Annotated in this window: 107 protein-coding genes, 1 tRNA gene, 1 rRNA gene, 1 pseudogene and 1 riboswitch (1 of these 111 running past the window's edge); of the genes and pseudogenes, 33 read left to right on the top strand and 77 right to left on the bottom strand. The window is 69.9% G+C overall.

The features are described 5' to 3' along the window. The 5 genes from QSK32_RS30795 to QSK32_RS30775 form a co-directional block, all read right to left on the bottom strand. Positions 1–84 carry the beginning of a UCP033725 family protein gene (locus QSK32_RS30795; protein ID WP_045740506.1) on the bottom strand. It extends 282 nt beyond the left edge of the window, so the window shows 84 of its 366 coding nt (coding positions 1–84); it begins with the start codon at positions 82–84; its stop codon lies off the left edge, out of view. Next, positions 81–248, bottom strand: coding sequence for a hypothetical protein (locus tag QSK32_RS30790; protein ID WP_157410785.1), 168 nt, complete (start codon positions 246–248; stop codon positions 81–83). Before QSK32_RS30790 ends, QSK32_RS30795 begins: the two co-directional genes overlap by 4 nt. After that, on the bottom strand, positions 248–3970 hold the full coding sequence (locus tag QSK32_RS30785; RefSeq protein ID WP_285473872.1) for an SseB family protein: 3723 nt from the start codon (positions 3968–3970) through the stop codon (positions 248–250). The genes QSK32_RS30790 and QSK32_RS30785 overlap by 1 nt, the downstream gene beginning before the upstream one ends. A gap of 281 nt (positions 3971–4251) precedes the next feature. Beyond that, complete coding sequence (locus QSK32_RS30780) at positions 4252–4545, bottom strand: WXG100 family type VII secretion target (protein ID WP_045740505.1); 294 nt, start codon at positions 4543–4545, stop codon at positions 4252–4254. A gap of 29 nt (positions 4546–4574) precedes the next feature. Then, positions 4575–4892: a WXG100 family type VII secretion target gene (locus tag QSK32_RS30775; protein WP_045740504.1), complete on the bottom strand. Its 318-nt coding sequence runs from the start codon at positions 4890–4892 to the stop codon at positions 4575–4577. 217 nt (positions 4893–5109) lie between these two features. On the opposite strand from QSK32_RS30775, the gene QSK32_RS30770 reads away from it, so the two are divergent. The 3 genes from QSK32_RS30770 (at position 5110) to rarD (ending at position 8394) form a co-directional block, all read left to right on the top strand. Then, positions 5110–6825 (top strand): type VII secretion protein EccE, encoded by a 1716-nt coding sequence (locus QSK32_RS30770; protein ID WP_285473871.1) that lies wholly within the window; start codon positions 5110–5112, stop codon positions 6823–6825. Positions 6826–6943: 118 nt separating this feature from the next. Beyond that, positions 6944–7324 carry a phage holin family protein gene (locus QSK32_RS30765; RefSeq protein ID WP_045740503.1) on the top strand — a complete coding sequence of 127 codons (381 nt, stop codon included), beginning with the start codon at positions 6944–6946 and terminating at the stop codon, positions 7322–7324. Positions 7325–7440: 116 nt separating this feature from the next. Then, positions 7441–8394: an EamA family transporter RarD gene (gene rarD, locus QSK32_RS30760; RefSeq protein WP_045740502.1), complete on the top strand. Its 954-nt coding sequence runs from the start codon at positions 7441–7443 to the stop codon at positions 8392–8394. Between the two features lie 43 nt (positions 8395–8437). On the opposite strand, the gene QSK32_RS30755 is transcribed toward rarD, so the two are convergent. Together QSK32_RS30755 and QSK32_RS30750 are read right to left on the bottom strand one after the other, a co-directional pair. Beyond that, a complete protein-coding gene (locus QSK32_RS30755; RefSeq protein ID WP_285473870.1) occupies positions 8438–9127 on the bottom strand; it encodes an anti-sigma factor in 690 nt (229 codons plus the stop codon). A 103-nt stretch (positions 9128–9230) separates the two neighbouring features. Then, positions 9231–10025, bottom strand: coding sequence for an IclR family transcriptional regulator (locus QSK32_RS30750; protein ID WP_045740501.1), 795 nt, complete (start codon positions 10023–10025; stop codon positions 9231–9233). Between the two features lie 153 nt (positions 10026–10178). Here QSK32_RS30750 and QSK32_RS30745 point away from each other — a divergent pair, with 153 nt between their 5' ends. Continuing rightward, a complete protein-coding gene (locus QSK32_RS30745; RefSeq protein WP_285473869.1) occupies positions 10179–11363 on the top strand; it encodes an MFS transporter in 1185 nt (394 codons plus the stop codon). Here the strand turns inward: QSK32_RS30745 and QSK32_RS30740 are convergent, their stop codons facing one another. From QSK32_RS30740 to mqnC, 20 genes are all read right to left on the bottom strand, one after another. Beyond that, on the bottom strand, positions 11364–12323 hold the full coding sequence (locus QSK32_RS30740; RefSeq protein ID WP_285473926.1) for a polyprenyl synthetase family protein: 960 nt from the start codon (positions 12321–12323) through the stop codon (positions 11364–11366). 116 nt (positions 12324–12439) lie between these two features. After that, entirely contained in the window at positions 12440–13363 is a 924-nt protein-coding gene (locus tag QSK32_RS30735) for a pyridoxamine 5'-phosphate oxidase family protein (protein ID WP_285473868.1), read from the bottom strand. A 110-nt stretch (positions 13364–13473) separates the two neighbouring features. Beyond that, entirely contained in the window at positions 13474–15006 is a 1533-nt protein-coding gene (nuoN, locus tag QSK32_RS30730) for an NADH-quinone oxidoreductase subunit NuoN (protein WP_045740497.1), read from the bottom strand. A gap of 2 nt (positions 15007–15008) precedes the next feature. Continuing rightward, positions 15009–16544: an NADH-quinone oxidoreductase subunit M gene (locus QSK32_RS30725; protein ID WP_285473867.1), complete on the bottom strand. Its 1536-nt coding sequence runs from the start codon at positions 16542–16544 to the stop codon at positions 15009–15011. After that, entirely contained in the window at positions 16541–18472 is a 1932-nt protein-coding gene (gene nuoL, locus QSK32_RS30720; protein ID WP_083448801.1) for an NADH-quinone oxidoreductase subunit L, read from the bottom strand. The genes QSK32_RS30725 and nuoL overlap by 4 nt, the downstream gene beginning before the upstream one ends. Positions 18473–18483: 11 nt before the next feature. Next, positions 18484–18783, bottom strand: a complete 300-nt coding sequence (gene nuoK / locus QSK32_RS30715; RefSeq protein WP_045740495.1) for an NADH-quinone oxidoreductase subunit NuoK — start codon at positions 18781–18783, stop codon at positions 18484–18486. Next, positions 18780–19523 carry an NADH-quinone oxidoreductase subunit J gene (locus QSK32_RS30710; RefSeq protein WP_045740494.1) on the bottom strand — a complete coding sequence of 248 codons (744 nt, stop codon included), beginning with the start codon at positions 19521–19523 and terminating at the stop codon, positions 18780–18782. Before QSK32_RS30710 ends, nuoK begins: the two co-directional genes overlap by 4 nt. Next, positions 19520–20080: an NADH-quinone oxidoreductase subunit NuoI gene (gene nuoI / locus QSK32_RS30705; protein ID WP_045740493.1), complete on the bottom strand. Its 561-nt coding sequence runs from the start codon at positions 20078–20080 to the stop codon at positions 19520–19522. The genes QSK32_RS30710 and nuoI overlap by 4 nt, the downstream gene beginning before the upstream one ends. Before the next feature lies 1 nt (position 20081). Next, on the bottom strand, positions 20082–21455 hold the full coding sequence (gene nuoH, locus QSK32_RS30700; RefSeq protein ID WP_045740492.1) for an NADH-quinone oxidoreductase subunit NuoH: 1374 nt from the start codon (positions 21453–21455) through the stop codon (positions 20082–20084). Continuing rightward, positions 21455–23944, bottom strand: a complete 2490-nt coding sequence (locus QSK32_RS30695; RefSeq protein WP_285473866.1) for an NADH-quinone oxidoreductase subunit G — start codon at positions 23942–23944, stop codon at positions 21455–21457. The genes nuoH and QSK32_RS30695 overlap by 1 nt, the downstream gene beginning before the upstream one ends. Then, positions 23944–25260 carry an NADH-quinone oxidoreductase subunit NuoF gene (gene nuoF / locus QSK32_RS30690; RefSeq protein ID WP_045740490.1) on the bottom strand — a complete coding sequence of 439 codons (1317 nt, stop codon included), beginning with the start codon at positions 25258–25260 and terminating at the stop codon, positions 23944–23946. The genes QSK32_RS30695 and nuoF overlap by 1 nt, the downstream gene beginning before the upstream one ends. After that, a complete protein-coding gene (nuoE, locus tag QSK32_RS30685; protein ID WP_285473865.1) occupies positions 25257–26174 on the bottom strand; it encodes an NADH-quinone oxidoreductase subunit NuoE in 918 nt (305 codons plus the stop codon). Before nuoE ends, nuoF begins: the two co-directional genes overlap by 4 nt. Further along, the gene (locus QSK32_RS30680) at positions 26174–27499 is read right to left on the bottom strand and encodes an NADH-quinone oxidoreductase subunit D (protein WP_045740488.1); all 1326 of its coding nucleotides are present in this window, start codon (positions 27497–27499) and stop codon (positions 26174–26176) included. The genes nuoE and QSK32_RS30680 overlap by 1 nt, the downstream gene beginning before the upstream one ends. Further along, positions 27496–28215, bottom strand: coding sequence for an NADH-quinone oxidoreductase subunit C (locus tag QSK32_RS30675; RefSeq protein ID WP_285473864.1), 720 nt, complete (start codon positions 28213–28215; stop codon positions 27496–27498). The genes QSK32_RS30680 and QSK32_RS30675 overlap by 4 nt, the downstream gene beginning before the upstream one ends. Beyond that, positions 28212–28883 (bottom strand): NuoB/complex I 20 kDa subunit family protein, encoded by a 672-nt coding sequence (locus tag QSK32_RS30670; protein WP_045740486.1) that lies wholly within the window; start codon positions 28881–28883, stop codon positions 28212–28214. Before QSK32_RS30670 ends, QSK32_RS30675 begins: the two co-directional genes overlap by 4 nt. A gap of 5 nt (positions 28884–28888) precedes the next feature. Beyond that, on the bottom strand, positions 28889–29254 hold the full coding sequence (locus QSK32_RS30665; RefSeq protein ID WP_157410783.1) for an NADH-quinone oxidoreductase subunit A: 366 nt from the start codon (positions 29252–29254) through the stop codon (positions 28889–28891). A gap of 81 nt (positions 29255–29335) precedes the next feature. Then, entirely contained in the window at positions 29336–30628 is a 1293-nt protein-coding gene (locus QSK32_RS30660; protein ID WP_045740642.1) for a geranylgeranyl reductase family protein, read from the bottom strand. Positions 30629–30746: 118 nt separating this feature from the next. After that, the gene (locus tag QSK32_RS30655) at positions 30747–31016 is read right to left on the bottom strand and encodes a hypothetical protein (protein ID WP_045740485.1); all 270 of its coding nucleotides are present in this window, start codon (positions 31014–31016) and stop codon (positions 30747–30749) included. 49 nt (positions 31017–31065) lie between these two features. Further along, complete coding sequence (locus QSK32_RS30650; protein ID WP_045740484.1) at positions 31066–31761, bottom strand: demethylmenaquinone methyltransferase; 696 nt, start codon at positions 31759–31761, stop codon at positions 31066–31068. Positions 31762–32057: 296 nt separating this feature from the next. Continuing rightward, positions 32058–33299, bottom strand: coding sequence for a cyclic dehypoxanthinyl futalosine synthase (mqnC, locus tag QSK32_RS30645; RefSeq protein WP_045740641.1), 1242 nt, complete (start codon positions 33297–33299; stop codon positions 32058–32060). Between the two features lie 103 nt (positions 33300–33402). Between mqnC and QSK32_RS30640 the strand changes: the two genes are divergently transcribed. The 3 genes from QSK32_RS30640 to QSK32_RS30630 all read left to right on the top strand — a co-directional run bounded on the left by QSK32_RS30640 (position 33403) and on the right by QSK32_RS30630 (position 38325). Further along, the gene (locus QSK32_RS30640) at positions 33403–36417 is read left to right on the top strand and encodes a DEAD/DEAH box helicase (protein ID WP_285473863.1); all 3015 of its coding nucleotides are present in this window, start codon (positions 33403–33405) and stop codon (positions 36415–36417) included. Beyond that, positions 36417–37229, top strand: a complete 813-nt coding sequence (locus QSK32_RS30635) for an SWIM zinc finger family protein (RefSeq protein ID WP_285473862.1) — start codon at positions 36417–36419, stop codon at positions 37227–37229. Before QSK32_RS30640 ends, QSK32_RS30635 begins: the two co-directional genes overlap by 1 nt. A gap of 142 nt (positions 37230–37371) precedes the next feature. Beyond that, a complete protein-coding gene (locus QSK32_RS30630; protein WP_285473861.1) occupies positions 37372–38325 on the top strand; it encodes an aldo/keto reductase in 954 nt (317 codons plus the stop codon). A 156-nt stretch (positions 38326–38481) separates the two neighbouring features. On the opposite strand, the gene QSK32_RS30625 is transcribed toward QSK32_RS30630, so the two are convergent. The 6 genes from QSK32_RS30625 to QSK32_RS30600 form a co-directional block, all read right to left on the bottom strand. Then, the gene (locus QSK32_RS30625) at positions 38482–40020 is read right to left on the bottom strand and encodes a COG1361 family protein (RefSeq protein WP_157410782.1); all 1539 of its coding nucleotides are present in this window, start codon (positions 40018–40020) and stop codon (positions 38482–38484) included. Between the two features lie 93 nt (positions 40021–40113). Continuing rightward, on the bottom strand, positions 40114–40965 hold the full coding sequence (locus tag QSK32_RS30620) for a menaquinone biosynthetic enzyme MqnA/MqnD family protein (RefSeq protein ID WP_285473860.1): 852 nt from the start codon (positions 40963–40965) through the stop codon (positions 40114–40116). 24 nt (positions 40966–40989) lie between these two features. Further along, positions 40990–42213 carry an MFS transporter gene (locus tag QSK32_RS30615; RefSeq protein ID WP_285473859.1) on the bottom strand — a complete coding sequence of 408 codons (1224 nt, stop codon included), beginning with the start codon at positions 42211–42213 and terminating at the stop codon, positions 40990–40992. A gap of 43 nt (positions 42214–42256) precedes the next feature. Next, positions 42257–42838 (bottom strand): ArsR/SmtB family transcription factor, encoded by a 582-nt coding sequence (locus tag QSK32_RS30610; protein WP_045740479.1) that lies wholly within the window; start codon positions 42836–42838, stop codon positions 42257–42259. Positions 42839–42875: 37 nt separating this feature from the next. Next, the gene (locus QSK32_RS30605; RefSeq protein WP_045740638.1) at positions 42876–43193 is read right to left on the bottom strand and encodes a transcriptional regulator; all 318 of its coding nucleotides are present in this window, start codon (positions 43191–43193) and stop codon (positions 42876–42878) included. Then, a complete protein-coding gene (locus QSK32_RS30600; protein WP_285473858.1) occupies positions 43183–43566 on the bottom strand; it encodes a type II toxin-antitoxin system RelE/ParE family toxin in 384 nt (127 codons plus the stop codon). Before QSK32_RS30600 ends, QSK32_RS30605 begins: the two co-directional genes overlap by 11 nt. 333 nt (positions 43567–43899) lie before the next feature. On the opposite strand from QSK32_RS30600, the gene QSK32_RS30595 reads away from it, so the two are divergent. After that, entirely contained in the window at positions 43900–45906 is a 2007-nt protein-coding gene (locus tag QSK32_RS30595; RefSeq protein ID WP_285473857.1) for a HelD family protein, read from the top strand. After that, the gene (locus QSK32_RS30590) at positions 45906–46772 is read left to right on the top strand and encodes an LLM class flavin-dependent oxidoreductase (protein ID WP_285473856.1); all 867 of its coding nucleotides are present in this window, start codon (positions 45906–45908) and stop codon (positions 46770–46772) included. The genes QSK32_RS30595 and QSK32_RS30590 overlap by 1 nt, the downstream gene beginning before the upstream one ends. A gap of 59 nt (positions 46773–46831) precedes the next feature. On the opposite strand, the gene QSK32_RS30585 is transcribed toward QSK32_RS30590, so the two are convergent. Continuing rightward, complete coding sequence (locus tag QSK32_RS30585; RefSeq protein WP_285473855.1) at positions 46832–47269, bottom strand: GNAT family N-acetyltransferase; 438 nt, start codon at positions 47267–47269, stop codon at positions 46832–46834. Between the two features lie 64 nt (positions 47270–47333). Here QSK32_RS30585 and QSK32_RS30580 point away from each other — a divergent pair, with 64 nt between their 5' ends. From QSK32_RS30580 to QSK32_RS30560, 5 genes are read left to right on the top strand one after another with little or no spacing between them, the layout of a single operon-like run. Beyond that, positions 47334–47966, top strand: coding sequence for a hypothetical protein (locus QSK32_RS30580; RefSeq protein ID WP_045740475.1), 633 nt, complete (start codon positions 47334–47336; stop codon positions 47964–47966). After that, the gene (locus tag QSK32_RS30575; RefSeq protein WP_045740474.1) at positions 47963–48280 is read left to right on the top strand and encodes a winged helix-turn-helix domain-containing protein; all 318 of its coding nucleotides are present in this window, start codon (positions 47963–47965) and stop codon (positions 48278–48280) included. Before QSK32_RS30580 ends, QSK32_RS30575 begins: the two co-directional genes overlap by 4 nt. Next, positions 48277–49149, top strand: a complete 873-nt coding sequence (locus tag QSK32_RS30570; protein WP_285473854.1) for an ABC transporter ATP-binding protein — start codon at positions 48277–48279, stop codon at positions 49147–49149. Before QSK32_RS30575 ends, QSK32_RS30570 begins: the two co-directional genes overlap by 4 nt. Continuing rightward, a complete protein-coding gene (locus tag QSK32_RS30565) occupies positions 49149–49883 on the top strand; it encodes an ABC transporter permease (RefSeq protein WP_285473853.1) in 735 nt (244 codons plus the stop codon). Before QSK32_RS30570 ends, QSK32_RS30565 begins: the two co-directional genes overlap by 1 nt. A 52-nt stretch (positions 49884–49935) precedes the next feature. Beyond that, positions 49936–50691: a VOC family protein gene (locus QSK32_RS30560; RefSeq protein WP_285473852.1), complete on the top strand. Its 756-nt coding sequence runs from the start codon at positions 49936–49938 to the stop codon at positions 50689–50691. Between the two features lie 4 nt (positions 50692–50695). Here the strand turns inward: QSK32_RS30560 and fliQ are convergent, their stop codons facing one another. The 7 genes from fliQ to mqnE form a co-directional block, all read right to left on the bottom strand. Then, the gene (gene fliQ / locus QSK32_RS30555) at positions 50696–50965 is read right to left on the bottom strand and encodes a flagellar biosynthesis protein FliQ (protein ID WP_045740470.1); all 270 of its coding nucleotides are present in this window, start codon (positions 50963–50965) and stop codon (positions 50696–50698) included. Positions 50966–51017: 52 nt separating this feature from the next. Then, positions 51018–51782, bottom strand: coding sequence for an ABC transporter ATP-binding protein (locus QSK32_RS30550; protein ID WP_285473851.1), 765 nt, complete (start codon positions 51780–51782; stop codon positions 51018–51020). Beyond that, positions 51779–52918, bottom strand: coding sequence for a FecCD family ABC transporter permease (locus tag QSK32_RS30545; protein ID WP_502872569.1), 1140 nt, complete (start codon positions 52916–52918; stop codon positions 51779–51781). Before QSK32_RS30545 ends, QSK32_RS30550 begins: the two co-directional genes overlap by 4 nt. Then, on the bottom strand, positions 52915–53841 hold the full coding sequence (locus tag QSK32_RS30540; RefSeq protein ID WP_285473850.1) for an ABC transporter substrate-binding protein: 927 nt from the start codon (positions 53839–53841) through the stop codon (positions 52915–52917). Before QSK32_RS30540 ends, QSK32_RS30545 begins: the two co-directional genes overlap by 4 nt. A 116-nt stretch (positions 53842–53957) precedes the next feature. Continuing rightward, a riboswitch (cobalamin riboswitch) is annotated at positions 53958–54021 on the bottom strand. A gap of 76 nt (positions 54022–54097) precedes the next feature. After that, on the bottom strand, positions 54098–54649 hold the full coding sequence (locus QSK32_RS45580; protein ID WP_353051000.1) for a DUF4229 domain-containing protein: 552 nt from the start codon (positions 54647–54649) through the stop codon (positions 54098–54100). A gap of 13 nt (positions 54650–54662) precedes the next feature. Continuing rightward, a complete protein-coding gene (locus QSK32_RS30530) occupies positions 54663–55007 on the bottom strand; it encodes a hypothetical protein (protein ID WP_425394615.1) in 345 nt (114 codons plus the stop codon). Between the two features lie 95 nt (positions 55008–55102). Beyond that, positions 55103–56272 (bottom strand): aminofutalosine synthase MqnE, encoded by a 1170-nt coding sequence (mqnE, locus tag QSK32_RS30525; RefSeq protein WP_045740466.1) that lies wholly within the window; start codon positions 56270–56272, stop codon positions 55103–55105. A gap of 329 nt (positions 56273–56601) precedes the next feature. Between mqnE and QSK32_RS30520 the strand changes: the two genes are divergently transcribed. Beyond that, positions 56602–58155: a C40 family peptidase gene (locus QSK32_RS30520; RefSeq protein WP_285473849.1), complete on the top strand. Its 1554-nt coding sequence runs from the start codon at positions 56602–56604 to the stop codon at positions 58153–58155. A 1058-nt stretch (positions 58156–59213) separates the two neighbouring features. Here the strand turns inward: QSK32_RS30520 and QSK32_RS30515 are convergent. After that, complete coding sequence (locus tag QSK32_RS30515; protein ID WP_285473848.1) at positions 59214–59402, bottom strand: hypothetical protein; 189 nt, start codon at positions 59400–59402, stop codon at positions 59214–59216. A gap of 673 nt (positions 59403–60075) precedes the next feature. Here QSK32_RS30515 and QSK32_RS30510 point away from each other — a divergent pair. The 3 genes from QSK32_RS30510 (at position 60076) to QSK32_RS30500 (ending at position 63791) form a co-directional block, all read left to right on the top strand. Further along, positions 60076–60717, top strand: coding sequence for a hypothetical protein (locus QSK32_RS30510; RefSeq protein ID WP_052720161.1), 642 nt, complete (start codon positions 60076–60078; stop codon positions 60715–60717). Positions 60718–61065: 348 nt separating this feature from the next. After that, positions 61066–62859: a DEAD/DEAH box helicase gene (locus tag QSK32_RS30505; protein ID WP_502872568.1), complete on the top strand. Its 1794-nt coding sequence runs from the start codon at positions 61066–61068 to the stop codon at positions 62857–62859. A gap of 302 nt (positions 62860–63161) precedes the next feature. Beyond that, entirely contained in the window at positions 63162–63791 is a 630-nt protein-coding gene (locus tag QSK32_RS30500; RefSeq protein WP_285473847.1) for a putative glycolipid-binding domain-containing protein, read from the top strand. On the opposite strand, the gene QSK32_RS30495 is transcribed toward QSK32_RS30500, so the two are convergent. The 3 genes from QSK32_RS30495 to QSK32_RS30485 are packed head-to-tail and all read right to left on the bottom strand — an operon-like array spanning position 63775 to position 66612. Further along, positions 63775–65037: a hypothetical protein gene (locus QSK32_RS30495; RefSeq protein WP_285473846.1), complete on the bottom strand. Its 1263-nt coding sequence runs from the start codon at positions 65035–65037 to the stop codon at positions 63775–63777. The two genes, QSK32_RS30500 and QSK32_RS30495, sit on opposite strands and share 17 nt — an antisense overlap. Before the next feature lie 26 nt (positions 65038–65063). Beyond that, a complete protein-coding gene (cds1, locus tag QSK32_RS30490; protein WP_045740461.1) occupies positions 65064–66161 on the bottom strand; it encodes an L-cysteine desulfhydrase Cds1 in 1098 nt (365 codons plus the stop codon). Position 66162: 1 nt separating this feature from the next. Next, on the bottom strand, positions 66163–66612 hold the full coding sequence (locus tag QSK32_RS30485; RefSeq protein ID WP_045740460.1) for an Lrp/AsnC family transcriptional regulator: 450 nt from the start codon (positions 66610–66612) through the stop codon (positions 66163–66165). Positions 66613–66823: 211 nt separating this feature from the next. On the opposite strand from QSK32_RS30485, the gene QSK32_RS30480 reads away from it, so the two are divergent. Next, a complete protein-coding gene (locus QSK32_RS30480) occupies positions 66824–67099 on the top strand; it encodes a BldC family transcriptional regulator (protein ID WP_045740459.1) in 276 nt (91 codons plus the stop codon). Here QSK32_RS30480 and QSK32_RS30475 read toward each other — a convergent pair. Genes QSK32_RS30475 through QSK32_RS30455 form a run of 5 tightly spaced genes read right to left on the bottom strand, consistent with a single transcriptional unit; the run spans position 67072 to position 71648 of the window. After that, a complete protein-coding gene (locus QSK32_RS30475; RefSeq protein WP_045740458.1) occupies positions 67072–67719 on the bottom strand; it encodes a UbiX family flavin prenyltransferase in 648 nt (215 codons plus the stop codon). The two genes, QSK32_RS30480 and QSK32_RS30475, sit on opposite strands and share 28 nt — an antisense overlap. 16 nt (positions 67720–67735) lie before the next feature. After that, positions 67736–68779 carry a hypothetical protein gene (locus tag QSK32_RS30470; protein ID WP_045740457.1) on the bottom strand — a complete coding sequence of 348 codons (1044 nt, stop codon included), beginning with the start codon at positions 68777–68779 and terminating at the stop codon, positions 67736–67738. Continuing rightward, a complete protein-coding gene (locus QSK32_RS30465; protein WP_083448812.1) occupies positions 68763–69272 on the bottom strand; it encodes a SigE family RNA polymerase sigma factor in 510 nt (169 codons plus the stop codon). The genes QSK32_RS30470 and QSK32_RS30465 overlap by 17 nt, the downstream gene beginning before the upstream one ends. 31 nt (positions 69273–69303) lie before the next feature. Next, positions 69304–70191 carry a menaquinone biosynthesis prenyltransferase MqnP gene (gene mqnP, locus QSK32_RS30460; protein WP_045740455.1) on the bottom strand — a complete coding sequence of 296 codons (888 nt, stop codon included), beginning with the start codon at positions 70189–70191 and terminating at the stop codon, positions 69304–69306. After that, positions 70188–71648, bottom strand: a complete 1461-nt coding sequence (locus QSK32_RS30455; protein ID WP_285473845.1) for a menaquinone biosynthesis decarboxylase — start codon at positions 71646–71648, stop codon at positions 70188–70190. Before QSK32_RS30455 ends, mqnP begins: the two co-directional genes overlap by 4 nt. A gap of 115 nt (positions 71649–71763) precedes the next feature. Here QSK32_RS30455 and QSK32_RS30450 point away from each other — a divergent pair, with 115 nt between their 5' ends. After that, complete coding sequence (locus tag QSK32_RS30450; RefSeq protein ID WP_245673821.1) at positions 71764–72615, top strand: hypothetical protein; 852 nt, start codon at positions 71764–71766, stop codon at positions 72613–72615. Between the two features lie 86 nt (positions 72616–72701). Here the strand turns inward: QSK32_RS30450 and ccsB are convergent, their stop codons facing one another. The 6 genes from ccsB to hemL are packed head-to-tail and all read right to left on the bottom strand — an operon-like array spanning position 72702 to position 78626. Beyond that, complete coding sequence (gene ccsB / locus QSK32_RS30445; RefSeq protein WP_045740453.1) at positions 72702–73652, bottom strand: c-type cytochrome biogenesis protein CcsB; 951 nt, start codon at positions 73650–73652, stop codon at positions 72702–72704. Then, a complete protein-coding gene (resB, locus tag QSK32_RS30440) occupies positions 73652–75286 on the bottom strand; it encodes a cytochrome c biogenesis protein ResB (protein ID WP_045740452.1) in 1635 nt (544 codons plus the stop codon). The genes ccsB and resB overlap by 1 nt, the downstream gene beginning before the upstream one ends. Next, the gene (locus tag QSK32_RS30435; RefSeq protein ID WP_045740451.1) at positions 75283–76071 is read right to left on the bottom strand and encodes a cytochrome c biogenesis CcdA family protein; all 789 of its coding nucleotides are present in this window, start codon (positions 76069–76071) and stop codon (positions 75283–75285) included. The genes resB and QSK32_RS30435 overlap by 4 nt, the downstream gene beginning before the upstream one ends. Next, positions 76071–76625: a TlpA family protein disulfide reductase gene (locus tag QSK32_RS30430; protein WP_045740450.1), complete on the bottom strand. Its 555-nt coding sequence runs from the start codon at positions 76623–76625 to the stop codon at positions 76071–76073. The genes QSK32_RS30435 and QSK32_RS30430 overlap by 1 nt, the downstream gene beginning before the upstream one ends. Position 76626: 1 nt before the next feature. Continuing rightward, entirely contained in the window at positions 76627–77283 is a 657-nt protein-coding gene (locus QSK32_RS30425; RefSeq protein WP_045740449.1) for a histidine phosphatase family protein, read from the bottom strand. Next, positions 77280–78626 carry a glutamate-1-semialdehyde 2,1-aminomutase gene (gene hemL, locus QSK32_RS30420; protein WP_285473844.1) on the bottom strand — a complete coding sequence of 449 codons (1347 nt, stop codon included), beginning with the start codon at positions 78624–78626 and terminating at the stop codon, positions 77280–77282. Before hemL ends, QSK32_RS30425 begins: the two co-directional genes overlap by 4 nt. Positions 78627–78750: 124 nt before the next feature. On the opposite strand from hemL, the gene QSK32_RS30415 reads away from it, so the two are divergent. After that, positions 78751–79077, top strand: coding sequence for an STAS domain-containing protein (locus QSK32_RS30415; protein WP_045740447.1), 327 nt, complete (start codon positions 78751–78753; stop codon positions 79075–79077). 99 nt (positions 79078–79176) lie between these two features. On the opposite strand, the gene QSK32_RS30410 is transcribed toward QSK32_RS30415, so the two are convergent. The 3 genes from QSK32_RS30410 to QSK32_RS30400 all read right to left on the bottom strand — a co-directional run bounded on the left by QSK32_RS30410 (position 79177) and on the right by QSK32_RS30400 (position 85045). Continuing rightward, the gene (locus QSK32_RS30410) at positions 79177–79968 is read right to left on the bottom strand and encodes a hypothetical protein (RefSeq protein WP_045740446.1); all 792 of its coding nucleotides are present in this window, start codon (positions 79966–79968) and stop codon (positions 79177–79179) included. An 84-nt stretch (positions 79969–80052) separates the two neighbouring features. After that, positions 80053–80601, bottom strand: a complete 549-nt coding sequence (locus QSK32_RS30405; RefSeq protein ID WP_045740445.1) for a response regulator — start codon at positions 80599–80601, stop codon at positions 80053–80055. Positions 80602–80641: 40 nt separating this feature from the next. Then, positions 80642–85045, bottom strand: coding sequence for a HAMP domain-containing protein (locus QSK32_RS30400; protein ID WP_285473843.1), 4404 nt, complete (start codon positions 85043–85045; stop codon positions 80642–80644). Positions 85046–85159: 114 nt separating this feature from the next. Between QSK32_RS30400 and QSK32_RS30395 the strand changes: the two genes are divergently transcribed. Together QSK32_RS30395 and QSK32_RS30390 are read left to right on the top strand one after the other, a co-directional pair. Continuing rightward, positions 85160–87196 carry a SpoIIE family protein phosphatase gene (locus QSK32_RS30395; protein WP_052721169.1) on the top strand — a complete coding sequence of 679 codons (2037 nt, stop codon included), beginning with the start codon at positions 85160–85162 and terminating at the stop codon, positions 87194–87196. A 229-nt stretch (positions 87197–87425) separates the two neighbouring features. Beyond that, complete coding sequence (locus QSK32_RS30390) at positions 87426–88496, top strand: type III polyketide synthase (protein WP_045747558.1); 1071 nt, start codon at positions 87426–87428, stop codon at positions 88494–88496. Here the strand turns inward: QSK32_RS30390 and QSK32_RS30385 are convergent. Continuing rightward, entirely contained in the window at positions 88479–89606 is a 1128-nt protein-coding gene (locus tag QSK32_RS30385; protein ID WP_285473842.1) for an FAD-binding oxidoreductase, read from the bottom strand. The genes QSK32_RS30390 and QSK32_RS30385 overlap by 18 nt on opposite strands. A 126-nt stretch (positions 89607–89732) precedes the next feature. Here QSK32_RS30385 and QSK32_RS30380 point away from each other — a divergent pair, with 126 nt between their 5' ends. Continuing rightward, on the top strand, positions 89733–91796 hold the full coding sequence (locus QSK32_RS30380; protein WP_045747579.1) for a S9 family peptidase: 2064 nt from the start codon (positions 89733–89735) through the stop codon (positions 91794–91796). Between the two features lie 50 nt (positions 91797–91846). Here the strand turns inward: QSK32_RS30380 and QSK32_RS30375 are convergent, their stop codons facing one another. From QSK32_RS30375 to QSK32_RS30335, 9 genes are all read right to left on the bottom strand, one after another. After that, positions 91847–93415 carry an FtsX-like permease family protein gene (locus QSK32_RS30375; RefSeq protein WP_285473841.1) on the bottom strand — a complete coding sequence of 523 codons (1569 nt, stop codon included), beginning with the start codon at positions 93413–93415 and terminating at the stop codon, positions 91847–91849. Beyond that, on the bottom strand, positions 93412–94098 hold the full coding sequence (locus QSK32_RS30370) for an ABC transporter ATP-binding protein (RefSeq protein ID WP_045747561.1): 687 nt from the start codon (positions 94096–94098) through the stop codon (positions 93412–93414). The genes QSK32_RS30375 and QSK32_RS30370 overlap by 4 nt, the downstream gene beginning before the upstream one ends. Beyond that, complete coding sequence (locus QSK32_RS30365; RefSeq protein WP_045747562.1) at positions 94095–94631, bottom strand: PadR family transcriptional regulator; 537 nt, start codon at positions 94629–94631, stop codon at positions 94095–94097. The genes QSK32_RS30370 and QSK32_RS30365 overlap by 4 nt, the downstream gene beginning before the upstream one ends. 72 nt (positions 94632–94703) lie before the next feature. Then, positions 94704–96239: a SpoIIE family protein phosphatase gene (locus tag QSK32_RS30360; protein WP_045747563.1), complete on the bottom strand. Its 1536-nt coding sequence runs from the start codon at positions 96237–96239 to the stop codon at positions 94704–94706. Continuing rightward, complete coding sequence (locus tag QSK32_RS30355) at positions 96236–97579, bottom strand: sensor histidine kinase (RefSeq protein WP_045747564.1); 1344 nt, start codon at positions 97577–97579, stop codon at positions 96236–96238. The genes QSK32_RS30360 and QSK32_RS30355 overlap by 4 nt, the downstream gene beginning before the upstream one ends. Further along, complete coding sequence (locus QSK32_RS30350) at positions 97576–98607, bottom strand: SpoIIE family protein phosphatase (protein ID WP_045747580.1); 1032 nt, start codon at positions 98605–98607, stop codon at positions 97576–97578. Before QSK32_RS30350 ends, QSK32_RS30355 begins: the two co-directional genes overlap by 4 nt. After that, positions 98604–99011, bottom strand: coding sequence for an anti-sigma regulatory factor (locus QSK32_RS30345; protein WP_045747565.1), 408 nt, complete (start codon positions 99009–99011; stop codon positions 98604–98606). Before QSK32_RS30345 ends, QSK32_RS30350 begins: the two co-directional genes overlap by 4 nt. Then, a complete protein-coding gene (locus QSK32_RS30340; RefSeq protein WP_045747566.1) occupies positions 99008–99421 on the bottom strand; it encodes an STAS domain-containing protein in 414 nt (137 codons plus the stop codon). Before QSK32_RS30340 ends, QSK32_RS30345 begins: the two co-directional genes overlap by 4 nt. A gap of 1 nt (position 99422) precedes the next feature. Continuing rightward, entirely contained in the window at positions 99423–100259 is an 837-nt protein-coding gene (locus tag QSK32_RS30335; protein WP_045747567.1) for an STAS domain-containing protein, read from the bottom strand. A gap of 161 nt (positions 100260–100420) precedes the next feature. Between QSK32_RS30335 and QSK32_RS30330 the strand changes: the two genes are divergently transcribed. From QSK32_RS30330 to QSK32_RS30315, 4 genes are all read left to right on the top strand, one after another. Further along, positions 100421–100774, top strand: a complete 354-nt coding sequence (locus QSK32_RS30330; protein WP_014687361.1) for an STAS domain-containing protein — start codon at positions 100421–100423, stop codon at positions 100772–100774. Between the two features lie 122 nt (positions 100775–100896). Next, the gene (gene mscL, locus QSK32_RS30325; protein ID WP_045747581.1) at positions 100897–101343 is read left to right on the top strand and encodes a large conductance mechanosensitive channel protein MscL; all 447 of its coding nucleotides are present in this window, start codon (positions 100897–100899) and stop codon (positions 101341–101343) included. A gap of 63 nt (positions 101344–101406) precedes the next feature. Next, complete coding sequence (locus QSK32_RS30320; protein WP_285473840.1) at positions 101407–101640, top strand: hypothetical protein; 234 nt, start codon at positions 101407–101409, stop codon at positions 101638–101640. Positions 101641–102067: 427 nt separating this feature from the next. Then, positions 102068–102472, top strand: coding sequence for a hypothetical protein (locus tag QSK32_RS30315; protein ID WP_285473839.1), 405 nt, complete (start codon positions 102068–102070; stop codon positions 102470–102472). 1 nt (position 102473) lies between these two features. On the opposite strand, the gene QSK32_RS30310 is transcribed toward QSK32_RS30315, so the two are convergent. Further along, positions 102474–103247 carry a peptidoglycan-binding protein gene (locus tag QSK32_RS30310; protein ID WP_285473838.1) on the bottom strand — a complete coding sequence of 258 codons (774 nt, stop codon included), beginning with the start codon at positions 103245–103247 and terminating at the stop codon, positions 102474–102476. A 131-nt stretch (positions 103248–103378) separates the two neighbouring features. Here QSK32_RS30310 and QSK32_RS30305 point away from each other — a divergent pair, with 131 nt between their 5' ends. Further along, positions 103379–103993, top strand: coding sequence for a CGNR zinc finger domain-containing protein (locus tag QSK32_RS30305; RefSeq protein WP_045747571.1), 615 nt, complete (start codon positions 103379–103381; stop codon positions 103991–103993). A 43-nt stretch (positions 103994–104036) separates the two neighbouring features. Beyond that, a complete protein-coding gene (locus tag QSK32_RS30300; RefSeq protein WP_045747572.1) occupies positions 104037–104819 on the top strand; it encodes a zf-HC2 domain-containing protein in 783 nt (260 codons plus the stop codon). 112 nt (positions 104820–104931) lie between these two features. On the opposite strand, the gene QSK32_RS30295 is transcribed toward QSK32_RS30300, so the two are convergent. Genes QSK32_RS30295 through QSK32_RS30285 form a run of 3 tightly spaced genes read right to left on the bottom strand, consistent with a single transcriptional unit; the run spans position 104932 to position 108087 of the window. Continuing rightward, complete coding sequence (locus tag QSK32_RS30295) at positions 104932–106338, bottom strand: sensor histidine kinase (protein WP_285473837.1); 1407 nt, start codon at positions 106336–106338, stop codon at positions 104932–104934. Continuing rightward, positions 106335–107006 carry a response regulator transcription factor gene (locus QSK32_RS30290; RefSeq protein WP_285473836.1) on the bottom strand — a complete coding sequence of 224 codons (672 nt, stop codon included), beginning with the start codon at positions 107004–107006 and terminating at the stop codon, positions 106335–106337. The genes QSK32_RS30295 and QSK32_RS30290 overlap by 4 nt, the downstream gene beginning before the upstream one ends. 4 nt (positions 107007–107010) lie before the next feature. Beyond that, positions 107011–108087, bottom strand: a complete 1077-nt coding sequence (locus QSK32_RS30285; protein WP_045747574.1) for an alpha/beta fold hydrolase — start codon at positions 108085–108087, stop codon at positions 107011–107013. Positions 108088–108257: 170 nt separating this feature from the next. Here QSK32_RS30285 and QSK32_RS30280 point away from each other — a divergent pair, with 170 nt between their 5' ends. Further along, complete coding sequence (locus tag QSK32_RS30280; RefSeq protein ID WP_285473835.1) at positions 108258–109256, top strand: SMP-30/gluconolactonase/LRE family protein; 999 nt, start codon at positions 108258–108260, stop codon at positions 109254–109256. Here the strand turns inward: QSK32_RS30280 and QSK32_RS30275 are convergent. Both QSK32_RS30275 and QSK32_RS30270 read right to left on the bottom strand, forming a co-directional pair. Continuing rightward, positions 109246–109374 (bottom strand): hypothetical protein, encoded by a 129-nt coding sequence (locus QSK32_RS30275; protein WP_285473834.1) that lies wholly within the window; start codon positions 109372–109374, stop codon positions 109246–109248. The two genes, QSK32_RS30280 and QSK32_RS30275, sit on opposite strands and share 11 nt — an antisense overlap. A 75-nt stretch (positions 109375–109449) precedes the next feature. Then, a tRNA-Lys gene (locus QSK32_RS30270) sits at positions 109450–109521 on the bottom strand. A 170-nt stretch (positions 109522–109691) separates the two neighbouring features. On the opposite strand from QSK32_RS30270, the gene QSK32_RS30265 reads away from it, so the two are divergent. After that, positions 109692–110912: a phytase gene (locus tag QSK32_RS30265; protein WP_285473833.1), complete on the top strand. Its 1221-nt coding sequence runs from the start codon at positions 109692–109694 to the stop codon at positions 110910–110912. Here QSK32_RS30265 and QSK32_RS30260 read toward each other — a convergent pair. Then, positions 110896–111180 (bottom strand): annotated as a pseudogene (locus QSK32_RS30260) (SCO4225 family membrane protein); the annotation flags it as partial. The gene QSK32_RS30265 and the pseudogene QSK32_RS30260 overlap by 17 nt on opposite strands. A 220-nt stretch (positions 111181–111400) precedes the next feature. On the opposite strand from QSK32_RS30260, the gene QSK32_RS30255 reads away from it, so the two are divergent. Next, positions 111401–112450 carry a DUF2293 domain-containing protein gene (locus tag QSK32_RS30255; RefSeq protein ID WP_045747576.1) on the top strand — a complete coding sequence of 350 codons (1050 nt, stop codon included), beginning with the start codon at positions 111401–111403 and terminating at the stop codon, positions 112448–112450. A gap of 123 nt (positions 112451–112573) precedes the next feature. Here the strand turns inward: QSK32_RS30255 and rrf are convergent. Continuing rightward, positions 112574–112690 (bottom strand): 5S ribosomal RNA (gene rrf, locus QSK32_RS30250). Between the last annotated feature and the right edge of the window lie 181 nt (positions 112691–112871).

Below are 112871 nucleotides of genomic sequence, written 5' to 3'. Positions count from 1 at the left end.
CGAGAAGATCCGGACCTTGTCGCCGTCGGGCGCGGCGTCGTAGTCACGGCCCTGCCAGGTCACCACATAACCGTCACGCATCACTGCCCACCCACCCGGCACCACTCGTCAGACCGCGGACCGGCCAGGAAACCACCGTCACGCACCACTGCCGCCTCGGACCACGAACCGCCGTCACGCATCGCCGCCCACACCTGCCGCCGCCGCTGACCACGGATCGGGCCGGACACCGCACGGCCGGCACGCATCACTGCTCACCGACCCGGCGCCACTTCGGACCGTCGGCGTCGAAGATCGCCAGCATGCGCTCGTCGCCGGCCGCGTCGATACGCCACAGCTGGGCGCCGTGCGGCAGGCGGACACTGTCCACCTTGAACTCGGCGATCACGTCCCGGCCGTCACCGGACGCGAAGCCGTTGCCCCGGAACGGGGCGCGCTCGATGACCCAGCCGTCCATCGCCCGCAGCGCCTGCTCGTTCTGGCCACCGTAGGGAATGCGGTACAGGCTCGGCCGGTACGCCGGCCAGCGCAGCACGAACGCCTCCTTGGCGTCCGCCTGGAACGGCGACGTCTCGTAGTGCAGGCCGAGCGCCGCGAACAACTCCGCCGGGGTCCGCAGGTGCTCCACCTCGGAGGCGCGGTGCACGAAACCGGCCACCCGGTCGTACCCCCGCTCGAGGTAGTAATCGACCTGCTCGGCGGCGATGGTCTTCTGCATCACGGTGGCCTGCTGGGCCTCGTCGCTGGCCGGCTGCGGCACCGGAACCGGCGCGGTCAGGTCGTCGGCGATCGGAGCGTCGGACGGCTCCGCACCCAGACCGGCCTCGGTGGCCCAGTTCGCCAGAGCGATTATCTGGGCCCCGGGGTACTTCGCACCGACCCGGGTGCCCGGGTTCACCGCGAACGACCAGGCCGGATCCGGCCAGTTGCGGATCAGCTCGTAGAACCGGACACCCACCGTGCGGGTCGGCTCGTTGTAGTGCTCGGAGAGCCGGTCCTTGCTGGTGAAGACGATGAGGTACCGCTCGCCGCCGACCTCCTCGGGCTGGAACGCGAAGCCCGACTCGCCCGGCGCGCTGCCCGGGCGGGAGTGGCTCGCGACCGGAACGAGAACGTTCGCCAGCAGCAGCGTGGAGAGGAACAGGTCGGTGTTGCCGGTGTCCGCGGCATCCTGCAGGTCCCGCTCGACGTCGTTGGCCGGGGCGAACTCCTCCACCGGGCCGCCCTGCTGCTGCGGCCCGCCGGTCGCCGACCCGGCGATGCCGAGGTTGGACGCGGCGGACGGAGCGCCGTAGCCGCTGGACGCGATCGGCAGCACCTGCGTGGCGAAGGCGTTGGCCGCCGGAGCCGCGTACGCAGCAGCCGGACTGCCCTGGGGTGGCATGCCGACCGCGGGTCCCGGCACGGCCACCGGCGGAACCGGCGGCGCGATCGGGGCCGGAGGCGCGAAGGCCGCCGGCGCCGCGGGGGCGGGCGAACCGTACGAGCTGGCCGGACCGTAGCCGGGCGCCGAGGTGACCGGGGCGTATCCGGGGGTGTTCGACATCCCCGGAGTCCCGAAGTCACCGGCCGACGGTGAGCCGGGGATGACCGGCGGGACCAGACCGGGCCGGGTGGCCAGAGCCTGCTCGCCGGCGTGGGCCTGGAGCGAGGGCGCCGGGCCCGACGGGCCGAACCCCTGACCGGACTCGCGCTGGGGCAGGCCGGAGTCGATCGCGGGCGGACGGCTGTTCAACGCCTGGGCGGCCGCGGCCATCGAACCGGGCTGCTCGGACGGCGACGTCACCTGCCGGCGCGGAAGACCGTTGCCGGCATCGCCACCGAAGCCCGGGGAACCGCCGCCGGGAGCCGGCGAACTCTGCGCTGCCAGGGCCTGCGGTGAGGCCGGGCCCTGCGGGAACGCGGGTGCGGGAGGGGCGGCGTTGCCGGCACTGCCCGGCACGACGAAGCCGGCCATGCTGGAGAACTGTCCGGACGAGGCGTTCTGACCCGGCTGGCGACGCGGCAGCGCGGCGCCGAGACCACCACCGGAGGACTGTCCGGCCGGAGCAGCGCCGGAAGAAGCGGCAGGCGCGGCCTGACGATCGAATCCGGGCGAGGGAGCCGCGGCCTGACGATCGAACCCGGGCGCCGGAGAACCGAACGCCGGAGGCTGAGCCCCGTGACCGGGCGGCTGAGCCTGGAAACCGGAACCGCCGAAACCGGACGGCGCACCCGCCGGAGTCTGCTGAGCGGCCAGAGGCTGCGCGGACTGCTGAGCGGCCAGTGGCGGAGCAGAGGGAGCCGCGAGGCCCTGACCTGCGCCGACGCCGGGAGCAGAGGCGGGAGCACCACCGGTGTGCGCGGCCCAGCGCGGGTCGACCTGGGCCTCGGTCGGGTCGTAGGGCGCGACGTGTTCCGGGCGCGGCGGGGTGTTCGCCATCGGGGTGCGGACCGGCAGCGGCGCGTTCAGATCCTGCAGTGGACCGCGCGGGTCCTGCTCGGGGCTGAACGGCATGCCCGGCTTCTCCCACCCGGGGGTGGCCATGCCGGCTCCGGGCCGGGGCGCACCCGGCGTGCCGGAGGCGGGCGCCGCAGACGCCGGAACACTCGAAGCCGGAGCAGCCGAAGCCGGGTCGGAACCCGGGAACCCGGGAGTCGTAGGAGCAGCCCCGGGGAAGCCCGGAGCGGATCCGGGGAAGCCCGGAGCGGCCGGACCGGAACCCGGGAAACCGGGAGCGGCAGCCGGACCGGCCGGGAAGTCACGGGGAAGCGTCGGCGAAGCGGCCGCGTCGCCCGCCGGGGGACGGATCGGAAGCGCCGTGGTCACGTCACCCGGGTGGGAACGGGCCGGCGCGTCACTCTGCGACGTGCCCGAGGGTGTCCGCATCGGCAGGCCGCCGGGCCCGGTGGGGAGCTGCTGACCAGGGGCATAACCGGAGCCGTAGGCCGGAGCCACCGGTGCCGGAGCGTTCGCGGCCAGCGCCGACGGACCACCCGGGACCGGGCTGCTGGGCGCGCTCTGCGAGAACCCACCCGGAGCCGGGCTGCCGGGCGAACCCTGTGGGAAACCACCTGGAACCGGGCCGGCGGGGGCACTCTGCGGGAACCCGCCTGGAACCGGGCCGGCGGGGACACTTTGCGGGAAACCGCCTGGAACCGGGCTGGCCGGAGCGCTGGACGAGAAGCCGTTCGGAGCCGGGCTGGGCGCCGGGCTCTGCGCACGACCGTTCGGAGCCGGGCTGCCGGGACCGTTCGGCGGGAAGCCCTGCGGAGCGGCACCGCCCGGGTAGCCGTTGGCGGCGGCGCCGGCGAAACCGGACGGCGCCGGGAACCCGGCCGGCACTGCGGGACCTGACGACGCTGCGGGAACCGGTGGCGCCGCGGAAACCGGTGGCGCTGTGGGAGCGGCCGACGCGCCCATCGAAGCAGACTGCGGTGCCACCCCGGCCGGAACCTGGATGCCGGTGCCGGTGATAGCCGGGTCGTAGGTCGGGCCACCGGCCACGGCCTGGTCGGGATGCCGGCTCGCGGCGAGAGCGGCCGCGCCCAGCTCTTGGATCTTGGAGCCACCCTGGGCCTCACGTCCCGGGCCACGGGTCGGCATGCGCAGGTCACCGCGGGCCAGCTGGGCGACGAACCACGCCGGAAGGTAGCCCTCGACGGGCAGACCGGGGTTCACCGCCAGCCACCACTCGAGGTTGGGCCAGGTGGTGGCGAGCTCCGAGTAGGGCACACGACGAGCGGTGCCGCTGTAGTCGGAGAGGCAGGAACGCAGTGCCGCCTGTGACGTGAACGCCAGCACGTGCGTGCGACCGCCGGTGCTCCACGTCCCCCAGCCCAGTGGCGCCAGACCCGCGAGCGCGTCCTCCGACACCGGTAGCAGGAGATCGACACCGGCGAGAATGCGGAAATAGGACTCCTGGTCGTCCGTGCGCAACGCATCGCGCATCGCGACCTCGGCGTCCGTAGCCGGTTCCCACTCGGACACGGTCACCTCTCCCCACGCGTGCGAACGAGCCAAGTCAACGCGTATAACCTACAAGGTCAGGCCGCAATCACAATGGGCGGCGGCATGCTAACAGCAGAGCCGGACAAACAACCCTGTCGGGCCGGTTCGGAACAGACGTCGCAGACACCCGGCGATTGCCCGGCGCGATCGAACAACAACCGATAGTAGCCGCACAAAGTGGCCGGGCCATTACGCGATCGGGCGACCCATGGCCCCACAAAACAGGTCGAACCATGTGTCCGTCAAGTCGTAGGCCATCATCATTGGAACCGTTGCGTAGCCGTCCGTTCGGTTTGCAGGTAATCCGCGGCCGACTCGTCCACCGCGATCTTGATACGTCGGAGGATCGTCTGCAAGTCCGCGGACGCCACCCGCCACCGCTCCTGGCGGCGCGTGAACGCCTCCCGCGCCTCCCCCGACCAGGTCGCCACCAGCGGCGCAGCGTCCCGCTCCAGCTGGTCGAGCTGGGACCGCAGGACGGTGAGCGCCTTCTCGATGTCGGCGCCGGCCTGGTGCAGCGCACCGAAGTCGACCCGCAGAAGCCCGTCGTTCATCACGAACCCTCCCGTCGATCCGGCCGGGCTCAGAGCGGGAGCCGGCGGACGTCGCCGGACCGCGTCAGCCGGGCCGCCGCCTCGGAATCGGACATCGCATAGCCCGCACCGGACGCGCGGATCGCCTCGGCGGTCTCGGCCAGCGCGTTGCCCAGACTCCGCAGGTCGGCCGCGTAGTCCGTCTTGACCTGCTCGAACGCGGCCGCGCCGAGACCTCGCCAGGCGCCGTTCAGCACCGACAACTCGGCCATCAGGGTGGTGAGCATGCCCTGCAGCGAGGTGTTGACCTGATCGAATCTCGCCGCGGTGCTCGCCATCACCGCGGCCTCGGCCTGTGTCTGCGCCATCCCGGCCCTTCCCCTCCACACGGCGGCCATCAACGGTATCGACGATGGCCATTACGCCGAGAAATCTCCACCCGCGGAGAACTCTGCGTAAGCGATCGATCACTATTGCGGAACCAACGGTAGTGGCGCGGACGGCCGGACGGACGGCCCGATTTCGCTTCTGTGGATAACTTCCCGCGTTCTGCCGCCATTGTGGACAGCCGCGGAGCGCCGCACCGTGAATGGCGACGGCGACTTCCGGACGGCGGTGGCGATGACCATGGCGGGGACCCGCGCGGCACGGGCCGGGGCGGGAGTGCTTTTCGGCGTACGCGTAAAACAGCTGGTGACCCTGGAGGCGGTTGTCGCGCTGCTACTCGTCGGCCTCCCACCCGGTCGCGTGGTTCTGGCCCTCATGGTGGGGGTGTCCATGGCGGGCCTGGCCCTCGCTCCGGGCGGTCCGCGTCTCACCGGCCTGGTGTCGTTCCTGCTCCGGCGGCGCCGGACCATGATCCGGGAGCCGGCCGGTCTGCTGCGGCTGGTGGCGCCCGGCACCACCGTGATCACCGCGGAGCTGCCGACCGGCACGGTCGCGTTGCTGGCCGGACCGGAGGGCCTGACCGCGCTGGTGGAGTTGGACGGCCCTTGTCCCGGACTCGACGCGCTGGCACCGCCCGGCGAGCGGCCGCTGGTCACGACGCAACTGGTGCTGACCGGCGTGCCGGGCCCGTCGCCGCTGTCCGGACGTGGTCCCGCCGGTGACTCCTATCGGCGGCTGACCGGCGGCGGGGTGCCGTTCCACCACCGCGCGGTGCTGGCGATCCGGGTCGTCCGGACGAACGATCGTTCCGAGCAGGAGGCGCATCGTTTCCTGCTCGGCCTGCTGCGCCGCCTGTCCCGGCACGCAGGCGCCCGGCCGCTGGACGAGGCCGGGCTGCTCCGGACACTCGCCGAGCTGGCCCGGGTCGACGATTTCCCCGCGGCCGGGCGGGAGACCTGGACGCATCTCCACCTGGGCAAATCGGTGCACGCGACGTTCCGGTGCCGGGCCGCCGACGCCGAGGTGCAAGCTCAGGCGCTGAGTCTGCCGTCGGTCACGACGACGGTCTCGCTCACGACCGGCGCCGAGGCTCTCGTCCGGATCGCGGCGCCGACCGTCGGGATGCTCGAATCCGCAGCTCAGCGGCTCGCCGAACGGGTCGAGACGGTGCGCTGGGACGGCTCGCACCGGCAGGGGTTCGCCGCCACCCTGCCGCTCGGGTTCAGCCCCGGAGCGGACGGCGCCGGAGCACGGTTCCGGGTCGTCGCCGGGGCCGGCTCGCGGATCGGCGTCGCCGAAGTGTCCAGACCGGACGCCGGGCTGGTGGTGGGGCGCAACCGGCACGGGCGGCCCGCGCTCGCCGAGGTCTTCCGGCCGGTGCCGACCCGGGTGCTGCTGGTGGGCGGGATCGCCTGCGCGCAGCTGCTGGTGTTCCGCGCGCTGGCGGTCGGTGCCCGGGTCCTGGTCCGGACCGACCGGCCGGCTCGATGGGAGCCGTTCGTCCTGGGCACGGCGACCACTCCGGGCTCCCTCGTCCTGTCGCCGCCGGAGCGCGCGTTCACGATCACCCCCGGGTCCGCCCTGCGACCGATTCTGATCGTTCAGGACACCGGCCGGGCGGCGCCACCGATCACCGGTTGGCAGACCGTCCTGACCGTCCGGGAGGCGGTCGGCGCCGCGGATCTCCACGCCGCGGCGGAGTCCGACCTCCTTCTTCTGCAGCCGTTACGGGAGAACGAGGCGGTCCTGCTCGGCGACCGGCTCCGCCTGGGTGGGACGGCATCGCTCCTGACCCGCATCACGTCCGGGATGGTCGCGGTGATCGGGCGGCGTTCGGTGCGCTGGGTGGCCCTCAGCCCGACCTCTGTCGAGAAAGTCCTGATCGGTCCGGTGGACCGGCCGGCTGCCCGATAACTGCATACCTGCGATATGCACCGTTAGTGCAGATCCTCCGGATTGTTTCACGACAGTCATATGAAGATCGCGGAGTGTTGTCGCCGCAGGTGGCACTACCGTGACACCATCGCACGCCATGGGCATCCTCATCCGGCTGGTGATCACCGCCGTCTCACTGTGGATCACCACCCTGCTGATCGACGGCATCCGGCTCACCGGCGACTCGACCGCCGGTAAGGTCGGCACGCTTCTCGGCGTCGCCGTGATCTTCGGGGTGGTCAACGCGGTTCTGCGACCGATCATCAAGACCCTCGGCTGCGGCCTCTACGTTCTCACCCTCGGCCTGATCGCGCTCGTCGTCAACGGCCTGCTCTTCCAGCTGACCAGCTGGATCGCCGGCCAGTTCGACCTCGGCTTCCACGTCGACGGGTTCTGGCCCGAGGCGATCCTCGGCGCGCTGATCGTCGGTGTCGTGAGCTGGATCCTCAACGCACTGGTCCCGGACGGCGACGACTGATCCGGCACCGGACCGTCAGGTGGCGCCGCCGATGGTGCCACCTGACGGCGATTGGCCTCGTGACGTAACCCATAAGAGCAAGCCCCGAACCGCCCTCCGCCCCTTACGGTGGGGGCATGAGTGACGAGCGTCGTGGATATCTGTACGGCCTCACCGCGTACCTGATCTGGGGCTTCTTCCCGATCTACTTCAAGCTGCTCCGACCGTCGCCCGCGCTGGAGATCCTCGCGCACCGGGTCCTCTGGTCGGTGCTCTTCGTGGCGGTGCTGCTCACCGCGATGCGCAACTGGCGTTTCCTGCGCCGCATCGTGCGCACCCCACGCCTGCTCGGCGGGGTCACCCTGGCCGCGGTGCTGATCGCGGTGAACTGGGGCACCTACATCTACGGCGTCAACTCGTCCCGGGTCGTCGAGGCGGCCCTGGGCTACTTCATCACGCCGCTGTTCGTGGTCCTGCTCGGCGTCTTCGTGATGCGGGAACGCCTGACCGCACTGCAGTGGACCGCGGTCGGGACCGGTGCTCTGGCGGTGGCGGTCCTGGCCGTCGACTACGGGCGCCTGCCGTACATCGCCCTCACGCTTGCCGCGTCGTTCGGCTGCTACGGACTGATCAAGAAACGACTGTCGCTGCCGCCGAGCGAGGGCCTGTTCGTCGAGTCCGCCGTGCTGGCGGTGCCGGCCCTGGCGTACCTGACCTGGCTGAACCTGTCCGGTGGCGCCTCCGTCGGGCACGTGTCCGCGACGCACACCGCGCTGATGGTGGTCAGCGGCGTGCTCACCGCGATCCCGTTGCTGCTGTTCGCCTCGGCGGCCAACCGGGTGCCGCTGGCCGGTCTCGGCATCCTGCAGTACGTGGCGCCGATCCTCCAGCTCGCCGTCGGTGTGCTGGTCTACCACGAGCCTATGCCGCCGGCCCGCATCGCCGGTTTCAGCCTGGTCTGGGTGGCTCTGATCGTCTTCACCGTGGACGGCATCCGACGTGCCCGGTCCGGGGCGAGGGATCGTGCGGCGGCCGCCGCGACGGCCGCCACCGCCGACGGGTCGGCCGCCGCCGCCCTTCGCTCCCAGTGAGCTGAGGCCTCAACTGAACTGAGGCCTCACCCCGCGGGAGAAATCACTTCACGTCGAGGACGAGCATCTTCGTGTTGTCCAGCCGGACCAGCTCGAACCGGGCCAGCGCGCCCTGCGTGAACCGGGTGCCACCGTCCATGCTGAACTCGGCACCCGGACGGGCCAGCCACGAGCCGAGCTGCTCCTTCTCGCCGTCCGGCCCGTACGCGATCAGCTTGAAGTTGTAGGGCTCGGCGGTGACGCTGTACTCGCACTGCATCCGCACCTTGGTGCCCGACTCGCTGCCGGCGAGCTGGATGGTGGCCGCGATCGGCGACGTCGACTCGATCGAGGACATCGCGACGGCCGGGCCGAACACCGGCTCGGCTGGCGCCTGCTGCCCCATCCACCACCACGCGAACACCCCGCCGCCGAGGACGAGGATCAGCACGATGGAGGCCGCGGTGCTCAGCAGCCGGACCGAGAAGGTCTTGACCCGGCCCTGCGGCTTACGGGGCCGCTCCGGCTCGACGGCATGATCGGGGTCGAGCCACCGGGCGAACTCGTCGGCCTCGAGCCGGTCGAGCATGTCCGGAACCCGGGACAGATCGGCGACCGCCTCCCGGCAGAACGAGCAGGTGGCCAGGTGACGTTCGTACGCGGCACGCTCCGCCGGCGACAGCGCGCCGAGGACGTAGGCGGCGTCATCGTGCCCGTCCTCGCATCGCATCAGATCCGCCTCCCGCCGGCTCACGCTTCCCGGTCTCTGGTACGCGGCGACAGACACGAAGGTTCAACGAACTCTTAAACCTCCACGTCGAAACGTGGCGGCCTCAATCCGGAGCGCTACCACCCGTTCAGGCGGTTGCGGACTCCCCTCCGGACAGCGCCTCGGCCACGTTCCGGGCGGCGGCGGTGAGCTTGGCGCGGACCACGCGGGCCGAGGTCAGCATCTCGGCGGCCGGCATCGAACAGGCCATCACGAGGCGGCGTTCCATGTCGCGATCGGCCACCACGACCACCGAGGCGGAGGCGAGTCCCTGCCGGAACTGCCCCATCTCGATCTGCATCCCGCGGCGTTCACCGGCGGCCAGGTCGGCCTCCAGCGCCTCGGGCGTGGTCAGGGTCGCCGGGGTGAACGCCCGCATCCCGTAGTCGCGCAGGTAGCGCGAGCGCTGGTCGGGGGTGAGGGTGGCCAGCAGCGCCTTGCCGAGCGCGGTGGCGTGGCCGCCCTCGTCGAAGCCGGGGGCCACGTCGTCCAGGAACGGCGAACGGGCACCCTCGGCCGAGGCCGTGACAGCGATCCGCCCACCCACGAATCGCCCCAGGTAGTGGCTGTATCCGCTGTCCAGCGCGGCCCGGCGCAGCGCCTCACCGACGGCGGGCGGCCCGCGGAACGCCGAGACCAGCTCCCGATATCGATCGGCGATCTCCAATCCGACGATGTACGTGCCGTCCTCACGACGGATCACGTACCCCTCGTAGGCGAGTGTTCGCACGAGGTGATAGGTCGTCGCGACGGTCAACTCGCACCGGCGGGCGATCTGTTTCACGGTGAGTCCACGCGGAGCCCGGCCGACCGATTCCAGCACGCGCAGGGCACGCGACACGCTCCGGATGAGATCTGACGGCTCCGCTAGGGGGTCACGCACAGCTACCTCCGTGGCCAGGGACTTACACCATATGAAGAAACGTTCGTCGACGGAATGCCAAAAGCATGTGGATCACGATCGATTTCTACACGCGGTGTGATCATTGGAACTGTCCGCAGCCGGACACCGGAACGATGACTTAGTCTGCGTGGGATGCAAGACCTCGGAACATCGCCGAACGGAACCGCTTCCACCAGCACGAATGCGGTTCGCGCCACGATCGGCGCACTTACCACCACCACCGCTGTTTCGATACCCGTCTTCCTTGTCGGCGGGCTCGCCGTACAGATCGGCGACGAACTCGATTTCTCCCCCGCCGGGCTCGGACTCATCGTTTCCGCCTACTTCGGAGTCAGCGCCCTGGCTTCGGTGCCCGCCGGCGCTCTCGTCGAACGTTACGGATCGACACGTGTCTCTCGACTGGGGGTCGGTCTCGCCGCCGGAGCGCTGATCACGGTCGCCGCGGTGGCGCAGTCGTTCTGGAGCCTGCTGGCGATCCTGGCACTGGGCGCCGGCGCCAACGCGATGGGACAACTGGCCAGCAACACCAGCCTGTCCCGTCATGTCCCGGTTCGCCGCCAGGGGCTGACCTTCGGCATCAAACAGGCCGCCATCCCGATCTGCACGCTGTTGGCCGGCGCGGCCGTACCCGTGCTGGGCCTGACCGTCGGATGGCGCTGGGCCTTCGTCCTGGCCGGTGTGCTGGCCGCCGCAGCCGTGCCGCTGGTCCCCCGCGAACCACGGCTGCCCCGCAAGGCCCGGGAGGCGGGTCAGGCCACCGGCGCCCTGGTGGTCCTCGGCATCGCCGCCACCCTCGCAGCCGCCTCCGCCAACGCCCTGGGCACGTTCGTCGTCTCGTCCGCAGTGGAGCGTGGCATCGCACCCGGGCCGGCCGGCCTGGCACTCACCCTGGGCGGCGCGATCTGCGGGCTGGCCCGCATCGCCGGCGGCTGGCAGGCCGACCTTCGGCCCGGACGGCAGGTCGGAGTGATCGCCGGACTGCTCGCGACCGGAGCCGCCGGACTGCTCCTGCTCGCCGTACCCGGCGAGACAAGCCTGCTGCTCGGCGTCGCCCTCGGCTTCGGTTTCGGTTGGTCCTGGCCGGGCCTGATGAACTTCGCGGTGGTCCGGCTGCATCCCCGGGCGCCGGCCGCCGCCACCTCGATAACCCAGACCGGGGTGTACGCCGGAGGCTGCATCGGTCCGCTCAGCCTGGGCGCGGTCGCCGAGACCGCCGGTTATCCCGCGATGTGGGTGACCGCTGCGGTCGCGATGGTGACCGCAGCCGCGCTGATGCTGGCCGGCAGCAGATTACTCAGCCGGCACGTCCCGAATTGATCAGCTGGTCCGGTCGGCGATGAAGTCGCAGAGCGCCCGCATCGCACGTTTCGGCTCGCCCTCGGGGAGCGGCTCGAGCCGCGCCCGGGCCTCCTCGGCGTAACCCCGGACGGTCTCCCGCGCCCTCTTCATCGCCGCCGACTCGCGCAGCAGCGTCAGCGCCTCGGCGTGCAGGGCGTCGTCGGTGATCGGGCCGGCCGACAGCAGCTCGCGCAGCCGGACCGCGGAGGCGTCGGTGTCGTCGCCGGCCAGAGCGTAGAGCACCGGCAGGGTGGGCACGCCCTCACGCAGGTCGGTGCCGGGCGTCTTGCCCGACTGGACCGACTCGGAGGCGATGTCCAGCAGATCGTCGGAGAGCTGGAACGCGATGCCGATCGTCTCGCCGTAACCCGCCAGGGCCTCGACGTGCTCCCGGCTCGCACCGGAGAACAGGCCGCCGAACCGGGCCGCGGTCGCGATCAGCGACGCGGTCTTCTCCGCGATGACGTGCAGGTGGTGCTCGATCGGATCGGCGTCACGCGGGCCGACCGTCTCGGCGATCTGGCCGTGCACCAGGCGCGCGAAGGTCTGCGCCTGCAGGTGCACCGCCTCGGTGCCCAGGGTGGCCGCCAGGCTCGCGGCCTGCGCGAAGAGGTAGTCACCGACCAGGATCGCCACCGAGTTGCCCCAGCGGGAGTTGGCGCTGGGCGCGCCCCGCCGCACGGCCGCCTCGTCCATGACGTCGTCGTGGTAGAGCGTCGCCAGGTGGGTCAGCTCCACCACGTTGGCCGCGGCCACGATGTTCGGCGACCCGGGGTCACCGAACTGCGCACCGAGTGCGACCAGCAGCGGGCGGAAACGTTTGCCCCCGGCGTCCGCGAGATGGCGTGCGGCCTCGGCCACCAACGGGTCGGCGCTGGACACGTAGCCCCTCAGCGCCTCCTCGACGGCGACCAGCGTCGCCGACACCGACGCGTCCATCACGGGATCGACGTCGAGGCCCAGCGACGACAGCGTCAGATCACCGGTGCTCACCACGCTTCTCACGATGCCATACCGCTCTCACCGTTTCAGTCCCAGGGTGGCGGGGGACAAGGTCAGCTTTTGCGGACCGTGGCCCGGATCGCACGGTAGTCCCGCCACGGAATCTCCGGCCGGTCCCAACCGCGCTTGTCGAGGTAGCGCCGGGTGGCGGCGCGGAAGCCCCGGAGCGTCCGGACCGTCTCCAGGGCACCGGCGCCCCGCCGCCCACCCGGCTCGACCAGGCGCTCCGGAACCAGCAGCCAGCCCCGCTCGTCGGCGGTCAACGTGCCCCGCACGCTCGCGCTGTGCAGCTTGGCGAGTTTCTCGTCGTGGGTGTGCACCAGCAGACCGGCCGGGCCCGCGGCCACCGGCAGGTTCGCCGGCACGACGACCCGGAATCCACCGTCCTCAGCGGTCACCGTGGTCCGGTGCAGCACCGGCGCCCCGGATTCGTCCACAGCGGTCAGCACCACGCTCGGATAGCCCGCCAGCACGTCGGCGCCCAGCAGGTGCGGCTGCGGGGCCGAGTGATCAAACTCGGGCAACGGCCGGTTGACTATCTCGGTCGGCGTCACCGTGATCACCAGGCGCATGAAGTAGAAGTCGGTGAACTTCGTCGCCGGCCAGTCCAGGTACGCCTGCGAACTGGGCTGGCGTTCCATCAGCCGGGCCCAGAGCCGGGCCAGGTCGCCGGACGGCGCGGCCCGGATCTCGTCCGGGCAGCTCGCCTCGCCGCGGACCAGGATCTGCTCGGGGTTCGCCAGGCCGCTGCCCAGCGGGTCGGAGAAGAGCAGCGCCACCCGGGGATCGCGGCGCACGTTGAACGCCTTCTGCGGCAGGCCGATCGAGGTGGTCAGCAGGAACGTGCCGTCCTCGGCCACGATGCCGGTGGTCGGCCAGGCGACCGGCGCGCCGCTCCTCGTCAGGGTGGCGAACTCACAGGTGCGGTAGGAGTCGAGGACCTCACCGACGGACAGGCGAAGGATCAGATCGGACATGCACGTCATCAGAGTGCAGGCCGATCGACGGACGATGGACGGGCGATCGACGTTCCATGACAGCGACGGGCCCCGGTGTGACACCGGGGCCCGTCGATGATCCGTTACGGTCAGCGCACGAACTGTGACGCTTCTCGCGTGAGGTCGATCAGCGGCGACGGGACCACACCCAGCGCCACCGTCACGAGCACGCCCAGACCCAGCACCGCCGAGGTGAGGAAACCCGGGATCGAGACGGCCGGCGTGGACTCGCCCGGCTCGGACAGCCACATCAGCACGACCACCCGCAGGTACGGGAACGCCAGCAACATGCTGGAGATCACTCCGAAGATGACCAGCCAGGTCTGCCCGCCCTCGACCGCCGCGCCGAACACCGCGAACTTGCTGGTGAACCCGCTGGTCATCGGGATACCGGCGAAGGTCAGCAGGATGAAGGTGAAGACGCCGGCGAGCAGTGGACTCTTCCGGCCGATCCCGGCCCACCGGGACAGGTGGGTGGCCTCACCGTCGGCGTCCCGCACCAGGCTGATGATCGCGAACGCGGCGAGCACCGAGAACCCGTACGCGACGAGGTAGAACATCGTCCCGCTCAGGCCCTCCTCGTTGAGCGCCAGCACACCGACCATCAGATACCCGGCGTTCGCGATCGACGAGTACGCCAGCAGCCGCTTCAGGTCGGTCTGGGTGACCGCCAGCACCGCGCCGACGAACATGGTGAGCACCGCGATCACCCCGAGGACCGGCTGGAAGTCCCAGCGCACCCCGTCGAAGGCGACGTACAGGATGCGCAGCAGCGCCCCGAACGCGGCGACCTTGGTGCAGGCCGCCATGAACGCGGTGATCGGCGTCGGGGCGCCCTGGTAGACGTCCGGCGTCCACACGTGGAAGGGCGCCAGCGCCGCCTTGAACAGCAGGCCGATCGCGACCAGGGCCAGGCCGGCGTAGAGCAGGATCTGCGGGCGCTGCGGGTCGGCGACCGCCTCGTGCACCACGTCCAGCTGGATCCCGCCCGCGAAGCCGTAAACGAAGGCCACCCCGAACAGGAAGAACGCCGAGGCGTACGAGCCGAGCAGGAAGTACTTGAGGGCGGCCTCCTGGCTGAGCAGCCGGCGGCGCCGGGCCAGCGCACAGAGCAGGTAGAGCGGCAGCGAGAAGACCTCGAGCGCGACGAACATGGTGAGCAGGTCGTTCGCGGCGACGAAGAGGAGCATCCCGCCGAGCGCGAAGACGCTCAGCGGGTACACCTCGGTGGCGCCCGGACGGCCGGCGGCCTGCTGCTGGTCCTGCTGGGAACCGACGGTGACCGCGGCCTGGGCCACGAACGCGCCGCCCTTCTCGATCGAGCGTTCACCGATCAGCATCAGTGACACCGCGCCGAGCACCAGGATCGCGCCCTGCAGGAACAGGGTCGGCCCGTCCACCGCGACCGCACCGCCGATGGTGATCGTCCGGGTGTTCCGCTCGATCACCACCATCACCAGCGCGGCCACCACGGCGATCATGGCCAGGCCCAGCTGGACGCCGTTGCGCAGCCGGCGTGGGACGACCACCTCGGTCAGGATCCCGAGACACGCCGCCGCGAAGAGGATCAACATGGGCGAGAGTGCGCCGTAGTCGATCGGGGGCAGTTGTACTTCTCCCATGGTCAGCGACCCGCCTTTCCATCTGCCACGGTCGGGACCGGGTCGGTCGTGCCGACGTCCTGCAGAGTCGCCTGGACCGCCGGGTTGATCACGTCGGTGACCGGTTTCGGATAGAAGCCGAGCACCAGGAGCAGGGCGATCAGCGGGGCCACCACGGCCTTCTCGCGCAGCGTGAGGTCCTTGCTCATCGCCGGGACCTCGGTCAGCGCCGGGTTGAGGGTGCCCTGCGTGGTCCGCTGGATCATCCACAGCACGTACGCGGCGGCCAGGACGATGCCCAGGGTGGCCACCACGGCGTACCCCTTGTGGGTGCTGAACGTGCCGATCAGCACCAGGAACTCGCTGACGAACGGCGCGGTCCCGGGCAGCGCGAGGGAGGCCAGGCCGGCGAAGAACAGCACCCCGGCCAGCACCGGCACCAGCCTGCCCGCCCCACCGAAGTCGCTGACCAGCGACGATCCCCGGCGCGCGACGAGCATGCCGACCACGATGAAGAGCAGCCCGGTGGCCAGCCCGTGGTTGACCATGTAGAGCACCGCACCGGTACCGGCCTGCGTGGTGAAGGCGAAGATACCGATACCGATGAAACCGAAGTGCGCGATCGACGTGTACGACACCAGGCGCTTCAGGTCGTTCTGGCCGATCGCGAGCAGGGCCGCGTAGATGATGCCGATGACCGCCAGCACCAGCGCGGCCGGCGCGAACCAGCGGGACGCCTCCGGGAAGAGCGAGAGGCAGTACCGCAGGATGCCGAAGGTGCCGACCTTGTCCATCACGCCGACGAGCAGCGCGGCGGCCCCCGCCGGAGCGGCGCCACCGGAGTCCGGCAGCCAGGTGTGGAACGGGAAGAACGGCGCCTTGATGGCGAACGCGACGAAGAAGCCGAGGAACAGCCAGCGGGCCGTCTCGGTGTCCAGCGTCGCGGCGGCCCCGGCCAGCTCGGCGAAGTCGAAGGTGTGACCGCCGACCACCCACAGACCGATCACCGACGCCAGCATGAACAGGCCGCCGACCAGGCTGTAGAGGAAGAACTTCACCGCGGCGTACTGCTTCTGGCCGGAGCCGAACGATCCGATGATGAAGTACATCGGGATCAGCATGATCTCGAAGAACACGTAGAACAGGAAGACGTCCGCCGCGGCGAAGACCCCGATCATCGTGAACTCGAAGGACAGCAGCAGCGCGAAGTAGGCCGGTGCCGACCGGGTGCTCTGGTCGACGTCGTGCCAGGACGCCAGGATGACGACCGGGAACAGGATCGCGATCAGCATCAGCATGACGAGCGCGATGCCGTCCGCGGCGAAGGTGAAGCTGACACCCCACGCCGGGATCCACGGGTACGACTCGTGGAACTGGAAGCGGTCGCCGTCGATGCTGAACGCGACCCACATGAAGACGCTGAGCACCAGCACGACCAGCGACCAGCCGAGGGCCACCAGCTTGGCCAGTTCGGCTCTGGCCCGCGGGATGAAGGCCACCGCCAGCGCCCCGACCAAGGGCAGCAGCGTCAGAACGCTCAGGAACGGAAAGTCGCTCATGCGAGCCACCCCAACTGGATCGCGAGGAAGGCGCCGACCACCAGGACGGCCCCGGTGAGCATCGACGTCGCGTACGAGCGGACGAATCCGGTCTGGAGCCGGCGCAGCCTGCCGGACCCACCACCGACGGCGGCCGCCAGGCCGTTGACCACTCCGTCGATGCCACGGTTGTCCAGGAACACCAGTGCCCGTGTCAGGTAGATGCCGGGCTTCTCGAAGACCGCCTCGTTGAAGGCGTCGGTGTACAGGTTCTTCCGTGCCGCGGTGACCAGCGCCCCGGCCGGCTGCGGCTCGGTGGCCGTGCCGTTGCGGAAGAGTGCCCAGGCCAGGCCCGCGCCGAGCACCGTCACCAGCAGGGACAGGATGGTGATCACGGTGTGCGAGAGCACGCCGTGCGCGGCCTCCTCGGCGGTCTCGCCGAAGACCGGGTTGAGCCAGTCCGGCACCGAGGTGCTCATCAGCCAGCCGGCACCGATCGAGCCGGCCGCCAGCAGGATCAGCGGAATCGTCATGATCGCCGGCGACTCGTGCGGATGCTCGATGTCGTCGGTCCAGCGGGCCGGGCCGTGGAACGTCAGCACGAAGAGCCGGGTCATGTAGAACGCGGTCAGGCCGGCACCGATCAGCGCGGCCAGCCCGAACGTCCAGGCCTCCCAGGTCACCTCGCGCTCGAACGCGGCCGCGATGATCGGCTCCTTGGAGAAGAAGCCGGACAGCGGCGGGATGCCGATGATCGCCAGCCAGCCGGTGGCGAACGTGATCCAGGTGATCCGCATGTGCTTCGACAGCGCACCGAACCGCCGGATGTCGACCTGGTCGCGCATCCCGTGCATGACCGAGCCGGCGCCGAGGAACATGTTGGCCTTGAAGAAGCCGTGCGCCAGCAGGTGCACGATGGCCAGCGCGTACGCCGCCCCACCGAGCCCGACACCGAGGAACATGTAGCCGATCTGACTCACCGTCGACCAGGCGAGGATCCGCTTGATGTCGTCCTTGGCGGAGCCGATGACACAGCCGATCAGCAGGGTCAGCGCGCCGACACTCACCACGACCAGCTGCAGCGTGGTGTTCGCCGAGAAGATCGGGTTGGACCGGGCCACCAGGTAGACGCCGGCGGTGACCATGGTCGCCGCGTGGATCAGGGCGGAGACCGGGGTCGGGCCCTCCATCGCGTCCGGCAGCCACGCCTGCAGCGGGAACTGGCCGGACTTGCCGCATGCGCCGAGCAGGAGCAGCAGCCCCATGACCAAGATCGTGCCGGCGGCCAGCGAGGAGACCCCGTTGAAGACGTCGGCGTACTGCGTGCTGCCCAACTCGGTGAACATCAGGAAGATGCCGATGGCCAGGCCGGCGTCGCCGACCCGGTTCATCAGGAACGCCTTCTTACCGGCGGTGGCCGCCGACGGCTTGGTGTACCAGAACGAGATCAGCAGGTACGACGCCAGACCGACGCCCTCCCAGCCGAAGTACAGCATCACGTAGTTGTTGCCCAGCACCAGCAGCAACATCGCCGCGACGAAGAGGTTGAAGTAGGCGAAGAACTTCCGGCGCCCCGGGTCGTGCGCCATGTAACCGACGGCGTACAGGTGGATCAACGAGCCGACGCCCGTGATCAGCAGGACGAAAACACCGGAGAGCGGGTCGAGGAGCAGTCCGAAGTCGACGTTCAGACCGCCGACCACGATGAAGTCCCAGAGACTCAGCTCGGCCGAGCGCGCACCGTCCTCCAGGCCGGCCAGAGCCGAGAAGGAGACCAGCCCGATGACGAACGAACTCGCCACCGCGACCACGCCGAGCCAGTGTCCCCACCGGTCGGCCCGCTTGCCGAGCAGCAGCAGGATCGCGGCGCTGGCCAGCGGAATCGCGACCAGCAGCCAGATCCCGCTCAACACCCCCGTCGCCGGGGCGTACTCCACTGTCTGTTCCACAGGAGGCCCCTTCAGTACTTGAGGAGGTTGGCGTCGTCGACGCTCGCCGAGCGCCGCGTACGGAAGATCGACATGATGATGGCCAGGCCGACCACGACCTCGGCGGCCGCGACGACCATCACGAAGAACGAAATGATCTGGCCGTCCAGGCCGCCGTTGATCCGGCTGAAGGTGACCAGCGACAGGTTCGCGGCGTTGAGCATCAGCTCGATGCACATGAACAGCACGATGGCGTTGCGGCGGACCAGCACCCCGGCGGCGCCGATGGTGAACAGGACGGCCGCCAGCACCAGGTAGTAGTAGGGAGTCACTTCTCGGTTCCCTTCGGCGCCGCCTCGGAGGCCGTCAGCTCGCGTACCGGCAGGATCGGCGAGAGGCTGCGCTCGGCGCCGTTGCCGTCCGGTAGGCGGGCGGGCGCGGCCACCGACATGGTGTTGGCGTACACGCCGGGGCCGGCCTTCGGCGCCGGGTGGTTGCCCGGGCGGAACCGCCGGCGCATCAGCGTGACCTGATCGAGCTTCTCCTCCTGGGGCCGCTCCACGTGCGCCAGGATCATCGCGCCGACGGCGGCCGTGATGAGCAGCGCGGAGGTCACCTCGAAGGCGAAGACGTACCGGGTGAACAGCAGCGAGGCCAGGCCCTGGACGTTGCCGTTCGCGTTCGCCGCGTCCAGGCCGGCCGACGGTACCCCGCCCAGCGAGCGGGCCAGACCGGTGGCGACCAGCCCGGCGAAGGCGATGCCGAGCACCACCGCGGCGAGCCGCTGGCCGCGCAACGTCTCGATCAGCGAGTCCGAGGCGTCCCGGCCGACGAGCATCAGCACGAACAGGAAAAGCATCATGATCGCGCCGGTGTAGACGATGATCTGCACGAACCCGAGGAACGGCGCCGCGTTGATCACATAGAGGAAGCCCAGATTGAGCATGGTGAGGACCAGCCAGAGTGCGGAGTGCACCGCGTTGCGGGCCAGCACCATGCCGAGCGCCCCGATCACCGCGAGCGAACCGAGGATCCAGAACGCGACCTGTTCACCGGTGGACACATCGCTCATTCCGGGCCCTCCTGGACGAGGGGCGCCCGTTCGGCGCCGATCGAGGTGCCCGGGTTGGTGAGCGCACCGACGTAGTAGTCCTTGTCGGTCTCACCGAGGCGCATCGGGTGGGGCGGCTGCTCCATGCCCGGCAGCAGCGGCGCCAGCAGCTCGTTCTTCGTGAAGATCAGATCCTGGCGGTTGTCCCGGGCCAGCTCGTACTCGTTGCTCATGGTGAGCGAGCGGGTCGGGCAGGCCTCGATGCAGAGCCCGCAGAAGATGCACCGGGCGTAGTTGATCTGGTAGATCTTCGCGTACCGCTCACCGGGCGAGAACCGCTGCTCGTCGGTGTTGTCGCCACCCTCGACGTAGATCGCGTCGGCCGGGCAGGCCCAGGCGCACAGCTCGCAGCCGATGCACTTCTCCAGACCGTCCGGATGCCGGTTCAGGATGTGCCGCCCGTGGTAGCGCGGCGCCGGCTTGGGTGGGGAGAACGGATAGTCGGTCGTGATCACCTTGCGGAACATGTGCGCGAAGGTCACGCCGAAGCCCTTGAAGGAGCCGGTCACGGTGCCCACGTCACACCTCCTTCGATTCGGAGTCGCCGCCGACGGTCGCCGGGGCCCGTTCGGCCACGGCTCGGCGGGCACGTGGGCTCGGCGGGACCTGGAGGTCCATCGGGGGAACCGGGAAACTGCCCGGCGGACGGTGGGCCAGCTGCTCCTCGATCGACAGCTGCCGTGGTTTCTTCTTGGCCGGCCAGCCCCAGGCCAACGCCAGGACGGTCACCGAGATGACCCCGGTCGTGATCCACCGGGCCTCGTCGGAGAGGGCACCGCTGCGGACCACCTTGATGAAGGCCAGGGCGAGGATCCAGATCAGGTTGATCGGGATCAGCACCTTCCAGCCGAAGCGCATGAACTGGTCGTAGCGCATCCGGGGCAGCGTGGCCCGCAGCCAGATGAAGCCGAAGAGCAGGATCAGCACCTTGCCGAAGAACCAGAGCAGCGCCCAGTACCCGGAGTTGGCGCCCTCCCAGACCGCGGTGATCGGCCACGGGGCCCGCCAGCCGCCCAGGAACAGCGTCGTGCAGAACGCCGAGACGGTGATCATGTTGATGTACTCGGCCAGGAAGAAGAGCGCGAACTTGAACGACGAGTACTCCGTGTGGAAGCCGCCGACCAGCTCCGACTCCGCCTCCGGCAGGTCGAACGGCGCCCGGTTGGTCTCGCCGACCGCCGCGATCAGGTAGATCAGGAAACTCGGCAGGAGCTGCACGGCGTACCAGCCGGGGGTCGTCACCGTCACCCCGAACATCTCCACCGGCTCGCCGTGCGCCTGCGCCTTGACGATCTGCGAGGTGCTCATCGTGCCCGCGGTCATGAACACCGCCACGATGGACAGACCCATCGCGACCTCGTACGAGATCATCTGCGCACTCGACCGCAGACCACCGAGCAGCGGATACGTCGAGCCGCTGGCCCAGCCGGCAAGCACCACGCCGTACACCGCCATCGACGAGCAGGCGAGCAGCACCAGCACCGAGACCGGCACGTCGGTGAGCTGCAGCGCGGTCTGGTGACCGAACATGTTCACCACGCCGCCGAACGGGATCACGGCGAACGCGGTGAACGCCACGGTCGCCGAGATCACCGGAGCGATGAAGTAGACCACCTTGTCGGCGGTCTTCGGGATGATCTCCTCCTTGAACGGCAGCTTGAGGCCGTCGGTGAGGCTCTGCAACCAGCCCTTGGGGCCGACCTGGTTGGGGCCCGGCCGGACCGCCATCCGGGCCACGACCTTGCGCTCGTAGTTGATCGTGAACAGCGTCAGGAGCAGAAGCAGCACGAACAGGCCGAGCAGCTTGATCAGCGAGATCCACCAGAGGTCGTTCTCGAACGTCTCCAGCGACGGATCGACCGCATGCGCCGCCAGAATCACACCATCGGTCATCAGAGCACCCCCTCGGCGAGGATCGGACCCGGAACCCCGGCCGTCAGGCGGACCACGCTCCCGGCGGTGACGCCGAGACTGCGCCGGACCGTCGAGCCCGGCGAGTTCGTCGGCAGCCAGACCACCCGCGGCGGCAGGTCGCCGATCGCGGCCGGCAGCGTGACGCCACCCCGGTCGGTGCTCACCGTGACCAGGTCGCCGTCGCTCAGGCCCAGCTCCTCGGCCAGCTCCTTGCCGATCCGGGCGACCGGCGGGCGGGCGGTACCGCCCAGGATCTCGTCGCCGTCGAGCAGCGAACCCAGATCGATCAGCTGGTGCCAGGTGGCGAGGACCGCCTCCCGGTCACCCGGTTCCGGCGCCTCGACCGGATGCACCTCGGGGTGCGCCGGGCGTCCCGCGCCACCGGACGGCACGCCGCCCAGCTCCCGCCGGATCGCCTGCACGTCACCGGTGTTCAGGGTGACGTCGAGCAGCGCCGCGATGGCCTCCAGCACCCGGCCGTCGGTCATCGCCGTGCTCTTCAGGACCGCGCCGAAGGAGCGCAGCCGCCCCTCCCAGTCCATGTAGGCGCCGGCCTTCTCGACGGACGGCGCCACCGGCAGGACCACGTCGGCCCGCCGGGTCACCGCGCTCTGCCGCATCTCCAGGCTGACCACGAACGGCGCCGCGTCCAGCGCGGCCTCGGCCAGCGCAGGATCGGACAGGTCCGCCGGGTCCACGCCGCCGACCAGCAGGCCGCCGAGCGTGCCGTCCACCGCCGCCGTCAGGATCGCGTCGGTGTCCCGGCCGGGCGTACCGCTCAGCACACCCGGGTCGAGCCGCCAGGCCAGCGACAACTCGGCGCGGGCCGCGGTGTCGGTCACCGGACGGCCACCGGGCAGCAGGTTGGGCAGGCAACCGGTCTCGAGCGCGCCGCGGTCACCGGCCCGGCGCGGCACCCACACCAGCCGGGCGCCGGTGCGGGTGGCCAGCGCGGCCGCCGCGGAGAGACCACCCGGCACGGTGGCCAGGCGCTCACCGACGATCAGCAGGGCGCCGGGCGTGCTCAGCGCGCCGGCGACCGCCGGATCGGTGTTCAGGAGCCGGGCCTCACTGCCGGGCACGGCCGCGACGACACTCGCGCCGAGTTTCTCCCAGCCCCTCGATGCGTACGCCGTGAGCGCCGTGACCCGGAGCGACCCGCGACGGTGACCCTTACGCAGTCGCAGGAAGAGGATCGGGCACTCCTCCTCCGGTTCCAGTCCGACGATCACCGTGGACGGCGCGTTCTCCACGTCGTCGTACGTCACGCCGGTCGACCCGGCGACCATGGCGGCCAGGAAGTCGGCCTCCTCGGTGCTGGTCAGCGGCGAGCCGGTGGCCCGGATCGGGCGGGACCGGAAGTCGACGTCGTTGGAGCCGAGCACGATCCGGGTGAACTTCGCGTACGCATACGCGTCCTCGACGGTGAGCCGCCCACCGGGCAGCACGCCCACGCCGCGCGACCGTGCGGCCCGCAGGCCCTCGGCCGCCGCGAGCAGCGCCTCACTCCAGGACGCCTCGCGCAGTTCGCCCTTCACCCGGATCAGCGGTGTCATGATCCGGTCGGTGGCGGTGGCGTACCGGAATCCCCACCGGCCCTTGTCGCAGTTCCACTCCTCGTTGACGGCCGGGTCGTCACCGGCCAGCCGGCGCAGCACCTTGCCGCGGCGGTGGTCGGTGCGCTGCGAGCAGCCGGCCGCGCAGTGCTCGCAGGCGCTCGGCGTGGAGACCAGGTCGAACGGTCGGGCCCGGAACCGGTACTGCTCGCCGGTGAGCGCGCCCACCGGGCAGATCTGGATGGTGTTGCCGGAGAAGTACGAGTTGAACGGGACGTCCCCCTCGCCCTCGCCGACCTGGCCGTCACCGGTGCCGTCGCCGCCGAAGAAGTCGTCCCGGTAGACGTTGATCTGCTCGCCGGAGGAACGGTCCATCAGGTCGATGAACTTGTCGCCGGCGATCTCCTCGGAGAACCGGGTGCAGCGCTGGCAGAGCACGCAGCGTTCGCGGTCCAGCAGCACCTGGCTGGAGATGTGGATCGGCTTCTCGTATTCCCGCTTCTTCTCCTGGAAGCGGGACTCGGCGCGTCCGCTGCTCATCGCCTGGTTCTGCAACGGGCACTCGCCGCCCTTGTCGCAGGTCGGGCAGTCCAGCGGGTGGTTGATCAGCAGCAGTTCCATGATGCCGGCCTGGGCCTTCTCGGCCACCGCCGAACTGCGCTGGGTCTTGACCACCATGCCCTCGGCCACCGTCTGGGTGCAGGAGGCGATCGGTTTGCGCTGGCCCTCCACCTCGACGAGGCACTGGCGGCAGGCGCCGGCCGGGGCGAGCAGCGGGTGGTCGCAGAACCGCGGGATGGCGATGCCCATCCGCTCGGCGACCCGGATGACCAGCTCACCCTTCGCGGCCTGCACCTCGACGCCGTCGATGGTGAGCGTGACGGTGTCGGCCTTCTTGGCTACATCTGTCATCAGTGGGCCCCCACCAGGCTCTTCTCGGACAGCCGCGGGGCGGTCCTGCCCTCGATGTAGCCGAGGTAGTCCTGCCGGAACCACTTGAGCGTGGAGACCACCGGGGTGGCCGCGCCGTCGCCGAGACCGCAGAACGCGCGCCCGAAGATGTTGTCCGCGGTGTCCTGCAGGGTGTCCAGGTCGGCGTAGGTGCCCTGGCCGGCGAGGATCCGCCGGTAGGTGCGGACCATCCAGTAGTTGCCCTCCCGGCACGGGGTGCACTTGCCGCACGACTCGTGGTGGTAGAACTCCAGCCACCGCCACGTGTTGTAGACCGGGCAGTCCTGGTCCGAGAAGATCTGCATGGCCGTGGTGCCGAGGATCGATCCGGCCGCCGCGACGCCCTCGAAGTCCATCGCGGTGTCGATGTGCTCGGCGGTCAGCATCGGCGTCGACGAGCCGCCCGGTGTCCAGAATTTCAGCTGGTGGCCCGGTTGCATGCCACCGGCCAGTTCGAGCAGTTCCCGCAGGGTGATGCCGAGGCCGCATTCGTATTGACCCGGGTTCACGACCCGGCCGGAGAGCGAGTAGATCATCGGGCCGGCCGATTTCTCGGTGCCCATGCTCTTCCACCAGTCCGCACCGCCCAGCACGATGTACGGCACGCTGGCGATGGTCCCGACGTTGTTGACCACGGTCGGGCTCGCGTACAGGCCGGCGATGGCCGGGAAGGGCGGGCGCAGCCGAGGCTGGCCGCGGTAACCCTCCAGCGAGTCGAGCAGCGCGGTCTCCTCGCCGCAGATGTACGCCCCGGCGCCGCTGTGCACGACGAGTTCCAGGTCGAACCCGGTGCCGAGGATGTTCTCGCCGAGGTAGCCCGCCGCGTACGCCTCCTTGACCGCGTTGCGCAGCCGGCGTGCGGCGTGCACCGCCTCACCGCGGATGTAGATGAACGCCCGGCTCGCCCGGATCGCGTAGGAGGCGATGATCGCGCCCTCCACCAGCGAGTGCGGGTCGTACGTCATCAGCGGCAGGTCCTTGCAGGTCCCCGGCTCGCCCTCGTCCGCATTGATCACCAGGTAGTGCGGCTTGCCGTCGCCCTGCGGGATGAAGCCCCACTTCAGGCCGGTCGGGAAGCCCGCGCCACCACGGCCGCGCAGGCCGGAGTCCTTGATCAGTTGGATCAGGTCGTCCGGGTGCACGTCCAGTGCCTTGCGCAGCGCCTGGTAACCGTCGAGTCGTTCGTAGACGCCGATCTGCCAGGCGTCCGGCGAGAGCCAGCGCTTGGTCAGGACCGGGGTGAGCTTCTGGAGGACTTCCGGCCGTGGCTGGGTCATTTCTCCTCCTCCTTCTTCTTGCCACCGGGAGTGGTGCCGCCGGGGACGATCTGCTTGTGCTCGGCGGTGCGCTGGCTGACGATCCGTTCGCCGCGGGTGCTGTCACCGGCCGGTTTGCCGTCGCCGGCCGGCTCGTTGGTGGCCACACCGGCCTTCTCCGCGGGCGTGACGACCGCGTCCGGCGCGCCCTCGCGGGCCGGTTTGGTCCTGGTGATCGGGGTCTCCGGGTCGAAGTCCGCCACCGCGATGCCGTGCTGCTGGGCCAGCGTCACGCCGCGCAGCGTCGGAGCGCCGGCCACCCCGTCGCCGACCGCGCCCTCCCGCGGATCGGCGAAGCCGGCCAGCTGGAACGCCATGTCGCGCAGCGAGCAGATCCGGGCGCCCCGGGCCGGCACCGGACGTTCCCCTCGGGTCAGGCTGTCGACCAGTTCGACCGCCGAGGCGGGCGTGGCCTGGTCGACGGTGAAGTCGTAGTTGACCGTCACCACCGGGGCGTAGTCGCAGGCCGCCAGGCATTCGGCGTGTTCCAGCGTGATCCGGCCGTCGGCCGTGGTCTCGTTGTTGCCGATGCCGAGGTGCTCGGCCAGGCCGTCGTAGACCTCCTGGCCGCCCATCACGTTGCACAGGGTGTTGGTGCAGACGCTGACCAGGTATTCGCCGGTCGGCTTGCGCTTGTACATGGTGTAGAAGGTCGCCACCGCGCCGACCTGGGCCTTGTTGACGCCCAGGATGTCGGCGCAGAATGCCACACCGGCCGGGGTGACGTAGCCCTCCTCGGTCTGCACCAGGTGCAGCAGCGGGAGCAGGGCCGAGCGTTCCCGGCCGGCCGGGTAGCGGGCCAGGATCTCGGTCGCCGGCTCGAGCAGCCGCTCGGCGAGCGGCGCGGCCGCCGGAGAGAATTCCACCGTCGTCATCAGCGGTCACACCCACCCATCACGGGGTCCAGGGAGGCGCCGCCGGCGATCACGTCGGCGAGCAGCGCCCCCTCGGCCATCGCGGGGATGGCCTGAAGGTTGACGAAGCTCGGGTCGCGGTAGTGCACCCGGTACGGGTGGGTGCCGCCGTCCGAGACCGCGTGTACGCCGAGTTCGCCACGCGGATGCTCGATCCCGACATAGACTTGACCAGGCGGAACTCGGAAGCCCTCGGTCACGAGCTTGAAGTGGTGGATGAGCGACTCCATCGACTGCCCCATGATCTTGGCGACGTGTTCGAGGGAGTTGCCGAGTCCGTCCAGGCCGAGCGCGAGCTGCGACGGCCAGGCGATCTTCTTGTCGGCGATCCAGATCGGTCCCGGCTGGAGACGGTCGAGTGCCTGCTCAACGATCTTGAGCGACTCGCGGATCTCGGCGATCCGGACCAGGTACCGCCCCCACACGTCGGCGGTGGTCGCCGTCGGCACGTCGAACTCGTAGTTCTCGTAACCGCAGTACGGCATCGTCTTGCGCAGGTCCCAGGGCAGGCCGGCCGAGCGCAGCACCGGGCCGGTGATGCCCAGCGACAGACAACCGGTGACGTCCAGGACGGCGACGCCCTGAGTGCGCTGCTGCCAGATGATCTGGCCGGAGAGCATCGCCTCGTATTCCTTGAGCTTCTTCGGCATGTACGCGAGGAAGTCCCGGATCTTGCGGATCGCGGACTCCGGCACGTCCTGCGAGAGGCCGCCGGGACGGATGTAGCCGTTGTTCATCCGCAGGCCGGAGGTCTCCTCGAAGATGTCGAGGATGTACTCGCGCTCGCGGAAGCCGTACAGCATCATCGAGATCGCGCCGAGCTCCATGCCGGTGGTGGCCAGCCAGACCAGGTGCGAGGCGATCCGCTGCAGCTCCATGAACATGACCCGGATCGTGGTGGCCCGGTCGGTGATCTGGTCGGTGATGCCGAGCAGCTTCTCCACCGCGAGGCAGTAGCCCACCTCGTTGAACATGTTGGAGAGGTAGTCCATCCGGGTCACGAAGGTGACGCCCTGCGTCCAGTTGCGGTATTCGAGGTTCTTCTCGATGCCGGTGTGCAGGTAACCGATCACCGGGCGGACCTCGGTGACCGTCTCGCCCTCGAGTTCCAGGACCAGCCGGAGCACTCCGTGGGTGGACGGGTGCTGCGGCCCCATGTTCACGACGATCTTCTCGTTGCTCAGCGGGTCGACGCTCGCCGTGAGGTCGTCCCAGTCCCCGCCGGTGACGGTGAAGACCCGCCCCTCGGTCGTCTCGCGCGTGCTGGCGTATTCCGATGTCGTCACTGGTAGACCCTCCGCTGGTCGGGCGGCGGGATCTCGGCACCCTTGTATTCCACGGGAACGCCGCCGAGTGGGTAGTCCTTGCGCTGGGGGTGGCCCTCCCAGTCGTCCGGCATCAGGATCCGGGTGAGATTGGGGTGCCCGGCGAAGACGACGCCGAACATGTCGTAGATCTCGCGCTCCTGCCAGTCCGACGTGGGGTAGACGCCGGTGACGCTGGGGATCGCGACGCCGTCCGCGACGGCCACCTCGAGACGCACCCGCCGGCGGTACGTCATCGAAGTCAATTGATAGGACACGTGGAATCTGCGCTCGTCGGTTCCCAGGTAGTCCACCGCGTCGACCGACGAGCAGAGCTCGAACCGCAACGACTCGTCGTCGCGCATTACCTGACAGACATCCGTGATTGTTTCGGGCCTGAGGTGGAGTGTGAGTTCCGCCCTATCCACGACCACTTTCTCGATGGATTCGGAGAGGGCCGGATATGCTTCCTCCAACGCGTCATAGACGTCGTCGAAATATCCGCCGTAAGGCCGCGGGCTGTCAAAAACAGCAGGTCGGGGGCGGACGAGGCGACCGAAACCGGAGACGTCGCCGGTGCCCTTGACGCCGAACATGCCCTTCTCGGGGCTGGGTGGTGCCTGTGCGGGCGCGCCGATATTCGCACCCGCCGATGCGGTGACGGGAACGCCACTCTCGGTGCCGGATTGAATGCTCATCTGCCCCCCTCCCGCAAATGTGGCTGCAACTTCATCCAGTTCTCGATCCGCAATTGCTCCTCACGGCCCTCCTTGACGGCCTGTGTCCATTCCGCACGACGCACCTTGTCGACGCGGTAGGACGAGGGCATGGCTCCGGGCGCGACGACGGGAACATCACCCGCGGCGACCCTGGCCTCCAGCATCTTGCGGCCGTTGGGCCCGAGTGGTTGCGCCATCACCTTCTCGCGCATCTTGAGGATCGCGTCGATGAGCATCTCGGGTCGAGGTGGACAGCCCGGCAGATAGACGTCGACCGGGACGATGTGGTCGACGCCCTGGACGATCGCGTAGTTGTTGAACATGCCGCCGGACGAGGCGCAGACCCCCATCGAGATCACCGAGCGGGGTTCCGGCATCTGGTCGTAGATCTGCCGGACGACCGGGGCCATCTTCTGACTGACCCGTCCCGCCACGATCATCAGATCCGCCTGGCGGGGTGAGGCCCGGAACACCTCCATCCCCCAGCGCCCCAGGTCGTAGTGAGGGCCGCCGGCCGCCATCATCTCGATGGCGCAACAGGCGAGGCCGAAGGTGGCGCCCCAGAACGACGACTTGCGGGCCCAGTTGGACAGCTTCTCCACCGAGGTGAGGAGGATGCCGCTCGGCAGCTTCTCTTCGATTCCCATGGTTATCAGTCCCAGTTGAGGCCGCCGCGCCGCCACACGTACGCGTAGGCGATGAAGACGGTGACGATGAAGAGGACCATCTCCACGAACCCGAACAGGCCGAGCGCGCTGAAGTGGACGGCCCACGGATAGAGGAAGATCGTCTCGATGTCGAAGATGATGAAGAGCATCGCGGTCAGGTAGAACTTCACCGGAAACCGGCCCCCGCCGATCGGCTGGGGGGCGGGCTCGATGCCGCACTCGTACGCGTCCAGCTTGGCTCGGTTGAACCGCTTGGGACCCACGACGGGTGCGATCGACACCGAGAACAACGCGAAGAGCGCGCCGAGGATCAGCAACCCGACGATCGGGACATAAGGGTTGATCGTCATGTTCACTCCCGTACGACGTTAGTCGTTTCACACTAGTTTCTACGCTTTTGCAGTCCTTTGCTCGGGGTGCCCGTTTTGTCGCTATACCGAGGGGGCCACTCGGACGAGGCTGTTGATGATGCGATCCATGGCGTCGCCGTCCCGGGGGTCGGTCAGGTTGGCCAGGAGTTTGAGGACGAACTTCATGAGCAGCGGCTGCGGCAGGCCGTACTTCGTGGCCATCCGCATGATCTGCGGGTTGCCGATCAACTTCACGAAGACCCCGCCGATCCGGTAGTAACCACCGAAGCGCTGCTTGAGCTCCGCCGGGTAGGCGTGCAGCGCACGCTCCCGCTCGGGCCCCTCGGGCCGGGCCAGCGCCTGCACCGCCACCTCGGCGGCCAGCTCGCCGGACTCCATCGCGTACGCGATGCCCTCGCCGTTCATCGGGTTGACCATGCCACCGGAGTCGCCGACCAGCAGCACACCACGGGTGTAGTGCGGCACCCGGTTGAAGCCCATCGGCAGCGCGGCCCCCAGCGTCGGGCCCTCCGCGTTCGCCTCGTCGTTCAGGCCCCAGTCGTCCGGCGTGCCGGCCAGCCAGTCGGTCAGCAGGTTGCGGTAGTTGGTCTTGCCGAACGCGTCGGACGAGTTCAGGATGCCGAGGCCGACGTTCACCCGGCCGTCGCCCAGGGCGAAGATCCAGCCGTAACCCGGAAGGAGACGCTCCGGGTCCTGCGCGCTGCGCAGCTCCAGCCAGGACTCCATGTACGGGTCCTCGGCGCGGACCGTCGAGCGGTAGTAGCGCCGGACCGCCACGCCGAGTGGACGGTCGTCGCGTTTGGCCAGGCCGAGGGCGAGCGGGAACTTGCCGGACACGCCGTCGGCGGCGATCACCAGGGGCGCGCGGAACTCGACCGGCTCACGGTCCGGCCCCTTGGCCTGCACGCCGATCACCCGGTCGTCGGCGTCGAGGACCGGGCCGGTCACGGTGATCCCGGTGCGCAGCAGGGCACCGGCCTCGACCGCGCGGCGGGCCAGCATGTCGTCGAAGTCCATCCTGGTGCGGACCAGGCCGTAGTTGGGGAAGCTGGCCAGATCGGGCCAGTCCAGCTCGAGGCGGACGCCGCCACCGATCACGCGCAGACCACGGTTGTGCAGCCAGCCGGCCTTCTCGGAGGTGTCGACACCCATCCGGATGAGCTGGCGCACCGCGCGGGGCGTGAGGCCGTCACCGCACACCTTCTCGCGCGGGAACTCGGTCTTCTCGAGAAGCAGAACGCGCACGCCGTGCCGGGCGAGGTGGTAGGCCGCGGCCGAGCCGCCGGGGCCCGCTCCGACCACGATCACATCCGCCTCGTCGGCGATGATCGAAACTCCGCCGTGGTCGCTCACGGTCCAACCTCCCACTCGCGCGAGGCTCGTGAATTAGTTCACAAGCATGCCTCGATCGGAGTGTAGGCCGACAATCGACGATCTTTGCGTTCAGGTTCCCCTAAATGTTTCTCCGTCACTAAGATGGCTGGTCACAGCCGCGCAAAACCCTCTCCGCCACGCCGAGTGCGGGCCCTTCCAGGTGGTCCCGGATGGTGCCCCCCATCGCCCGATCGAGTGCCACGATCAGCTCCTCGACGAGGTCCTGGGCCAGCGTCGGATCCTGCGCCGCGACCATCCGCAGGCGGGTGGTGAGCTCGGTCGCGTGGCGCTCACCCTCGTCGTCGTCGATCGCGATGTCGATGTCGGCGTCGAACCCGGTGTCGGAGATCTGCCCGATTTTCGTCATGACATCGAGCTAACAACAGGTTCGACACCGCGTACGCCGAATGCCGGATTTATACCCTAGTGGCCCGATGCAGCGCGACGATTCCCCCGGTCAGGTTGCGCCAGCCGACCCGGTCCCACGGCCCGGAATCCATGATCTTCGAGGACAGGCCCTGCTGGTCCGGCCAGGCCCGGATGGATTCCGCCAGGTAGACGTACGCATCCGGATTGCTGGAGACGCTGCGCGCGACGGCCGGCAGCGAACGCATCAGGTATTGCAGATAGACGGTCCGGAACGGCGTGTTCGTCGGGTGGCTGAACTCGCAGACCACCAGACGGCCACCCGGCCGGGTGACGCGGCCGAGCTCACGCAACGCAGCCGTCGTGTCCACGACATTACGCAGAGCGAAGGAGATCGTCACCGCGTCGAAGGTCGCGTCGGCGAACGGCAGACGCAGAGCGTCACCGGCCAGGAGCGGCACCTCGGGGCGGGTGTGCCGGCCCGCCTGCAGCATCCCGACCGACAGGTCGGCGCCGACCGCGAACGCCCCGGAACGGCCCAGCTCCTCGGTGGAGACGCCGGTGCCCGCGCCGACGTCCAGAACCCGCTCCCCCGGCCGCAGGCCGAGCGCGGCACGGGTGGCCCGGCGCCAGCCGCGGTCCTGACCGAAGGAGAGAACGGTGTTGGTGAGGTCGTAGCGCTTCGCCACGCCGTCGAACATCTCGGCGACCTCGTGCGGCTGCTTGTCCAGATCTGCGCGTGTCACGCCCGCAAGAATGCCAGGCCCGGATAACAGAACGGGCGGGATGGTCGCCCATCCCGCCCGTTCCTTGTGCGTTATATATACGACCGCCATCGGTCGGGTCCGACTGCCCGTCACCGACGCGATTAGCGGCTGGCGACGCATGAGAGTGTTTCCACTTCCTTACGCAGGCAACGTAACCAGCGCCAACGGCTCGGTACAGCCAACAGACCGGCTCGTTACGAAGGAGCAACCCACCCTCAACAATCCGTTGACCCGAACCTGGCCGAACGGTCGACCAACACCCCCCAACCGGGGGTCTAGGACGCCTCGACCAGAGGTAGCCGGGTCCGCCCCGCGCCGCCGCCGGGGAGCGCGATGGACGAGAAGTGCGAGACGACCCGGTCGTCCGTCGGGTCGTCCGCCGCGGTGTGGTGGACGGCCAGGTGGCGGTACCACGTGTCACGCCAGGCGGGGATCCGGTCCGCGGTGCGGATCATCGAGATCAGCTCCTGCAGGTTCGACCGGTGCCGGGCGCCGGCCGAGGAGATCACGTTCTCCTCCAGCATGATCGAGCCCAGGTCGTCGACGCCCATGTGCAGCGCGAGCTGACCGATGTCCTTGCCGGTGGTCAGCCAGGACGCCTGCAGGTGCGCGACGTTGTCGAAGAACAGCCGGGAGACCGCGATGAACCGGAGGTACTCCATCGTGGTCGCCTGGGTGCGGCCCTTCAGGTGGTTGTTCTCCGGCTGGTACGTCCACGGGATGAAGGCCCGGAAACCACCGACGTCGTGCGACTGCTCCACGGCGTCGTCCCGGTAACCGTTCGCCACCGCGAGGTCCTGCACATCACGGATCATGCGGATGTGCTCGATACGCTCCGCGTTCGTCTCACCCGTACCCATCATCATCGTCGCGGTCGACGAGAGGCCGTTGCGGTGCGCGATCGCCATCACCTCGAGCCACCGCTCGCCGCTCTCCTTGAGCGGGGCGATGGCCTTGCGCGGGCGCTCGGGGAGCATCTCGGCGCCGGCGCCGGCGATCGAGTCCAGCCCGGCCGCCTTGATCCGGATCACCGCCTCCTCGATGGAGACCTGGGACACCTTCGCCATGTGCAGGATCTCGCTGGGCCCGATCGAGTGGATCGCCAGCTGCGGGTAGGCCTGCTTGACCGAGGAGAACAGCTCCTCGTAGTACTCCACCCCGAACTCCGGGTGGTGCCCGCCCTGCAGCATCACCTGGGTCGCGTTCAGCTCGACCGCCTCGCCGGCCCGGCGCAGGATCTCCTCGGTCGGGTGAACCCAGCCCTCTTTGTGCTTGGGCGCCCGGAAGAAGGCACAGAACTTGCACGCCGTGACGCAGACGTTGGTGTAGTTGATGTTCCGGTCGATCAGGTACGTGACGATGCCGTCCGGATGACGTCGTCGGCGGACCGCGTCGGCTGCCTCGCCCAGCGCGTGGAACGGTGCCTGCGTGTAGAGCAGCAGCGCCTCCTCGGCGGTGATCCGTCCGCCGTCGGCGCCGCGCTGCAGGATGCTGTCGATCTCCGGGTTCGCGGTCACCACCGAAGCGTACGTCCACCCCCACGGACACGTCAGCGGCGAGCGTCACCGGTCACACGTGGACACGCGGTTAGTGTCGACGCGAATTCACGAGGGGGTGCGCGTGTTCGTCGTCAACGGCGGCTGGGTGCCGGGCGCGGGACGTCCGGGCCGGCTGGTTCTCTGGGCCGAGGACTCCTCGCAACCACCGACCACTTCCTCCCGGGCCAGAACCCGGCCGCACCCGTTCGCGGCGGAGGCGACCGCGCTGGTGGGCGCGCTGGGTGCGGCCGCCGCCGGCTTCACGGCAGGATCCTCGGTGGTACGGGTACCCGGCACGTCCCGTGGCCCCCAGCCGTCGCCGGAGACCGGAATCGAACAGGCCACCCGGTCGATCAAGCTGACCGACTGGACCGTGCCGTCGCTGTCGCTGGCCGGACCCGCCGCCATGGACGCCCTCACCCGGCTCGCCGACCCCGAACCGGACGGCCCGTGGACCGCCGGCGCCTCGCTGCGCTATTTGACCCTGCTCGCCGGATACGCGTACGACCTGGCCCGCCGCGGCCGGATGCTCCCCCAGCTGGTCGTCGAGGACCGGATCCCGGCCGGGCGGTGGCGTCCGGTGCTCACCGGCGCGGACGCGGTGACCTTCCGGGACTTCGCGACCGGCATGCCGCCGGTGACCCGGGCGGTGGACTCCGCCGAGGGCCACCCGGCCGGACGGACCACCCGCGACGCCCTGGACGCGCTGCTCGACGGTGCGGCCCGGAGTCTCCTGCCGGAACGGCTGCTGGCCGGTCCCCGCCCCGGGCCGAAAGGCCGGCTCAACGACCGCTGGGTGTCCGCGCTGACCGCCGAGGACCCGGCCCTGCCCGGCGCGTCCGAGCCCGAGGTCCGCGAGCTGCGCCAGGCCCTGGACGGCTGGATGCGCTCGGCGAACGAGGCCAACGGCCCGATCCGGGTCAGTTTCCGGCTGATCGAGCCGGAGCCGGGCGAGGACGACTGGCTCCTCGAGTTCGCCCTGCAGTCCGCCGACGACCCGAGTCTCTACCTGCCCGCCGCCGACCTCTGGGCCGGCGAGGGCTTCCCCGGCCTGCCCCGGCGCGCCGACGAGGTTCTGCTGGCCGGTCTGGGCCGCGCCAACCGGCTGTTCCCGGTGCTGCACACCGCCCTGCTGGAACAGCGCCCCGACGGGATGACGCTGACGACCGGCGAGGCGTACGACTTCTTGCGGCAGGTCGCGCCGCTGCTGCAGGCCGCCGGTTTCGGGGTGCAACTGCCGTCCTGGGCCGGGCGCAAGGGTGTCGGGCTGAAGCTCACCACCCGGACCAAGACGAAGACCTCGTCGTCGCGGGCGGCCGCCGAATCCGGTTTCGGCCTGCAGCAGCTCGTCGAGTTCCGGCTCGACCTGGTGATCGGCGACGGCGTGGTGAACGCCGAGGAACTGGCCGAACTGGCCCGGCTCAAGGTGCCACTGGTCCGGGTCCGGGGCCAGTGGGTGGAGTTGGACGACCGTCAGCTCAAGGCGGCGCTGAAAGCGGTCAGCCGGCGCCGCGAGGGCGAACTGACCGCCGCCGAGGTGCTGCAACAGGTCGTCGACGGCGGTGACGAGGACCTGCCGCTCGTCGAGGTGGACGCGGACGGCGCGCTCGGTGATCTGATCTCCGGGCAGGCCGCGGAGCGGCTCACCCCGATGCCCACCCCCGACGGATTCCAGGGCGTGCTCCGGCCGTACCAGGAGAGGGGTCTGTCCTGGCTCTCCTTCCTGAGCAGGCTGGGACTGGGCGGGATCCTCGCCGACGACATGGGCCTGGGCAAGACCGCGCAGACACTGTCGCTGCTGCTCACCGAGCGCGCCGGGGGACGCCGGACGCTGCTGGTCTGCCCGATGTCGCTGGTCAGCAACTGGCAGAAGGAGGCCGCCCGGTTCGCGCCGGAACTGCGCGTCTACGTGCATCACGGCGGCACCCGGCTGCGCGGGAGTGAGTTCGACGCTGCGGTGGCCGAGGCCGACCTGGTGCTGACCACCTACGGCACGGCGCTGCGTGACCTCGCCGCGCTCCGGACGGTCACCTGGAGCCGGCTGGTCTGCGACGAGGCGCAGGCGATCAAGAACAGCGGCACCCGGCAGTCCCAGGCGGTCCGCGCCATCCCGGCCGGCACGCGTCTGGCCCTGACCGGCACTCCGGTGGAGAACCACCTGGCCGAACTCTGGTCCATCATGGATTTCTGCAATCCCGGGCTGCTCGGTCCGGCGAAGCGGTTCCGGCGGCGGTTCCAGGAGCCGATCGAGGTCAACCAGGATGCCGACGCGACCGCGGCGCTCAAGCGGGCGACCGGTCCGTTCGTGCTGCGCCGTCTCAAGACCGACAAGAGCATCATCTCGGACCTGCCGGAGAAGAACGAGATGAAGGTGTGGTGCTCGCTCACCCCCGAGCAGGCCACCCTCTATCAGGCCGTGGTCGAGGACATGATGGCCGAGATCGAGAGCACCGAGGGCATCCAGCGGCGCGGCACCGTGCTGGCCGCGATGATGAAGCTCAAACAGGCCTGCAACCACCCGGCACACCTGCTCAAGGACGGTTCCCGGCTGCCCGGGCGGTCCGGCAAGCTGGCCCGGCTGGAGGAGCTGGCCGACGAGATCATCGACGACGGGGACAAGGCGCTGATCTTCACCCAGTACGCCGAGTGGGGCTCGCTGCTGCAGCCCTACCTCGCCGCGCACACCGACCGGCCGGTGCTCTGGCTGCACGGCGGCCTGAGCAAGGACCGCCGCGACGCCCTGGTCGAACGCTTCCAGAACGACGACGAACCGATGCTGTTCCTGCTCTCGCTCAAGGCGGCCGGCACCGGCCTCAACCTGACCGCGGCCAACCACGTGGTGCACTTCGACCGCTGGTGGAACCCGGCGGTCGAGGACCAGGCGACCGACCGGGCGTTCCGGATCGGGCAGTCCCGCAACGTGCAGGTCCGCAAATTCATCTGCACCGGCACGCTGGAGGAGAAGATCGACCAGATGATCGAGCGGAAGAAGGCGCTCGCCTCGTCGGTGGTCGGCACCGGCGAGGACTGGATCACCGACCTGAACACCGACCAACTGCGCGAACTGTTCTCCCTCGACCCGGCGGCGGTGCGCTGATGGCCTTCCACGAATACGGGCGCCCGATCGAGGTGGACGGCGGTCTCGCGGTCCGTTCCAAGCGCGGCAAGATCGGCGAGCAGTGGTGGTCACGGCGGTTCGTCGACGTGCTCGAGGAGATCTGCGACCCGGGACGGCTGAGCCGCGGACGGGCGTACGCCCGCAAGGGCCAGGTGATGGACTTCGCGCTGCGGCCGGGCGAGGTGACCGCCCGGGTGCAGGGGTCGCGCCCCCAGCCGTACCGGGTGACGATCCGGGTCACCGCGTACGACGACGGGCAGTGGGACGAGCTGACCGAGGCGCTGGCAGCCCGGGCGTTGTACCGCGCGGCGCTGCTGGCCGGCGAGATGCCCCGGGAGATCGTCGAACTCTGCGCCGACCTTGGCCTGCCGCTGTTCCCCGCACGGCTGGACATCGACTGTTCCTGCCCGGACTGGGGCGTGCCGTGCAAACACGGGTCGGCCGCGTTGTACGTGCTGGCCGAGGCGTTCGACGACGACCCGTTCCTGGTGTTGGCCTGGCGCGGGCGCGACCGTGCGGAACTGCTCGACATCCTGCGCGGCACCGCCGAGCCGGACGAGACACCGGATCCGCTGGCCGTCGAGGAGCAGCCGCTGGACGCCCGGCTGGCCGACTTCTACGCCCCCGGGATCAGCCTGGGCCGGCTGCGGGAACGCCCGGCCCGCGGATCGACGCCGCCGGAACTGCTGCTGCGGGCACTGGAGCCGCCGCCGATCCGGGTCCGGCACATCCCGCTGGTCGACGCGTTGCGGTCGGCCTATCGCGAACTCGGTGGGCCGCGTCCATCGTGAACCGATCGTGGGCGAGTCCACGATGGACGCGGCGGTGAGTGAGCGTACCCGAAGATTCCTCCGGAGAGTGCCCCTCATATCGCATCGAGTGATATTCGGATTCGGCGGCGGATGCCCGGCCGGCCCGGCATAGGGTCGGCACATGAGTGAGATGAGCTACCGCCGCCTGGGCGACTCCGGCCTGGTGGTGTCGGTGGTCGGGATCGGCTGCAACAACTTCGGCCGCAAACTCGACGAGGACGGCACCCGGGAGGTGGTCGACGCCGCATTCGACGCCGGCATCACACTGTTCGACACCGCCGACATCTACGGCACCCCGCACGGCAGCTCCGAAGCACTGCTCGGTCACGCCCTGAAGGGCCGCCGGGACGAGGTCGTGCTGGCCACCAAGTTCGGCATGGACATGGAGGGCCTGAACGGGCGGGACTTCGGCGCCCGCGGCTCCCGGAGGTACATCGTGCGGGCGGTCGAGGCGTCGCTGCGCCGCCTGGAGACCGATCACATCGACCTCTACCAGATGCACGAGCCCGACCCGGCCACCCCGATCGAGGAGACGCTCGCCGCCCTCGACGACCTGGTCCGCTCCGGCAAGGTGCGGTACCTCGGCAACTCGAACTTCTCCGGCTGGCAGATCGCCGACGCCGACTGGACCGCCCGCACCGGCAGCCTCACCCGTTTCGTCAGCGCGCAGAACCAGTACAGCCTGCTGCAGCGCGGGGCGGAGACCGAGGTGGTGCCGGCCTGCGAGCAGTTCGGCCTGGGCCTGGTGCCGTTCTCCCCGCTCGACTCCGGGCTGCTCACCGGAAAGTACCGCCGGGGCGAACGCCCGGCGGCCGGTACCCGGCTCTCGCTGGACCGCTACCAGCGCTGGCTCGACGGCGCCGACTGGGACACCATCGAGGCGCTCACCGCGTTCGGCCGGGACCGCGGGCACAGCCTGCTCGACGTGGCGATCGCCGGGCTGGCCGCCCGCCCGGCGGTGACCAGCGTGATCGCCGGGGCGACCACAGCCGAGCAGGTCCAGGCCAACGCAGCGGCCGGTTCGTGGCAGCTCACCGTGGCCGACCTGGCCGCACTCGATCAGATCCTGAGCTGAGCTGTGCTGGCTTTACCTCGCTTCGCTCGGCGGGGATCACGCCCGGGAGCTGATCTTGGGACGCCGAAGAGCGTGGCGTCCCAAGATCAGCGGACGTGATCCCTGCACAGAGAGTGCCCGGCAGCAGAGCTGCCGGGCACTCTCTGTGTTCGTTTGTTATTCGGCCACTGTGACGAATTTGCGGCGGCGTGCCATCCGGTACGCGAGGAAGCCCGCCACCAGCAGCAGCGCGCCACCGCCGGCGACCGCGCCGGCGTTCGCACCGGTGACCGGGAGGCCACCGCCGCCGCTGCCGCCCGCGTTCAGCTTCACGGTCAGCGCGGCCTTGTCGTTGCCGTGCTTCGAGTCCTGCGGACCACCGTTGACCTTGACGAAGCCCGCGGTGGTGCCCTCCTCGTTCAGGTCGCCCTCGAAGGTGAACAGCACCTTCTTGTCCGGGGTGAGCGAATCCAGGACCAGGCAGACGAAGTCCCGCGCCTCGATCACGCCGGTCGTCAGGTCCACGTCCACGTCGATGTTCTCCGGTGACGTACCCGGCAGGCACCGCTCGTCGACAGCCGTCAGGTCCACCCCGTCCGGCACCGTGACCCGCACGTACTGCAGCATGTCCATGGACAGTGGCAGGGTCGCGGTCGGCCCGTTGTTGACCACGCCCACCTTGACCTTCCGGCTCTCGCCCGGCGCGCCCGCGAAGACGCCGCCGATCGCCGCGCTGTCCGCCGACGACTTCGGCACCGACACCGCGAAGAAGGCCGTGTTGTCGTCCGGGTTCAGGTCCTCGACGTCGGCCGGAAGATCGTCCAGGTCATCGAAGGACGAGGCGGCCGCCTCCAGCTTCAGCTCCGCACCGGCCGCGTTCGCGGTGTCCTTCGCGAAGTCGAAGACGAACTCGTCGGTGAGACCGACCGCGGCGACGTACACCGGGTACTCGAACGGTCCCGGGGTGTCCTTGCCGACCGCGACCCTCAGCGGCGTCGCCGACGGCAGGGTGAAGACGCCGCCCGCCTCCAGCGGCTCGTTGACGACACAGACGTACGCGCCGAACTCCTCGTCCCGCATGCAGTTGCGGTACTTGAGGACCGGTTCCACACCCTCCACCGAGTAGACGACCAGGCCGAGGGCCTTGACCGGCTTGTCACCGGTGTTGCGGACGATCACCGGAACGTCGGCGGTCCTACCGCGTCCGAGGGTGATGTCCTTGATCGCGTCGACCTCGATGTCCACGCCGCCCTTGGCGGTCCGCACGACACCCATCTCGACCTCGTCGGTCAGGTTGCCACCGACCGAGACCGCGATCGGCAACGCGGCCACCGGAGCGCCCTCGGCGCCGGACGGCTTCAGCGTGAAGCTGAGGGTGCGGCGGCCGTTCACCTTCAGGTTGTCGATCGTGCAGGAGGTGGCCGAGCAGCCCTCCGGCGGCGTGAACCCGAGGTCCGCGTCCACCGGTTTGCCCGCGGCGCCGAACGTCACGACGACGTTCTTCGCGGCCACCGAGCTGACGTTGTACACCTCGACCTTGACGGTCTTGGACTGCCCGTTGATCACGGTGACCGTTTCCGGCGTGAGCAGGGCGGCGTAGGGAAGTTCCAGCTCGGACGGTTCCTCTGCCTGCGCGGGCAGGGTCAGGCCGGTGACGGCCAGACCGGATGCCACGACAGGCAGAGCGAGACGGCTGAACAGAGCGCGCAGTCGCATGATCCCCGTTTTTCGGACGATACGGTCGCGTATTGACGACCGGTAAGTCCGAGGATATTAAGCTCTCTCACAGGAAGAGATCAACCTGCGGTTTTACACATCGGCAAATGCGGGACCATCAGCGGACAGAGCCGGCACCTCGCCGCGAAGCGCCGCACGATGGGCGAACTCCCGGACCCCGGCGACCTGCCGCTCCCCGAGCGAGAAGTCGAGCACCCGGAAATAGTTCGCCAGCGTCGCCGCGTCGAACGGCTCCCAGCGGGCCGCCGCCTCGGCGACCTCGTCCAGCTCGCCGAGACACAACTCCTTCGACCGCTGGAACGCCTCGTGCACGTCCTTGACCCGGCCCGGATGCGCAGCCGCGAAGTCCTTACGGACCGCCCACACCGCGAACACCATCGGCAGGCCGGTCCACTCCTTCCACGCCTCCGCCAGGTCGATCACCTGCAACCCCTGCTCGGGGGCCTCGTACATGGCCCGCAGAGCCGGGTCGCCGATCAGCACACCGGCGTCCGCCTCCAGCAGCATCGCGGTCAGATCCGGCGGGCACCGGAAATACTCCGGCTCGACCCCGTACCGCTCGGCCAGCAGCAGCTGCGCCAGCAGCACCCCGGTCCGCGACGTGGAACCGAGCGCCACCGGGCGCCCGTCCAGCTCCTCCGGCGGCCGCGTCGACACCAGGTTGACCGACAGCACCGGACCGTCACTGCCCACCGCCAGATCCGGCAGCAGCAACAACTCGTCGGCATGCCGCAGATATTCGACGAGCGTGATCGGCCCGATGTCCAGATCCCCGGCGACCAAGGCCGCACTGAGCCGGTCCGGCGTGTCCTTGTGCAGGTCGACGTCGAGCAGAGCGCCCGAGCGCATCAAACCCCAGTAGATCGGAAGACAGTTGAGAAACTGGATGTGCCCGACCCGCGGCCGACGAACGCTGTCGCTCATCCCCCGACGCTATCCCCGCCTCGATCAGGAGCGCGCGTGGGGAGCGTTGGGGGGTGGTGAATGTCGCACCAGGGGCAGGCAGGCTGCGGCCGCGACGAGGCCCGCGAGGCCGGCTGCGGCGACCAGCAGGCGGGGGTCGAAGGCCTCGACCAGGGGGCCCGCCGCGAACAGGCCGGCCATGCCCGCCGTCTGGATCGTCGCGCTGAAGACCGAGAAGGCCCGGCCGTGGGCGGCGGACGGCACCCGGGCCGCGATCAGCATCGAGCAGCAGACGTTGACGATGCCGTTGCCGAAGCCGCCGAGCACCCACAACGGGATCAGCCAGCCCGCGCTGCCGACCGCCGAACCGGCGACGACAGCCACGCAGCAGAGCGCGAGCATGGCGAGCACCATCCGGCCGGTGAACCGGTGCGGCGCGAAACGGCCCACGGCCAGGCTGCCGGCCACCATGCCGACCGTCCAGGAGGCGGCGACGAACCCGTAGACGATGCTCGACGCGCCGAGCGTCTCGCGGATGAAGAACACGTCGAACACGTTGATCGCGCCCACCCCGGCGACGACGGCCGCGACGGCGACGGTGATCGCGGTGAGCACCCGATCGTCCCAGAGGCGGAAGGCGACGACACCACCGGTCGCCGCCCGCTCCGGACGGCTCCGCCGGGTGCGCAGCAGCAGACCGATGGCGATCAGTGCGAGGTAGCTGGCCGCGTCGATCAGCAGCGGCACCCGCGGACCGGTCAGGCCGACCAGGATCCCGGCCAGCGCCGGGGCGATCAGCATGCCGATCTGCCCGGACGTCTGGATGATGCCGCTGGCCCGGGCCAGGTCGTCCGGGGTGACCATGCGCGGCACCAGCGCCTGCAGCGTCGGCTGGGTGACGGTCAGCCCGCAGGCCAGCAGCGCCACCAGCACGATGATCAGGACCGGGTGGGTGGTGAAGGCCAGGACCAGGCTCACCGCGGCCTGGGCGAGACCCATCAGGATCAGCAGGGTACGGCTGTCCGCCCGGTCCACCAGCCGTCCGGCCAGCGGCGCGAGCACGGCCAGCGGAAGGCCGGCCGCGAGCATCAGGCCGGAGACGGCCAGGCCGCCGTGCCCGGACTCCTGCAGCACGAGGGCGAGGGTGGTCGCCGCCAGGAAGTCGCCGCAGACCGTGATCGCCCGGCCGCCCGCAACCAGGTAGACGTCCGGCCAGCGGGAGGTCTGCGGGGTTTCCGTGCACGCGGGATCCGCAGATGTGAAGGACATGCTTCGAAAATAATCCTTCACATCTGCGGAACGCAAGGCCCGGCTACACCTTGGGGACCGCCGCGAAGTACGCGAAGACCGCCCGCGCCCCCTCCGGCGCCTCGGCCTGCCGTTCGCGTACCCGATAGGGCTCGAGCACCGCCCGCACCTGCTCGGTGATCTCCTGAAGCTCCTCGGCAGTGAGCAGCAGCTGATGGGCCTGGATGCCGGCGGCGTCCCGCCACTCCTTCGGCTCCTCCGACTGCTGCTCCACGTAGGCGGTGATCCGCGCGTTGTTCCGCGACAGGTTGAGGTCGATCAGCGCCCGCTCCGCCGCGACCGACTCCGGCTGATCGGTGTCGCCGGCGATGTACAGACTGTTGCCGACACCGCGCCACAGCCGCTCGCGCCCGTCCCCGCGCCCCGGCGCGTGCTCGACCAGCCCATACTTGGCCAGCTCACGAAGGTGGTAGCTGGCCGCACTCGGCGACAGCCCGACAAGCTCGGCACACTCGGTCGCGGACATCGTCGCCCCCGAGGCGATCAGGTGATCGACGATCTCGACCCGGACGGGGTGCGCGAGGGCTCGCATGGTCCGCGCATCGGTGACCCAGACATTCGACCGCCCACTCCCCTGCTCAGCCATGCCCCCATTCTCGGTCAGGTGCCGGCGAGCCGACCGCTCAGGCCACCTTGAGCTGCTCGTCCCCGAAATCCGCCACCAGCACCAGCGTCCCGCCGAGCGCGGCGACGTAACGCGCCAGCACATCCTGAGTGGAGACCGAGCCGGACTCGATCTGCGAGACCCGTGCCACCGAGACACCCATCTGGGCCGCCACCTGCTCCTGCGTCATCCCACGCCGCTTACGCATCTCCGCCAGCCGCCATCCGCGCGCTTCGTCGAGCATCTGCTTGACGCCCTGCTCGAAGGCCTCCGGCCCGCCGGCACCCTCGATCGCCCGAGCCAGGTGATCGGTATCCCGCCACCGCTTAAAACCCATCACGCATCCCCTTCCGCCGCTCTTCCAGGTAGACGGCGTACCGCCGTTCCGCCTCCGGTATCGCCTTGCGGTACCACCGGCTCCACTGCCCGGATTTATCCCCTGCCACCAACAACACCGCAGACCTCCACGGGTCGAAGACGAACAGGATCCTGACCTCCGTCCGCCCCGCCGACGGCGGCCTCAACTCTTTCAGATTGGAAATGTTGGAACCCGTAAGTCTGTCCACCAATGGACGCCCCTGACCGGGACCGTTTCGTTCGAGAACCAGGATCGCCTGGTTGACGAGCCAGTGACTGGCCTCGTCGTGATCGTTCAATCCGTCTAAGAACTCCGCGACCTCGTCGGTCAGGAAGATCTCCCAGCAGTCCAACTCGCCATGCTCCGCTCAGGTTAACAAAATTATTAACTTCGAGATACGACGTCACCCGGAAGCGGCAGCTCATCCGCTTCTGTGCGCGCCATTCAACGCAGAGCAGACAGTCCGCAGGCAAGGAAAAGCACTCGCAGGTGTCGATGGCTAGACGGGAAACGCCATCCTGTGGACTGAAAAACGGTGGAAGGAGGGATGAGAGGTGACTAGGCTGACTGGTCGCTTGACGGCCGTGGTGAGCATGCACCGCAGCGGGCGTCTCCGCGCCACTCGGCGGCCGACACGCCTTGGGGAAACGCGGAAGCTCCGGATCTGATACTTCTGGGGTGCTTTGTGCCCGATTCTGACCTGGACCTCGAACTCAGCACCGAACGCACCCACCTGACCGAGTCGCGGGACGCGCTGCGGCGGATGCGGGACCGCGCACAGTCACTCTTCTCCACCGGTGACAAGGTGGCCGGGGACGCGTACACCGCCGAACAGCTCGGCCGGCACATGGCCCGCCGGGTCAAGGAACTCGCCGACGACCCGGACACGCCACTGTTCTTCGGACGGCTCGACATCGACGAGAGCGCGTACCACGTGGGGCGCCGGCACGTCACCGACGACGCCGGGGAACCGATGGTGCTGGACTGGCGGGCGCCGCTGTCGCGGTCGTTCTACCGGGCCAGCGTCCGTGACCCGCAGGGGGTGAGCACGCGGCGCCGATTCGGGTTCGTCAAAGGGGAACTGACCAGCTTCGAGGACGAGCACCTGGACCGGGGTGAGGAACTCGGCACCAGCAGCCGCATCCTGACCGCCGAGATCGAACGGCCGCGTGTCGGACCGATGCGCGACATCGTCGCCACCATCCAGCCGGAACAGGACGAGCTGGTCCGGGCCGAGCTGAGCGACTCGATCTGCGTCCAGGGCGCCCCCGGCACCGGCAAGACCGCGGTCGGCCTGCACCGGGCCGCCTTCCTGCTCTACCTGCACCGAGAACGGCTGCGACGGTCCGGGGTGCTGATCGTCGGGCCGAACGGCGCGTTCCTCTCCTACATCTCCGCGGTCCTGCCGACCCTCGGCGAGGTCGAGGTGCAGCAGTCCACGCTGGAGGATCTGATCGGCCGGGCGCCGGTCAAGGTGGTCGACCCGCCCGAGGTCGCTGCCCTCAAACATGACGTACGCATGGCGAAGGTGCTCCACCAGGCACTGTGGGGGCGGCTGGCCAGACCCGTCGAGCCGATCATGGTGTCCGACGGTTCGTACCGGTGGCGGATCGACGTGGAGCCGCTACGGCGGATCGTCGACGAGGCCCGCCGGGAAGGCCTGCCCTACGCCGTCGGCCGCGAGCGGGTCCGCGCCCGTGTGGTGGGCCTGTTGCAGCGCCAGTCGGAGTACCGCACCGGCAACTCGCCCGGCGAACCGTGGCTGCGCAGGATGAGCAGGATCAAGCCGGTGGCGGAGTTCCTCGAGGCCAGCTGGCCGGCCGTCACCCCGGAGTCGCTGGTGGTGTCGCTGCTCACCGATCCGTCGATCGCCGGTGACCTGCTGACCGCGGAGGAGCAGGAGACGATCCGCTGGGTCAAGCCGCCCAGGACGGTCAAGTCGGCGAAGTTCAGCACCGGTGACCTGCTGCTCGTCGACGAGGCCGCCGGGCTGCTCGAGCGGGAGAACAGTTTCGGTCACGTGGTCGTCGACGAGGCGCAGGACCTGTCGCCCATGCAGGCCCGGGTGATCGCCCGGCGCAGCGAGCACGGGTCGATCACGCTGCTCGGGGACCTGGCGCAGGGCACCGCCCCGTGGGCCGCCACCGACTGGCGGGACATCCTGGTCCACCTGGGTAAGCCGGATGCGCCGGTGGTGCCGTTGACCGTCGGTTTCCGCGTACCCGAGAAGGTCGTCGCTCTCGCCAATCGCCTGTTGCCGGCACTCGGGGTGAACGTTCCGGAGGCCGTCTCGCTGCGCCGCGACGGTGATCTCGACGTGGTCGAGGTGCCGGATCCCGCCGATCTGGACGCCCGGACGATCGACGAGGTGACCGCCGCGCTGGGGCACGAGGGTTCGGTGGCGGTGATCGCCGCGGACGACGCGGTCGACCGTCTGCGCGCGGAGCTCACCGCCGCCGGGATCGAGCACGCGACGCCCGATGAGGTCGAGACCGCGGCGCGCGTCATGGTGGTGCCCGCGACCATGGTCAAGGGTCTGGAGTACGACCATGTCGTCGTCCACGAGCCCGCGGACATCGTGGCCGCCGAGCCGAAGGGCCTGCACCGGCTGTACGTCGTCCTCACCCGTGCGGTGACGCGGCTTTCGGTCATGCACTCGAAGCCTTTGCCGGATCCGCTTAGGCTCGCATGATGCCCCGTATCGGAGTGATTTTCGACCGCGACCGTGCCCCCGAGGACCTGCCCGCCTTCGCCGCCGCCGTGGAGGAGGCCGGCGCCGACGAGTTGTGGCTGGTGGAGGATCTGGGCTGGACCGGCGGTATCAGCTCGGCCGCCCTGGCCCTGGCCGCCACCAGCCGGATCACTGTCGGCATCGGTATCGCCCCGGCGCCGCTGCGCAATCCGGCCCTGTTCGCCATGGAGATCGCCAATCTGGCCCGGGTCCACCCCGGCCGGATCGTGGCCGGGATCGGTCATGGTGTGCCGGAGTGGATGCGTCAGGTCGGTGTCGAGGCGAAATCGAAGCTGGCGATGCTGGAGGAGACGGTCCTGGCGGTCCGCGGCCTGCTCCGCGGGGACGAGGTCATTCTCGACGGCCGCGAGGTGCACATCGACGGGGTACGCCTGGTGCATCCGCCGACCGTGCAGCCGCCCATCGTGACCGGTGTGGTGAAGCCGCGTTCGCTGGAGCTCTCCGGACGGATCGCCGACGGCACGATCATCGCCGAGGGCAACGGGCCGGCCGAGCTGGCCGCGTCCCTGGAGCACATCCGCCGGGGTGGCGCCGGCGACGACCACCAGCTGATCGTGTTCACGTACCTCTATGTGGACGACGACGCGTCGCGGATCGAGAAGTACACCGGCGAGCTGGTGGCCGGTCAGGCGGCGTGGCTGGGCAAGCAGCCGGAGGAGTTGTTCTCGCTGATCGGGGCGGTCGGCGAGCTGCCGGCGAAGGTGCGACAGCTCGCCGATGCGCACGTCAGCACGATCGTGCTGCGGCCGCTGGGCCCGGATCCGATCGCCCAGGTGCGGACCGCGATCGCCGCGCTGGAGAGCTAGGCCACCACCGCTCATCCGGGTTATCCACAGCCTGTCCCGCAGGCTGTGGATAACCACGGTCAGCGGGGCGTTTCCGGCGCGGGGAGCGCCTTCACCCAGCGGGACCATTCAGGCTGTGGGCTGTAGCCGTGCGCCGCCCAGATCCCGTGGGCGCGCTGGTTGGCGTCCAGGACCATGGCGTCGCTGCGCGTACCCCCGAAGGATCTGAATCGGTCTTCGGCCGCGGCAATCAGCCTGCCGCCGATGCCCTCGCGGCGCCGTGAGGGGGCGACCGCCAGGCGGTAGAGGTGGCAGCGCCAACCGTCCCATCCGGCGATGACCGTGCCGATGATCTCGTCGCTGTCGACCGCGACGATCAGCGCGCCGGGGTCGCGGCGGTGCAGGGCCTCGATCGCGGCGGAGGTGTCCGCCGGCCGGCTGTCGTTCTCGGCCGCCACCTGCCAGAACGCCAGAATCGCGGGGAGTTCGGCGGCCCGCGCGGCACGCAAGATCATCATGCGGCTCAGACTAGTCAGGTTTGCGATACAAACTTCTTTGACTTTGTGCCGTAAAGTAGTTGGCATGACATCGACCGAGGACGACCAGTCCTTCGAGGACCCCGCCGAGGCGCTGCGCCTGATCGAGGCGGAGCAGGCCAATCTCGAGCGCGAGCTCACCCCCGACCCGCGCCTGATGTTCTGGCCGTGGGGCGTGACCTGGCTGATCGGTTCGATGCTGTTCTTCCTGCGCTTCGGGCCGGACGGCCGGATCCTCGTCGACATGCCCGGCTGGCTGCCGTCCGCCGTGTTCGTCACGCTGATCGCGGCGGCCGGCGCCACCAGCGCCGTGGTCGGCACCCGGTCGTCGCGGCAGGTCTCCGGGCCCACCGCACGGCAGGGCACGATGTACGGCTTCGCGTGGTCCGCCGGCTTCGCCGGGATGTCCATCGTCTTCGCCCGTCTCAGCGCCGTGGTGCCCGAGCTCTACATCGGCATCCTCTGGGGCGGCGGCATGGTCGCGCTGGTCGGCGCGATCTTCATGGCCGGCGCCGCGATCTTCAACGACACCAACATGTTCACGCTCGGCGCGTGGATCAGCGGCGTCAACGTGATCGGCGTCCTGGCCGGACCCGGATGGCACGCACTGATCATCTCGATCGCCGGTGGCGGCGGCCTGCTGGTCGCCGGGCTGATCGGGTGGCTCCGGCTGCGATGAGCGACGAAACCCTTCCCGATCTCGACCCCGTCATCCACGCACAGGCCCGGCTCCGGGTGATCTCGGCACTCTCCAAACTCAACACCGAGGACCGGATCGCCTTCCCCCGGCTGCAGGAGATCCTCCGGATGACGGCCGGAAACCTCTCGGTTCACCTGCGAAAACTCGAGGAGGCCGGATACGTGGAGGTCACCAAGACGCATCACGGGCGCACCCCGGCCACCCTGATCCATCTCACCCGGCGCGGACGCCGCGCCTTCGAGGACTACGTCACCGCCCTGCGCACGCTGATCACCCCTCCGGAGGAGCCATGATCCATGCAAGCGCCGAGCGCCTGACCCGGCGCTACGGCGACACCCTCGCCCTCGACGAGGTCGACCTCGAGGTACGGGCCGGCGAGCTGGTCGGGCTGCTCGGCCCGAACGGCGCCGGCAAGAGCACCCTGGTCAGCCTGCTGACCGGCACCCGGCGGCCGACCTCCGGGCGGGCCCTGCTGTGCGGTGGGGACCCGCGCGACCCGGCCAGTCGTCGCCGGCTCGGCGTCACCCCGCAGGAGACCGGGCTTCCGGCGGGGCTGCGGGTGGGTGAGGTGGTCGATTTTGTACGCGCCCACTTCCCCGACCCCCTCCCCCGCAACGTGCTGCTGGACCGCTTCGGGCTGACCGACCTGATCCGGCGGCAGACCGGCGGGCTCTCCGGCGGGCAGAAACGCCGCCTCGCGGTGGCGCTCGCGTTCGCCGGGCGACCGGAGATCGTCTTCCTGGACGAGCCGACGACCGGTCTGGACGTGGAGGCGCGGCACTCACTCTGGGCGGGCGTCCGCGAGTTCCACGCCGAGGGTGGCACGGTCGTGCTGACCAGCCACTACCTGGAGGAGATCGAGGCGCTGGCCCGGCGGGTGGTGGTGCTCGCCCAGGGCCGCGTCCTCGCGGACGACAGCGTCGAGTCGGTTCGCGGACTGGTCGGGATGCGCCGGGTCAGCCTGACTTCGGACGTACCCCTGCCGGATCTTGAAAATCTGGTGCGCACGGAGCTTGCCGGGAATCGTCGGCACCTCTACACCCCGGATGCCGACCAGCTGGTCCGGGACCTGGTGGCGAAGGACGTCACATTCCACGACCTGGAGGTCCGTCCGACCTCGCTGGAAGAGGCCTTCCTGGCCCTGACCGCCGGGAGAGACTGATGCTCGCCCTGACCCACGCCCGTTTCCAGCTCCTCGAAGTGTTCCGGATCCCGATCGCGGTGATCGGCAGCGCGTTCTGGCCGGCCGCGTCGATGCTGGCCTTCGTCGTCCCGTTCACCCGGCACGACCCGGTGGCCGCCACCTACGCGACCGCGTCGATGATCACCTTCGCGGTGATGAGCACCAACCTCTTCCAGTACGGCATCGGTGTCTCCGAGGACCGCGCCCAGCCGTGGGACCCCTACGTGCGGACCCTGCCCGCCGGCGCCGCACCCCGGTTCACCGGCCGCCTGCTGTCCGGCCTGGTGATGATGGCGATCGCGCTGGCACCGGTGGTGCTGATCGCCGCGCTCTTCACCGAGGCCTCCATCGCCCCGCTGACGTTCCTGCTCGCGATCCTGGTCACCGCGGTCATCTCGGTGCCGTTCATCCTGATGGGGCTGGCGATCGGCTACTGGCTGCCGCAGAAGGCCGCGATCGTGGTGGCCCAGGTGCTGTTCCTGCCGTTGGCGTTCGGCGGCGGTCTGATGGCCCCGCCCGGCGGCGCGCCGAAGTTCGTCGAGGTCATCGCCCCCTACCTGCCGACCGGCGGCGCGGTGCGGCTGATGTGGGCGACGGTCGGCGAGTACCGCCCGGACCTGGGTTCCGCGCTGAGCCTGGTCGGCTGGACGGTCCTGTTCGGTCTGATCGCCCTCTGGGCGTACCGCCGTGACGAAGGTCGCCGGTTCGGCTAGAACTCTGACACTTTTATCCGGGTGGTGGCATGTAAATGCGACGATGCCACGCATGAGCCATCCGACGCCTGGAGTTCCCAACTGGGTGGATCTGGCCACCGCCGACCTCGGTGACGCGGCCCGTTTCTACACCGCGTTGTTCGGCTGGACCGCCGACGTGTCCGGCGACGAGTTCGGGGGTTACACCACCTTCCGGCTCAACGGCCTGCCGGTGGCCGGCGCCGGCCCACTCTTCGGCGAGGGCCAGCAGACCGCCTGGAGCACCTATTTCGCGGCGGCCGACGCCGACACGGTCGCCGCCCGGGTCGAGGCCAGCACCGGCAAGGTGCTGGTCGCCCCGTTCGACGTGGTGGATCAGGGACGCATGGGCGCGTTCCTGGACCCGGCCGGCGCGCCGTTCAGCGTCTGGGAGGCCGGGATGATGCGCGGGGCCGAGGTGTTCGACCTGCCCGGCGCGCTGACCTGGAACGAGCTGAACACCCGGGACCTGGAGGGCGCGAAGGCGTTCTACGGCGCGGTGTTCGGCTGGACGTTCCAGGACACCCACGTCGGCGGCCTGCCCTACGTGATCTGCGAACGCAACCACATTCAGGTGGCCGGCATGCAGCTGATGATCGGCAGCGCCTGGCCGGACGACATGCCACCGCACTGGCTGGTCTACTTCGCGGTCGGCGACTGCGACGCGGCGGCCGAACACGCCTCCGCCCTCGGCGGCCACGTGCTCCACCCGCCGACCACGATCGCGGTCGGCCGGTACGCGGTGATCGAGGACCCGCAGGGCGGCACCTTCGCCATACTGGCCAAGTAGGACGTCAGCTCAGCAGCGACGGGATCTTGTCGAACATCTGCTCGGTGAAGGTCATCATCTCGTGCAGCATCCAGTTGCCGGCGAACAGCAGCACCGCGCCGATCGCGATCGCCTTGGGGACGAACGAGAGGGTCGCCTCCTGGATCTGCGTGACCGACTGGAACAGCGAGATCACGAAGCCCACGCCGAGGGCGGTCAGCAGGACGGGCGCCGCCATCTTCGCCGCGATGTTCATGGACTGGAGCGCGAGCTGGACCACCATCTCGTCGGTCATACCCTCCGAGTCGGGCGGTTTCCGCCCGGGACAAGTGCGAAACGGTTGCCGATCAGGTGCGAATCGGGAGTACCAGCGGGCCGTGGTCGCCGGCGATCACCCGAACCTTGACCCGATAGTGCTCGGCCAGGATCTCCTCGGTCAGCACCTGGGCGGGACGGCCCGCGGCCACCACACGGCCGGCTGCCAGCAGGAGCATGCGGTCGGCGTACTCGCCGGCGGTGGTCAGGTCGTGCATGGTCGCCAGCACGGTCAGGCCCCGCTCGGTGCGCAGCCGGTCGACGAGTTCCAGAACCTCCTGCTGGTGGCCGATGTCCAGGGCACTGGTCGGCTCGTCCAGCAGCAGGATCCCGGCACCCTGGGCCAGGGCACGGGCCAGGAAGACGCGCTGGCGTTCCCCGCCGGACAGGGTCTCCAGCCGCCGCCCGGCGAACGGTGCCAGGTCGAGCGCGGCGAGGACCTCGTCGGCGACGGCCAGGTCGGCCTCCGACTCACGGCCCAGCGGGGCGATATAGGGGGTACGCCCCAGCAGCACATAGTCGAAGACCAGCATCCCGGGCGGCACCACCGGCGACTGGACGACCGTGGCGACGGCGCGGGCCCGGTCCCGCCGGTACATCCGGTCCACCGGCACACCGTTCAGCCGGACCGTGCCGGAGAACGGCAGGAGCCCGCCGATCGCCCGTAACGCCGTGGACTTGCCCGCGCCGTTCGGTCCGATCACGGTCACCCATTCGCCCTCGGCGACGTCGAGATCCACGTCCTGGACCACGGGGGTGCCGTCCAGGCGTACCGTCAGCGCCTCGGTTTTGATCATGTCTGCACCGCTCGGCTGGTGCGCAGCACCAGGATGAAGAACGGCGCACCCAGAAACGCGGTCACCACCCCGATCGGGATCTCCGCCGCCCCGCCCGCGGTCCGGGCCAGCAGGTCGGTCAGGACCAGGAACGCCGCCCCGAACAGCAACGACAGCGGCAGCAGCGAGCGGTAACTGGGACCGGTCAGCAGCCGGATGGTGTGCGGCACGATGATCCCGACGAAGCCGATCAGACCGGACACCGAGACGGCCGCCGCGGTGCCCAGTGACGCCGCGATGATCAGCAGATAGCGGCTGCGCTGCGGGTGCAGTCCCAGACTCCTCGCCTCCGCGTCGCCGACGGTCAGCACGTCCAGCTCGCGGCGGCGGGACAGCACGATCACCGCGGTGACCAGCGCGTAGGGCAGCACCACGAGCACGTCCCGCCAGCCCGCGGTGCCGAGCCGGCCGAGCAGCCACGAGTACACCTGCTGCAGCGAGTCGACGTGCCGCTGCAGCAGGTAGGTCTGCACCGCGGACAGGAACGACGACACCGCCACCCCGGCCAGGATCAACGCGGCCGGCGACCGGTCCCGTCCCCCGGCCGCACCGAGCAGCCAGGTCAGCGCCACCGCGCACAGTGCACCGGCGAAGGCCGCCGCCGGCACCGCGCCCTGCGCCGTCGCCTCCGCACCCAGCACGATCATCGCGGTCACCCCGAGGCCGGCGCCCGCGGCCACTCCGAGCAGGTGCGGATCGGCGAGCGGATTGCGAAAAGCGCCCTGGTAGGCCGCACCGGCCAGCGCCAGCATCGCGCCGACCAGCAGCCCCAGCACCACGCGCGGCAGGCGGAGCTCGGTCAGGATCGCCGCCTCACGCTCACTGAGACCACTGTTCAGGTGTACGCCGGGAAGCAGGTCCAGCAGTTCCACGGCGACGCCGGCGGGCGGCAGCCGGACCGAGCCCAGGGCTAGTCCCGCGATCACCACTGCCAGCAGGGACAGCACGGCGGCGGCGAGCCAGACCGGTCGCAGGCCGGCCGGTTTACGATTGCCCGGTTTACGGCCGGCCGGTTGGCGACTGCCCGGATCACGGTCGGCCGGTTGGCGACTGCCCGGATCACGGCCGGCCTGGCCACGACCGGCCGGCGAGATCACGCGGGGGCCTTGCGCACCGCGTCGGCGACCGCCTGGACCAGATCGACCGTGCGGGGCCCCCACCGCGAGGCGATGTCGTCGTCGAGGGCGTGGATCTGACCGTTCCTGACCGCGGCGATCGACGACCAGCCGGGCCGGGCCGCCACCGTCGCGGCGGACTGCTGACAGCACTTGGTGTCGGCCAGGAAGACGGTGTCCGGGTTCGCCTTCACCAGGGCCTCCTGCGACAGCTGCGGATAGCCGCCGCTGGTGCCGTCCGGATCGGCGGCATCGGCCACATTGGTCATCCCGAACCGGCTGAAAACCGAGCCGATGAAGGTCTTCGACGTCGCCGAGTAGAAATCGGCGCTGATCTCGTAGTAGTAGCTCAACGGCCTGCTCCGGGCCGGCACCGACGCCACGATCTCGTCGATCCGGGTGGCCATCTCCCCGGTCACCTTCTCCGCGTCCGCGGTGTGGCCGGTCAGCGCACCCAACTCCCGGATCTCCCGGTAGGTGTCGTCGAGCGACGCAGCCGCCGGAACCAGATGCACCGGGATCGCCAGCCTGCCCAGCTGCGCGACGATGTTGTCGCTGTCGTTGGCGATCACCACCAGGTCCGGGTCCGTCGCCGCGATCGCCTCGGCGTTCGGCTTGTAACCGGACAGATCGGACCGCGGCGCCTCCGGCGGGAAGTTCGACTGATCGTCGACCGCCGTCACCTGCGGTCCGGCACCGATCGCGAAGAGCATCTCGGTGGCGGTCGGACTGAGCGAGACCACCTTCTCCGGCTGGGCGGTGAGGGTCACACCCCCCACCGTCACCGGGTACGCCGCCGCGGCGCCCGACCGGTCCGCGGCCGGGGTGCCGCCTCCTCCGTCCCCGCCACAACCGGTGAGCAGCAGTGCGGCGGCCGTGACCACCGAAGTCAGCAGACGTTTCACGAATCCTCCTGTCGGCCGGGCGACGTGGTGCTTCGCCGACAGGAGGAAGACACGAACCGCCCGTCCGCGAGGCGCCCCTCCCCGAGAGCGCTGAATCGCGACCGGCGCCCAGGCGACCTGGCTAGGACCTCACGGAACGGAGGGATCACAGTTGCGGGACAGCTCCGGATTCACACCGGAATTCGCTGCGGCGCGGTCAGGGGAACGCTAGCCCAATTCCGGGGCGTCGGCAGTGCCCGTACGTCATGTGCCGCCCTTACGAGCGGCCCTTCTCCGCCTCCACCTTGACCGGTTCCGCCTCGATCTCGGTTTCGGCCTCGGCTTCGATCTCGGTCTTGGCCTCAGTCTTGGCATCGGCATCGGCATCGGCCTCGGGCTCGGCCTTGGCATCGGGCTCGGTTTCGGCCTTGGCGTCGGGCTCGGGCTTCTGCACCGTCTCCGTTTCCTGCACCGGCTCTGGGCTCTTCACCGGGTCGGCGGTCTTCACGGCGTCCGTGGTCTTCACAGCGTCCGTGGTCTTCACAGCGTCGGCGGCGGCCACCCGGTCACCGGCTGCGGCCGCGTCCTCGTCGCCGGCCAGGGCCGACCGCAGGCGCTGCTTCTCCGCGGTGCGCTTGGCCGCGACCGAACCGAGCTGCTCGGCCATCTCGTCACGCCAACGGCGCAGCAGCAGGAAGGACAGGGCGGCCGACGCCACGAACGCCACCATGACCTTGACCAGGGGGTTCAGCGGAACCGGCCAGAGCAGAACGAAAGCGGCCAGGAACAGTCCGAAACGGCCGAGCGTGTATTTGAAGGCGGGGCTCATCGTCTTCTCTCCCTCAGCCGGACCGATGGCTGAGCCATCGGAGGCCGTAGAACCAGATCAAGCAGTACACGACCGTACCGGTGACGGCGCCGACAGCGCCGCTGACCAAGGGCGGCGCCAGCATGGTGACCAGACCGGCCAGGCTCATCCCGGCCGCGACACCGAACCCGCCGGCGAGACCGGCGACCAGCACCCGGTGCGCGCCGAAGCCCTCCGCCCGGAACTCCTCGGTGAACAGCCAGACCGGGAGGATCACCGCCAGCCAGCCGTTCGACTCGCCGAACTGACCGAAGCCGGTCAGCGCCATGATCCCCTCGAAGATCAGCAGCACGACGAGACCGACCACGAACCCGGCCATGGCGGAACCCAGCAGATCGCCGATGGTCGCCAGACGGCCACCGGAGTCCCGCCGGAGGCCGCGCACGCTCCTCTGTGGGCTCGTCCGGGTCACCGTCAGGCCCAGACCTTCTGCGGCTCGCTGCGCCGGTCGGCCAGGCTCGGCGCCGCCTCATACTCCTTGACGACCTCGTAGCGCGTGTTGCGCTCGACCGGCTGGAAGCCCGCGTCCCAGATCAGGTGCAGCAGGTCGTCGCGGTGCATGGTGCCGGGGGTGCCGTAGGAGTCGGCGTCGTGGGTGATCTTGTATTCCACGACCGAGCCGTCCAGGTCGTCGGCGCCGAAGTTCAGCGAGAGCTGGGCGACCGACAGGCCGTGCATGACCCAGAAGCACTTCACGTGCGGCACGTTGTCGAAGAGCAGCCGGGAGACGGCGAACGTCTTGAGCGACTCGGCCGGAGCGGCCATCGTGGTGCGTTCCTGAATCCGGTTGCGGATCTTGCCGTCCGCCGAGTCGTGGAAGTCGTGCTGGTAACGCAGCGGGATGAAGACGGCGAAGCCACCGGTCTCGTCCTGCAGCTCGCGCAGGCGCAGCACGTGGTCGACCCGGTGCCGCGGCTCCTCGATGTGGCCGTAGAGCATCGTCGCCGGGGTCCGCATGCCCTTCTCGTGGGCCAGCCGGTGGATCCGCGACCAGTCCTCCCAGTGGCAGGCGTGGTCGACGATGTGCTGCCGGACCTCCCAGTCGAAGATCTCGGCGCCGCCGCCGGTCAGCGACTCCAGGCCGGCGTCCATCAGCTCGTCGAGGATCTCGCTCGCCGACAGGCCGCTGATCTTCTCGAACCACTGCACCTCGGTGGCGGTGAAGCACTTCAGCTTCACGTTCGGCAGAGCGGCTTTCAGCTCGCGCAGCACCTTGGGGTAGTAACGCCAGGGCAGCGCCGGGTGCAGGCCGTTGACGATGTGGAGCTCGGTGAGCTGCTCGTCCTCCATCTCCTTGGCCTTGGCGACGGCCTCGTCGATGCGCATCGTGTAGGCGTCCTTCTCCCCCGGCTTGCGCTGGAAGGAGCAGTACGCACAACTGGCGGAGCAGACGTTCGTCAGGTTCAGATGGCGGTTGACGTTGAACATCACCCGCTCACCGTTCATCTCGGTGCGCTTGTGGTGCGCCAGCCGGCCGAGCCAGGCGAGATCGTCCGACGCGTAGAGCGCGATGCCGTCCTCACGGGTCAGTCGCTCGCCCGCATAGACCTTGGCCTCGAGCTCACGCTTCAATCCGGCATCCATGTTCGCCGTCGCCCCTTCCGTCACCTCGCCGTCGAGAGTACGTGCACCCTCCGACAACCAGCACGCAACGTGCGCCGGGGTAACCCGCGGCACCAGGAAGCCGAAAGATTCTCAGCGTGCTTTCAACTTCTTTCGATCGACACCGGTGCGTCTCTTGCGGTATGAACCTTTAGGGACTACTAGCGACGGTCACAGCCCTCGCGGACGGGGAGCTCATGTCCAAGGCATACCGGCACAGATCGACCAGGTCGACCAAGCCGACGAGCTTTGCACACCCATGGCTTCGGCCGATCGCGTACTCGGCGGCGGTCGCCGCGGCCATCGCCACCATGTTCCAGCCCATCCCCGCGATGGCCGCCCCCAGCGCCCCGGACAACAACGGCACCATCACCTCGGTGCCCAACGTCGGCTCCCGCCCGCTACCGCTCGGCACGCTCACGCTTCCCGGCCAGTCCAGCAGCACGACCAGCACGGTCAGCCCCGTCAGCACGTCGACCAACCCGGTCGTCCAGGAGGCCGAGAAACGCCGCGCCGAGATCAGCGTCCTCGGTGACCAGCTCATCCGCATCGGACAGGACCGCGACCTGGCCCAGACCCAGGTGACCACCGCCAGTCAGAAGGTCACCCAGGCGCAGGAGGCGCTGCGGCAGGCTCAGGCCGACGCCGCGGCAGCCGCCTCGGCCGCCGTCCAGGCCGCCGCCGCGCTGCCGCCCGGCGCCCTCGACTCCGGCCTGCTCGACCTGGACACCCTGGCCCGCGTCCAGCGCGGTGACGGCCTCTCCGACGAGGCGGCCGCCCGCCGTCTCTCGGCCGCCCGGGACACCCTCCAGGTGGCGCTCGCCGACCAGGTCACCGCCACCGGCCTGCACGCCGACCTGTCCGCGCAGTGGACGACGCTCAACACCCAGATCACCACCAAGCAGGCCGATCTCCAGAAATACGAGACCACCCACGCCGGTGAGCTGACCGCCGCCGAGACCAGTGCCAGCGCGGCCGACCAGCAGCTCAGCACCGGATACCTCGCCGGCGAGACGGCCGGGCGCAGCGCCGACCCGCGGGCACTCCAGGCTCTTCAGTACGCGTTGGCCCAGCGCGGCGACCCGTATGTCTGGTCCGAGGAGGGCCCGGACGAGTTCGACTGCTCCGGGCTGATGTATGCGGCGTATCGCGGCGTCGGGTTCCCACTGGTCCGCGTCTCCCGCGACCAGTACTACCAGACCCGCAACAAGGTGGTCGACCGTTACTCGCTGCTCCCCGGTGACCTTCTCTTCTTCAGCTCCTCCAGCAGTTGGACGGGCATCCACCACGTCGCGATGTACGCGGGTGACGGCATGATGGTCGAGGCCCCGCGCACCGGCCTCAACGTCCGGCTCACGCCGGTCCGCTGGTCCCGCCTCTTCCAGGCGACCCGGGTGTTCGGCTCGGTCGAGGGCGTCGCGGACAACCCGGTGCTCGGCTCGCCCGACCCGGACGAACCGGCCACCTCGCCGACCACGGCGAAGCCGTCCCCGTCCTCCTCCAAGACGACGTCGCCGCCGGCCTCGCCGAGCCCGTCGAAGACGACCAACCCGCCGGCCTCGCCCAGCCCGTCGAAGACGACCAACCCGCCGTCGTCGCCCAGCCCGTCGAAGACGACCAACCCACCGCCGTCGTCCTCGTCGCCCACGCCGGAGCCCAGCGAGTCGTCGTCCGAACCGAAACCGACGGCGGAGCCCAGCGAGTCGTCCGCGGCGGCCAACCCGTCCGCGTCGGCGTCCTCGGCGGCGGCGTCCTCGGCCGCGGCGTCGGCGGCTGCGGCATCGTCGGCCGCCGCTTCGTCCGCTGCGGCCTCCTCGGCAGCCGCCTCAGCTGCGGCTTCGTCCGCTGCGGCGAAGGCGTCCTAGGCGTCCGCTTCGTCCGTTGACAAGACCGACGACAATTAATCCCGTTATCAAGTGGTACGACGTCGGGGAATTCCGTCCGAACCGGTAAGCCGTCCATAGGACGCCCGGAGGTGCCTTCGTGGGCCTACGCCGGGTGTGCTGACGCCGGCTGATGTGGCACGGTTAAGACAACGCCCGACGTCCGAAACCTTCGGCGGCGGTGGTTCGGGAGGACCCATGGACGAGCAGCAGTCGCGCCGGGACGGCAAGACCGGCATGCCGTCCGGCGCGCAGCAGCCCGTGTCCGATGCGGAGGGCTACTCCCCGCCGCCACCACCGGCACCGGGCGCCCTGTGGTCGGCCGCGGCCCGACCAGCCACCGGTTCCGCGCCGGTCTCCAGCCCGCCCGCGGGTGCAACCCCCGCCTCCGGCCCCCCGGCAGCGGGCGCGGCGTCCGTCTCCGGGCCTCCAGCAGCGGGCACGGCATCCGTCTCCGGGCCTCCAGCAGCGGGCACGGCATCCGTCTCCGTGCCCCCAGCAGCGGGCACGACATCCGTCTCCGGGCCTCCGGTGATCGGCTCGGCTTCGGTCTCGGCCCCGCCCGCAAGGGTTTCGGGATCCGCCCCGGTTTCCGCAGTCCCGGCGTCCGGCTCAGCGCCGGTGTCCGCGGTGCCCGTGTCCGCCGCACCTGTTTCGGGCTCGGCGCCGGTCTCAGCTGCCCCGGTCTCAGCTGCGCCAGTTTCCGCCGCTCCCGTGCCAGCCGCTCCCGTCTCCGCTGCCCCCGTCTCTGCCGCGCCCGTGTCGGCCGCGCCGGTCTCTGCGTCTCCTGTCTCTGCTTCTCCTGTCTCTGCTTCTCCTGTCTCTGCCGCGCCTGTCAGTGGGGCTGCGCCGGTTTCGGGGGCGGGCAAGGCGCAGGAGAGCTGGTTCTCGGGTTCGGGCAAGAACGCCTCTGGTGGGTCGGCGCGACCGATCTCCGCTGTTCCGACTAGTGGTGCTGCCCGTGCCTCGGTGCCCGGCTCCCTCCACGGGGCGGGAAGTGCGGCGCCGACGTCGGGGGCCGCGCCGAGCACGCCGACTGTCTACGGTTCCGCGCGCACGCCGATCGACAAGCCCGAGCCGACCACGCCGAGCTCCACGGTTGCACAGGACAGGCCGACCACGCTGAGCTCCACGGCTGGAACGGGCAAGCCGTCCGCGCCGAACACGACGGCTGAACCGGGCATCCCGGCCACTCCGAACACATCGGCGACGCCGAGCACTCCGAACACGGCTCCTGCGTCGAGCAGCCTGACGGTCGCGCCGACTCTCTACGGTTCTGCGCGCTCGCCGATCGACGAGTCGGAGTCCGCGTCCGAGTCCGAGTCCGAGTCCGAGTCCACCGAGCTGACTACGCCGAGCACGACCGCTGAGCCGGCAGAGCCCAGCCGCCCTGAGCCGGCGGAACCCGGCCGCCCTGAGCCGATCAAGCCGCCGCCCGCGCCGTTCACGGAGCCGCCCGCGCCGTTCCCGACTCCCGCACCGGAGCCGGCCCCGTCGCCCGTTCCGCCGGGCCCGGGTCCGAACCCGGTTCCGCCGGCCCCAGGACCGAGTCCGGTTCCGCCCGGCCCCGGGCCCAGCCCCACGCCACCCGAACCGGGACCGAACCCGGTGCCACCCGGCCCCGGGCCGAGCCCTGTGCCGCCGGGTCCCGGGCCGAGCCCTGTGCCACCCGGCCCCGGGCCCAGTCCGGTGCCACCCGGCCCCGGGCCCAGCCCTGTGCCGCCCAGCCCCGGGCCGTACCCGCCCGGCCCTGTGCCCAGCCCGTTCCCCGGTCCGCCCGGACCAGGTCCGACGCCGCCGGTTCCGTCGCCCCCGATGATGGGTAACGGACTTCCCAGCTATACCCTTCCGCCCAGTGCCGGGTCTTCCGGCCTGCCACCCACGTCGTTCGGAGCACCCCCCGTGACGTCGCACCCGGGTTATCCGGTCTCGCCGGACAACGCCGATCTGACACAGCCGGTCTCTCTCGCCGGCCTGTCGAACGCGGTCGCCGACCTGACCCAGCCGGTCAACATCGGTGACCTGACCCAGGCCGTCCACGCCGGTGACCTGACCCAGGCCGTCAACGCGGGCGACCTCACGCAGGCCGTCAACGCGGGCGACCTCACGCAGGCCGTCAACGCGGGCGACCTCACGCAGGCCGTCAACGCGGGCGACCTGACGCAGCCGGTTCGGATCTCCGGCATGCCCAGCCCCGCCGCGTACGGTAACGGCGAACCGCCCACGCAGATGGTTCCGCAGCAGCGCGGCCAGCAGTCCCAGCAGGCGCATCAGCTGGGTGGCACGGTCTACGGCACCGGCGGCTACCCGTCGATCGACACCACGATGCCGGTCTCCATGGACCCGGTGGAGAATTCCGGTTCGCTGACCGGGCACATCCTCGCGCAGGGCTGGTACACCGCCCCCGTCGAGGAGCGCCGCAGCAACGTCAAGGTCGTCGTGGCGATGCTCGTGGTGCTGGGTCTGCTCGTCACGGTGAGTCTGATCTTCGCGTTCACTGCGGGTGACGCCGTCTCCGAGATGGTCAAGAACCTCACGAACTGACGTCCGGTCGCCGGCACGGCGGGTGCGGTCCGGCCCGCCGTCGAATCCTTTTCAAGATCCGTCGGTTTTCCGACATCACGCCCCGCCACCAGCATGGAAATGCCTGATGTTTGCCCTCGCGGTTGGCAGCATCTAAGCTGGCGAGGTTTTGCATCGAGGTGAGCCTGCCCACTACGCACCGGGAATGCGGTCGGGGTCGCAGACGTTCACCCGTACACTGATGGTAGTTATTGATGCGGCGCGCCCATCCGGTGCGCGCCACGGGCGTTCTTGCGGGCATTTCAGCGAGCGGTCTCAGCGGGCTGCAGCGGGTCATTCGCGAGCGTGCGCCCCCGTAGAGAGGTTCTCTTGACGACTTTCGCTGACCCCAGCACGTTCCCGTCCGTTCACGAGACCAGCGAGGCCGAGCTGCCCGCGCCGGAGAGCACCGACGCTCCCGCCGCTGCTCCGGCTCGCGGTTTCGCCGACCTGGGCCTTCCCTCCGAGATCGTGCGCGTTCTCAACCGTGAGGGCATCACCACCCCGTTCGAGATCCAGGCCGCCACCGTGCCCGACGCCCTCGCGGGGCGCGATGTGCTCGGCCGTGGCCAGACCGGTTCCGGCAAGACGCTCGCTTTCGGCCTGCCGGTGCTCGCCCGCACGGCGCTGAGTGGCAAGGCTCGCCCGCACTACCCCAAGGCTCTGATCCTGGTTCCGACCCGTGAGCTGGCGATGCAGGTCGCCGACTCGCTGATGCCGATCGGTCGTTCCGTCGGTGTCTTCCTGAAGACCGCTGTCGGCGGCGTTCCCTACGACCGTCAGATGGACGCGCTGCGCCGCGGCGTCGAGGTCATCGTCGCGACCCCGGGCCGGCTCGCCGACCTGATCGAGCGCGGTGCCTGCCGTCTGGACGACGTCGAGGTGACCGTTCTCGACGAGGCCGACCAGATGGCCGACATGGGCTTCCTGCCCGAGGTCACCGACCTGCTGTCCAAGACGCCGGAGAATGCGCAGCGCCTGCTGTTCTCGGCCACTCTGGACGGTGACGTCGACACCCTGGTCAAGCGTTTCATGCACGACCCGGTCACGCACTCGACGGCTCCGGCCGAGGCGAGCGTGTCCACCATGGATCACCACCTGCTGCTGATCCCGCCGTCCGACAAGTTCCCGATCACCTCGTGGATCGCGAACCGGGCCGGCAAGACGATCGTCTTCGCCCGCACCCAGATGGGCGTGGACCGGCTGGTCGAGCAGCTGGCGGCGGTCGGCGTCCGCGCCGGCGCGCTGCACGGCGGCAAGACCCAGCGGGTTCGCACCCGCACGCTTGCGGAGTTCAAGGAAGGCCGGACGAACGTCCTGGTCGCCACCGACGTGGCCGCCCGTGGCATCCACGTCGACGGCATCTCGCTGGTCATGCACGTGGACCCGCCGAAGGACCCGAAGGACTACCTGCACCGCGCGGGCCGTACGGCTCGGGCCGGTGAGTCGGGTGCCGTGGTGACGCTGGTTCTGCCGAAGCAGCGGCGCACCACGCAGGCCATGATGACCAAGGCCGGCGTCTCCCCGGACGAGGTTCGGGTGCGTCTGGGCGACGAGCGTCTGGCCGAGATCACCGGGGCTCGTGAGCCCAGTGGCATCCCGGTGGTCGAGGAGCCGGAGCCGCGCCGGGAGCGTTCCGGTGGTTCGCGCCGGTTCGGTGACCGTCCGCGCAGTGGTGGTGGCGAGCGCCGGTTCGGTGACCGCCCGCAGCGTTCGTTCGGTGACCGTGACCGCAACGACCGTGGTGACCGTGGTTTCGGTGACCGCCCGCAGCGTTCCTACGGTGACCGTCCGGCCGGCGGCGACCGTGGTGGCTACAGCGACCGTCCCAGTGGCGACCGCGGTGGCTACGGCGACCGTCCCAGCGGCGGCCGCAGCTACGGTGACCGTCCGAGTGGCGGCGACCGTGGCGGTTACGGCGACCGTCCGAGTGGCGACCGCGGTGGCTACGGTGACCGGGGGCGCTCCGAGCGTCCGGCCGGTGACCGTTCCTTCGGCGACCGTCAGCCGCGGACCGGTGACCGTCCGACCGGGCAGCGTCGTACCGACGGTCCTCGCACCGATCGGCGTGACGGCCCGGCCCAGGGTCGTTTCGGCACGTCCCGCCCGGCGCGCAGCTACTGATCAACCGGCCGGCCGCCGACTGGACGGCCATACGGACTGATCAACCGGCCGGCCGCCGACTGAGCGGCCGTGCTGACTGAACGACCGGCAGGCCGCTGATCGGGCGGCCTACCGTGCAGGGAGCCCTCGGATACACCTCGTGTGTACCCGGGGGCTCCTCGCTTTTTTCCGGGCCGACCGCCTTTTTCGCTTGGCTGCGCCACCTTGCGCGTACGAGAGAAAGAGGGTGACGGGATCGCCGGGAGGGGGACGGGTGCGCGAAGCGCGGTAGAGAGACGTGTGGGGCGGGTACCTTCACTCCCATGCCGCTGCCCATCGCGCTGTTCTGGGAGCGCCGGGACGTGTCCGGTGCCGAGCACGTCCTGTTGGAGACCCGGGCCGGGTGGTACGCCCGGGGCACTGCTCTGGCTGCCGCACCGGTCGCCTACGCCTGCCATTACGAGTTGCAGACCGATGGGGACGGGACGACGGCCCGGCTGGATGTGCGCACCGAGGGGGCGGGCTGGGCCCGGGGTGTGCGTCTGGAGTTGGCGGCCGGGCGTTGGCGGATCACCGGTTCCGAGCAGGGTGACCTGGATGCGGCGCTGGTCGCCGCGGGGCACGCCCGGGCGGCGTCGCCCGGCAGCGAGGATCCCGACCTGCTCTACGGTGCTTTCGACGCCGACCTCGGATGTTCCCTGGTCACCAACAGTCTGCCGATCCGGCGGCTGGGGCTGCTGACTGCCGAGCCGGGCGTCTCGCACCGGCTCAGTGTGGCGTGGGTCCGCGTGCCGAGCTTGGAGGTCGTGCAGGCCGACCAGATCTACACGCCGCTGGGCGGCAATCGGGTGCGGTATGCGAGTGAGACTTTCAGCGCCGACCTGACCTGCGACGACGAGGGTTTCGTCGTGGACTATCCAGGTCTGGGCCGGCGGGTCACACCCGCTGCCTGATCCAGCTCATGCAGGTTTTGTCGACTGCCGCGAACGGCTTGCCGAAGGCGGACCGGGATGCCTCGTCGGGTTTCCTGCCTTGGCGCAGCACCTGGTCGGTGAAGTCCATCAGTTTCGCTTCGCCGTATTTCGTCGCCATGCACGCCGCGGCGTAGTGCCCCATGGCGTAGAGGGTGTCGACGGTGAGGTCGTCGGCGTCGGCGTCGAGGGTCGGCACCGCGATCGACTTCGGCAGTCCCTTGCGCGCCGCCGTCGCCTGGAGCCGGTAGCGGTTGTACGTGTCCGGCGCCTTCTTCGGCAGCATCCCGATGTATTCGGCGATGCCTTCGAGCAGCCACTGGTCGTCGGCGGTGTCCCAGGTGCCGACGCCGCCCAGGGTGACGACGTGGGCCAGTTCGTGCTGGACGATCACGTCGACGTCGTCGTCGAGCACCTTCCTGGTGTGCAGGACCACGTCGTGGCCGATCGCGTTGAGCGGGCGGGCGTAGCCGACGACCCATTTCGCCTTGCCGCCGCCGTACCAGGTCTTCCACGCCTCGTCGTCGGCCAGGTAGATCCGGTAGCGCCCGGCCGGCACGCCGCCGATCATCTTCGCGTAGCGGTCGGTGACCACGGCGGCTTTCTCGGCGGCTTTCAGCACCGTCTTCAGGTGTTTCTTCTGGCTGCCGGCGGCGGCGACCACGACCCGCTTGCCGGTGGCGAAGCTGAGCTGCCGGCTCTCCCAGGGCAGGACGTTGCCGTCGGGCTCGGCCAGGCCGGTGATCACGTAGCGGCCGCTGCGAAGGGTGAACGTGACGGTCTGGTTGAGCTTGGGCGGCCCCTCGTCGAAGGTCACCCGCCAGGCCGGGCAGGGGCCGTCGGTGAAGCAGTAGCCGAGCTGGGCGAAGACCACGGGTTCGGCCTTGGTGCTCTCCGGCTCCGGGCTGGCGTGGTACTCCACGTGCCCGACGCCGAGGCCTTGCAGGTTGCGGAAGAGGGTGCGGTACCGGGCGACGAGTTTGGGCTGTTCGGGGTCGACCGCCGACAGCCACGTCTTCTCGTCGCCCTGTTCCAGCCCGGCGGCCTGGGCCTCGAGCAGGGCTTTCGCCTCTTCGAACGGGGTCAGTGCCCGGGGCGGCGCCACGGTCGGGACGGCCTCGGCGGGTTTCTCGGCCGCCGGCCAGAAGGTGATCGCGGCGACGGCCGCGCCCGCGACGAGCACGGCCGTGGCGCTCAGCCCGGCGATCCACTTCCCAGCCTTTTTCATGATCGTGGATCTAATCATGCGCCCGTTCAGACGGCCCAGGTGCCTTCCTTGAGGAACCTGTCGATCACAGTGGAGGGTGCGGTCAGGTCCAGGCCCTGCGCGGCCACCCACTCGTCGGAGTAGTAGGTGTCCGCGTACCTCTCGCCGCCGTCGCAGATCAGCGTCACCACCGATCCGGTCCGCCCGGCGTTGCGCATCTCGGCGATCAGGCCGAACGCGCCCCACAGGTTGGTGCCGGTGGACCCGCCCAGCCGGCGGCCCAGCACGGCGGTGCCGGCGCGCATGGCGGCCAGGGACGCGGCGTCCGGTACGTGGATCATCCGGTCCACCACGGCGGGCTGGAAGGACGCTTCGACGCGGGGCCGGCCGATCCCCTCGATGCGGGAGCCCTTGCCGGTCACCACGGACCAGTCACCGGCGACATAAGCCTGCCAGAAGGCCGATCCCTCGGGGTCGACAACGCAGAGCTTGGTGGGGAACCGGCGATAGCGGGCGTACCGGCCGATGGTCGCGCTGGTGCCGCCGGTTCCGGCGCCGACGACGACCCACGAGGGTACGGGGTGCCGCTCCAACGTCATCTGACTGAAGATCGACTCCGCGATGTTGTTGTTGCCCCGCCAGTCGGTGGCCCGTTCGGCGTGCGTGAACTGGTCCATGAAGTGCCCGTCCCGGTCGGCGGCGAGACGGCGGGCCTCGCTGACCACCATGGTCGGATCGTCGACCAGATGGCACCGGCCACCCTGGAACTCGATCAGCGAGATCTTCTCCGGGGAGGTACTGGCGGGCATCACCGCGGTGAACGACAATCCCAGCATTCGGGCGAAATACGCTTCGCTCACCGCTGTCGATCCGGACGAGGCTTCCACGATCGTCGTGTGTGGCCCGATCCAGCCATTGCACAGTGCGTACAGGAATAGCGATCGTGCCAGGCGGTGCTTGAGTGAACCGGTGGGGTGTGAGGACTCGTCCTTGAGATAGAGGTCGATCCCCCAGGAGACCGGGAGGGGGAACGGCAGCAGATGCGTGTCGGCGGAGCGGTTGGCGTCCGCCTCGACCAGGGCGATCGCGTCGCGGGCCCAGTCGCGGGCGGTCTCGTCACAGCGGTCCAGGGCGAAGTCGGTCATCTCAGCCACGACCCGGCTGTGGGCGGTTCTCCCACTTGGTGGACAGCGCGATCGCGGTCCGGGTCGATGCGACACCGGCCGTCCGGTTGATCCGCACGATCAGCTGCTCCAGCTCCGCGATGGTGCCCACCCGCACGGTGAGCTGGTAAGACTCCACTCCGGCCATGAAGTAGCAGCTCTCCACCTCGGGCATCGCGCGGAAGGCGGCGAGCACGTCGTCGGTGTCGGCGCCGGAGTCCTCGATGATGCCGATCAGCGCGGTGACCCCGAGCCCGATCGCCTCATGGTCGATGTCGGCCCGGTAGCCACGAACGGTCCCGGCGGCTTCGAGCTTACCCACTCGCTCGTGCACCGCGGGGGCGGAGAGCCCGACCTTGCGGGCGAGCTCGGCGTACGACGAGCGGGCGTTCTCCCGTAGCAGGTCGATCAGCCGGAGGTCGATGGAGTCCATGGTTGAAACCCTAATCGGGTGGCACCTCTGCACTCACGCCCGGTAGCGGCGAATGGGGGGCAGGATAATGACCACTGTCGCAATCGGGGCTTTTTCCGCATTTCACGGACTTGCTTCAGGGGCGGTGCTCTAATGGCTTTACGTCCCGATCGAGCAAGCCGACACTCACCGTGACCACGGCCGCTCCAGAAACCGAACCGAGGAGGGGGTTGTGGACACTGGAGATCGTCTGCTGACACCGGGCGAGGTGGCTGCCCTATTCCGCGTCGACCCCAAGACGGTCACGCGATGGGCCGCCGCCGGCCGCATCGGCAGCATCCGGACTCCCGGTGGACACCGCCGATTCCGTGAGTCAGAGGTCCGTGCCCTCCTCGAGGGCGACGGCGTGATCGAAGAAATGCGCGAGGACGACGCGGCCAACAAGCCGCGCAACAACGGTCCCAGCAATCCCGGTGCGGGCTACGGCCCGCCCAACGGATTGCGCTGACCGCGTCCCTCACCCAGATCACCGGTCCATCTTCGGAAAAGCGTGTGTGGTACGCCCAAAGCGTCCATCACCTTTCCCGCCACGAAATCGACTAGTTGTTGCGCCGTAGCGTCAGCCCCGGATCCATAGAATCCGGGGCTGGCCGGGAGAACCACCGCACCCGCGTCGTGAAGCGCGATCAGGTGCTCCAGATGACTACGGGTCACCGGGGTCTCCCGGGGGACGACGACAGTACGCCGCCGCTCCTTGAGGTTGACCTCGGCCGCCCGTTGAAGAAGATCCTTGGACAGGCCGATGGCGATGCCGGCACACGACGCCGTGCTCGCCGGAACGACCGCCATGCCCTTCGCCGGGTACGACCCACTGGACGGCCCGGCGGCCAGGTCCCCGGCCGGCCAGTAGGCCAGGTCGCCGAGATCCCGGCCGATCCAGGCCGCCACGTCGTCCTTCCAGTGCGCGTCCCGGATCGTCGCGCCGGTCTCGTCCAGCAGGGTGAGCCGGGCAGCCCGGGAGACCACCAGGTCGACGGACTCGCCGGCGTCCAGCAGAGCGGCCAGCACCGCCTTGGCATAGGGGGTGCCGGACGCTCCGGAGACGCCGACGATCCAGGGTTCGCGCATGCCTTCCAGTGTGCCGCTATTCCAGGCTGACCTGTACCGACGCGGGGAAGGCCTCGGTCACATCCGTCCAGGTGGACGGGTCGTCCGGGTCGGCGGGCTCGACCGCCTCGATGAACGCGCGGAACTCCTCGACGCTGACGTCGACCGCGTTGAACTCGATGATGTACCGGTCGTCGGCCATCATCTTGCGGCAGGTCAGCGCCTCGATGTCGCATTCGCGGAACTGCTCGTTGTAGGGGTTGGACTCCGTGATGTTCAGCTGGATCTGTTCCCGGACCGGGCCCATCCCGGGGCTGCGGTCGCCACGGTCGAGGATCTCCCGGATCTGCCCCGACGCCATCAGGTAGGCGCTGGTGGTGCCCACGGCCTGCAGCTGGTAGCCCTGCGGCACCGAGCCGACCCGGAACGGCACCCGCAGGTTCTTCCCGCCGCCGAGCGCGAACCCCTTCGCCACCTGCATCTGCTCGGCCCGGGTCATCTTCGGCATGTCGGCCGCCCCCAACCCGCTGATCACGGCGAGGGCGTTGTCGGCGTACTCCCAGTACAGGCTCTCCCGGTCGCCCTCCCGCAGGTAGTACGCCTCCCGGCCGCCGACCGGCGCCGCCTTGACGACCTTCGCCGTGCCGGTCCGGACCGGCACGGCGCCGGGAACGTACACCTCCAGACTGGCCTCCGCCTTCGTCGTGCCGAGCCGGGTGATCGACGCCCCGGACCCGGACAGCCCCATCCCGTCCGGATCGGTGACGGTGAAGTCAGCGGTCTGGTAGCCGCGGAAGACGAACGCCGACGGAAAGACCTTCGCCGTGGCGGGCGTCACCGAGGGACTGGGCGTCGCCGTCGGACTCGGTTTCGCCGCCGGGAGCGCCGGCTCGGTGGACGCCCGGGTGGCGATCTGCGGCACCCCGATCGCGGTGGCGACCGCCACCACGGCCGCGAGCGCCCACCCGGTGGTCCGCCGCATCTGCCGGCGTTTGCCGGCCGTGACCAGGTCGTTCACGTCGAACCCCATCGGCGGGGCCTCCGTCCGCGCGTCGTCCATCAGGTCAGACAGCCGCTTCATGCCGCGCCTCCAGATCCGTACCGAACATCTGCCGGAGCGCCGCGAGTCCCCGCGAGGTGTACACCTTGACCGTGCCCTCGGGACATTTCAGCGCGGCGGCGGTCTGCTGCACGCTGAGGCCCTCGAGGAAGCGCAACACCAGCACGGCCCGTTGCCGGGCGGGCAGGTGGCGCAGCGCCTCCCGCAGGCGCAGACGATCGTCGACCCGGCCGGTGCCGTCCGGCACGACCTGGTCGGGCATCGCGTGGCTGTGCACACGTTCCCGCCGCCACCACGGGCGGCGGGTCTCGTCGATGGCCGCCCGGACCACGGCGGTACGCGCGTACGCGTCATGGTTGTCGATGCGGTTCCACTTGACGTACAGCTTCGACAGGGCGGACATCACCGCGTCCTCGGCTGTCTGCCAGTCGCCGCACGTGAGGTACGCCAGCCCGCGCAAGGCTTCCATGCGCGCGCCGGCGAACTCCCGGAACTCGGCTTCTCTCTCGCTCACGGCCATAGGACGGAGATCGCCGTGGATTCGGTTACAGCAGGATCAGATCCAGTAGGGCGAAGGCGAACAGCGCGATGGCGATGAACCCGTTCGCGGTGAAGAACGCCCGGTTGACCTTGGACAGGTCGGTGGGGGTCACCACCACGTGCTGGTAGACCAGGCCGGCGCCGGTCACCGCCAGGCCGATCCACCACAGCCAGCCCAGGCCGACGAGCTGCCCGAACCAGACGAACAGCGCGAACGCCAGCACGTGCGTGCCGGTCGAGATGTGCAGGGCGGTCGCCACCCCGAACCGGGCCGGCGTGGAATGCACGCCGATCTCGCGGTCCACCTCCACGTCCTGGCAGGCGTAGATGATGTCGAACCCACCGATCCACAGGCCCACGGCGACGCCGAGCACCCAGGCGGGCCAGGAGCCCTCGAAGGTGCCGGTGATCGCCAGCCAGGCGCCCACCGGGGCGACCGCCTGGGCCACCGCCAGCACGTAGTGCGGGAAGTTCGTGAACCGCTTGGCGTACGGGTAGACCACCAGCGGGATCACCGCGAGCGGCGAGAGCAGCAGGCAGAGCGGGTTGAGCAGGCCGGCCGCCAGGATCATGACGACCAGCGAGACGATCGCGCCGGTCCAGGCCGTCCGGACACTCACCGCGCCGGTGACGAGCTCCCGGTTCCTGGTACGCGGATTCAGCGCGTCGATCCGGCGGTCCAGGATCCGGTTGGCCGCCATCGCGAACGTCCGCCCGGACACCATCGCGATCGTGACCAGCACCAGGTCGAGCCAGTGCCGTCCGGTTCCGTCCCGTTCGATGGCGACCAGCGCGGACAGGTAGGCGAACGGCAACGCGAAGATCGAGTGCTCGATCATCACCAGCCGCAGGAACGCCTTGACCTTGCCGGGTTTCTCGACGACCGCCGTCATATGCCGTATTCCTTCCACCGCTTGTCCACGAGGCTCTTGACCTCCGGGGACATCACCATCTCCTCCGGCCAGCCGCGGGTGTAGCCCTCGGCCGGCAGCTTGCGTGTCGCGTCGACACCCGCTTTCCCGCCCCAGAACTGCTGGTAGGACGAGTGGTCCAGGTGGTCCACCGGCCCCTCGGTCAGCAGCAGGTCGCGGGAGTAGTCGACGTTGCCGAAGGCGCGGAACGCCACCTCGTTGTAGTCGTGGACGTCGCAGTCCTCGTCCACCACGACGATCAGCTTGGTGAGCGACATCAGGTGGGCGCCCCAGATGGCGTTCATCACCTTCTGCGCGTGCTTCGGGTAGCGCTTGCGGATGGAGACGATCAGGCAGTTGTGGAAGACGCCGGCGGCCGGCATGTCGTAGTCGACGATGTCCGGGATCAGGATCTTGGCCAGCGGCAGGAAGATCCGCTCGGTGGCCTTGCCCAGGCCGTGGTCCTCCTGCGGCGGCTGCGACGTGACGATCGAGTGGTAGATCGGCTTCTTGCGCATCGTCATCGTCTCGATGTGCATCACCGGGAACGGCTCGACCGGCGTGTAGTAACCGGTGTGGTCCCCGAACGGACCCTCCGGCATCCGCTCACCCGGCTCGATGTAGCCCTCCAGAACGATCTGCGCCTCGGCCGGCACCTGCAGCGGCACGGTCAGGCAGTCCACCATCTCGACCCGCTCACCGCGCAGGAAGCCGGCGAACAGGTATTCGTCGATGTCGGACGGCAGCGGGGCGCTCGCGGCGTAGGTGACCACCGGGTCGGCGCCGATCGCGATGGCGACCGGGAGACGCTGCCCGAGGCGTTCGGCCACCGCGTGGTGGGCGGTGGAGTCCTTGTGGATCTGCCAGTGCATGCCGATGGAGTTCCTGGAGTGCTGCTGCAGCCGGTAGAGGCCCAGGTTGCGCTTGCCGGTCTCCGGGTGCTTGGTGTGCGTCAGACCGAAGTTGTGGAAGATGCCGCCGTCACCGGGCCAGACCTGCAGGCCGGGCAGCAGACCGAGATCCACGTCGTCGCCCTTGAGCACGACCTCCTGGCAGGGGGCGCTCTTCACCTTCTTCGGCGGCACCGACTTGAGCTGCAGCACCTTGGCCAGGCCCTCACGGATGCCGGACCAGCCCACCGGCAGCTCCGGCTTGGCCAGCGCGCCGATCCGCTCGCCGACCTCGTCCAGCCGGTCGACACCGAGGGCCATCGCCATCCGCTTCTCGGTGCCGAACAGGTTGATCACCAGCGGCATCTCGCCGCGGGTCGGGCGCTCGAAGAGCAGCGCCGGCCCGCCGGCCCGCACGGTCCGGGTCACCACCTCGCTGATCTCCAGCGTCGGATCCACCGGAACGGTGATGCGACGCAGCTCACCGGCCTCCTCGAGGGCTGCCAGGAAGCTCTGCAGATCGGCATGGGGGAATCCACGGGACGCCATGCACCCCAGTCTGGCACCGCCCCACCGCCGCCTCCCTGGCAGGTCCCGTCACTGGTGATCGGGTATTCGCGTTGAGAGGGACGACACTGCCCTCCCGATCGACAAGGGGTGCTCCGTGCGTGTGGCTCGGTGGTTCGCACTGGCCGGTCTGGGAGCCGCCCTGACCGTGGCCGTTCCGGCGGCCGTCGCCGGCCGGGGACTGCCGGCCTGCTCCCCCGGACCCCAGTCGTCCCGCCCACCGACCGGGCCGGCCGGTCCGGGAACCCCGGGTGCCTGCCGGGCCGCCGGCCCGATCCTGGAGAAGGCCGGACCGCCCGACCGGGCCAAACCCGCCACCAGCGGCTACCACCACCTCGGCGCGGGCACCAGCGGCGAGTGGGGCGGGGTGTCCGGGCGGTACTCGGTGGTGGACAGCACCGTCCGCACCGGCACCTACGACTTCGTGGCCGCCCGGTTCATGGCCAAACGGGAGATCGAACGCGGCCGGATCGCCTGGCTGGAGGCTGGCTGGGCGAGAACCGGCTGGTCCGGGGGCGGCCGGCCACGGGTCTACACGTTCAACACCAACACCAACGCCTGGCAGTTCTACGACCAGTACGCGGTGAAGACCGGCGACCGGGTCTGGCTGGACGTGCACACCGACGGCGGCGGGGTGTGGAGCGCCTGGCTCTGGTGGAACAACCGCTGGAACCTGCTGACGAGCCAGAAACTGCCGGTCGGCGAGACCGCCTACATCGAGCAGTACGTCGAGGTGCACGGGGATCCGAAGAAGCCGGCCCGGCTGGACCTGCCCAGGGTGACCGTGGACAACGTGCAGCTGAGGCCGGCCGGTGGTGGCGCGTCCCGCTTCTGGCGGGAGGACGTGCCCACGGTGACCGGTGTCGAACCGGGTCTACGGCAGGTCCAGGGCGGCTTCTGCCTGGACTGGGTGACCCGGTACGACACCTGGGCCGCGGGCGACTGCTGACCCGTGTCCCGTGGCTCGCGCTCGCCACGAGTCACGAGTCACGAGACGCGAGTGCAAGACACGGGATGCGAGACGCGAGACGCGATTCAGCCCGCGTTCGCGTACGAGTGCAGCCCCTCGAAGAACAGGTTCACGCCGAACAGGTTCATCAGCATCGTCACGAACCCGAGCAGCGCGATCCACGTCGCGACCGTCCGCTTGACGCTCGGCGTCGCCCGGGCATGCAGATAGGCGGCGTAGACGACCCAGGAGATGAACGCCCAGACCTCCTTGGGGTCCCAGCCCCAGTACCGCCCCCAGGACGCCTCGGCCCACAGCGGCCCGGCGATCAGCGCGCCGAAGGTGAACAGCGGGAACGCGAAGGCGTGCAGGCGGAAGGTGAGACGCTCCAGCATCCCGGCGTCCGGCACCCGCTTGCCCAGCGTGTACGGGAACGACCGCTTGCCCTCGTCGTAACCGTTCTTGATCAGGAACATCGCGGCCGGGACCGCGCCGATCAGGAAGATGCCCGACGAGATGATGACCGTCGACACGTGGAAGACGAACCAGTACGAGTTGAGCGCCGGGACCAGCGGGCCGACCGGGGTGTACGCGATCAGGCTGGCCGCACCGAGCAGCACGACCAGGCTCAGCGACGCGAACAGCCCGAGGTGCCGCAGGACCGGCTTGCGCAGCAGCACACCCACCCAGACCGCGGAACCGACCAGGGTCGTGGAGACGATGTACTCGTACATGTTGCCCCAGGGCATCCGCTCGGCGGCGATGCCACGGGTGGCCGCGGTGCCCAGGTGCAGCGCCAGGCCGACGACGTTGAGGGCCACGGCGACCCGGCCGGCCCACTCGCCCTTCGACGGTTTGGCGGGGGTGTTCTCCTCGGCGGCCGGCGCCGCGGGAGCACCCGCGCCCACCAGCTGGCGGGCCGCGGCCTTGCCGATCCGGCTGCGCTGACCGAACGCGTACTCACCGGCGTAACAGACCATGGCCGCCAGGTAGGCCAGCACGGTCAGCGCCATCAACTGGTCGGACCACTCCGCCATCAGCTCTTCCCTTCCTCAGAATCGTGATCGCGGGCGAGCGCCGTCTCGGTGAGCGCCGCGAATTCGTCGCCGAATCCGGCGTGGTCGGTGCGGGGCAGACCACCGGCTTCGACCACGCTACCGCCGGTGCCGGTGTCGGTGTCGTCCGCCGGGAGCACCCGGAACCAGATCCGGCGCCGGTGCACGGAGAGCGACAGCATCAGGCCCATCAGCCCCAGCACCGAACCGATCAGCATGGTCACCTGCGCCGGGTCGTGCCGCAGGGAGATCGTGGCGAGCCGCCGGACCTCGACGAACTCCAGTCTGCCGCCGTCGTCGAGGGTCCAGCTCTGGCCCGGTCGCAGCACCTGGGGACGGTCGCCGCTGATCTTCTGGAGTCTGCCGCTGTCGATCTGGTCGCGGTCCAGCGAGTAGACCGAGCCGGGGATGCCGACGTCCAGGCCCAGGTCGCCGCGGTAGGCGCTGAGGTAGAGGACCGGATCGTCGAGGGCCGGGAACCGCGACGCCGCACTGCCGTCGGTGCCGGCGGTCGGCAGGAACACGCCCTCGAAGCCGACCTGCTGCTTGTCGTCGCGGTTGTTGGTCGCCGGGTCCACGTTGGCGTCCGGGAACTGGGCGACGCCCTCGCTGGTCATCATCAGGTCGGTGGGCAGGAACGGGACGACCTTGGTCTGGGCGACGCCGTACTTGTCGGTGTAGCGCAGCACCGGCGCGTAGCCCTGGCCGATCAGGTTGATGTTCGCGCCGTCGAGTCGCAGCGGATCGTTGACCGTGAAGGTCCGGGTGGTCGCCGGCCCGCCGTCCTCGGTCACCTCGACGGTGGCGCCGAACGACTTGGGCTGCCCGTTGTCCTGGAACGTCGACTGGAAGTCGGTCAGCTCGAGACAGAACTTCGGCAGATCACTCGCGGTCAGCCGCGGGCCCAGCGTCGCCTCGTCGAACTGCGGGAGCGCCGAGCAGAATCCCTGGTCCTGGCCCTGCACCAGGATGCGGTTGCCGTGCCAGCCGTACCAGTGGCCGAACCCGACCCCGATCAGCACGGACAGCAGGGCGAGGTGGAACAGCAGGTTGCCGGTCTCCTTGAGGTAGCCCTTCTCGGCGGAGACCGTCCAGCTGCCGTCGCCCTCCTCGCGGACCCGGGTGCGGAACATCTTGCGGCGCAGGCCACGGGCGATGGCCTGTGCCGCGGCGTCAGGGGCCTCCGGGCGCGGGCTCGCTGCCACATGGTGCGGCAGGCGGTCCATCCGCTTCGGTGCCTGCGGGGGTACGCTGCGCAGCGCTCGCGCGTGATCCCGCAGCCGGGGCAGCACACACCCGATGAGCGAGGTGAACAGCAACAGGTAGATCGCGGCGAACCACGGTGACGCGTAGACGTCGAAGGCGCCCAGCCGGTCGATCACCGGCGCGAGTTTCGGGTGCGCGGTGAAGTACTCCGAGACGTTCTCCCGGTTCACCGACCGCTGCGGGAAGATCGAACCCGGAACCGCCGCCACCGCGAGCAGGAAGAGCAGTACCAGGGCCGTACGCATGCTGGTGAGCTGTCGCCAGGAGTTGCGCAGCAGTGCCCAGACGGGGTTGACCCGGCGCGGCGGTGGCGCGTCGGCGGTGGCGGGCCGGTCCTCGACGACGGTCACAGCAGCAGATCACCGCCGAAGTTGAAGGTGGTCATCAGCCAGGCCAGGAAGTAGTTCCACTGGCCGGTGACCAGGGTCAGCCCGATGATGATCAGCAGCGCACCACCGACCCGGGTGACCCAGCGGCTGTTGCGGCGGATCGCCGTGAACACGCCGAGCAGCCGGCGGAAGAAGAGGCCGAACAGGATGAACGGCACGCCCAGTCCGAGGCTGAAGGCCAGCGCGAGGATCACGGCCCGGTCGGTCTGCCCGCTCGTGGTGGCCAGGGCGGCGACCGCGCCCAGGGTCGGTCCGACGCAGGGGATCCAGGAGACCGCGAAGATCGCGCCGAAGACCGGGGCGCCGAGCAGCCCGGCGGCCGGCAGTTTGCTGAACCGGGCCTCCCGCTGGAAGCCCGGGATCCAGCCCAGGTAACCCAGTCCCAGGATGATGACCAGCACGCCGAGCACGGTGTTCAGGACGTCCCGGTGGGTCAGCAGGGTGAAACCGATGTTCGCCACCAGCGAGGTGAGCAGCGTGAAGACGACCGCGAAGCCGAGCACGAACAGGCTGCTGCCGAGCAGGACCCGGCCCTTGACCGCCAGCCGGCGGCTCCCGTCGCCGGTGCCGGTGCCGGTCATCGTCTCCAGGTCGGAGCCGGCCAGGCCGGTCACGTAGGAGAGATAGCCCGGGACCAGTGGCAGGACGCAGGGCGAGAGGATGCTGACCAGCCCGGCGACGACGGCCGCGCCGATCGCGAGCAGCATCGGCCCGTTGAGCGCGGTGCTGTAGAACGCGTCGCCCATCAGCCGTTTCCTTCCGCCGCCACCCGTTCCACGAGGGGCTGGAGCTCACCGTTGGTGGTGGCCCGGCGCAGCGCGACCGCGATCCGGCCCTCCCGGTCCAGGACCAGCGTGGCCGGCGTGGCGTTGTTGGTCGCGTCGATCTTGATGGCGACCGCGCCGTCCGGGTCGAACAGGCTGCCGTAGGTGACCCGGCCCCGCTCGAAGTTCGTGGCGGAGTCCCGGTCGTCGCGGGTGTTCACCCCGACGAACGTGACGCCCTTCTCCTTGGTCGCCTGGTACGTCTTCTCCAGGTCGTCCGCCTCGGCGCGGCACGGCGCGCACCACGAACCCCAGAAGTTGACCACGACGACCTTGCCGCGGTCGGACGCGACGTCGTACGTCCCGCCGCCGAGCAGTTCGCCGGAGACACCGTCGACCTGGGGGCGGTCCGCCTCGTCGCACTCGATCACACCGTTGGTGGTGGTGCAGTTCTGCGTCCAGTTCTCCGTGCCGCAGCCGGCCAGGGCGCCGGCGGTGACGAGAACAGCGACCGGAAGAGCGACGAGACGGCGCATGTCACGCCCCCTTGGCGGTCTTGGCGGTCGCCGAGAGGGCGACCAGGTGCGCCGCGGGCTCGGAGTAGTCGATGCCGACCACCTTCGAGCCCTCGAAACGGAACGAGGTGAGGCTGGCCAGGCCGCATTCGCGCTTACGCGGGTCGTGCCAGAGGCGCTTGCCCTCGATGTAGCGGCGCAGGGTCCAGATCGGCAGCTGGTGCGAGACGCAGACCGCCTCGTGGCCCTCGGCGGCGACCCGGGCGGCCTGCAGCGCCTCGAACATCCGTTGGGCGATCACCAGGTAGGCCTCGCCCCAGGACGGGGTGATCGGGTCGCGCAGCACCCACCAGTGCCGCGGGTTGCCGAACGCGCCGTCGCCGGCCGACACCTTCTTGCCCTCGAAGTAGTTCGCGCTCTCGATCAGCCGGACGTCGGTCGCGATGTCCAGCTTGAGCTCGGCGGCGAACGGCGCGGCGGTCTCCTGGGCGCGCTCGAGCGGGCTCGACACCAGGTGGGTGACGTCCCGGCCGGCGAGCGTCCCGGCGGCCGCCTTGGCCATCTGGTGGCCCAACTCGGAGAGGTGGAAGTCGGGCAACCGGCCATAAAGGATCTTGGTGGGGTTGAACACCTCACCGTGCCGGAACACGTGCACCGTGGTCTTGGTCGGCTCGCTCACCGCTGCGTCTCCTCCGCGGCCGCCCGAGCCGCGTGCGGTGCGGCTGCGGCGATCTGCTCCAGTGCCGCGTCATCCAACGCGGTCGACACGAACCACGACTCGAAGGCGCTCGGCGGCAGGTAGACACCGCGGGCCAGCATGGCGTGGAAGAAACCCTTGAACGCCGCGGCGTTCTGGGTCTTCGCCGACTCGTAGTCGACGACCTCGTTCTCGGTGAAGAAGACCGAGAACATGTTGCCCGCGTACGACAGGCGGTGCGGCACCCCGGCGGCGGTGAGAGCGTCCGCGACGATCGTGCCGACCGTGCCGGAGAGCTCGTCCAGCCGCTTGTAGACGCCCTCGTCGGCCAGCCGCAGCGAGGCCAGGCCGGCCGCGCAGGCCAGCGGGTTCCCGGAGAGCGTGCCCGCCTGGTAGACCGGTCCGGCCGGCGCCAGCCGCGACATGATCTCGCGACGGCCGCCGAAGGCCGCGGCGGGCAGACCACCGCCCATCACCTTGCCGAAGGTGTAGAGGTCGGCGTCGACCGGGTGCAGACCGGCCCAGCCGCCGGCCGAGACGCGGAAGCCGGTCATCACCTCGTCGACGATCAGCAGGGCACCGTGCCGGTGCGCGATCTCGGCGAGGCGGCCGTTGAAGTCGTCGCGGGGCGCGACCACGCCCATGTTGCCCGGCGCCGCCTCGGTGATGATCGCGGCGATCTGGTCGCCCTCGGCGGCGAAGGCCGCCTCGACCGCGGCCGCGTCGTTGTAGGGCAGCACGATGGTCTCGGAGGCGGCCGCGCCGGTGACACCGGGCGAGTCCGGCAGGCCGAGCGTCGCCACGCCGGAACCGGCCGCGGCGAGCAGGGCGTCCACGTGCCCGTGGTAGCACCCGGCGAACTTCACGATCTTGGACCGGCCGGTGAAGCCGCGGGCCAGGCGGATCGCGGTCATCGTCGCCTCGGTGCCCGAGTTGACCAGCCGGACCTCGTCCACCGCCGTCCGCCGGACGATCTCCTCGGCCAGGTCGACCTCGCCCTGGGTCGGGGTGCCGAAGCTGGTGCCGAGCGCCGCGGCCCGCTGCACCGCCCCGACGATCTCCGGATGGGCGTGGCCGTGGATCAGCGGGCCCCAGGAGCAGACCAGGTCGACGTAGCGCCGCCCGTCCGCGTCGGTCATCCACGGTCCACTGCCGGAGACCATGAATCGGGGGGTGCCACCGACCGCGTGGAACGCCCGCACAGGTGAATTGACCCCGCCGGGCACGATGGTCCGGGCGCGGTCGAACAGGGACTGGGAAACCGGGGCGTCCTCCGGATACGGAAGATCCGCGGCGGGATATGTCGTGGTCACAGCGGTTCCCATTCTGTCAGCGGCGTACGGCAGGTGTCTCGAGAGGGTTGTTCACGTCATCGGATGGTGCCCCGACGCGGTGGCTCTGACCGTGCCGGACAGGCCGATTCGCCCTGAAGAGGATAGGCTCATCCGTGTGGAACGACCCGAGCTGTCGATCACGGTGCACCGTGTCCCGGACGAGGTGGTGATCCAGCTCGCCGGGGAAGTCGACGTGCTCACGGTCACCGAGCTCGCCGCGATCGTCAACGATCTGTTGCCCGATCCGCCGGTGCGCATCGTGCTCGACATGTCCGGCGTGACCTTCTGCGACTCGCAGGGCCTGGGGACGCTCGTGGTGCTCAGCCGCAAGGCGCAGCACGCCGGTGCGGTGCTCTCCCTGGCGAACGTCGGCGAGTTCCTGATGCGGGTGCTGGACATCACCGGTCTGCGCAGCGCCCTGATGATCAGCAGCACCGCCTAGACCGGCGCCGCACTCCGCCGCCCCGAACATACGCGCGATGCTGCCACACCGTCAGCGACCGCTTCCTGTGGGCAGCGTCGGCTGTGGAAAGACGTACTTCTAACCGAAAGCCCCGGCAACGGTGACCGTGCCGTCGGCGTCCGTTCCGGCGACCGCGGCGTAGGCGTCCGCACCGGCGTCACGTCCACCGGCGGCATGCGTGTACCGCGCGTAGAAGACGTACGTCCCCGGTTCCAGGACGTCGCCGGAGGAGAGCACGAACCGGTAGACCAGGGCGTCCGGTTCCTCGGTGACCGCGGTGGTCACGCTCGCGCCGGGCACCTGGCGGCTGCCGCCCCGGGAGACCAGCTCGGGGGTCCGTGCCACCCGGATGGTGACCTCCAGCGTGCTGAGTCGCTCGGTCGTCTTCAGGGTGACCACGCTGCTGCCCTGCGAGTCGCCGGCGTCGACCGAACCGTCCGACCAGACCGGCCCGCGCTCGGTGGTGGCCACGTCCGGCACGGCACTGGGCGAGGTGGGCCCCGCGGACGCCGGCGGACGGCTCCTGCTGCGCCGGGATGTCGCCGACGGCGATCCGTCCGGCACCGCCGGGGACGACACCGTGACGTCCGGGGACGGCGTGACCGGGAGGACCACGCTCGGCGGGCGGGGCGCCGGACGGGGTTCCCCGTCGCCGGCCAGCGACCACTGGGCGATGCCGCCACCGCCGAGGATCGCGGCGACCGCCACCGCCGCTCCGGCGATCTTCAGCCGCGGGGCCGGCCGGTCCCGTACCGCGGCGGTGCGCATGGTCTGCCGGGTGATCCGGTTGAGCATCGCCTCGCGGTCCGGCCGGTGAGCCGCCGCTTCGGCACGCAGCGCAGCGCGCAGCTCGGGTTCGATGAGCGTCATCGCGGCCGCCGCATGGTGATCACGTCCCGGTAGTGGCTTCCTCACCCGGCAAGGTTGTCCCCGGTGACCCAGGTCACAGCCGGATCAGCTGCCCCAGCGCTCCTTCTCCAGCAGTTCCAGCGCCTCACCGGCCGCGTCCGCGCCACCGGCCCGCAGCACCCGGGCCGCCTCGTCGACCGTCCCGGTCAACCGCTGCCACTGCGCCTCACGCTCCCTGGACGCCTCGGCCTGCGCCTTGAGCTGCTGACTCTTGGTCCACAGCTCGACGAAGATGGAGACCTTGGCGCGCAGCACCCACGGGTCGAACGGCTTGGTGAGGTAGTCGACGGCGCCGACCGCGTATCCCCGCAGGGCCAGCTGTGCGTCCCGGTCGGCGGCGGTCAGGAACAGGATCGGCACATGCCGGGTCCGTTCCCGCCGCTTGATGTGGCTGGCGGTCTCGAAACCGTCCATGTTGGGCATGTGCGCGTCCAGCAGGATCACCGCGAAGTCGTCGGTGAGCAGCTGCTTGAGGGCGGCCTCGCCGCTCTCCACCGCCACCGCCGTCACCGGCAGCCCCTGGAGGATCGCCTCCAGGGCCAGCAGGTTGTCCTTCCGGTCGTCGACCAGCAGCGCCTTGGCGCGCTCACCCACGTCCGCTCACCTCACCCACAGCTCGGTTCCCTCCGACGGGTCAGCCTCGTTCCGGCGTCGTCTTCCCCTCCGCGTTCACCCAGCGCGCCATCAGCTCGATCAACTCGTCGAGATCGACGGGTTTCGTGATGTAGTCACTCGCGCCGGCCGCGATGGCCGATTCCCGGTCGCCCGGCATCGCCTTCGCCGTCAGGAAGACTACCGGCAGGTCCTGGAAGCGCTGATTGCGCCGGATTCCCCGGGTCGTCTCGTACCCGTCCTGATCCGGCATCATCGCGTCCATCAACACGATGTCGATCTCCGGGTGCTCGGCCAGGATGCGGACCCCGTCGACGCCGTTGTCGGAGTAGAGCACGTTCAGGCCGTGCATCTCGAGCGCGCTGGTCAGGGCGAAGACGTTACGCACGTCGTCGTCGATGATCAGCACGGTGGCGCCGTCCAGCTTGCGGCCGGCCGGGGTGGAGACCGGTTTCTCCTCCTGCCGGGGTGTGACAAGCGACGGCATCTCCATCAGCGGCATGTCCAGCGAGGCCGCCGGGCGTACCGAGATCGCCTTCGCCGGGACCGGCGGCAGCACCGGCATCGGAATGGCGTCCGGCACCAGCGCCTCGGGCATGTAGAGCGTGAAGGTCGAGCCCTCCCCCGGGACCGAGGCGACCGTGATCGTGCCGCCGAGCAGCGCGGCGAACTCCCGGCTGATCGACAGGCCCAGCCCGGTGCCGCCGTACTTGCGGGTGGTGGTGCCGTCGGCCTGCTGGAACGGCTCGAAGATGATCGCCAGTTTCTCGTCGGAGATGCCGATGCCGGTGTCACTGACCGCGAACCCGACCACCTGCCGGGCCGACAACAGCGACGGTACGTCCAGGTCGGCGTCCGCGCGGGCGGCGAAGATGCTCAGCGTCACCGAGCCGGAGTCGGTGAACTTGACCGCGTTGGAGAGCAGGTTGCGCAGGATCTGCTGGAGACGCTGCGGGTCGGTGACGATCGAGTCGGGCAGCTCCGGCGCCACGTCCACGCGGAACCGCAGGCCCTTGTCCTCGGCCTGCGGCACGAACGCCTGCTCGACGTAGCTGCGGATGCCGTCGAAGTCGACGATGTCGGTCTCCACGTCCATCCGGCCGGCCTCGATCTTCGACAGGTCCAGGATGTCGTCGATCAACGACAGCAGGTCGGAACCCGCACTGTGGATCGTCCGGGCGAACTCGATCTGCTTGCCGGTCAGGTTCTGGTCGCTGTTGTCGGCCAGCAGCCGGGCCAGCAGCAGCAGGGAGTTCAGCGGTGTCCGCAGCTCGTGGCTCATGTTGGCCAGGAACTCGGACTTGTACGTGTTGGCCCGCGACAGCTGCTGCGCCTTCTCCTCCAGGCCGAGCCGGGCCAGCTCGATCTCGCGGTTCTTCAGCTCGATGTTGGCCTTCTGGTCGCTGAGCAGCTTGGCCTTGTCCTCCAGTTCGGCGTTGGTGCGCTGCAACTCCGCCGACTGGTCCTGCATCTCCCGGGCCAGGCGCTGCGACTGTGCCAGCAACTCCTCGGTGCGCCGGTTGGCCTGGATGGTGTTGAGCGCGACTCCGATCGTCGCGACCAGCCGCTCCAGGAACGTCAGGTGCAGTCCGGAGAAGGCCGCCACCGACGCGAACTCGATCACGCCGAGCATCTCGCCCTCGAACAGCACCGGCAGCACCACCAGGTCGTTGGGCGGCATCGCGAGCAGCCCGGAACGCATGGTCAGTATGCCGTCGTGGGTCGCGCGGACCCGTATCGTGCGGCGGGACACCGCGGCCTGGCCGACCAGTCCCTCGCCCGGCCCGAAGGTCACCTCGTAGTCGCGGGCGACGTAGCCGTACGCCGCGGCCAGGCGCAGCCGCATCACCGCTTCCTCGTTGTCGACCAGGAAGAACGCGCCGAGCTGGGCGTCGACGAGCGGCGTCACCTCGGTCATGATCATGCGGCAGACCTCGTCGACGTCCCGCTGCCCCTGGAGCAGACCTCCTATCCGGGCGAGGTTGGAGTCGAGCCAGCCCTGCTCCGCGTTGGTCTTGGTGGTGTCGCGGAGCGTCACGATCATCTGGTTGATGTTGTCCTTGAGCTCGGCCACCTCGCCCTGCGCCTCGACCGCGACGCTCTGGGTCAGGTCACCACGGGTCACCGCGGTCGACACCTCGGCGATGGCACGCAGCTGGATGGTGAGCGTCGAGGCCAGCTGGTTGACGTTGTCGGTGAGGTCGCGCCACGTACCCGAAACGCCTTTGACCTGGGCCTGACCCCCGAGCTTGCCCTCCGAGCCCACCTCGCGGGCCACCCGGGTCACCTCGTCGGCGAACGACGACAACTGGTCCACCATCGTGTTCACGGTGTTCTTCAACTCGAGGATCTCGCCCCGGGCGTCGACCGTGATCTTCTGACCGAGGTCGCCCTTCGCCACCGCGGTGGTGACCGAGGCGATGTTGCGGACCTGCCCGGTCAGGTTGGACGCCATGTAGTTGACGTTGTCGGTCAGGTCGCGCCACGTGCCGGCCACCCCGCGCACCTGCGCCTGACCACCGAGCTTGCCCTCCGAGCCCACCTCGCGGGCCACCCGGGTCACCTCGTCGGCGAACGACGACAGCTGGTCGACCATGGTGTTCACGGTGTTCTTCAGCTCGAGGATCTCGCCCTGCGCGTCGACGGTGATCTTCTGCGACAGGTCGCCCTTGGCCACCGCCGTCGACACCTGCGCGATGTTGCGGACCTGACTGGTCAGGTTCGACGCCATCGAGTTGACGTTGTCGGTCAGATCGCGCCACGTGCCGGCCACCCCGCGCACCTGCGCCTGACCGCCGAGCTTGCCCTCGGTGCCGACCTCGCGGGCCACCCGGGTCACCTCGTCGGCGAACGACGACAACTGGTCGACCATGGTGTTGACCGTCGACTTGAGTTCGAGGATCTCGCCCCGGGCGTCGACCGTGATCTTCTGACCGAGGTCGCCCTTCGCCACCGCGGTGGTGACCGAGGCGATGTTGCGGACCTGACTGGTCAGGTTCGTCGCCATGTAGTTGACGTTGTCGGTGAGGTCGCGCCACGTACCCGAAACACCTTTGACCTGGGCCTGACCGCCGAGCTTGCCCTCCGAGCCCACCTCGCGGGCCACCCGCGTGACCTCGTCGGCGAACGACGACAACTGATCCACCATCGTGTTCACGGTGTTCTTCAGCTCGAGGATCTCGCCCCGGGCGTCGACCGTGATCTTCTGCGACAGGTCGCCCTTGGCCACCGCCGTCGACACCTGCGAGATGTTGCGGACCTGGGCGGTGAGGTTGGCGGCGAGCTGGTTCACGTTCTCGGTGAGGTCGCGCCAGGTGCCGGAGACGCCGCGGACCTGGGCCTGACCGCCCAGCCGGCCCTCGGTGCCCACCTCGCGGGCCACCCGCGTCACCTCGTCGGCGAACGACGACAACTGGTCGACCATGGTGTTCACGGTGTCCTTGAGTTCCAGGATCTCGCCCTGCGCGGCCACCGTGATCTTCTGCGACAGGTCGCCCTTGGCCACCGCCGTCGACACCTGCGCGATGTTGCGGACCTGACTGGTCAGGTTCGACGCCATCGAGTTCACCGAGTCGGTGAGGTCCTTCCAGGTGCCGGCCACGTTCGGCACCTCGGCCTGGCCGCCCAGCTTGCCCTCGGTGCCCACCTCGCGGGCCACCCGGGTGACCTGCTCGGCGAAGAGCCGCAGGGTGTCGGTCAGACCGTTCATGGTGTCGGCCAGCTCGGCCACCTCACCACGCGCGGACACGGTGATCTTCTGGGACAGGTCGCCACGGGCCATCGCGGTCGCCACCTGCGAGATCGAGCGCACCTGGTGGGTCAGGTTCGACGCCATGGTGTTCACCGAGTCGGTGAGGTCCTTCCAGGTGCCGGCCACGCCGCGGACGTCCGCCTGGCCGCCCAGCTCGCCCTCGGTGCCCACCTCCCGCGCGACCCGGGTGACCTCGTCGGCGAACGAGGACAGCTGGTCGACCATGGTGTTCACGGTGCGGCCGATCCGGAGGAACTCGCCACGCAGCGGGCGGCCGTCCATCTCCAGCGCCATGTGCTGGGAGAGGTCGCCCTCGGCCACCGCCACGATCACCCGGGAGATCTCGGTGGTCGGCCGGGCCAGGTCGTCTATCAGGGAGTTCACCGAGCGGACGCTGTCCGCCCAGGCGCCGTCCAGCCCCTCCTCGTCCAGACGCTCGGTGAGCCGGCCGTCGCGACCGACGATCCGGCTGATCCGGCGCATGTCGAGATTCTGCCGCTCCTGCAGGGAGACGACCTCGTTGAACGCCTCCGCCACCGACCCGGCCATGCCGCTGCGCCGCGGCAGGCGGACTTTGAGATCACCCCGCCGCACCCGGCGCAGGGCGTCGGCGAGCTCATCGAGCAGAACGGTCTCGTCGGGCACGCCGACGCTGGCTTCTTTCGCCGCAGTCATGCTGTCCTCACTCGCTGTCCAACGGCCGGGGGTCGGCTAATCCTCTCTCGCCCGACCGGGTCAATGCGAGAGACGACTTTGTGCATACACCCACCTAAGGGAGAGGATGCATGGGTGCCAGCCGAGGTCGGAACCAGGACGAGCATCCCATCAGGGGCGTCGTCCGGTGCTCTGGTGCGCCGGACCAGACTCCCCAATGATCGTCGTACCCCGGCGGCGGCCCGCGCACTCGTCCGCTCGGTGCTCGAGGAGAGCGGGCTGATCAGCCTGCTCAACGAGGCTCTGCTGCTGACCACCGAGCTGTCCACCAACGCCGTGGTGCACGCCAACACCGAGCTGGAGATCGAGGTGGCCGCCGACTCGGGCGGACTGACCGTCACGGTCACCGACTTCGCCCCCGGCCCGGTCGAGCAGCTCGCGGTCGGGCCGCGCAACGAGAGCGCCGACATCGGCGAGGTGGCCGAACGCGGGCGCGGCCTGCTGCTTGTCGACCATTTCGCCAGCCGCTGGGGCACCGTGCACGAGGGCGACGGCAAGGGTGTCTGGTTCCGCCTCGACCAGCGTGCGGGTGACATCGCCCCGGTCCGGGTGCCCGGCCCTGCCGAGACGCCCAGCCTGGGCGCGCTCACCGGCCTGCTGCGCGGCGGCGTCGACCGGCCCTCCGACGACGGCATCGGCGACCTCGCCGCCGACCTGCTCTCCCGGCTCGCCCACCTGACCGGCGCGGCCGGTGGCGTGATGCGCCTGGACCGCGGCGACGGCACCGGCCGTCAGCTGCTCGCCCGGTACGGGCGGGCGCCACGGGACAACGCCGACACCATCCGGATCCCGTTCAGCCTGCAGCGGCCGTACTCCGGTGAGCTGGAGCTGGACGCCTCCCCGCTCGGCTTCGCGCAGGCACTGGCCGGCATCGTCGCCGAACGCATCTCGCTGCACGTGGAGAACGACCGGTTGCGCCGCGCCGACATCCGCCGGCAGACCTGGATGACGTTCCTCGCCGAGGCCAGCGAACTGCTCGCCCAGTCTCTCGACGTCAACCTGACGATGGCCCTGATCCCGCAGCTGGTGGTGCCGCGGCTGGGCCAGTGGTGCGCGGTGCACACCACCGACGCGTGGGGCCGCCTCCAACTGGCCGCCGCCACCCACGCCGAGGAGGCGGCGCTCGCCCAGCTGCACGCCACGCTCGCCGAGGACGGTCCGGAGTCGGTGCTGGCCCGGCTGGAGGAGACCTCCCGGCTCGGCACCCAGGTGATGTTCGGCGCGCCGATGGAGGGTTACGCGGTGCCGCTGGTGGCCCGGGGCGTCCGGCTCGGCACGCTGGCCGTGGGACGGCACCCGAAGCACCGGCACGACCCGGACGAGGTCGCCGTGCTGGAGGACGTGGCCCGGCGGGCCGCCCTGGCCATCGACAACGCCCGGATCCACGACGAACGGCGCGCGGTGGCCCGCACCCTGCAGGCCTCGCTGCTGCCGCCGGCTCTGCCGCACGTCGACGGCATCGGCTTCGCCGCGGAGTACGTCCCGACCGGCTCCGAGGTCGGCGGTGACTTCTACGACGTCATCCCGTTCGGCGAGGACCAGTGGCTCGTCGTGGTCGGTGACGTGTCCGGCAAGGGCGTCCAGGCTGCGACGGTGACCGGCCTGGTCCGGGACGTGATCCGGATCCTGGTCGACGACGGCAAGGCGCTCAGCGAGATCCTCTGGCGGGTCAACCGCACGCTGGTCCAGCGTGGCGGCGGGCGGTACTGCACGCTCGCGATGGCGTCGGTGACCCGGGGCGGCGACGGTGAGCTGACCGTCTGTCTGCACCTGGCCGGGCACGACCGGGCGGTGCTGGTCCGTGCGGACGGCCGGACGTCGTTCGTCGGCGAGGGCGGCACCGCGCTGGGCCTGCTGGAGACGATCACGTCGCCGGACGTCACGATCACCCTCAACCCGGGTGACTCGCTGATCTTCTACACCGACGGGGTCACCGAGCGCCGTCGCGGGCGTGAGCTGTTCGGTTCGGGCCGGCTCAAGGAGGCCGCCGCGCCGCTCGCCGGTTATCCGGCGGATGTGACCGCGGCCCGGCTGCGCTCCACCACGATCAATTTCTCGGTCGAGGAGCCCCGCGACGACATCGCGATCCTGGTGCTGCGCAACGACGCCTGAACGCGCCGGACCTCAACTATCGGGGCGTTCGGCCGCAAGGAAGTGATGAGCGCGGTCAGCGGGGCGCGGCAACGCCCGGCTGACCGCGCTCACCCGTATGTGGGGATCCGTGACGGAATCGTAAGAAACTTAACCCTCGCTCTCCGCGCCTAATCAAAATCACCCTTTTTATGCGCCTAAAAACTGACAAGGTGGGCAAACGCCGAAGCAAGTCAACGGGGGGACCTGCATGCGAGCAATGATCAGTGGACTGGGCGTGGCACTGCCACCATCAGCCGACCAGGACAGGGTCTGGGAGGGTTACTTCGCTCAGCACTACAGCGGCGCCCAGCGCGTCCTGGCCAAACGGATCTTCGACAACTCCGGGGTCCGCACCCGGCAGGCGGTGGTGAGCCCGCTGCTGGAGGACGTCGCCCAATGGTCCACCGAGCAGCGGATGCGCCGGTACCAGGTGGAGGCGATACCGCTCGGCAAGGCCGCGGTGAGCCGGGCACTGGCCGAGGCCGGCCTGGGCGCCGAGGACATCGGGCTCTTCGCCGTCTGTTCCTGCACCGGGTACGCGACACCCGGCCTGGATATCATGCTGGCCCGCGACCTCGGCATGCGGCCGGGCGTGCAGCGCCTGTTCGTCGGGCACATGGGCTGTTACGCCGCCCTGCCCGGCATCAGCGCGGTCAGCGACTACGTGGTCGCCCGCGGACGGCCGGCGCTGCTGCTCTGCGCCGAGCTGACCAGCCTGCACCTGCAGCCGCCCGGCAGCCGCGACGACGTGCAGCAGATCGTCTCGCACGCGCTGTTCTCGGACGCCACCGCCGCCGTGGTGCTGACACCCGAGGAGCACCTGCTCGGTGGCTGGACGGTCGGCGAGGTCGCCGCGATCACCGACGCCGCCACCGCCGACCACATGACCTGGGAGGTGACCGATCAGGGTTTCCGGATGGGCCTGTCGCCACAGGTGCCGGACGTGCTCGCGGCGCACGTCCGCAACCTGGTCGACGATCTGCTCGCCCGGCACGGCCTGACGGTCGCCGACGTGGACGGCTGGGCGGTCCACCCCGGCGGGCCGAAGATCCTCGATGTGGTGCAGGAGCAACTCGGGCTGGACGACCAGGCGCTGGCCGCCTCCCGGGGCGTCCTGGCGGCGCACGGGAACTGCTCGTCGCCGACCGTACTGCTGGTGCTCGACAAGCTGCTCCACCAGGAGCGCCCGCCGAACCGGATCCTGATGCTCGCGTTCGGCCCCGGTCTCACCCTGTACGGCACGGTCCTGCAGTCGTCACGCTCAGAACAGGTGACGTAGCTCGATCATCTCGATCTCCGCGGCCAGTTCCGGCGGCGCCGACACGACCGCCAGCCTGCCGCGCCGCCCGACCAGAACCTGTTGCAGGCCGGAGACGATCTCCCGAACCCGGTTCGCGGTCGTCTCCGGCGGCAGCGCCGCGTGCAGCGTGCCGACGCCGACCGACCCGCGGATCGCCACCGTGGGCCCGGCGATGTCCCGCAACGAGTACGCCACCGCCTGCAGGTCCCGGGACCGGGCGGCGATCCGCAGGCCGACGTCGCCCCGGCCGAACGGGTAGCGACCCCACCAGGGCGGCGGTTCCGGCGCGGTCATCGGTTCGCCACCCCAGGCCGCGGCGACCCGTTTCACCCGTGCCGCGACCTCGGTCTCGTCGCCCTCGAAGAGCAGCACGAACGTCCCGCCGCCGGGGCCCGGCAGGTCGGCCTCCATGCCGTGCGGCTCCCACTCCTCGGCGACCGCCCGGGTGATGAGTTCGCTGACGTCGGCGGGGGTGGCGACCGGGCAGCCGATCCACCGGCGGGCCGCCGGCAGTTCCTCCAGGCGCAGGACCGCCGCGGTGAGCACGCCGTCGATCTCGGCGATGCCGGGGCGGCCGTCCTCGCCGTCGGAGTCCCGGACCTCGCCGGAGGAGTCGGCGTACTCCACGCTGACGGTCTGCGCGGCCGGGCTGGCGAACCGCAGGCGCAGCGGGCCGGATTCGTTGACCGCGAGCATCCCGCCGACGGTGGCCCGCGGTGACGGCGGATCGGTGGCGAGACGCCGGCCGGAGAGGCGAAGGGCGGCCTGGACCGCGGCGACCGGGGTGCCGGCCGCGACGGTCGCGGTGTCGCCCTCGTGGTTCCACATCCCGTTCAGCCGGGCGGTGTCGATGATCAGGTCGACGCGCTCGGGCCGGCGGCCCCAATCGATCTTGCTGCCGGCGCCGCGGGCCCGGACCGCGAGGCCGTGCTCGGCGGCGAGACGCAGGACCGCGGCCGCGGACCGGGCCGTCGCCGGCACCGCCACCAGCGAGGCGTCCTGCCCGGCGACCTTGTCGACCGAACGCGCCGGGCGGGCGAAGCCGGGGCCGCAGATGCCCACGAGCTCATCGAGAAGGGGGTCGGTCACGTCTGAGGCCTCCATCGAGATCCCTGAAGATCGTCCACTCTGGCACATCGTACACACGTTCGAATAGTCGAGGTCCACGTGCGTAAGAAACTCACTCCGGACCAATCGGCCGGTAACGTGTTTCCGGTGACGATTGAAGGCCCACCCATCGCTCGCCGGTCTTCCACCGAGCGCACCTTTCACGGCGACACGGTCATCGATGAGTTCGCCTGGCTCGAGAACAAGGAGGATCCCGCGACCCTCGATCATCTGAAGGCGGAGAACGCCTGGACGGATCAGGCGACGTCGCACCTCGAGACCGTGCGCGAGACCATCTTCGGAGAGATCAAGGGGCGGACCCAGGAGACCGACCTGTCGGTGCCGAGCCGCAAAGGCGGTTACTGGTACTACACCCGCACGGTCGAGGGCAAGCAGTACGGCATCCAGTGCCGGGTTCCGGTCCGCCCGGACGAGACCGCCCCGCCGACCGGTGACGACCGGCCCGGCGAGGAGATCCTGCTCGACGGCAACGAACTCGCCGAGGGCCGGGACTTCTTCGCCCTGGGCACGTTCGACATCAGCCCGGACGGCCACCTGCTCGCCTTCTCCACCGACTTCGACGGCGACGAGCGGTTCACCCTGCGGGTCAAGGACCTGCGGACCGGCACGGTCCTGCCCGACGAGGTGCCGGACGCGTTCTACGGCAGCGCCTGGTCGGCCGACGGCAGCGTGCTGTTCTACATCACCGTGGACGAGGCCTGGCGGCCGAACCGGGTGTGGCGGCACGTCATCGGCGAGACCACCGACACCGTCGTCTACGAGGAGCCGGACGAGCGCTTCTGGGTGGGCGTCGAGCTGACCCGCAGCGAGAAGTTCATCGTCATCGACGCCCAGAGCAAGATCACTTCCGAGGTACGGGTGATCCCGGCGGACGACCCGACCGCCGAGCCGACCCTGCTCGCCGAGCGCCGGCAGGGCGTCGAGTACTCGATCGAGCACCACGGTCACCGGTTCCTGATCCTGCACAACCGGGACGCCGAGGACTTCGCCCTGGCGTGCACGTCGGTGGACAGCCCCGGCGAGTGGATCGAGCTGATCCCGCACGAGCCCGGCACCCGGCTGGAGGGCGTGGACGCGTTCGTCCGGCACATCGTGGTCTCGATCCGCCGGGACGGGCTGACCGGCCTGCGGGTGATCGCCGACGGCAGCACCGCGTCCTACGACATGGAGTTCGCCGAGCCGCTGTTCAGCGTCGGCCTGGCGAGCAACCCGGAGTACGACACGTCCTCGGTGCGGATCAGCTACACCTCGATGGTCACGCCGGACTCGGTCTACGACGTCGACCTGGTCACCCGTTCGATGACGCTGCGCAAGCAGAAGCCGGTGCTCGGCGGTTACGACCCCGCCGACTACGAACAGTTCCGCGAGTGGGCGACGGCACCCGACGGCACCCGCGTCCCGATCTCGATCGTGACCCGCAAGGGTGTCGCCCGGGACGGTGCGGCGCCCGCGGTCCTCTACGGCTACGGCTCGTACGAGCACTCGATCGACCCGTACTTCTCGATCGCCCGGCTGTCCCTGCTGGACCGCGGGGTGGTCTTCGCGATCGCGCACGTACGCGGCGGCGGCGAGATGGGCCGCAACTGGTACGAGTCCGGCAAGATGCTGGCCAAGAAGAACACCTTCACCGACTTCGTGGCCGCCGCCGAGGCGCTGGTCCGCGGCCGGTGGACGTCGGCGTCCCGGCTGGTCGCGCGGGGCGGCTCGGCCGGTGGTCTGCTGATGGGCGCGGTGGCCAACCTGGCACCGGAGGCGTTCGCCGGGATCGTGGCCGAGGTGCCGTTCGTGGACCCGCTGACCTCGATCCTCAACCCGGAGCTGCCGCTGACCGTCACCGAGTGGGAGGAGTGGGGCAACCCGCTCGAGTCCGCCGAGGTCTACGCGTACATGAAGTCGTACAGCCCGTACGAGAACGTGTCCGCGCTGGCGTACCCGAAGATCCTCGCGGTGACCAGCCTCAACGACACCCGCGTGCTGTACCACGAGCCGACCAAGTGGATCGCGCGCCTGCGCGCGGTCGCCCCGGACGGCGAATACCTGCTCAAGACCGAGATGGGCGCCGGCCACGGCGGCCCGAGCGGCCGCTACGACTCCTGGAAGGAGGAGGCCTTCGTGCTCTCCTGGATCCTGGACGCGGTCAAGGCTCTCTAGATCTGGAGTGCGAGCGCCCGCATCCGGTGGATGCGGGCGCTCGTCTCGGGCTATCCGACCCGTAGTTCCTCGAGGTCGGTGTTCGACCGCAGCACCAGCACGCTCACGCCGACCACGAGCAGCATCGCCGCCAGTGCCCCGCCGCCGAGCAGCGCGAGGTCCGCCCACGGCACCGGAACCGGCATCACCACGTCCGGGTATTCGATGTACTTCGTCGCGCAGGTGCTCAGGTCGGTCGTCCCGTCGGTGCAGACGTCGTAGCCCCCGCCGTACGACACCTCGGTCTCCAGTATCCGGACCAGCCCGGTGCCCGCGCCGATCGCCAGCAGCAGGGCCGGCACCAGCGGTGTGACGGTGTGCCAGAGCAGCACCCGGCCGAGGATCCCCCGGGGCACCCCGCCGGCGGTCAGCGCCGCGTAGGTCCGCCGCCGGGCGACGATCCCCTCGACCATCGCGATCAGCACGCCGGCCGCCGCCACCGTCAGTCCCACCACGACCGCGACCATCACCAGCCGCGCCGCGCCCAGGTAGAACTCCGGCTCGGCGGCGTAACCAGCACCGCCGTCCTCGGGGCCGGTCAGGGCGTTGAACCGGTCCATCGCCGCGAACTCGGTCGACATCATCTGCCGGTACGCGAGTGTTCCCGCCCCGACGATCACGGCGGCGATCAGCGCGCCGGTCGTCCGGCTGCCGTTCCACGGGTCCGCCATCAGCCGGGCACCCGCCATCAGCGTCGCCGGGCCCCGGCCGAAGCGGCGCAGCAGCCGTCCCGCCGCGTAGGAGATCCACCCGGTGCCCAGCACGATGCCGGCTGTCACCAGCAGCACTCCGGCGATCATCAGCTGGATCGACAGGGTCCGCTGCGGTGCCGGGAGCCGGAGGTCGGTGAGGAACTCGACCAGCGCGTCGTCCCGTTTCAGCAGGGTCGGCAGGGCGAACAGCACCAGGCCCAGCACGATCACGATGCCCGGCCACGGTTTCGGCCCGCGCTCCCGGATCCGGCGGACCACACCGAGCGGGGTCACCACGACCCGGCGCATCAACACCGCGCTGATCACACCGGCCAGCACCGGCACGACCAGCAGCACCGCGATGATCACCAGCGGGTGGGGCAGCACGTCGGTCGGCAGTACCAGCCGGTTCATCCGGTCCCGGCGTTCGAGCAGCACCCGCAGCACGAGGAGGGCCCCGAAGCCGAGGATCGAGCCGAGCAGGCTCGCGACCGCGGTCTCCGCGCCGGCGATCAGCACCGTCTCCCGCGGAGTGGCCCCGTTCAGGCGCAGCGCGGCGAGCCGGCGGTCCCGGGCCGGCGCGCCCAGCCGGATGCTCTGCGCGGCCAGGGCGAGCACCGGAATCGCCAGCATGATCAGCACGAAGGCCACCCCGGGCCGCAGCCCGGCCTCGTTCAGCAGCGGGCTCGTGTACCGGAAGTCGTCCTGCAGCATGATCGAGCCGCCGTCGCCCTGGTCGATCCACTCGCCGCCGCTGATCGACGCGACGACGGCGGCCGACATCAGGGCCAGGCCGGCCAGCGCCGAACTGACCACGGTCAGCCCGGTCCGCAGCCGGTCGGTCCGGTTCCCGGCCAGACTCAGCCGGACGAGAACCGGCGCTCTCACGGCGCCACTCCGAGTCCGCTCGGGTCGACGACGCCGTCGAGCAACGTGATCTCGCGGTCCGCGTACGCCGAAATCGAAGCGTCGTGGGTGACCAGCACGACCGCCGTGCCCTGTTCGCGCACCGCCCGGACCAGCTCGGTGAGCACCTGCTCGCCGGCGAGCCGGTCGAGGGCACCGGTGGGCTCGTCGGCGAAGACCACCCGCGGCTCGGTGACCATGGCCCGGGCCACCGCGCAGCGCTGCTGCTGACCGCCGGACATCGCCACCGGACGCTGGTCGGCGAGGTCGGCCACCCCGAACCGGTCCAGCCAGCCGATCGCCGTCTTCCGCGCCTCCTGCCGCCCCGAACCGGCAAGAAGCAGCGGAAGAGCGACGTTCTCGGCCGCGGTCAGCTCGGGCACCATCTGCCCGAACTGGAACAGCACCCCGAAGTCGTCGCGTCGCAGGCGGCTGCGCGCCGCCTCGGACCACAGACCGATGTCCTGGTCGCGGTAGGTGACCGTGCCCTCGTCGGCCCGCACGATGCCGGCCAGGCAGTGCAGCAGCGTGGACTTGCCGCAGCCGCTGGGCCCGGTGACGGCGACCAGTTCACCTTCGGCGATCTCGATGTCGACACCGCGGAGAGCGGACGTCGGCCCGTAACTCTTGGTGATTCCCACACCGCTGAGCAGCGGATCCGTCATGACGTCACTTCCTTCTGGAGCTCCGCGACCCGCGTCATGGTGGTCTGCAACCACCGCAGGTCGGCATCGAGGTGGCCGATGGCGTAGTCCGCGGCGACGACGTCACCGACACTCGCCCCGGGGGCGGTCTTGGCCGCGGTCAGTTCCCGCAGCCGGGTCATGTGCGCCGTGCGCTGGGCGGCCAGATAGCCGCGGGCCCGGTCGGCGTCGGCGGTCATCAGCGCCACCACGACCTTGTTGAACACCGTGCTCGTCACGTACGGCGCGGGTGTCTCGACCTCGGCCAGCCAGTCGTCGAGACGACGGCGGCCGGAGTCGGTCAGTTCGTAGGAGGTGCGCTCCGGACCGGACTCCTGATCCTGTCCGGAGGGCGCCACGAAGCCGTCGCGTTCGAGCCGGCCGAGGGTCGCGTAGACCTGACCGTACGCGATCGGCTTGGCCTTGGGCAGGCGCTCGTCATGCGCCCGTTTGAGGTCGTATCCGTGTCGTGGCCCGCCCGCGAGCAGGCCCAACAGAACATGCGCCGTGGACATGAGCGCTACTATTCACTGAGAGAATAGCCGTCGTCAAGGAGACCAGCGATGACTTTCCGTAGTAACGAGACGTCAGACGCGTCGCAGCGCGACGACCGCGATGTCGTCCGCCTGCTGATCGTTTCCAGCGAGCTGGGACAGCAGGCGACGGCAGAAGGCGTCCAGGTCGTCCTCCACCCGCTCCGCACAGGCGGCCAGGGCCCGCAGACCCTCGTCGATGTCCACGTCCCGCCGCTCGATCAGTCCATCGGTGTACAGCACCAGCGTGCCGCCCGGCGGCAGGGTGAACTCCAGTTCCGTCCGCCGCGGGGCACGGATCCCCAGTAGCGGACCGCGCGGCTGCAGGAACCGCACCTCGCCGTCCACGTGCAGCAGCGGCGGCAGGTGACCGGCGCTGGCCATCCGCATCCGCCCGGTCGCCGGATCGAGGGTGGCCAGACACAACGTGGCCGAGTCGGTCGGCAGCACGGTCCGCATGAAGTGGTTGACCAACTCCAGCACCGTGGCCGGCGAATGCCCCTCGACGGCGTACGCCCGGACCGCGTGCCGCACCTCGGCCATCACCGTGGCCGCGTGCAACGAGTGCCCCGCCACGTCCCCGATCGCCACCAGGAGCTGGCCGTTCAGCATGGTCAGCTCGTAGAAGTCGCCGCCGATCTCGGTCTGCGCACCGGCCGGCTCGTACAGCACGGCCCGCTCCATGCCGGGCACCTCCGGCAGCCGGGACTGCAGCAGGCTCCGCTGCAGGGTGACCGCGATCCGGTGCTCCTCGTCGAACGAGCGCTGTGCCTCCACCGCCGCCGCGACCGCCTGGGAGAGCTGCCGCAGCACCGGGAACCCGGCGGTCTGGGAGCCGCTCGGCGCGATCACGTAGACCGGCGGCCGGTCCGCGCGCAGCCGGGCCGACGCGACGGCCACCGAGTCGCCCTCCGGCCAGTCGGCCACATCCCAGTCGGCAGGCTCGTCGGTACGTACCATCGACCCCACCGCGACCATCCGGTCGCTGGGGACGGTGCAGGGGCGCAGCGTCGCGGGTTTCCCGACCGCGGCCAGGCCCTCCCCGTCGGAGGACTCCGCCACCACCGCCACCGGAACCCCGAAGATGTCGCAGGCACCCACGGCGGCGGCCGCCAGCAGGTCCCGCAGGGTGGACGCCGAGTTGATCGCCAGCGTGGTCTCGGCCAGCCGGACCATCCGCTCCGCCAGCAACTCGGCGCGCTGCCGGGCCCGGTAGTAGCGCAGCACCGCCTGCGCCGTGGCGATCAGCTCGTCTGGCTCGATCGGCTCCACCAGGTACGCGTCCGCACCCCGGTTCAGCCCCTGGGTACGGTCGACCACGTCCACCGCGTGCGCCGAGACGTGGATGACCGGCAGGACGCCGTACCGCTGATCGGTTTTGATCCGCTCGCAGACCTCGAAACCGCTCATGTCCGGCAACTTCACGTCCAGCACGACCAGGTCGGCCTCGGAGTCCAGCAGCATCGTCAGCGCCTCGCCGCCGGTCTCCGCCTCCAGCACCGTGAAACCGGCCCGGGTCAGCCAGCTGACCAGCAGGTATCGCTTCGTGGCACTGTCGTCGCAGACCAGAACCGTGGCGGAAGGACTCATGACGCGACCGGCAGCCGCAAGGTGAAGGTGCTGCCGGCACCGGGCTCCGAGTCGACCCGCAGGCCGCCGCCGAGGATCCCGGCCAGCCGCCGGGCATAGGGCAGACCCAGACCGGTGCCCTTGCCACTGACCGGCTTGCTCCCGGGCACCTGGTAGAACTCCTCGAAGACACGTTCGTGCAGTTCAGGCGGGATGCCGGTGCCGGTGTCGGAGACCACGAACTCGGCATCGCCGTCGACCGGGCGTACCGTCAGCCGCACCGAGCCCTCCGCGGTGAACTTCAGCGCGTTGGTCAGCAGGTTGCGCAGCACCTGGGCGAGCAGCACCTCGTCCGACCGCAGCGTCGGCAGGCTCGGCTCCTCGACCACGAACTCCACCTCCGGGCGGGTCGCCATCGGGCGCAGCGTGCCGCGCAGCTGGCCGAAGACCGCCTTGAGGTCGACCTCCGACCAGTTCGGCTCGATCCGCCCGGCCTCCGCCTTGGCCAGGTCGAGCAGCCCGTTGACCAGGCTCAACAGATCGGTCGCCGAGGTACGGATCAGATCGACCTGCCGGCTCTGCTCCTCGGTCAGGTCGTCCGAGCCGGGATCGGTCAGCAGCCGGCCCAGGCCGATGATCGCGGTGACCGGCGCCCGCAGCTCGTGACTGACGTTCGCCAGAAACCGGGTCTTCGCCTCGCTGGCCGCCCGCAACTGCACCGACTTCTCGTCCAGCTCCGCGTAGAGCGCCACGACACCGCGGTTCGTCTCCTCCAGCTCCTCGGAGAGCTGGTTGTAGAGGGCCATCACGCCGCGGTTCGTCTCCTCCAGCTCGGCGTTCAGCCGGGCCAGGTCGTCGCGCTGCGCCCGCACCTCGTCCAGGGCGGCGATGAGCTGCTGATTCTGTACGGCCAGTTCGTCCAGCGGGGTACCGGGGACATGCTGGGCCAGGCCGACACGGATCTCGTCCATACGGTCGTCCGTCAGCGGCGGAGCGCCCAGCGGCAAACGCCGGGACATCCGGACAACAGTGCCGGTACCGCCATCGTCCACCTCCATCGTGTCGACCAGTCGGCCGACCTGTTGCAGCTGCCCGGTGATCCGATCCACGAGACCGGACATCGGATGAGCCATCGTCACCCGCAGGGTTGGTACCCCGCCGGGGGAAACGGTGAACTCCACGTCGGAATCCGGGCCGGCCGCGAGGAGGACCCGGCCCACCTCGCTGAGCGCGGTGGCCACCCGGGTCTGGTCCTGCGGCTCCATCCCGACCCGGCGGGCCACCTCCCGGCCGAGCTGCCGTATCGCGAAGATGTCCTGCTCGATCCGCAGGCTCGTCCGCATGAGCAGCCGGTCGGTCATGAGACCCGGGCCACCAGCACACCGGCGTCGTCGCGGCGGGTGCCCGCGTCGCGCAGTACGGTGGCCGCGATCACCGCGGGAGTCCGGGTGAGCAGGCCGGGATAGTCGGACTCCTGCCAGCGGTCCACGATGCCGTCGCTGTGCATCAGCACGACCGCACCGGACGGCATCGGGTAGTCGTACTCCCGCAGCTGACGGCGCTGGTGACCGGCGATGCCCGGCAGCGACACCATGCCACGGCGCCCGCCGTCCGGGCCGAAGACGGTCCCGGCGATGTTGCCCAGACCGGCATAGTGGATCAGCCCGGCGGCCTGGTCCAGCTCCGCGACCGCGACCGCGGCACCCCGGGTGTGCCCGAGAGCCCGGTGCAGCACGTCCACCACCGTCGCGGGCGGACCCGCGGGCGCCTTCCGGAAGGCGCGCACGGCCTCGTTGGCCGCCACCGCGGCCAGGCCGCCGTGCCCCAGACCATCGCAGACCATGACCTGCCGGCGTCCCTCGACATCCCTCGACGCGTACGCGTCACCGCACACCTGTTCCCCGGTGAGCGGCCGGGTCAGCCCCGACACCCAGGAGGGTTCCGGTGCCCTGTCCGGCCACACCTGCAGGGCCAGTACGGTCCCCCGCCCCGGCACCGAATGCAGGTCCCACCGGCTGGACTGACGCTGGATGGCGCCGAGACCGATGCCCAGCGTGCCCACGCTCGAGTGGCCGTCGCCCATCGCGTGCGGGACGTCGGCGATGCCCGGACCGCTGTCGATGGCGATGATCTCGACGCCGGCCTGCTCCGCGGTGCGTACCGGGCGGACCATGACGATGCCCTGGTCGGCGTGCTTGACCAGGTTGCCGGCGGCCTCCGCGGCCACGATCGAGAGGTCGGCGATCCGGTTCTCCGGCATGCCCAGATCCGTCGCGAGCCGTTCCGCGGCACGGCGTACGGAAGCGGCGGTCCCGGCGGCTTCCACCCGGAACCAGACCCCACCGTCCAGGAGTCCCTCGGGTACGGACGCCACCGCGCCTCCGCTCATCGGCACCACTTGACCACGGTAATCGTCGTGCCCTCGCCGACCGCGGTGACGATGTCGAATTCGTCGACGAGTCGTCTTGCCCCGCTCAGCCCCAGCCCCAAACCACCACCGGAGGTGTAACCGTCGGTGAAGGCCAGATCCAGGTCGGCGATGCCGGGCCCCTCGTCGCTGAAGACGATGCGGATGCCGGCCTTGCCGCGCTCGCTGCGGGTCGGTGTGACCTCGACGTGGCCGCCACCGCCGTACACCAGCGTGTTGCGGGCCAGTTCGCTGGCGGCGGTGACCAGCTTGGTCTGATCGACCAGGGAGAGCTTCGCCGCGACCGCGGCCGTACGCACCAGCTGCCGGACCCGGACCACGTCCTGGTCGGAGACGACCGGAAGGCGCTGGCTCTCCTCGTTCACGGCGTCGGTACCGCTGCCTGATCGTCCTCGTCGCCGACGATGTCCGGCATTTCGGGCCTCCGGTTCGCGCTGAGCAACGCGATGCCCAGCTCGACGTTGAGCGCCGTCCGGATCCCCGGGAGAGAGAGCCCCAGCTCGACCAGGGTGATCGCGACCGCTGGGCGCATGCCGACCACCACGGTCTCGGCGTCCAGCACCCGGGAGACCGAGGCGATGGTCGCCAGCGTGCGGCCGACGAACGAGTCGACGATGTCGAGCGCGCTGATGTCGATGATCACCCCGCCGACACCGGTGGCCACGATCCGCTCAGCCAGGTCCTCCTGCAGTTGCAGGGCGACCTGGTCCTCCATGTCGATCTGAATGGAGACCAGCAGGATGTCGCCGATCTTCAGGACCGGGACACGTTCCACGTCAGCTCCTCGAGGACTTGTTGCCGTTCCGGCTGAGCACGTAGCGCAGCGCGTCGGCGAGCGAGGCCTTGGTGGCGATGTCGCCGAACTCGATGCCCAGCGCCACGATCGTCTGGGCGATCTGCGGCCGGATCCCGGAGATGATGCAGTCGGCACCCATCAGCCGGGCGGCCACCACGGTCTTGAGAATGTGCTGGGCGACCTGGGTGTCCACGGCCGGTACGCCGGTGATGTCGATGATCGCGTACGGCGAGCTGGTGTCGACCAGCGTCTGCAGCAGGCGTTCCATGACCACCTGGGCGCGGGCCGAGTCGAGCGTGCCGACCAGCGGCACCGCGACCACGCCCTCCCAGAGCTTCACCACCGGGGTGGAGAGCTCGAGCAGCTGTTCGGCCTGGTCGGCGATCAGACTCTCGCGGATCCGGACGTAGCTGTCGAAGGTGAACAGCGCGGCCCGGTCGACGAAGGCGGAGAACGCCACGTAGAGCCGGAGCGCGTCGTCGCCGTCGCCGATGACGTCGAGCACCGCCTCTTTGAGGGCGTAGATGCTGATCGCGGTCTCGGTGGCGGTGAAACCCTGCCGGGCACGGTTGCTGGAGAGCTCACTGAGCTGCGCCCGCAACTCGTCGGCCGCCCCGTCGGTCACCTCGATGGCACCGGCGGAGAGCGCGCTCTGGAACCCACGCCTCAGGTCGGTGGTCTGCCGATGCAACTCGGCACCGCTCAACCTGCCGCGCAGGCTCGCCACGACCAATTCCGTCCAGCGGGCCGTAAGTGGCTCCGCGTGACTCTCCAGCAGGTCGGCAAAGCGACGTGCCTCGTCCGGACTCAGCGGCATCGCCGTCTCCCTACCACGCGATCAGTGCGCAACGGCCGGACTTTACCATCAGGTAAGCCTTTACTTGCTCTAGACCAACTAACAGACACGGTCAAGCTCTCCCTGTTCTGCGCGTCACCCGGTACGTGGAGTACCGTTCAGCAATAACTGGAGGTCGTCGAATGTCCCTGACGGTACAAACAGAACAGCGCGGCGACATGGTTGTCGTGTCGGTCGCCGGCGAGCTCGACATGGCGACCGCCCCCCAGCTGCAGGATCAGATCAGCGACCTGCTGGAGAAGGGTCGCACGCGGCTGGTCTTCGACCTGGCCGAGGTGTCGTTCTGCGACTCCACCGGCCTGTCGGTCTTCGTCCGGGCCAAGAACAGCACCGACGACGCCGGCGGCACCGTCCGCCTGGCCGCGCCGCAGCGCGGTGTGCTGCGCATCCTCGAGGTGAGCGGCCTGGTCGAGGTGCTGCACACCTACCCGACGGTGGACGAGGCTGTCACCGCCGAGGAGCCCGCCCTCGACTGAGGGGCGACATTCCGCACCGATTCATTCCACCGGTCGGCCGGTCGGCGTAGTTTGTCGCCGACCGGCGGCGGGCACCCCGTCGCCGAATGACCCCCGGCGCCCCAGGAGTGCTCGTGAAAGAGATGTTCCAAGGCTTCAAAGAATTCATCATGCGCGGCAACGTCGTCGACCTGGCGGTCGGTGTCGTCATCGGCGCCGCGTTCACCACCGTGGTGACCAGCTTCACCGAGGCCTTCCTCAAGCCCCTCATCCAACTGCTGGGTGGGGGCACCGGCCTGGACGCCGGAGCGTTCAAGGTCCGCGGAGTCCCCTTCGACTACGCCAGCTTCATCAACGCCCTCATCACCTTCCTGATGACCGCCGCGGTCCTCTACTTCCTCGTGGTCATGCCGCTGAACAAGCTGGCCGAGCGTCGCCGCCGCGGCGAGGAGCCCCCGCCGAAGGCCCCCAGCGAAGAGGTCAAGCTGCTCACCGAGATCCGCGACGCGCTGCTGCGTGGCCAGGGCAACCAGGTCCCCAACAGTGCCCTCGACGAGGTTCTGCAGCGCCGCCAGGAGCCGCCGCGCTGATCTTCCGCTGAAAAGATCCGCCCTCCCGGCACCGTTCGAACAGATGTTCGATACAGTGCCGGGATGGAGCAGCGGAAGCACTGGTGGAACGGCAAGTGGGGACGACTGGCCCGGAAGGACGTCTACCTCCGCGTCAGCGGCGACCAGTGGTATGTCGAACAGCGCGCCGGCGGCTCCGAGGGCACGTCGCACTTCTTCGAGCACGACAGTGAGGACGCCGCCCTCGACATGATCCGGGCCATCCTCAACGGTCTCGACGAGTGGCGTGAGCTCTCCGTCCGCCCGCCGGTCCGCTGACCCCCACCGCCGGCTGAGACGCCGCCGCGGCGGCGGCAGTGACTCCTGGTCTCCGGCGGGGCGCCGCACCGGCAGGTGAAGCCGTCCGCGATCGGCACGGCCGGGTCCGCGGTGACGGCGGGTCGTCGACGGCGCCGGCGAGAACCCGGATGTCTCCACCGGGATCGTTCGCGTTCGGGACTGCTGAACCTTTCTTGTGACTTCAGGCGCACTCTCCAGAGTTAAGCGCCTTCGTCCGTTTTAGGTAACTTTGGGGTATTTCATACGAGGCGAACCGACAAAACACTCACCGGTCGTGTGTATCGAGTGGTTGTCCGGGCACCGAACGTGCCAGGGTCGGATGGGCCGAGTTGTGGCGGCTTGTCTAGATCGGAGAGTGCTTTTGTCCGCGTACGACCCTGAACAGCTCGCAGCGGGTCACCGCTCCATGAGCATGTTGGCGAGTCTCGTGGAACGAGGAGGCCGACCCGCGGCGATCACCGCCACCCTCCCCTTGCGGGCCGGTGAGAAGCAGTACGGCTGGTTCCCGGTGCACCTGACCGGGGCGGGACGGCGGCTCGCCGTCATCACCAGCAGCCGGCTGATCCTGGGCGACCGGGAGGTTCCGCTGCGCTCCCTGCAGCGCGTCCGGCCGCAGCACGGCGAATGGCTGCTCGACCTCGACACCCGCGACGGCGGGACGCTACGGATCAGCGGCCCGTGGGTGCCCTGGCTCAGCGTGGTGATCTGCGCCGAGCTCTACGGCGCGGCCTGGCCGCCCGGCTACGCCCCGGTGATCGCGATCCCGGCACCGCGCCGGCGCCCACCCGCCTGGGCCCTGTCCCTGCGGTAGGTCAGTAGACCCAGACCCGGGTCTTCAAAGGCAGCGCGTCGTGCCCCCACATCCAGTTCATCGCGGCGATGGAGACCCGGGCACACCCGTGCGAAGCCGGATAGGGCGGCACACTGTTCGCCCCGTGCACGGCGATGCCACCGTTGAAATACTTCGGCCGCCACAGCAGACCCAGCGGTGCGTCACGCCAGCCGTCGATCTGCCGCCCCACCCGGAACCGGCCGGTCGGCGTATCCGCCAGAAAGGTCTTCCCCTCCTGCTCGTAATTCTCGTTCGAGCCGGTCGACGTGTTGAAGACCTGCGTGATCCGGCCGTCATCGACAACCATCAGAAGCTGCCTCCGCAGGCTGATCTCGACGACTCTGCCGCTGCCGGAACGGGCCCTCGGACGGACCCCCTCGTCCAGCGCCCTCCGCGTCTTCGGACCGACCGTGCCGTCGCGGCTGATTCCGGCGGCTTTCTGCAGCGCGTACACCGCCTGCTGGGTCGTCCCCCCGAATCTGCCGTCGGCCTCACCGTTCCAGTAGCCGAGCTCGGTGAGGCGCCTCTGCACCGCCAGCACCTCGTCACCCTTGTCGCCCCGCTTCAGCTTCCGGGGCTCTTCCTCCGGTTCGGCCGGCTGACTCGTCGCGCTCGGCTCACTCGCCGGCGTCGACACCTTCGGGGGTACGGGAGAAGCAGTCACCCGGCTCGTCGTCCGGTCCGGCGAGTCACACCCCCCGGCGAGCACGAGTGCCGTGGCCATCATGGCGGTGAACGTCGGAACCTTCCGCATGGGTCCTCCCTCACCGGTGGTCGCGCCAGTCTAGAGACACATTCACAACGGTCCACCGATGAATGCGAATCGTCCACCCACCCGAGTGGAATCCGTCCCGACCTGGGAAAAGAGCCGAGTAGGCTTTGGCTATGTCCTGGAGAGCCAGCGCACGACACGGCGTACGGGAAGCGCCGGGAGGATTCGCACTCGTCCAGGAATTGCTGAACACCCGGGCCACCATGGGATATGCGGCCGATCTCCTGGTCGCCACGGAAGACGCCCAGTGGTGGCTGACCGACACGCTCGGCACCTGGTCGCGGGGTTCCGGACTGCCCGCCCCGACGCTGCTGCTCACCCCCGGTGACCTGCGCTCCCTGCGCCGCCTGCGCACCGCCTTCGAACAGGTGATGCTCCGCTCCGGCGGCGACCCGGCCCCGCCGGAGCACACCCTGCCCCCGGCCGACGTCCCGGTGAGCCTGGTGCCGGACGGGTCCGGCTGGGTCCGGGTGGTGCCGACCGGCCGCGGCGTCCGCTGGTTCGCCTCGGCGCTGTGGGCGGAGACGCTCCTCGCGCAGCAGGCCGGTTTCTGGCCCCGGCTCAAGCTTTGTCACAACGTCACCTGCCGGGCCGCGTTCTTCGACACGTCCCGCAACAACAGCGGCGTCTGGCACGACGTCAGCACCTGCGGAAACACCGCGAACCTGCGGGCCTTCCGGGAACGCCGCCGGCTGCTCGGCCCGTCCGGCGCTCAGGAAAAGCCCTGATCTCGGTGGGAACTCCCGGCCGTCCCTGCGCGACTATGGAGGCATGGGATGTGAGCGGTGGCGCGAGATGCTCTCCGCGCAGCTGGACGGTGAGGACGACCCGGTCATGCGACCGCTGGTCGACGAGCACCTGGCCGGCTGCGCCGGCTGCCGCGAGTGGCTGGACCGCGCGGCAGCCGTCAACCGGCTGACCCGAACCGGCCCGGCACTGCAGGTGCCGGACCTGACCGCGGCGATCCTGGCCGCCCTACCCACCGAGGCACCGGCCAGGCGCCGGTGGCGGCTGCCCGTCCCCGCCCTGCTGTACGTTGCGCTGGCACTGGTCGGCGCCGTCCAGCTGATCCTCGGCCTGACCCAGGTGGGCGGCGGGGTGAGCGCCGGCCACGACCACGCCGGCCTGAACGCCACCCCCGGCCATCTGTGGCACGAGTCCGCCGCCTGGAACGTGGCGGTCGGCGCCGGCTACCTCTTCATCGCGTTGCGCCGCACCCGCCCCACCGGCCTGCTGCCGATGCTGACCGCCTTCGTGGCGATGCTCCTGCTGCTGTCGTTCAACGATCTGACGGGCGGCCGCGTCGACGTGGCCCGCCTCGTCGGCCACGGCTTCGTCATCCTCGGCTACCTGCTGGTGGTCGCCCTCTCCCGCGGTGCGGGCGGCTCCCTGCGCCCACCCGGCAACCGCGTCGGCACCGGCTGGCGTGCCCGCTTCGACACCGTTGCCGACCCCGACGACGACATCGAGCCGGCGCCCCGCCCTGGCCTGCGCCTGGTCCCGCCCCGAGGCCCCTTGACCGCGGAACTGGATTCGGACCGGCGGGCCGCGTGACCCACAGGTCTGTCACACACTCCGCGGGTCTCACCGAGCACGCTTAGCGTCGCCGTATCGAAGGGCGCCGGCAGACGGCCCTCGACCCTCCAGCACTGCTGCTCCGCCTGCCTCAGGGGTCAGCACCGGGTCCACCGGCGCTGACCTGTTCTGCATGCCGGAAGGCGGGCAGGGTGAGCGTGAAGACCGTGCCGGCGCCGGTCGCCACCCGGATCGAGCCTCCGTGTGCCGTCGCGATCGACTGCACGATGGACAGCCCGAGGCCCGAGCCTCCCGGGGCGGTTCGGGCGGGGTCACCGCGCCAGAACCGTTCGAACAGGTGCGGCAGGTGTTCCGGGGGGATGCCGGGGCCGGTGTCGGCCACCTGGATCCGGTGTTCGCCGGTGGAACCGCCGACCGTCACGGTGATCGTGGCGTCGGGCGGTGTGTGCTGGACGGCGTTGCCGACCAGGTTTCTCAGCGCCTGGCTCAGCCGCGCGTGGTCGCCCAGCACGACGGCGGATTCCGCCTCCAGCCGGATCCGGCGGTCCGGTGCGATGACGCGCAGGTCGGCGACCACGTCCTCGGCGACGGCACGGAGGTCCACCGGCTGCTGTTCCAACGGCCGGCCGGCATCGGTACGCGCCAGCAGCGCGAGTTCGTCGACGAGCTGCCGCATCCGGCCGAGGTCGTTGTCCACCCGCTGCAGGGCGTCCGTGAGCCGGCCCTCGTCGGACAGCCCGCCGTTCAGGTAGAGCTCGACCCAGCCGGTGGCCGCGGTCAGCGGGTTGCGCAGTTCGTGGGAGGCGTCCGCGATGAAGGCCCGCATCCGGTGTTCGGCGTCCTGCTGGGCGTCGAACGCCGCGTTCACCGTCCGGGCGAGTCGTTCGATCGCCGGGTCGCCTCGGCCCAGGGGCAGCCGACGGGTCCGGTCCCCGGCGGCGACCCGTTCCGCCCGTTCGGCCATGGCCGGCAGCGGTGCCAGACCCCGGCCCACGATCAGGACGGCGAGGAGGATGAAGACGGCCACGGCCACGGTGGAGGCGCCGGCGATCACCGTGACGATGCCCAGCGTCGTCTGACGGCGGTCGGCGGTGTCGAGGAAGACCACGATGCGCAGGGCCGGCGTCTCGACGCCGTCCGGGGCGCGGTAGCGCAGCCCGCGGTCGCGCATGTCGATGCCGAGGGCGAGATAGCGGTCGGCCACCGTCACCGGTTCCGCCGGTCCCGCCGTGGCCAGACCGGTGAGCGCCCCGGCGTCGAGACCGTCCGCGCCGACGGGCCCGGCCGTGGTGACGAGCATGGTGTGGACGCTGTTGGCGGTAGGGTCGCGCAGGGCCCGCTCGTCGATCACCGTCGCCCCGATGGCGGTGAAGCCGATCTCCAGGCGTGCGGCGACCGACCGTAGTTGCCCGGCGTCCCGGTGGTGCAGGAACGCCGAGATCAGGGCCACGCTCGCCGCGAACGACAGGGCGATCACCGCGGCGGCCGACGCGCTGAGGGTGATGGTGAGCCGGGCGCGGATCGAACGCACGGTCATTCCGGATCGTCGATGCTGTAGCCGAAGCCGCGCACCGTACGGATGATCGCCGGGCGGTCGTCGTCGATCTTGCGGCGGAGGTTCGAGATGAACCGTTCGACGATGTTCGTGTCCCCGCCGAAGTCGTACTGCCAGATCCGGTCGATGATCTGCCGTTTGGAGAGCACCCGGCCCTTGTTCTCCAGCAGGAGCCGCAGCAGCCGGAACTCGGTGGGCGACAGTTCGAGGTCCTGGCCACCACGCCGGACGAAATGCCGGTCCGCGTCGAGTTCGAGATCCGCGCACCGCAGCGTCGCCGACCGGTCGGACCGTCGGGTCCGGGCCTCGATCCGCGCGATGACCTCGGCCGAACTGAACGGCTTGGTGATGTAGTCGTCGGCGCCGAGCCGGAGCCCACGGACCCGGTCGTCGACGCTGTCCCGCGCGGACAGGAAGATCACCGGCAGGTTCCCGTCGTGGCGCCGGATCAGCTGGACGGCCTCGAAACCGTCCGTCCCGGGCATCATCACGTCGAGCAGGACGACGTCGAAACGGCCCCCGGGGATCCGGGTGAACGCCTCGGCAGCCGACGAGACGGACTCCACCGTGAAGCCCGCGAAGGTCAGGGTCGAGGTGAGCATCGCCCGGATCCGCTCGTCGTCGTCGACGACGAGCACCCGCGTCGTCATGTCCTCATCCTGGCATGCTCTCGCGGAGGAGGAACTCCTCGAGCAGGCTCACGAACAGTTCCGGCTCGGCCAGGTGGATCACGTGGGTGGCGTTGACGACCCGGTACTCGCCATTCCTGAGCAGCGACGCTGCCCGTTTCCCGTCCTCGGGGCCCATCGCACCGTTCAGCGTCCCGTCGGGCAGGAACTCGGTGTCCGCCTGCAGGAGCAGGGTGGGAGCTTCGATGCGGGCCAGCGCCTCGGCGTGGTCGAAGCCGGCATTCCAGGTCCGGTCGTGAAACGCCGCACCGAAGCGCGGGTCGTACCGGTCCAGGCCCCGCAGCAGCTGCCGGACGGTGTCGTTGGCGACGATGCCCAGCTCGACCGGCCGATCCGGGCCGGCCTCACGGTACGACGTGATCGCCTGACGCAGGAACCAGGCGGATCCCGGCGCCACGTGCTTGTCGAAGAACGCCGACGAGGCCTCGATCCAGTACAGCAGGAAGTCGTCGGTGCCGTCCCGGACCGCATCGGCCGCCGTGGTGAAGGAACGGTCGGCCAGGGTCGGCGACGGATATCCCGCCTCCGAGGTGAACAGCGGCGGATCCTCCAGGACGACGGCCCGCACCGACCGGGGCCGGTTCGCGGCCAGCCAGGTGGCGAGCAGCCCACCTGACGAGTTGCCGGTCACGAAGACCGGTTCGCCGATGACATCGTCGATGAAGTCGCCGAGGTCCGCGCCGATCCGGTTCGCCGTCATCGGATAGTCGTCCGGGACGGTGGTGCCGCCGTGCCCCGGATAGTCGACGTCGTACACGTGGAACGACGCGGCCAGGGCCGGCAGGACGAGGTTGTAGCTGTACCAGTCCATGTGCTGGGCGTGCAGCAGCACCAGCGGCGGGCCGTTGTCCGGGCCCTCGACGAAACTGAGGCCCACGTCGTTGACCTGCACGACCTTCTCGACGTAGCCCGCGTTCCGGACGTCGTCCTCCATCGGGTCGACGTAGGTGTCGATCCACCGGTCGACGGCGGCCAGAGTGGCGGCCGCGCCGAGGACGAGCACTCCGGCGGCCACGAGCAGCCGCCTGCGGGTTCTTCTCATGGGGAGATCGCATCAAATGAAGCTCCCGATCCCCGGATCGTCAGCTGACGGCCGGCTGACGACGCCGTGCCTGCACCTGCCAGGGGTAGCCACAAGCGGGTCTGTTGCCGCCCTGCGCACCGGGCGCAGTCTCGAACGGCCAGAACCCTCGAAAGCAGGAGAGCAACCTCGTGAACATCACTCTCAGCCGCCGCGCCCTGATGACCGTGACCGTCGCCGGCCTTCTCAGCGGCGCCGTGGCCTTCGGTACGCCCACCCTCGGCAGCCCGGTCGGCCCGGTCGGCCCGGTCGCGTCGATCAGCACGGTGGGACATCGCGCCGTCGTCGACGCGCGGATCGCCGTGCATTTCGACCTGAAGACCGGGCAGATGCCGGAGAACATCGTCCTTGACCGGGACGGCAGCGTCGACGTCACCTTCGCCGGCAGCCGGCAGGTCGCCCGGATCGGCGCCGACGGTGGCATCCGCGTCCTGGCCACCCTGCCGGCGCCCGCCGACACCGCCGCGACGACACCGGTCCTCGGCTTCCCACTGGTCACCGGCCTGGTCCGGGACGGCAGGACGTTCTATGTCGCGTACGCCACCGGCTCCACCGAAACCGGCATCTGGACGTTCACCGAAGGCGGCAGGCCCCGTCTTCTCGCCGCACTGCCCGCCGACGGCCTGCCCAACGGCATGACCCGGGACCCGTCCACCGGCCTGCTGTACGTGACGGACTCGGTCAAGGGCACCGTCTACACCGTCTCCCCGAAGGGCCGGGTCCGTACCGTCAGCTCAGACCCGGCGCTGGCCGCCGACGGCCTGCTCGGGGTCAACGGCATCAAGATCCACAACCACGCGGTGTACGCCTCCAACCTCGACGAAGGCACCATCCTGCGCCTGCCGTTCGGCGCGAAGGGCCTCGGCCCGGCCCGCGTGGTGGCCACCGGCCTGACCGGCATCGACGACTTCACCTTCACCGGCCACGGCGACGAGATCATCGCCGCCCTCAACACGGTCAACCAGGTCGTCCGCGTCACCGGGCCCCGCACCGAGGTCCTGCTGACCGCCGCCGACGGCCTGTCCAACCCGACCTCCGTCGCGGTACGCGGCCGCACACTGCTCGTGCCGAGCGCCGCCTACAGCACCCAGCAGGACCCGAACCTGCTCGTCGCCACCCTCAGCCGCTGATGCCGAAGCCGGCCATCGACGACACTTTCCCCGCCGAACAGGAGGCACGGGTCAGCTGGAACATGTGGCCGACCGCGTCGAGCAGAAGCAGCCGATCGGCAATCACACGCTCGACCATGACACCCCTGTTGTACGCCTGAGGAAACAGAACAGGCCAGCGCCGGTGACACCGGCGCTGGCCTGCGAAACTGAGTGGGCCGCCAGGGACTCGAACCCTGAACCTATGGATTAAAAGTCCACAGCTCTGCCATTGAGCTAGCGGCCCGCCGCTGTCAGAGTACCGACCTCGGCTCGCCCCGCAATCATTGCACCCACCCCCGCGGACGCGCCTCCGAGATAAGCGCCCTCCCCGGGTGATCACGACTGGGTAACAGCCTGGTGATGTTCAGGCAGCGTCCATCAATCCGTCAGGCTTTTCGGGGATGCTCGGGAGTCATGCAACGGAGTACAGGTATCGCCGCCTTCGTGGCCCTGACCACGCTCGCCGCCGGGGTGCCCGCGTTCGCGGAATCGGCGCGTCCGGTTCGGGAGATCACGGCCACGGTGGAGACGCCTGCGCTGTTCGACGACGAGGCCGGCGGAGATGCGAACGCCGACGATCCGGCCATCTGGATCAACGCTGCGGACCGGTCGCGGAGCCTGGTGATCGGCACGGCCAAGAACGGTGGTCTGCGGGTCTACGACCTGGCCGGCCGGGAGGTCCAGTCGATCGCCACACCGGAGGGTGGACGTTTCAACAACGTCGACATCCTGACCGGGTTCACCTTCGGCAAGCGCAAGGTCGACGTGGCGGTGGTGACCGACCGCGGTCTGGACAAGCTCCGCATCTACAAGATCGACGCGTCCGGGCTGACCGACATCACGTCCGCGGACGCCCCGCTGCTGTTCTCCCGTGATCAGTCCGAGGTCGAGGAGCAGGCCACCGGTTACGGTGTCGCCGTCTACGACCGTTACGCGGTGGTGAGCCGCCGGCACAGCACCCGGCTGGGCATCTTCCGTCTCGAGGAGCGCAACGGGAAGGTCACCTACCGGACGTCGGACACTCTGGATCTGCCGCGCACCTTCCGGCTGCCGGACGGCACGAACTGGTCGCCGTGTGCCGAGCCGGGTGAGGAGCCGCAGGTCGAAGGCATGGTCGTGGATGCGGAGGCGGGTGTCCTCTACGCCGCCCAGGAGGATGTCGCACTGTGGCGCATCAACCTCGAGGGCGGCGTCTTCAGCAGCATCCCGAGGATCGTCGAGCGCGTCTCGTCGTACGGCACGCCGGCAACCTACGACGCCGAGACCGAGGAGTGCGTCGTGGACACCGCGAACGACCCCGGGTTCGGTGGGCGGATCACCGCGGACGTGGAGGGTGCCACCATCTACCCGACCGGTCGCCGGGGCGGTTACCTGATCGTGTCGAGTCAGGGTGACAGCCGGTTCTTCGTCTACGACCGGCGCGACAACCGGCCGATCAGCATCTTCACCGTCACGGACGGCCCGGCCACCGACGGCGTTCAGCACTCCGACGGCGCCGCGGTGACCTCCACGCCCCTACCCGGCTACCCCCGGGGCCTTCTGGTGCTCCACGACGGCGAGAACACCCCGGACGGCGGCCGGACGAGCACCAACTTCAAATACGTCGATTTCCGTACGCTCAACCTGCCGTCCTGACCCCCCGGCGGCGACGGACGGCCGCCCGTAGTCCGTTCACCACCGCGACGTTCACCAGCGCCCCCACCGCCACGGACAGCACGAACCCGGCAAAGTCCATGTTTGCGTAGGTTTCGATGAGAACGCCCACCGGCGCGGCCACAACGATCGCGATACCGGGCAGGAACGGGAAGTCGCTGTGGAGGACGTACACCTCGACGACGCCCAGGACGGTCAGCGCTGCGACGAGTGAGAGGTAGATCCGGGCGAACCGGCCCGACCACCCGTTCCGGGCGGTCCCCCGTCGTGGCCGGTGACGAACGTCCGGCGTGGGGCGTCAGCCGCCCGAACACCGGCTACTCGCAGCAGTCCTGGGAGTCGCCGGCAACATCGGCACGTTCGAGGGCAGGTCGAGATTCAGCACCTGGCTGCACGTGATCATCGCGAACGGCGCCAGATACGCGAATACCTTGTGGCCGGCATCTGAGGGCGCGGGTAGCGTGCCGTCCATGCAGCCCGTCTCGAAGCTGGAACGCCGGATCGTGACCGCTGCCGAACAGGCGCTGGACCGTCAGAAGTACGTCAGCCCACTCGACGTGCTGACCGGTCTCGGCTGGGTGCCGCCGGGCCTGGTGACGGACTGGCGGCAGGGCCGCCGGCCCACGCTGGAGGCGATCGCGGCGGTGTCCCCGGAACGCCTCGCCGACACCCTGGAGATCTTCCACCGCTGGACGGCGAGCCGGGGCCTGCGATCAAGCGAGGTCGAGTACCTCTCCGCGATGCGGGACCGACGGCCGCTCCGGTTCACCGCCGACGGCACACCCGCGGTGGAACTCGCCTACCGCACGCACTGGACGCCGGCCGCGATGACCGACCAGCAGCGGGAGAAGCTGACCGCCAAGAAGAGCAAGGCGCCGGACCTGGTCGTGGTGCTGCCCGCGAAGGACTTCACCTGCACCTCCTGCGGGCAGACCAGCGGCGACATGCTGACCATGGAGGAGGCCGGGCCGCTCTGCCTGACCTGCGCCGACCTGGACCACCTGGAGTTCCTGGCGGCCGGCGACGCGGCGATGACCCGCCGGGCCAAGAAGGCCAGCCGGCTCTCCGCGGTGGTGGTCCGGTTCAACCGGTCCCGCAAGCGGTACGACCGTCAGGGCCTGCTGGTCGAGCGTGCCGCCATCGAACAGGCCGAGCAGGAGTGCCTCTCCGACGAGGACGCCCGGGCCCGTCGGCGAGATCGTGATCGGGTACGCCGTGAAGCAGCAGACGAGACTTTCCAGTACGAGCTCGCCGCGTCGATCGTCCATCTGTTCCCGGGCTGCCCGCCGGAGCGTGCCGAGGCGATCAGTCTGCACACCGGCACACGGGGCAGTGGACGCGTGGGCCGCAGTGCCGCCGGCCGAGCCCTGGACCCGGACGCGGTGACCCGTGCCGTCGTCGCGTCGGTACGCCACGAGGACACGGCCTACGACGAGATGCTGATGAACGGGGTACCCCGCGACGAGGCCCGCGAACGAATCCGGACCGACATCGATCGGGTTCTGAAATCCTGGCGCTGACCGCGGTCCGGAAACGCTGTCAGAAACGCGCTGTGAAAAGCGCTCCAGACCCAGCCCGGAGTCTGAAAAGGTCCGGAAACGAAGAAAGGCCCACCCCGAAGGGTGGGCCTTTCTCAACGTTTAGTCCGGCGGCGTCCTACTCTCCCACACCCTCCCGAGTGCAGTACCATCGGCGCTGGAGGGCTTAGCTACCGGGTTCGGAATGTAACCGGGCGTTTCCCCTCCGCTATGACCACCGTAACAGCCATCAGCGAAACAAAACCAGCAACCCGCTAGCAGACGTTCCTGCCATCAGGGTGGTTGTTCGTTTGCTGTGAATCACACAGTGGACGCGTAGCACAAAGTTTAGGGTGGTTAAGCCCTCGGCCTATTAGTACCGGTCAACTCAACACGTTACCGTGCTTACATCTCCGGCCTATCA

This window comes from Actinoplanes sp. NBRC 101535 (genome assembly GCF_030269225.1).
In the GTDB taxonomy this organism is placed as follows: domain Bacteria; phylum Actinomycetota; class Actinomycetes; order Mycobacteriales; family Micromonosporaceae; genus Actinoplanes; species Actinoplanes rectilineatus.
This window is presented reverse-complemented; position numbering and strand designations above follow the sequence as displayed.

What these genes read in the sequence shown, in the direction of transcription:
- QSK32_RS30615 (WP_285473859.1), bottom strand. Translation starts at nt 42,213, where the DNA reads ATGTCCTTCACATCTGCGGATCCCGCGTGCACGGAAACCCCGCAGACC.
- QSK32_RS30475 (WP_045740458.1), bottom strand. Translation starts at nt 67,719, where the DNA reads ATGCGCGAACCCTGGATCGTCGGCGTCTCCGGAGCGTCCGGCACCCCC.
- QSK32_RS45580 (WP_353051000.1), bottom strand. Translation starts at nt 54,649, where the DNA reads ATGAGCCCCGCCTTCAAATACACGCTCGGCCGTTTCGGACTGTTCCTG.
- QSK32_RS30500 (WP_285473847.1), top strand. Translation starts at nt 63,162, where the DNA reads ATGCCGCTGCCCATCGCGCTGTTCTGGGAGCGCCGGGACGTGTCCGGT.
- QSK32_RS30635 (WP_285473862.1), top strand. Translation starts at nt 36,417, where the DNA reads ATGGCCTTCCACGAATACGGGCGCCCGATCGAGGTGGACGGCGGTCTC.
- QSK32_RS30695 (WP_285473866.1), bottom strand. Translation starts at nt 23,944, where the DNA reads ATGACAGATGTAGCCAAGAAGGCCGACACCGTCACGCTCACCATCGAC.
- QSK32_RS30430 (WP_045740450.1), bottom strand. Translation starts at nt 76,625, where the DNA reads ATGCGCCGTCTCGTCGCTCTTCCGGTCGCTGTTCTCGTCACCGCCGGC.
- QSK32_RS30740 (WP_285473926.1), bottom strand. Translation starts at nt 12,323, where the DNA reads ATGGACGCGTCGGTGTCGGCGACGCTGGTCGCCGTCGAGGAGGCGCTG.
- QSK32_RS30585 (WP_285473855.1), bottom strand. Translation starts at nt 47,269, where the DNA reads ATGATGATCTTGCGTGCCGCGCGGGCCGCCGAACTCCCCGCGATTCTG.
- QSK32_RS30370 (WP_045747561.1), bottom strand. Translation starts at nt 94,098, where the DNA reads ATGACGGATCCGCTGCTCAGCGGTGTGGGAATCACCAAGAGTTACGGG.
- QSK32_RS30400 (WP_285473843.1), bottom strand. Translation starts at nt 85,045, where the DNA reads ATGACTGCGGCGAAAGAAGCCAGCGTCGGCGTGCCCGACGAGACCGTT.
- mqnP (WP_045740455.1), bottom strand. Translation starts at nt 70,191, where the DNA reads ATGACGGCGGTCGTCGAGAAACCCGGCAAGGTCAAGGCGTTCCTGCGG.
- QSK32_RS30310 (WP_285473838.1), bottom strand. Translation starts at nt 103,247, where the DNA reads ATGCGGAAGGTTCCGACGTTCACCGCCATGATGGCCACGGCACTCGTG.
- nuoF (WP_045740490.1), bottom strand. Translation starts at nt 25,260, where the DNA reads ATGACCCAGCCACGGCCGGAAGTCCTCCAGAAGCTCACCCCGGTCCTG.
- QSK32_RS30285 (WP_045747574.1), bottom strand. Translation starts at nt 108,087, where the DNA reads ATGAGAAGAACCCGCAGGCGGCTGCTCGTGGCCGCCGGAGTGCTCGTC.
- QSK32_RS30320 (WP_285473840.1), top strand. Translation starts at nt 101,407, where the DNA reads ATGGAGCAGCGGAAGCACTGGTGGAACGGCAAGTGGGGACGACTGGCC.
- QSK32_RS30295 (WP_285473837.1), bottom strand. Translation starts at nt 106,338, where the DNA reads ATGACCGTGCGTTCGATCCGCGCCCGGCTCACCATCACCCTCAGCGCG.
- mscL (WP_045747581.1), top strand. Translation starts at nt 100,897, where the DNA reads ATGTTCCAAGGCTTCAAAGAATTCATCATGCGCGGCAACGTCGTCGAC.
- QSK32_RS30665 (WP_157410783.1), bottom strand. Translation starts at nt 29,254, where the DNA reads ATGACGATCAACCCTTATGTCCCGATCGTCGGGTTGCTGATCCTCGGC.
- QSK32_RS30560 (WP_285473852.1), top strand. Translation starts at nt 49,936, where the DNA reads ATGAGCCATCCGACGCCTGGAGTTCCCAACTGGGTGGATCTGGCCACC.
- QSK32_RS30470 (WP_045740457.1), bottom strand. Translation starts at nt 68,779, where the DNA reads ATGAAGCGGCTGTCTGACCTGATGGACGACGCGCGGACGGAGGCCCCG.
- hemL (WP_285473844.1), bottom strand. Translation starts at nt 78,626, where the DNA reads ATGGGAACCGCTGTGACCACGACATATCCCGCCGCGGATCTTCCGTAT.
- QSK32_RS30335 (WP_045747567.1), bottom strand. Translation starts at nt 100,259, where the DNA reads ATGCCGCTGAGTCCGGACGAGGCACGTCGCTTTGCCGACCTGCTGGAG.
- QSK32_RS30300 (WP_045747572.1), top strand. Translation starts at nt 104,037, where the DNA reads ATGGGATGTGAGCGGTGGCGCGAGATGCTCTCCGCGCAGCTGGACGGT.
- QSK32_RS30305 (WP_045747571.1), top strand. Translation starts at nt 103,379, where the DNA reads ATGTCCTGGAGAGCCAGCGCACGACACGGCGTACGGGAAGCGCCGGGA.
- QSK32_RS30575 (WP_045740474.1), top strand. Translation starts at nt 47,963, where the DNA reads ATGAGCGACGAAACCCTTCCCGATCTCGACCCCGTCATCCACGCACAG.
- nuoH (WP_045740492.1), bottom strand. Translation starts at nt 21,455, where the DNA reads ATGACCGATGGTGTGATTCTGGCGGCGCATGCGGTCGATCCGTCGCTG.
- QSK32_RS30775 (WP_045740504.1), bottom strand. Translation starts at nt 4,892, where the DNA reads ATGGCGCAGACACAGGCCGAGGCCGCGGTGATGGCGAGCACCGCGGCG.
- QSK32_RS30435 (WP_045740451.1), bottom strand. Translation starts at nt 76,071, where the DNA reads ATGGGCGACGCGTTCTACAGCACCGCGCTCAACGGGCCGATGCTGCTC.
- QSK32_RS30265 (WP_285473833.1), top strand. Translation starts at nt 109,692, where the DNA reads ATGCAACGGAGTACAGGTATCGCCGCCTTCGTGGCCCTGACCACGCTC.
- QSK32_RS30365 (WP_045747562.1), bottom strand. Translation starts at nt 94,631, where the DNA reads ATGTCCACGGCGCATGTTCTGTTGGGCCTGCTCGCGGGCGGGCCACGA.
- QSK32_RS30330 (WP_014687361.1), top strand. Translation starts at nt 100,421, where the DNA reads ATGTCCCTGACGGTACAAACAGAACAGCGCGGCGACATGGTTGTCGTG.
- QSK32_RS30390 (WP_045747558.1), top strand. Translation starts at nt 87,426, where the DNA reads ATGCGAGCAATGATCAGTGGACTGGGCGTGGCACTGCCACCATCAGCC.
- QSK32_RS30725 (WP_285473867.1), bottom strand. Translation starts at nt 16,544, where the DNA reads ATGAGCGACTTTCCGTTCCTGAGCGTTCTGACGCTGCTGCCCTTGGTC.
- QSK32_RS30455 (WP_285473845.1), bottom strand. Translation starts at nt 71,648, where the DNA reads ATGGCGTCCCGTGGATTCCCCCATGCCGATCTGCAGAGCTTCCTGGCA.
- rarD (WP_045740502.1), top strand. Translation starts at nt 7,441, where the DNA reads ATGAGTGACGAGCGTCGTGGATATCTGTACGGCCTCACCGCGTACCTG.
- QSK32_RS30495 (WP_285473846.1), bottom strand. Translation starts at nt 65,037, where the DNA reads ATGAAAAAGGCTGGGAAGTGGATCGCCGGGCTGAGCGCCACGGCCGTG.
- fliQ (WP_045740470.1), bottom strand. Translation starts at nt 50,965, where the DNA reads ATGACCGACGAGATGGTGGTCCAGCTCGCGCTCCAGTCCATGAACATC.
- QSK32_RS30520 (WP_285473849.1), top strand. Translation starts at nt 56,602, where the DNA reads ATGTTCCAGCCCATCCCCGCGATGGCCGCCCCCAGCGCCCCGGACAAC.
- QSK32_RS30630 (WP_285473861.1), top strand. Translation starts at nt 37,372, where the DNA reads ATGAGTGAGATGAGCTACCGCCGCCTGGGCGACTCCGGCCTGGTGGTG.
- QSK32_RS30745 (WP_285473869.1), top strand. Translation starts at nt 10,179, where the DNA reads ATGCAAGACCTCGGAACATCGCCGAACGGAACCGCTTCCACCAGCACG.
- nuoN (WP_045740497.1), bottom strand. Translation starts at nt 15,006, where the DNA reads ATGGGAGAAGTACAACTGCCCCCGATCGACTACGGCGCACTCTCGCCC.
- QSK32_RS30255 (WP_045747576.1), top strand. Translation starts at nt 111,401, where the DNA reads ATGCAGCCCGTCTCGAAGCTGGAACGCCGGATCGTGACCGCTGCCGAA.
- QSK32_RS30565 (WP_285473853.1), top strand. Translation starts at nt 49,149, where the DNA reads ATGCTCGCCCTGACCCACGCCCGTTTCCAGCTCCTCGAAGTGTTCCGG.
- QSK32_RS30625 (WP_157410782.1), bottom strand. Translation starts at nt 40,020, where the DNA reads ATGCGACTGCGCGCTCTGTTCAGCCGTCTCGCTCTGCCTGTCGTGGCA.
- QSK32_RS30620 (WP_285473860.1), bottom strand. Translation starts at nt 40,965, where the DNA reads ATGAGCGACAGCGTTCGTCGGCCGCGGGTCGGGCACATCCAGTTTCTC.
- QSK32_RS30355 (WP_045747564.1), bottom strand. Translation starts at nt 97,579, where the DNA reads ATGACCGACCGGCTGCTCATGCGGACGAGCCTGCGGATCGAGCAGGAC.
- QSK32_RS30670 (WP_045740486.1), bottom strand. Translation starts at nt 28,883, where the DNA reads ATGGGAATCGAAGAGAAGCTGCCGAGCGGCATCCTCCTCACCTCGGTG.
- QSK32_RS30350 (WP_045747580.1), bottom strand. Translation starts at nt 98,607, where the DNA reads ATGAGCGGAGGCGCGGTGGCGTCCGTACCCGAGGGACTCCTGGACGGT.
- QSK32_RS30710 (WP_045740494.1), bottom strand. Translation starts at nt 19,523, where the DNA reads ATGAGCGATGTGTCCACCGGTGAACAGGTCGCGTTCTGGATCCTCGGT.
- QSK32_RS30360 (WP_045747563.1), bottom strand. Translation starts at nt 96,239, where the DNA reads ATGAGTCCTTCCGCCACGGTTCTGGTCTGCGACGACAGTGCCACGAAG.
- QSK32_RS30580 (WP_045740475.1), top strand. Translation starts at nt 47,334, where the DNA reads ATGACATCGACCGAGGACGACCAGTCCTTCGAGGACCCCGCCGAGGCG.
- cds1 (WP_045740461.1), bottom strand. Translation starts at nt 66,161, where the DNA reads ATGACCGACTTCGCCCTGGACCGCTGTGACGAGACCGCCCGCGACTGG.
- QSK32_RS30530 (WP_425394615.1), bottom strand. Translation starts at nt 55,007, where the DNA reads ATGGCCGGGTTCGTGGTCGGTCTCGTCGTGCTGCTGATCTTCGAGGGG.
- QSK32_RS30590 (WP_285473856.1), top strand. Translation starts at nt 45,906, where the DNA reads ATGCCCCGTATCGGAGTGATTTTCGACCGCGACCGTGCCCCCGAGGAC.
- ccsB (WP_045740453.1), bottom strand. Translation starts at nt 73,652, where the DNA reads ATGGCGGAGTGGTCCGACCAGTTGATGGCGCTGACCGTGCTGGCCTAC.
- nuoE (WP_285473865.1), bottom strand. Translation starts at nt 26,174, where the DNA reads ATGACGACGGTGGAATTCTCTCCGGCGGCCGCGCCGCTCGCCGAGCGG.
- QSK32_RS30605 (WP_045740638.1), bottom strand. Translation starts at nt 43,193, where the DNA reads ATGGGTTTTAAGCGGTGGCGGGATACCGATCACCTGGCTCGGGCGATC.
- QSK32_RS30290 (WP_285473836.1), bottom strand. Translation starts at nt 107,006, where the DNA reads ATGACGACGCGGGTGCTCGTCGTCGACGACGACGAGCGGATCCGGGCG.
- QSK32_RS30675 (WP_285473864.1), bottom strand. Translation starts at nt 28,215, where the DNA reads ATGAGCATTCAATCCGGCACCGAGAGTGGCGTTCCCGTCACCGCATCG.
- QSK32_RS30315 (WP_285473839.1), top strand. Translation starts at nt 102,068, where the DNA reads ATGAGCATGTTGGCGAGTCTCGTGGAACGAGGAGGCCGACCCGCGGCG.
- QSK32_RS30765 (WP_045740503.1), top strand. Translation starts at nt 6,944, where the DNA reads ATGGGCATCCTCATCCGGCTGGTGATCACCGCCGTCTCACTGTGGATC.
- QSK32_RS30790 (WP_157410785.1), bottom strand. Translation starts at nt 248, where the DNA reads ATGCGTGCCGGCCGTGCGGTGTCCGGCCCGATCCGTGGTCAGCGGCGG.
- mqnE (WP_045740466.1), bottom strand. Translation starts at nt 56,272, where the DNA reads ATGGATGCCGGATTGAAGCGTGAGCTCGAGGCCAAGGTCTATGCGGGC.
- QSK32_RS30550 (WP_285473851.1), bottom strand. Translation starts at nt 51,782, where the DNA reads ATGATCAAAACCGAGGCGCTGACGGTACGCCTGGACGGCACCCCCGTG.
- QSK32_RS30780 (WP_045740505.1), bottom strand. Translation starts at nt 4,545, where the DNA reads ATGAACGACGGGCTTCTGCGGGTCGACTTCGGTGCGCTGCACCAGGCC.
- QSK32_RS30410 (WP_045740446.1), bottom strand. Translation starts at nt 79,968, where the DNA reads ATGACGCTCATCGAACCCGAGCTGCGCGCTGCGCTGCGTGCCGAAGCG.
- QSK32_RS30485 (WP_045740460.1), bottom strand. Translation starts at nt 66,612, where the DNA reads ATGGACTCCATCGACCTCCGGCTGATCGACCTGCTACGGGAGAACGCC.
- QSK32_RS30570 (WP_285473854.1), top strand. Translation starts at nt 48,277, where the DNA reads ATGATCCATGCAAGCGCCGAGCGCCTGACCCGGCGCTACGGCGACACC.
- QSK32_RS30655 (WP_045740485.1), bottom strand. Translation starts at nt 31,016, where the DNA reads ATGACGAAAATCGGGCAGATCTCCGACACCGGGTTCGACGCCGACATC.
- QSK32_RS30610 (WP_045740479.1), bottom strand. Translation starts at nt 42,838, where the DNA reads ATGGCTGAGCAGGGGAGTGGGCGGTCGAATGTCTGGGTCACCGATGCG.
- QSK32_RS30735 (WP_285473868.1), bottom strand. Translation starts at nt 13,363, where the DNA reads ATGTCCGATCTGATCCTTCGCCTGTCCGTCGGTGAGGTCCTCGACTCC.
- QSK32_RS30275 (WP_285473834.1), bottom strand. Translation starts at nt 109,374, where the DNA reads ATGGTCGAGCGTGTGATTGCCGATCGGCTGCTTCTGCTCGACGCGGTC.